The 81,275-nt window shown below is 35.4% G+C and carries 77 protein-coding genes, 11 tRNA genes, 1 pseudogene and 2 other annotated features (1 of these 91 only partly in view); of the genes and pseudogenes, 69 read left to right on the top strand and 20 right to left on the bottom strand.

Annotated elements, in window-relative coordinates:
- Positions 1-78 carry an IS3 family transposase gene (locus tag H8718_RS21045; RefSeq protein ID WP_408646572.1) on the top strand — a complete coding sequence of 26 codons (78 nt, stop codon included), beginning with the start codon at positions 1-3 and terminating at the stop codon, positions 76-78.
- A 159-nt stretch (positions 79-237) separates the two neighbouring features.
- Here the strand turns inward: H8718_RS21045 and H8718_RS06865 are convergent, their stop codons facing one another.
- From H8718_RS06865 to H8718_RS06840, 6 genes are all read right to left on the bottom strand, one after another.
- Entirely contained in the window at positions 238-1,329 is a 1,092-nt protein-coding gene (locus tag H8718_RS06865; RefSeq protein ID WP_177668999.1) for a stalk domain-containing protein, read from the bottom strand.
- 110 nt (positions 1,330-1,439) lie between these two features.
- The gene (gene aroA, locus H8718_RS06860; RefSeq protein WP_249332382.1) at positions 1,440-2,720 is read right to left on the bottom strand and encodes a 3-phosphoshikimate 1-carboxyvinyltransferase; all 1,281 of its coding nucleotides are present in this window, start codon (positions 2,718-2,720) and stop codon (positions 1,440-1,442) included.
- Positions 2,721-2,756: 36 nt separating this feature from the next.
- Positions 2,757-3,857 carry a prephenate dehydrogenase gene (locus H8718_RS06855; RefSeq protein WP_249332381.1) on the bottom strand — a complete coding sequence of 367 codons (1,101 nt, stop codon included), beginning with the start codon at positions 3,855-3,857 and terminating at the stop codon, positions 2,757-2,759.
- Positions 3,857-4,870, bottom strand: coding sequence for a 3-deoxy-7-phosphoheptulonate synthase (aroF, locus tag H8718_RS06850; protein WP_249332380.1), 1,014 nt, complete (start codon positions 4,868-4,870; stop codon positions 3,857-3,859). The genes H8718_RS06855 and aroF overlap by 1 nt, the downstream gene beginning before the upstream one ends.
- A 155-nt stretch (positions 4,871-5,025) precedes the next feature.
- Complete coding sequence (locus H8718_RS06845; protein WP_249332379.1) at positions 5,026-5,670, bottom strand: SdpI family protein; 645 nt, start codon at positions 5,668-5,670, stop codon at positions 5,026-5,028.
- Positions 5,660-5,938 carry an autorepressor SdpR family transcription factor gene (locus tag H8718_RS06840; protein ID WP_249332378.1) on the bottom strand — a complete coding sequence of 93 codons (279 nt, stop codon included), beginning with the start codon at positions 5,936-5,938 and terminating at the stop codon, positions 5,660-5,662. The genes H8718_RS06845 and H8718_RS06840 overlap by 11 nt, the downstream gene beginning before the upstream one ends.
- 134 nt (positions 5,939-6,072) lie before the next feature.
- On the opposite strand from H8718_RS06840, the gene H8718_RS06835 reads away from it, so the two are divergent.
- From H8718_RS06835 to H8718_RS06825, 3 genes are all read left to right on the top strand, one after another.
- Entirely contained in the window at positions 6,073-6,786 is a 714-nt protein-coding gene (locus H8718_RS06835) for an ABC transporter ATP-binding protein (RefSeq protein WP_249332377.1), read from the top strand.
- Entirely contained in the window at positions 6,779-8,380 is a 1,602-nt protein-coding gene (locus tag H8718_RS06830) for a hypothetical protein (RefSeq protein WP_249332376.1), read from the top strand. The genes H8718_RS06835 and H8718_RS06830 overlap by 8 nt, the downstream gene beginning before the upstream one ends.
- Before the next feature lie 170 nt (positions 8,381-8,550).
- The gene (locus H8718_RS06825) at positions 8,551-9,753 is read left to right on the top strand and encodes a Gfo/Idh/MocA family protein (RefSeq protein ID WP_249332375.1); all 1,203 of its coding nucleotides are present in this window, start codon (positions 8,551-8,553) and stop codon (positions 9,751-9,753) included.
- 71 nt (positions 9,754-9,824) lie between these two features.
- On the opposite strand, the gene H8718_RS06820 is transcribed toward H8718_RS06825, so the two are convergent.
- Entirely contained in the window at positions 9,825-11,075 is a 1,251-nt protein-coding gene (locus tag H8718_RS06820) for a 6-phosphofructokinase (protein WP_249332374.1), read from the bottom strand.
- Positions 11,076-11,242: 167 nt separating this feature from the next.
- Between H8718_RS06820 and H8718_RS06815 the strand changes: the two genes are divergently transcribed.
- The 4 genes from H8718_RS06815 (at position 11,243) to H8718_RS06800 (ending at position 17,092) form a co-directional block, all read left to right on the top strand.
- On the top strand, positions 11,243-11,680 hold the full coding sequence (locus H8718_RS06815) for a hypothetical protein (protein WP_249332373.1): 438 nt from the start codon (positions 11,243-11,245) through the stop codon (positions 11,678-11,680).
- A 12-nt stretch (positions 11,681-11,692) separates the two neighbouring features.
- Positions 11,693-11,913 (top strand) — a binding site (T-box leader).
- A 41-nt stretch (positions 11,914-11,954) separates the two neighbouring features.
- The gene (pheS, locus tag H8718_RS06810) at positions 11,955-12,974 is read left to right on the top strand and encodes a phenylalanine--tRNA ligase subunit alpha (protein WP_249332372.1); all 1,020 of its coding nucleotides are present in this window, start codon (positions 11,955-11,957) and stop codon (positions 12,972-12,974) included.
- 232 nt (positions 12,975-13,206) lie between these two features.
- Positions 13,207-15,597 carry a phenylalanine--tRNA ligase subunit beta gene (gene pheT, locus H8718_RS06805; RefSeq protein ID WP_249332371.1) on the top strand — a complete coding sequence of 797 codons (2,391 nt, stop codon included), beginning with the start codon at positions 13,207-13,209 and terminating at the stop codon, positions 15,595-15,597.
- Between the two features lie 217 nt (positions 15,598-15,814).
- Positions 15,815-17,092 (top strand): aminotransferase class V-fold PLP-dependent enzyme, encoded by a 1,278-nt coding sequence (locus H8718_RS06800; protein ID WP_249332370.1) that lies wholly within the window; start codon positions 15,815-15,817, stop codon positions 17,090-17,092.
- A 67-nt stretch (positions 17,093-17,159) separates the two neighbouring features.
- Here H8718_RS06800 and H8718_RS20945 read toward each other — a convergent pair whose 3' ends face one another.
- Together H8718_RS20945 and H8718_RS06795 are read right to left on the bottom strand one after the other, a co-directional pair.
- Complete coding sequence (locus H8718_RS20945; RefSeq protein ID WP_334299078.1) at positions 17,160-17,282, bottom strand: helix-turn-helix domain-containing protein; 123 nt, start codon at positions 17,280-17,282, stop codon at positions 17,160-17,162.
- Positions 17,283-17,298: 16 nt separating this feature from the next.
- Positions 17,299-17,835: a Crp/Fnr family transcriptional regulator gene (locus H8718_RS06795; RefSeq protein WP_330597593.1), complete on the bottom strand. Its 537-nt coding sequence runs from the start codon at positions 17,833-17,835 to the stop codon at positions 17,299-17,301.
- Between the two features lie 268 nt (positions 17,836-18,103).
- Between H8718_RS06795 and H8718_RS06790 the strand changes: the two genes are divergently transcribed.
- The 4 genes from H8718_RS06790 (at position 18,104) to H8718_RS06775 (ending at position 21,789) form a co-directional block, all read left to right on the top strand.
- Positions 18,104-18,262 (top strand): hypothetical protein, encoded by a 159-nt coding sequence (locus tag H8718_RS06790; RefSeq protein ID WP_249332369.1) that lies wholly within the window; start codon positions 18,104-18,106, stop codon positions 18,260-18,262.
- 1 nt (position 18,263) lies between these two features.
- Positions 18,264-19,607 (top strand): MATE family efflux transporter, encoded by a 1,344-nt coding sequence (locus H8718_RS06785; protein ID WP_249332368.1) that lies wholly within the window; start codon positions 18,264-18,266, stop codon positions 19,605-19,607.
- A gap of 89 nt (positions 19,608-19,696) precedes the next feature.
- On the top strand, positions 19,697-20,767 hold the full coding sequence (locus H8718_RS06780; protein WP_249332367.1) for a glycosyltransferase family 4 protein: 1,071 nt from the start codon (positions 19,697-19,699) through the stop codon (positions 20,765-20,767).
- Complete coding sequence (locus tag H8718_RS06775; RefSeq protein ID WP_249332366.1) at positions 20,764-21,789, top strand: lysylphosphatidylglycerol synthase transmembrane domain-containing protein; 1,026 nt, start codon at positions 20,764-20,766, stop codon at positions 21,787-21,789. The genes H8718_RS06780 and H8718_RS06775 overlap by 4 nt, the downstream gene beginning before the upstream one ends.
- A gap of 25 nt (positions 21,790-21,814) precedes the next feature.
- Here the strand turns inward: H8718_RS06775 and H8718_RS06770 are convergent.
- A tRNA-Met gene (locus tag H8718_RS06770) sits at positions 21,815-21,887 on the bottom strand.
- Between the two features lie 156 nt (positions 21,888-22,043).
- Between H8718_RS06770 and H8718_RS06765 the strand changes: the two genes are divergently transcribed.
- The 8 genes from H8718_RS06765 to H8718_RS06730 all read left to right on the top strand — a co-directional run bounded on the left by H8718_RS06765 (position 22,044) and on the right by H8718_RS06730 (position 27,344).
- Positions 22,044-22,883 carry a PHP domain-containing protein gene (locus tag H8718_RS06765; protein WP_249332365.1) on the top strand — a complete coding sequence of 280 codons (840 nt, stop codon included), beginning with the start codon at positions 22,044-22,046 and terminating at the stop codon, positions 22,881-22,883.
- Between the two features lie 122 nt (positions 22,884-23,005).
- Positions 23,006-23,365: a hypothetical protein gene (locus H8718_RS06760; protein WP_249332364.1), complete on the top strand. Its 360-nt coding sequence runs from the start codon at positions 23,006-23,008 to the stop codon at positions 23,363-23,365.
- A gap of 22 nt (positions 23,366-23,387) precedes the next feature.
- A complete protein-coding gene (locus H8718_RS06755; protein ID WP_249332363.1) occupies positions 23,388-24,305 on the top strand; it encodes a helix-turn-helix transcriptional regulator in 918 nt (305 codons plus the stop codon).
- Between the two features lie 66 nt (positions 24,306-24,371).
- On the top strand, positions 24,372-24,635 hold the full coding sequence (locus tag H8718_RS06750) for a zinc ribbon domain-containing protein (protein WP_177668949.1): 264 nt from the start codon (positions 24,372-24,374) through the stop codon (positions 24,633-24,635).
- 65 nt (positions 24,636-24,700) lie between these two features.
- On the top strand, positions 24,701-25,513 hold the full coding sequence (locus H8718_RS06745; RefSeq protein ID WP_330597592.1) for an SPL family radical SAM protein: 813 nt from the start codon (positions 24,701-24,703) through the stop codon (positions 25,511-25,513).
- Positions 25,514-25,724: 211 nt separating this feature from the next.
- On the top strand, positions 25,725-26,285 hold the full coding sequence (locus tag H8718_RS06740) for a GNAT family N-acetyltransferase (protein ID WP_249332361.1): 561 nt from the start codon (positions 25,725-25,727) through the stop codon (positions 26,283-26,285).
- 65 nt (positions 26,286-26,350) lie between these two features.
- Positions 26,351-26,911, top strand: coding sequence for a sensor histidine kinase (locus tag H8718_RS06735; RefSeq protein ID WP_249332360.1), 561 nt, complete (start codon positions 26,351-26,353; stop codon positions 26,909-26,911).
- An 88-nt stretch (positions 26,912-26,999) separates the two neighbouring features.
- Positions 27,000-27,344, top strand: a complete 345-nt coding sequence (locus H8718_RS06730; protein WP_249332359.1) for an inorganic diphosphatase — start codon at positions 27,000-27,002, stop codon at positions 27,342-27,344.
- Positions 27,345-27,516: 172 nt separating this feature from the next.
- Here H8718_RS06730 and H8718_RS06725 read toward each other — a convergent pair whose 3' ends face one another.
- Positions 27,517-28,821 (bottom strand): sensor histidine kinase, encoded by a 1,305-nt coding sequence (locus H8718_RS06725; RefSeq protein ID WP_249332358.1) that lies wholly within the window; start codon positions 28,819-28,821, stop codon positions 27,517-27,519.
- Positions 28,814-29,494 (bottom strand): response regulator transcription factor, encoded by a 681-nt coding sequence (locus H8718_RS06720; RefSeq protein ID WP_249332357.1) that lies wholly within the window; start codon positions 29,492-29,494, stop codon positions 28,814-28,816. The genes H8718_RS06725 and H8718_RS06720 overlap by 8 nt, the downstream gene beginning before the upstream one ends.
- 180 nt (positions 29,495-29,674) lie before the next feature.
- On the opposite strand from H8718_RS06720, the gene H8718_RS06715 reads away from it, so the two are divergent.
- The 5 genes from H8718_RS06715 to H8718_RS06695 are packed head-to-tail and all read left to right on the top strand — an operon-like array spanning position 29,675 to position 36,595.
- Positions 29,675-31,888, top strand: coding sequence for an extracellular solute-binding protein (locus tag H8718_RS06715; protein WP_249332356.1), 2,214 nt, complete (start codon positions 29,675-29,677; stop codon positions 31,886-31,888).
- Positions 31,818-32,732, top strand: coding sequence for a carbohydrate ABC transporter permease (locus tag H8718_RS06710; protein WP_249332355.1), 915 nt, complete (start codon positions 31,818-31,820; stop codon positions 32,730-32,732). Before H8718_RS06715 ends, H8718_RS06710 begins: the two co-directional genes overlap by 71 nt.
- Positions 32,732-33,571: a carbohydrate ABC transporter permease gene (locus tag H8718_RS06705; RefSeq protein ID WP_249332354.1), complete on the top strand. Its 840-nt coding sequence runs from the start codon at positions 32,732-32,734 to the stop codon at positions 33,569-33,571. Before H8718_RS06710 ends, H8718_RS06705 begins: the two co-directional genes overlap by 1 nt.
- Positions 33,572-33,596: 25 nt before the next feature.
- On the top strand, positions 33,597-35,387 hold the full coding sequence (locus tag H8718_RS06700) for an HlyD family efflux transporter periplasmic adaptor subunit (protein ID WP_249332353.1): 1,791 nt from the start codon (positions 33,597-33,599) through the stop codon (positions 35,385-35,387).
- Positions 35,387-36,595 carry an ABC transporter permease gene (locus H8718_RS06695; protein ID WP_249332352.1) on the top strand — a complete coding sequence of 403 codons (1,209 nt, stop codon included), beginning with the start codon at positions 35,387-35,389 and terminating at the stop codon, positions 36,593-36,595. The genes H8718_RS06700 and H8718_RS06695 overlap by 1 nt, the downstream gene beginning before the upstream one ends.
- A 78-nt stretch (positions 36,596-36,673) precedes the next feature.
- On the opposite strand, the gene H8718_RS06690 is transcribed toward H8718_RS06695, so the two are convergent.
- Positions 36,674-37,342 (bottom strand): YdeI/OmpD-associated family protein, encoded by a 669-nt coding sequence (locus tag H8718_RS06690; protein WP_249332351.1) that lies wholly within the window; start codon positions 37,340-37,342, stop codon positions 36,674-36,676.
- Between the two features lie 207 nt (positions 37,343-37,549).
- Here H8718_RS06690 and H8718_RS20785 point away from each other — a divergent pair, with 207 nt between their 5' ends.
- From H8718_RS20785 to H8718_RS20545, 12 genes and pseudogenes are all read left to right on the top strand, one after another.
- Positions 37,550-38,788 (top strand): HAD-IA family hydrolase, encoded by a 1,239-nt coding sequence (locus H8718_RS20785; RefSeq protein ID WP_330597591.1) that lies wholly within the window; start codon positions 37,550-37,552, stop codon positions 38,786-38,788.
- A gap of 310 nt (positions 38,789-39,098) precedes the next feature.
- Complete coding sequence (locus tag H8718_RS06675) at positions 39,099-39,626, top strand: DUF402 domain-containing protein (RefSeq protein ID WP_249332350.1); 528 nt, start codon at positions 39,099-39,101, stop codon at positions 39,624-39,626.
- Positions 39,627-39,703: 77 nt separating this feature from the next.
- Positions 39,704-40,474, top strand: a complete 771-nt coding sequence (locus H8718_RS06670) for a copper amine oxidase N-terminal domain-containing protein (protein ID WP_249332349.1) — start codon at positions 39,704-39,706, stop codon at positions 40,472-40,474.
- A 239-nt stretch (positions 40,475-40,713) separates the two neighbouring features.
- Entirely contained in the window at positions 40,714-41,136 is a 423-nt protein-coding gene (locus H8718_RS06665; RefSeq protein ID WP_408646571.1) for a GNAT family N-acetyltransferase, read from the top strand.
- A 12-nt stretch (positions 41,137-41,148) separates the two neighbouring features.
- A complete protein-coding gene (locus tag H8718_RS06660) occupies positions 41,149-41,310 on the top strand; it encodes a hypothetical protein (protein ID WP_249332347.1) in 162 nt (53 codons plus the stop codon).
- 47 nt (positions 41,311-41,357) lie between these two features.
- Positions 41,358-42,271 (top strand): annotated as a pseudogene (locus H8718_RS06655) (IS1595 family transposase).
- A 143-nt stretch (positions 42,272-42,414) separates the two neighbouring features.
- Complete coding sequence (locus H8718_RS06650; protein ID WP_249332346.1) at positions 42,415-43,248, top strand: helix-turn-helix domain-containing protein; 834 nt, start codon at positions 42,415-42,417, stop codon at positions 43,246-43,248.
- A 215-nt stretch (positions 43,249-43,463) separates the two neighbouring features.
- Positions 43,464-43,901 carry an NUDIX domain-containing protein gene (locus H8718_RS06645; protein WP_249332345.1) on the top strand — a complete coding sequence of 146 codons (438 nt, stop codon included), beginning with the start codon at positions 43,464-43,466 and terminating at the stop codon, positions 43,899-43,901.
- Positions 43,902-43,961: 60 nt separating this feature from the next.
- Positions 43,962-44,363 (top strand): NUDIX hydrolase, encoded by a 402-nt coding sequence (locus tag H8718_RS06640; protein WP_249332344.1) that lies wholly within the window; start codon positions 43,962-43,964, stop codon positions 44,361-44,363.
- 69 nt (positions 44,364-44,432) lie between these two features.
- Positions 44,433-45,374: a hypothetical protein gene (locus tag H8718_RS06635; protein WP_249332343.1), complete on the top strand. Its 942-nt coding sequence runs from the start codon at positions 44,433-44,435 to the stop codon at positions 45,372-45,374.
- Between the two features lie 9 nt (positions 45,375-45,383).
- Positions 45,384-45,509: an AAA family ATPase gene (locus H8718_RS06630; RefSeq protein ID WP_249332342.1), complete on the top strand. Its 126-nt coding sequence runs from the start codon at positions 45,384-45,386 to the stop codon at positions 45,507-45,509.
- A gap of 127 nt (positions 45,510-45,636) precedes the next feature.
- Positions 45,637-45,762: a hypothetical protein gene (locus H8718_RS20545; RefSeq protein ID WP_283246164.1), complete on the top strand. Its 126-nt coding sequence runs from the start codon at positions 45,637-45,639 to the stop codon at positions 45,760-45,762.
- Positions 45,763-46,423: 661 nt separating this feature from the next.
- Here H8718_RS20545 and H8718_RS06625 read toward each other — a convergent pair.
- On the bottom strand, positions 46,424-48,151 hold the full coding sequence (locus tag H8718_RS06625; RefSeq protein WP_249332341.1) for a DUF4091 domain-containing protein: 1,728 nt from the start codon (positions 48,149-48,151) through the stop codon (positions 46,424-46,426).
- 135 nt (positions 48,152-48,286) lie between these two features.
- On the opposite strand from H8718_RS06625, the gene H8718_RS06620 reads away from it, so the two are divergent.
- The 5 genes from H8718_RS06620 (at position 48,287) to H8718_RS06600 (ending at position 51,909) form a co-directional block, all read left to right on the top strand.
- Positions 48,287-48,634 carry a zinc ribbon domain-containing protein YjdM gene (locus H8718_RS06620; protein ID WP_177668909.1) on the top strand — a complete coding sequence of 116 codons (348 nt, stop codon included), beginning with the start codon at positions 48,287-48,289 and terminating at the stop codon, positions 48,632-48,634.
- Between the two features lie 149 nt (positions 48,635-48,783).
- The gene (locus H8718_RS06615) at positions 48,784-49,341 is read left to right on the top strand and encodes an RNA polymerase sigma factor (protein WP_249332340.1); all 558 of its coding nucleotides are present in this window, start codon (positions 48,784-48,786) and stop codon (positions 49,339-49,341) included.
- Complete coding sequence (locus H8718_RS06610) at positions 49,338-50,276, top strand: hypothetical protein (protein WP_249332339.1); 939 nt, start codon at positions 49,338-49,340, stop codon at positions 50,274-50,276. Before H8718_RS06615 ends, H8718_RS06610 begins: the two co-directional genes overlap by 4 nt.
- Positions 50,277-50,478: 202 nt before the next feature.
- Positions 50,479-51,069, top strand: coding sequence for a hypothetical protein (locus H8718_RS06605; RefSeq protein ID WP_330597594.1), 591 nt, complete (start codon positions 50,479-50,481; stop codon positions 51,067-51,069).
- A gap of 174 nt (positions 51,070-51,243) precedes the next feature.
- Entirely contained in the window at positions 51,244-51,909 is a 666-nt protein-coding gene (locus tag H8718_RS06600; protein ID WP_249332337.1) for a response regulator transcription factor, read from the top strand.
- A 21-nt stretch (positions 51,910-51,930) separates the two neighbouring features.
- Here H8718_RS06600 and H8718_RS06595 read toward each other — a convergent pair whose 3' ends face one another.
- From H8718_RS06595 to H8718_RS06580, 4 genes are all read right to left on the bottom strand, one after another.
- Positions 51,931-53,934, bottom strand: coding sequence for an ABC transporter permease (locus H8718_RS06595; RefSeq protein ID WP_249332336.1), 2,004 nt, complete (start codon positions 53,932-53,934; stop codon positions 51,931-51,933).
- Positions 53,924-54,691 carry an ABC transporter ATP-binding protein gene (locus H8718_RS06590; RefSeq protein ID WP_177668898.1) on the bottom strand — a complete coding sequence of 256 codons (768 nt, stop codon included), beginning with the start codon at positions 54,689-54,691 and terminating at the stop codon, positions 53,924-53,926. The genes H8718_RS06595 and H8718_RS06590 overlap by 11 nt, the downstream gene beginning before the upstream one ends.
- Positions 54,692-54,700: 9 nt before the next feature.
- Complete coding sequence (locus tag H8718_RS06585) at positions 54,701-55,528, bottom strand: TraX family protein (protein WP_249332335.1); 828 nt, start codon at positions 55,526-55,528, stop codon at positions 54,701-54,703.
- 105 nt (positions 55,529-55,633) lie between these two features.
- Complete coding sequence (locus H8718_RS06580; RefSeq protein WP_249332334.1) at positions 55,634-56,650, bottom strand: sensor histidine kinase; 1,017 nt, start codon at positions 56,648-56,650, stop codon at positions 55,634-55,636.
- A gap of 338 nt (positions 56,651-56,988) precedes the next feature.
- Here H8718_RS06580 and H8718_RS06575 point away from each other — a divergent pair, with 338 nt between their 5' ends.
- The 19 genes from H8718_RS06575 (at position 56,989) to H8718_RS06485 (ending at position 72,156) form a co-directional block, all read left to right on the top strand.
- The gene (locus H8718_RS06575) at positions 56,989-60,477 is read left to right on the top strand and encodes a DNA polymerase III subunit alpha (protein ID WP_249332333.1); all 3,489 of its coding nucleotides are present in this window, start codon (positions 56,989-56,991) and stop codon (positions 60,475-60,477) included.
- A 138-nt stretch (positions 60,478-60,615) separates the two neighbouring features.
- Complete coding sequence (gene pfkA, locus H8718_RS06570; protein ID WP_249332332.1) at positions 60,616-61,587, top strand: 6-phosphofructokinase; 972 nt, start codon at positions 60,616-60,618, stop codon at positions 61,585-61,587.
- A 36-nt stretch (positions 61,588-61,623) separates the two neighbouring features.
- Entirely contained in the window at positions 61,624-63,387 is a 1,764-nt protein-coding gene (pyk, locus tag H8718_RS06565; protein WP_249332331.1) for a pyruvate kinase, read from the top strand.
- A gap of 209 nt (positions 63,388-63,596) precedes the next feature.
- Positions 63,597-65,003 (top strand): TrkH family potassium uptake protein, encoded by a 1,407-nt coding sequence (locus H8718_RS06560; protein WP_177668886.1) that lies wholly within the window; start codon positions 63,597-63,599, stop codon positions 65,001-65,003.
- Positions 65,004-65,020: 17 nt separating this feature from the next.
- A complete protein-coding gene (locus tag H8718_RS06555) occupies positions 65,021-65,686 on the top strand; it encodes a potassium channel family protein (protein WP_177668884.1) in 666 nt (221 codons plus the stop codon).
- Entirely contained in the window at positions 65,676-66,464 is a 789-nt protein-coding gene (locus H8718_RS06550; RefSeq protein ID WP_177668882.1) for a TrmH family RNA methyltransferase, read from the top strand. The genes H8718_RS06555 and H8718_RS06550 overlap by 11 nt, the downstream gene beginning before the upstream one ends.
- A gap of 66 nt (positions 66,465-66,530) precedes the next feature.
- Positions 66,531-66,771, top strand: a binding site (T-box leader).
- A gap of 71 nt (positions 66,772-66,842) precedes the next feature.
- Positions 66,843-68,234 carry an asparagine--tRNA ligase gene (gene asnS, locus H8718_RS06545; RefSeq protein ID WP_177668880.1) on the top strand — a complete coding sequence of 464 codons (1,392 nt, stop codon included), beginning with the start codon at positions 66,843-66,845 and terminating at the stop codon, positions 68,232-68,234.
- 252 nt (positions 68,235-68,486) lie between these two features.
- Positions 68,487-69,107: a D-alanyl-lipoteichoic acid biosynthesis protein DltD gene (locus H8718_RS06540; protein WP_249332330.1), complete on the top strand. Its 621-nt coding sequence runs from the start codon at positions 68,487-68,489 to the stop codon at positions 69,105-69,107.
- Between the two features lie 295 nt (positions 69,108-69,402).
- On the top strand, positions 69,403-70,911 hold the full coding sequence (locus H8718_RS06535) for a DUF1846 domain-containing protein (protein WP_177668876.1): 1,509 nt from the start codon (positions 69,403-69,405) through the stop codon (positions 70,909-70,911).
- Positions 70,912-71,212: 301 nt separating this feature from the next.
- Positions 71,213-71,284, top strand: a tRNA-Glu gene (locus H8718_RS06530).
- Positions 71,285-71,302: 18 nt separating this feature from the next.
- Positions 71,303-71,377: transfer RNA gene (locus tag H8718_RS06525), tRNA-Pro, on the top strand.
- 96 nt (positions 71,378-71,473) lie between these two features.
- A tRNA-Lys gene (locus H8718_RS06520) sits at positions 71,474-71,546 on the top strand.
- A gap of 6 nt (positions 71,547-71,552) precedes the next feature.
- Positions 71,553-71,625 (top strand) — tRNA-Gly (locus H8718_RS06515).
- A gap of 6 nt (positions 71,626-71,631) precedes the next feature.
- Positions 71,632-71,704, top strand: a tRNA-Phe gene (locus H8718_RS06510).
- An 18-nt stretch (positions 71,705-71,722) separates the two neighbouring features.
- A tRNA-Glu gene (locus tag H8718_RS06505) sits at positions 71,723-71,794 on the top strand.
- Between the two features lie 17 nt (positions 71,795-71,811).
- Positions 71,812-71,886, top strand: a tRNA-Pro gene (locus H8718_RS06500).
- A 39-nt stretch (positions 71,887-71,925) separates the two neighbouring features.
- Positions 71,926-71,998: transfer RNA gene (locus tag H8718_RS06495), tRNA-Lys, on the top strand.
- 6 nt (positions 71,999-72,004) lie between these two features.
- Positions 72,005-72,077, top strand: a tRNA-Gly gene (locus H8718_RS06490).
- Between the two features lie 6 nt (positions 72,078-72,083).
- Positions 72,084-72,156, top strand: a tRNA-Phe gene (locus tag H8718_RS06485).
- A gap of 246 nt (positions 72,157-72,402) precedes the next feature.
- Here the strand turns inward: H8718_RS06485 and H8718_RS06480 are convergent.
- Positions 72,403-73,590, bottom strand: coding sequence for a pyridoxal phosphate-dependent aminotransferase (locus H8718_RS06480; protein ID WP_249332329.1), 1,188 nt, complete (start codon positions 73,588-73,590; stop codon positions 72,403-72,405).
- A 173-nt stretch (positions 73,591-73,763) separates the two neighbouring features.
- On the opposite strand from H8718_RS06480, the gene H8718_RS06475 reads away from it, so the two are divergent.
- The 4 genes from H8718_RS06475 (at position 73,764) to H8718_RS06460 (ending at position 77,902) form a co-directional block, all read left to right on the top strand.
- Positions 73,764-75,158 carry a PTS transporter subunit EIIC gene (locus H8718_RS06475; RefSeq protein ID WP_249332328.1) on the top strand — a complete coding sequence of 465 codons (1,395 nt, stop codon included), beginning with the start codon at positions 73,764-73,766 and terminating at the stop codon, positions 75,156-75,158.
- Positions 75,136-75,999 carry a PHP domain-containing protein gene (locus H8718_RS06470; protein WP_177668870.1) on the top strand — a complete coding sequence of 288 codons (864 nt, stop codon included), beginning with the start codon at positions 75,136-75,138 and terminating at the stop codon, positions 75,997-75,999. The genes H8718_RS06475 and H8718_RS06470 overlap by 23 nt, the downstream gene beginning before the upstream one ends.
- A 61-nt stretch (positions 76,000-76,060) precedes the next feature.
- On the top strand, positions 76,061-77,092 hold the full coding sequence (locus tag H8718_RS06465) for a M42 family metallopeptidase (RefSeq protein ID WP_249332327.1): 1,032 nt from the start codon (positions 76,061-76,063) through the stop codon (positions 77,090-77,092).
- A 165-nt stretch (positions 77,093-77,257) separates the two neighbouring features.
- Positions 77,258-77,902: a hypothetical protein gene (locus H8718_RS06460; protein ID WP_249332326.1), complete on the top strand. Its 645-nt coding sequence runs from the start codon at positions 77,258-77,260 to the stop codon at positions 77,900-77,902.
- Positions 77,903-77,977: 75 nt separating this feature from the next.
- Here the strand turns inward: H8718_RS06460 and H8718_RS06455 are convergent, their stop codons facing one another.
- Entirely contained in the window at positions 77,978-78,808 is an 831-nt protein-coding gene (locus H8718_RS06455) for a PHP domain-containing protein (RefSeq protein ID WP_249332325.1), read from the bottom strand.
- 99 nt (positions 78,809-78,907) lie between these two features.
- Between H8718_RS06455 and H8718_RS06450 the strand changes: the two genes are divergently transcribed.
- The 4 genes from H8718_RS06450 to secD form a co-directional block, all read left to right on the top strand.
- Entirely contained in the window at positions 78,908-79,312 is a 405-nt protein-coding gene (locus H8718_RS06450; protein WP_177668862.1) for a TIGR04086 family membrane protein, read from the top strand.
- A gap of 108 nt (positions 79,313-79,420) precedes the next feature.
- The gene (gene scfA, locus H8718_RS06445; protein ID WP_053986115.1) at positions 79,421-79,558 is read left to right on the top strand and encodes a six-cysteine ranthipeptide SCIFF; all 138 of its coding nucleotides are present in this window, start codon (positions 79,421-79,423) and stop codon (positions 79,556-79,558) included.
- Positions 79,559-79,662: 104 nt separating this feature from the next.
- Positions 79,663-81,018 carry a thioether cross-link-forming SCIFF peptide maturase gene (gene scfB, locus H8718_RS06440; RefSeq protein ID WP_177668860.1) on the top strand — a complete coding sequence of 452 codons (1,356 nt, stop codon included), beginning with the start codon at positions 79,663-79,665 and terminating at the stop codon, positions 81,016-81,018.
- A gap of 82 nt (positions 81,019-81,100) precedes the next feature.
- Positions 81,101-81,275: the 5' portion of a protein translocase subunit SecD gene (secD, locus tag H8718_RS06435; RefSeq protein WP_249332324.1), read on the top strand. Its footprint extends 1,094 nt past the window's final position; only the first 175 of its 1,269 coding nucleotides appear in the window; it begins with the start codon at positions 81,101-81,103; the stop codon falls past the right edge of the window.

Here is an 81,275-nt window from a genome sequence, read left to right as displayed (position 1 = left end):
ATGTATTATAACACAAAGCGAATTCATTCTGCTCTTGGGTATATTTCACCTGCACAATTTGAAGAATTAAATTCATAAAATCAACTTAACTTTGTGTCTACTTTTTATTGACAACTCCAAGTTTTTATTTTTTTAGTTGTCTACTTGACGGGTAGCAGTTCAGATAATATATTGCAGTTACCTTTTTTTTATAAGAAATGAGGCAGTCCATAAGGAGGGCTGCCTCATTTCTTATGCTTATTCCGCTAGAAGGTCTATAATATAGTGTATAGAACCTGAAGGATGTATACGGTTTACACGAACTGTGTAAGTGGATTCATATTCCGTTAAAGAATCATCTGACTTAAATGAAAGGCTATAGGCATCATGAACCATCTCGTTAGTACGATCTGAACTAATAAGTGTAAACGGCTGAAAGTACTTATCATCTTTTAGTCCATATGTGTTACGATAATATTCATATAAGGCTCTCATAAGGGTTGCATCAAAGCTTTTATGAAGATCCATTTGCGTTAGAGTTTTAGAAGGATAAAATGTAGCCCAGTACATAGGAGAGTTAATACGTGTATCCCCTATATATAGAATAAGATTATCCCCTGAGAAGCTCACCTTAAGGGGAAGCGTTATTGTATCTGTAAAGGTATTAGGGTAAGTATGTGTATTAATAACCCTAAAGCTTACTTTCATATTATTATAAGGAGAATACGTAACACGTGTTCTAATAAAGTCAGCAAGCTTTGCTTTATTGGTATTATCTAAAAAGCTTATATACTGTTTAGAAGATACTGCAGATGTAATAGCGGACTGAAGAACTTCTTCACTACTTAGATTAAGTAAATGTGCTGGCAACCTCTCTAAGTTATAAAAAGAGTCAATAAAGCGGTGTTCTTGTGGATCATCCATATTACGAGAATAAGGCGTAGGGATATTTAGAAAAATTTCCTGAGTATTAGAGTTTGTTTTAAGCGAATAGCCTAAGGAACTTAATAATTCAATAGGTATATAAAGTTTATCGTCTAAAATAAATGGACTAACTGAAAAAGTATAGCTTTTACCTTCTAGGTTAAAGGACAGCTTATTTGGAGCAAATAGGACATCTTTACCTTGAACAGAGAGGGTATAAGTACCTTTGTGTTCTGTAAGGGTACCAAAAGTAATTTCAGCGAGTTCATCAGCTGTTATGTAAAGCATATCATTTTTTTGAATAAGTGGAGATTCTAAGTTGTATAAGATATTGTTCACTTTAAGTGAATAAGTTGTAGATGCTTGAAGTGTTGTTGTGGATAAAAATATAAAGAAGAAAACAAGCATTTTAACTAAATTTTTCATAATCCACCTCCTTGATAGATTATAACATATAAATAAACTGTTAATCAAATATATACGAAGTATTGCATTTGTTACAAAAAATAAAAGTAAAAAGCTGTAAGTACTGGGGCTTAAGCCTCAGTACTTACAGCTTTTAAATGCTCAAAGAAATGTGGATAAGAGATACGAATACATTCGCTATTAAGAATTTGGGATGGTGTAGTTGCTTTAAGAGCAGCCACAGCTAAGCTCATGGCAATACGATGATCATCATAACTTTCAAGTATAGCCCCATGAAGCGTTGCATTCCCTTCTATAATCATGCCATCTTCTAGTGGCCTAATAACAGCACCCATTTTACCTAATTCATGGCACATCGTATCAATACGATTAGATTCTTTAACACGAAGTTCTTTTGCATCTTTAATAATAGTGGTTCCGTGTGCAAAGAGTGCTGCTACAGCAAAAGCAGGAATTTCATCAATCATAGTTGGAATAATATCACCTTCTATGGTAATACCGTGAAGGTCTGAGCTTTCAATTATCATATCACATACAGGTTCCCCACAAAGCTCTCTTTCATTAAAGCAGGTAATGCGTCCGCCCATAGCCAGAAGGGCATCTAAAATACCACGTCTTGTAGGATTGATGCCTACATTTTGAAGTATAAGTTTACTATTTGGGACAATAAGTCCGGCAACCATAAAGAAAGCAGCTGAAGAAATATCACCAGGGACAACGACTTCCATTGCCTCAAGCTCAGGATTAGGATAAATCGTTACACATTTATCTTTACGTTCTATAATAGCACCAAAAGCGCTTAGCATACGTTCTGTATGATCGCGCGATAGAGCAGGCTCACATACAGTAGTTGGAGTGTTCGCATAGAGGCCAGCAAGAAGTACACAGGATTTAACCTGAGCGCTAGCTACAGGAGAGGTATAACAAATACCCTCTAAAGTGCTTGGGGAAATAGTAAGAGGACAGAAGTTATCATCTTTACCTTCTATAGCAGCATGCATCTGGCGAAGTGGTTCTATAATACGTTTCATAGGACGTTTTTGAATAGAAGCATCCCCAGTCAAAGTAGAGGTAAAAGGCTGACCTGCTAATATACCAGAAATAAGACGTGTTGTTGTGCCACTATTACCGCAGTCTAGGATTTCAGCAGCAGGCTCAAGTCCATGTAGGCCTTTGCCATGAACGAGGATATGGTCGTTATGCATTTCAATATCTATACCTAGTTTACGGAAACACTCAATAGTGGATAAGCAGTCATCCCCCATAAGAAAGTTATGAATTTTAGTAGTACCTTTAGCGATACTACCAAACATAATACTACGGTGAGAGATGGATTTATCACCTGGAATAGAGAGAGTCCCTTTTAAGTGAGAAGCAGGTTGTATAATCATAGTCAAACTCCTTTTCTTTAGTAAAAACAGTCTATTTTAGCAATAGACTGTGTAGTTATGTTTTATAAGAAGATGTTTAGCTTTTTCCATTTCGCTTTTCTTACCAAAGGCAATGCGGAGCACGCCACTGGCGAATTCACGTTGGTTAACAATACCAATATCTTTGATATTAATGCTATGAGAGCTAAGTAGTGTTGCAATACATGCAATAATACCAGGCTCATCTTCTGCATCTACAAAAATAGTAAATACTTTTGCAATATCCGATTTAATACCATCTTGGAAAGTATCACGGTAGCGTCCTGCTTCATTAAAGAAGTTATAAATAGCTTGGCTATCTTCACTTTCTAAAGTCTGGCAGAAAGCTGTAAGTGATGCAATATAATTTTCAAGGCAAGCTTTAATAGGTGCTTTATTAGATAGGCATATGTCTTGCCAAATTGTTGGATTTGAAGATGCGATACGTGTAATATCTTTAAATCCACCTGCAGCTAATGTGTGTAGCGAATGCTCACAGCCATCTTGATTTTTTACAAGATGAACGAGACTACTTGCGATAATATGTGGTAAGTGACTGACAACAGCAGTTGCAAAGTCATGGTAGCCTGGTTCAAGTGTAATAGGAATAGCACCAAGACGTTCAACCATTTTCTGCATAATAAACAGAATAAAATCAGGTGTACCTGGTGATGGTGTTAAAATATAGTATGCATTTTCAAATAAATAATTAGTAGAAGCTTCGTAACCGGATTGTTCAGAACCAGTCATAGGATGGCCACCTATAAAGTAGGCCTTTTTAGTATGACCTGATAAAATATCTTCTACTTTTTTCATAACACTCTCTTTAGTACTGCCAATATCGGTCAAAATACAATCGGATGCTATAAAAGGTAATAACTTTTCTACTACCATATCAATAGAAGATACAGGTGTACAAATAAAAATAACGTTACATTTAGAAAATTCTGCCCCAAGTTCAGTTGCAATGTGGTCAATAGCACCTTCTTCTAAGGCTTTAGCAGCCGATAGACTATCTGTATCAAAGCCTATAATGAAGCTATTTTGTGCATGAACCTTCTTAAGTGTCTTGGCAATTGATCCCCCAATCAGGCCAAGTCCGATAATACCAATATGCATTAGAGTTCACGCCCTACAGCAGTTGCAATAGGTTTAAGCTCATCCATCAGTACGCTGAAATCATGGGGATCAAGAGATTGAGGGCCATCAGAAAGTGCAACTTTTGGATTAGGATGAACTTCAATAATAAGTCCATCTGCGCCTGCTGCAATAGCTGCTTTAGAAAGGCTTGAAATATAGGCACGTTTTCCAGATGCATGACTTGGGTCTACGATAATAGGTAAATGACTTTTTGCTTTGATAACAGGAATAGCACTGATGTCTAGTGTATTACGTGTTGCTGTCTCGAAAGTACGGATACCTCTCTCGCATAAAATAACGTTAGGGTTACCTTCACTCATGATGTACTCAGCAGCATTGAGCCACTCATCAATAGTAGCGGAAAGACCACGTTTTAAAAGAACAGGTAGGTTTGTTTTACCTACAGCTTTTAAAAGTTCAAAGTTTTGCATGTTGCGTGCACCAATTTGAAGGATATCTACATAATTGACCGCTGTTTGTACAGCATTAATACTGGTAACTTCACAAATAACAGAAAGACCTGTTTTTTCTCTTGCTGTTTTCATATATTTAAGGCCTTCTTCTTCAAGACCTTGGAAAGCATAAGGTGAAGTACGTGGTTTATAGGCACCGCCGCGTAATACCTTGGCACCGCCATTTTTAGCAGCTTCAGCAGATTCGAGAAGCTGGGATTCACTTTCAATTGCACATGGACCGGCCATGACAATAAGTTTTTTACCGCCTATCTCACAGTTGTTTAACTTGACAATAGTTGGTTCTGGATGAAATTTAAGATTAGCTAATTTATAAGTCTCTGTTATAGGCACGATTTTATCTACTCCATTCAATGAACAAAGGCAGTCACTACTTAGCCTGGATTTATCGCCTATTACCCCAAGAATCGTTACTTCAGACCCTTTAGATATATGGGCAGATAATCCGGCATTTTCAATTGCCCCCATAGCGACCTGTATATCTTCAGGCGTTGCTGTATGTTTCATGACAATAATCATAGGTACAAACCTCCTTGTATAAACCCTATTTTACATTTTATTAACTTATTGTACAAGGATGGTCTTTGCTCTGTCAATGTTTAAAAAGTCAATACAAGTTTAAAAAGTCAATACAAATTTAAAATATGCAATTTAATTTAGCTAAAATTGCATATTTATTTGTTGATATGACGTTTAAAATACAAATAGGAGTAGAGCATCGGTATAAAAAGAAAGATAAAAGCGACTAACAGACATGCTGAAATAAGTAAAGAAGATGCAAAACCTGTAAGAAGGAATAAAATACCTGATGCAATATAGCAATAACCGCCTATTCTATGAGTAGCACGCCAGTTATTTTCATCTGCAAGTGTCCAAGGCAATTTAATACCATAGGTGTAATTAGGTCTAATTTGCGGCATATAATTACCAATTACAATAAAGAGTATACCAATGCTAATAGGAACAACCTTTTGAATAGGCAGATTATATCCTAAAGCAACATAGAGACTAACCCAGTGTAAGAGGATAAAAAGTAACACTAAAAAAGCTATAAAAATGGTATAAGCTTTTTGATGCAGTTTATAAGAAGCAGACTTAGGGTCAAATTTAGGAATAATTTTTAAGAGTACTAAGACTATAAGTGGTAAAAAAGCGGTAAAGAAGGTAAAACTACGTGGGCCATAGTTATCGGGATTACCTAAATAGTCAAAGTGAATAGGAATTTCATTCGGCAGATTAGGATAGAAGTACAGTGTTAGAAGTATGGAACAAATAGTAAGAATAAATATGCTTTTGAAAAATATATTTTTAGTTTTCATAATCAGAATCTCCCTTATTAATTAAATCAAAGAAAAATGAAAGTGCATCTTGCAAGGTTGTAGTGTTCAGAGAATAAATAACATTTTGACCTTGTTTTTGAGACAGCACGAGATTAGCTTGCTTAAGTAAATTAAGATGGTGACTAATAGAAGGTTTTGCCATATCAAAGTGGTCAGCAATCTCTCCAGCAGTTAAATCACCTTCTTTAAGAAGCTGAATTATTTTACGCCTTGAAGGGTCTGATAAGGCTTTAAAAAGATCGTTCATGGATAAAAATTCCTTTCGTAAAATATTGACGTATCTAAAAATAAGAGTATACTTTTAGTTAATTAGATAAATATCTAAATATCTAAATAGAATATAAATCAATAAGTATAAAAAAGCAAGAGGAGAGAATAAATATGTTAACCATTAAACATTTTTCAAAGTGTTACAAAGGTGGCAAGAGAGCTGTAAAAGATTTGAACCTACAAGTTGAGGCAGGAGACCTCTATGGATTTATTGGACATAATGGAGCTGGCAAGACTACGACTATTAAAGCTATAGTAGGCATACTAGATTTTGAAGAAGGAGATATTGAAATAAACGGTATCTCCATTCAAAAAGATCCTATTGCATGTAAGCGTAAGATTGCTTACATACCAGATAATCCTGATTTGTACGAGCATTTAACAGGTATACAGTATTTAAATTTTGTAGGAGATATTTTTAGTGTAGGAAAGGATAAAAGAGAAGTTACTATTAAAACTTATGGGGATATGTTTGAACTAACATCTAGTTTAGGTGACTTAATTCAATCTTATTCACATGGTATGAAACAAAAATTAGCTATTATTTCTGCTCTTCTTCATGAACCTAAATTACTTATTTTAGATGAGCCTTTTGTAGGGCTTGACCCTAAAGCTGCGCATACTTTAAAGAGTATTATGAAAGAGCTGTGCCATAAAGGATGTGCTATCTTTTTCTCAACGCATGTACTAGATGTAGCAGAAAAGTTGTGTAATAAGATTGCTATTATTAAAGATGGAGAGCTTATTACAAGTGGGGCTATAGAAGAAGTAAAGGGTAACCAAAGCTTAGAAGAACTATTTTTGGAGCTGATTAATCATGAATAATATAGGCTATGTATTACGTGTACAACTATTAAGTGCTTTTGGAATTAATAAACTTTTACATACGACGGACCCTAAAGAAAAGAAGAAGGCTATATGGATGGGGATAGGTATAGGTCTCCTTGCAATTATGATTATAGGAATGAGTATCCTATATAATATCCTAATAGCTGTGTCTTTTAAAGAAATAGAATTAGTAGAGTTTTATCTACCTATGGTGATGAGTTTAACAAGCTTTATTATTTTAATAACTACTTTTTATAAGGCTAAAGGGATACTATTTGAAGGGAAGGATTATGATATGCTTCTTGCTTTGCCTATTAAAACAAGTCATATTGTTGGGGCTCAGGTACTATATCTTTATCTTATGAATTTATTATTTTTAGTTATGATTATGATACCAGCAGGTTTTGTCTATGGCATTCTAGTAAGACCTAGAGGGATATTCTATCTTATTTATGGAATGACTTTATTCTTTGTGCCGCTTATTCCAATTATTATTGCAACTTTTGTAGGTGCTATTATTACAATGATAACTATGAGACTTAAGCATACAAACTTTATAACGCTTATGATAAATGTTGTATTCATTGCAGTTGTCATATGTATGTCATTTGGCGCTAACTCTATATCAGAAGAACATATGGGGCAGCTAGGTGAAGTAGTAATGAGTGCCATTAATAAGATTTATCCACTTGCACAGCTTTATTTACAAGCTGTTTGTGAGTATAGCATAGGTGCAGCACTCTTATTTATAGGACTTAGTGTACTGGCATTTGGGTTATTTGTTACATTTATAGGAAGGAAGTTTAAAATAATTCATACTATGCTTCAGACATCAGCTAGACGTAGTCAGTATGAAGGCGGGCAAGTTAAGGAGTCTTCTGTACTAGGTGCACTTTATTATAAGGAACTTAAAAGATACTTTAGTTCATCTTTATATGTAATGAATACAAGTGTAGGGATTATATTTATGCTAATACTTTCTGTCAGCTTATTTTTCTTAGATGCTATAGAACTAGAACATATGCTGGGCATTAATGGAGTACATCAGTATATTGCAGAGTTTGCACCGCTCATAGCTAGTTTTTGTATTGCTCTAAATTGTACGACTGCATGTGCGATCTCACTAGAGGGTAAAAATTTATGGATTTTAAAATCGAGTCCAATAGAGGCTAGAACCATTTTCATAAGTAAAATAGGAGTTCAGCTTGCTATAAATATACCGGCTATCTTATTGAATACTATCCTTATGACTATTGCACTTAGAGCTCATTTTATGCAGGCACTTTTAATTTTTGCAATACCTACAGTCTATACGATTTTTATAGCTATTATGGGGATTATCATTAATCTGAAATGGCCTAATCTAGAATGGAGTAATGAAGTGGTTGTGATTAAGCAAAGTATGGCAACATTATTAGTTATGGTAGTAGCGCTAATAAGTATTATTGTACCAGGTGTACTTGTAATTATAATACCGGGTGTGAGTACAGTAATGAAGCTCATAATGCTTCTAGTTGTTATGATAGTTTTAATTTATGGGGCATATAGGTATATGGTCATTAAAGGAGATAAGCTTTTTAGAGACTTATAATGATAAATAAAAAGGGGACACTTTAAAAATGGAGTGTCCCCTTTAAGTAGGGAAAGTATTATTTAAAATACACTATAAAATTCGAAAGATAATATATTGATTATATTAGTGAAAATAGGTAAAATGAAAGGGTAGTCTATTTTAAATTACAGTATAAGGAGCTATTTGAGATGAAGGACAAGTTAAATATAGGGATTATTGGATTAGGTGGAAGAGGTTACGGCCTTATGGATGGTGTTATATTACATATGGATGATATAGAGATTGTAGGTGTATGTGATACCTATAAGGACAGAGCACAAAATGCTGCGGATAAGGTAGAGCAAGTAAAAGGGAATAAACCTTTTATAACACAAGATTATAAAGAGCTTATAGCATCGAGTGAAGTTGAGGCTGTTATTGTTTCAAGTGCATGGACAGGACATATTGAAATTATTATTGAATGTATGAAAGCTGGTAAACCTGTAGGAACAGAAGTAGGAGGAGCTTATTCGATAGAAGAATGCTGGCAGCTTATTAGAGCTTATGAAGAAACAGGTGTACCTTGTATGCTATTAGAAAACTGCTGCTATGGTAGGGAAGAAATGATGGCTATGAATATGGTGAAACAAGGTATTTTTGGAGAAATTGTTCACTGTTCAGGTGGCTATCAACATGATTTAAGAGAAGAGATTGCCTTTGGAAACGAAAATAGACATTATCGTTTACAGAACTATATACATAGAAATTGCGAAAACTATCCAACTCATGAGCTAGGACCAATTGCGCAGATTCTAGATATTAATAGAGGAAATAGAATGGTATCTCTTGTATCTATGGCTTCTAAGGCTAAAGGATTAAATGAGTATATTAAAAATAAAAAAAGTGATGATGAAGCCCTTATGCATACAGAATTTGCACAGGGAGATGTAGTAACAACTATGATTAAATGTGCAAGAGGTGAAACAATTGTACTTACCTTAGATACAACCTTACCGAGAGCTTATTCAAGAGGATTTAGAGTGCAGGGTACTAAAGGTATGTTTATGGAAGATAATATGTCTCTATTTATTGATGGAGAACATAATGAATATGATTTTAAATGGAAAGAACAATGGAATAACATTGAAGCGTATAGAGAGAAGTATGAGCACCCTGTATGGAAAAAGTTTATGCAAGATGGTGTAAAAGGTGGACACGGTGGAATGGATTGGTTAGTTCTACGTGCATTCTTTGATTGTGTAGAAAAAAATGAAGAGATGCCAATTGATGTATACGATATAGCAGCATGGATGGCTATTTCAGCTTTATCAGAGCAGTCTATTGCGATGGGAGGGCAAGTGGTAGCTATTCCAGACTTTACTAATGGTAAATGGATAACTAGAAAAGCATAGACTTTTTAATATTAAAAAGGTTAGGGGAGATTATGTTCCACCTAACCTTTTTTACATTTAGAATATAAACTCTATTTTTGTTCAGTTTTAGTGTGAAGATGTGTAATATCACAGTAAACAGGTACACCATTTGCATAGCCCATTACTGTTTCGCCCTCAATGAGTGGTCTAAGGTAAGTAAGCATATCTTCTGTTACATCATTACCTGCTTCATTAATCCACATGCGAGGCACTACTTTTTCTTTATTAGCAATATCTTCAATGGCATGAGAAACAACATCTACATAGTAAGGGTCATTACTCATACGGTGGTAGCAAACCATTTGAGCTGTTTTACCTTCAAGGGCAGATTTAACAGCAGCTTTACCGATCATAATACTTTCATCTATATCTGTTTTGGATGCAATGTGACTTGCAGAACGTTGAAGGACATTGAGTTCTACTGAACGTACTTTACAGCCTAATTTATCTTTAAGGTAGTTCTCAAGTGTTTTTCCGGCTCCGCAAAGCTGTTTATGACCAAATGCATCTACAGCAGTACTTGTTGCAGAAATGTAGTTACCATCTTTGTCTTTAATACCTTCAGAAACAGCAACAATAACATTTTTACGTTGCTTTTGAATACGTTTAACATCCTCTACAAAGGAATCTAAACAAAATGGAGCTTCTGGTAAATAAATAAGATCTGGAGCATTAGAGTACGAAGTACGAGCAAGGGCGCTACTTGCAGTAAGCCAACCGGCATTACGGCCCATGATTTCAACGATTGTTACAGATGGAATGTTATAAATATAAGTGTCGTGAGCAATTTCAAGCATTGTAGTGGCAACAAACTTTGCAGCACTGCCGAAACCAGGTGTGTGATCAGTCATTGGTAAATCGTTATCGATTGTTTTAGGAACACCAATGATATTAATAGAAAGGTTATTTGCTTTTGCATAAGATGAAAGTTTAACAACTGTATCCATAGAGTCATTTCCACCAATATAAAATACAGTGCGAATATCATTTGAAGTGAAGAAATTAAAGAGAATTTCATAAATTTCTGGTGCAACTTCGTAATGTGGAAGTTTAAAACGACAAGAACCTAAATACATAGAAGGTGTAATAGCTAATTTATCAAGAGATTCTTTGGTCTTAAATTGCTCGGATAAATTAAGATAGCTCCCTTGAAGTAAACCTTCAATCCCGTGAACCATTCCATAAACCGAGTTATAAGCATCAGATTCAATTATTCCTTGTAAAACGCCACTAAGAGAAGCGTTGATCGCAACAGTAGGGCCCCCTGATTGCCCAATGATACAATTACCTTTAGATAGCATGCATAATCCTCCTTAAAATAATCAGTCATTCAAATAAGCATACGTATCCATGATACACGAAAGGCTCTCTATTGACAAGTGATGACAACTCCTAAACAATATGTGTAAAAGACCTTATAATTTGGCAATAATTCTACTAATAGATGATACGATTAAGGAGCGATCAGATGGAGACTATGGAAATGATTCATAAAGAACATAGAAATATTGAAGCAGTTTTAAGAGTACTTAAAAAGGAGATCGTCTCTCTTGCTATAGATCAAAGAGTGGATAAGGTGATGTGGGCTATGAGCTTAGCTTTTATAAAGGATAGTGTTATTGACTTTCACCATTTAAGGGAACGTGAATATTTTAGAGAATATAAGTTGATAAGTCTGTATGAAAGTTCATCTGAGATGCTTCATACTATTACAGAGTACCATGAATTAGTAAAGTTTCAGTATAATAAGCTTGTAGAATGTTGGAACTTATATCAGGAGGGGCAAACGTTAGCTCGCTTTAATGTGATGGAAGAAGGTGAGAAGCTTATTCATCTATTAGGAGCAAGTATGCTTCTTGAAGAAAAACTTTTTAACTTGACAACACATGAATGTATAGTAAAATAATGAGTATATATGTAAAATGCTAAGACGATGCATAGTAGCTTTTTTGTATCCTTAAGAGAGAAGGTGTCACCGGCTGTAAACACCTTTAGGCCATGCAAATAAGTGAATTTCACATCAGAGCAGTACTTTTGAAAATAAGTAGGAAGTATCGGTTGTGCGTTATAGCTACTAAGTGTTTATACAGGTGTATAAAAATTTGGGTGGTACCGCGGAGTTATAGCTTCGTCCCTTTTTGGGACGAGGCTTTTTTTATTATCAGAAAGGAGTCATAACCGTGAGAGAAAAATTAGAGCAAATTAAAAGTAGTGCACTAGAAGCGATTAACAATGCTTCAGACCTTAAAGTGTTAGAAGATTTAAGAGTACAATACCTTGGTAAAAAAGGTGAACTTACAGCAGTACTTAGAGGTATGAAAGATTTAACAGCTGAGGAAAGACCAGTTGTAGGACAAATGGCAAATGAGGTGCGTGAAGCGCTTGAAGTAGCATTAGCTGATAAAAAAGTAGGGCTTGAGAGTGAAGCTGTAAATCAAAAACTTAAAGAGGAAGTTATCGACATTACAATGCCAGGTAGAAAAATGCCAAAAGGACATATGCATCCTCTTCATAAAACACTTGAGGAAGTACAAAATATCTTCCTTGGCATGGGTTATGAAATTGTAGATGGTCGTGAAGTTGAAACAGCTTACTACAACTTTGATGCCCTTAATTTAGGGGAAGAACATCCAGCACGTGATGAGCAAGATACGTTCTATTTTACAAATAACTTAGTACTTCGTACAGCAACATCACCAGTACAAGTTCACACTATGGAAGAACAAGAACTTCCTATTCGTATGGTAGCACCAGGTCGTGTATACCGTTCTGATGAATCAGATGCAACACACTCACCAATATTCCACCAAATTGAAGGTCTAGTAATTGATAAAAACATTACATTTGGTGACCTTAAAGGTGTACTTGCTGAGTTTGCTAAGAAATTCTTTGGAGATAAAGTACAAGTTAAATTTAGACCACATTATTTCCCATTCACAGAGCCAAGTGCTGAAGTAGATGTAAGCTGTGTAATGTGTGGTGGTAAAGGGTGTAATGTATGTAAAGGATCTGGCTGGATTGAAATTCTTGGATGTGGTATGGTACATCCGAAAGTGCTTGAAATGGCTGGAATTGACCCAACTAAATATCAAGGTTTTGCGTTCGGTATGGGACTTGAACGTTTAACAATGCTTAAATATGATATCAATGATTTACGTTTATTCTATGAAAATGATGTGAAATTCTTATCACAGTTCTAAGAAGTGTATAAAGAGTTACCTGATAAGTGGGGGCTTAAAGGTAGCATGGGGTAATGTGAATAAGGATGGCGTTTGGGAAGGCGGCATCTAAGCAAATGTTAGTGATTGGGATAAATAATAAATTGGGGCTGGATGAAAACAGAGTGAAAAGATCGGATAATGAGCTTTATAGCTAAGTTTTTTGAGAGCGTGAAATGATTAAAAGAATGGATAATGGAAAGGAAGTAGAAATATGAACGTACCTATGTCTTGGTTAAAACAATACGTAGACATCGACGTAGATGTAAACACTTATATAGATGCAATGACAATGTCTGGCTCTAAAGTTGAAGCTGTAGAGGAGCTTGGAAAAGAAATTACTAAAGTTGTTGCAGGTAAAATTATCGAAACAGAAAAACACCCAGATGCAGATAAACTTCGTGTAATGAAAGTAGATATTGGGGCAGAGGCACCAATTCAAATTGTTACAGCGGCTACAAATGTTAATACAGGAGATGTAGTTCCAGTATCACTGGATGGAGCTACACTTGCTGGTGGTCTTAAAATCAAAACAGGTAAACTTCGCGGAGTTGAATCACAAGGAATGTTCTGTTCTGTAGAAGAACTTGGTTTTGAAGCAAGTGACTTTGATGATGCACCAGAAGACGGTGTATATATTTTCCATACACCAATTGAACTTGGCTCAGATGTTAAGCCATACTTTGGACTTGGGGAGTCAATTGTAGAGTATGAGATTACTTCAAATAGACCAGACTGCTTCAGTATTTTAGGGATTGCAAGAGAAGCAGCAGCTACTTTTAAAAAGCCTTTCAATTTCCCTGAAATTAAGGTAGAAGAAGTAGATGGCAATGCAGCTGATATGGCAAAAGTAACAATTGAAAATGAACAACTTTGCCCAAGATATGCTGCAAGAGTTATTAAAAATGTGAAAGTTGGCCCATCACCAAAATGGCTTAAGGACCGACTTATGTCAGCAGGACTCAGACCAGTCAACAATATCGTAGACATTACAAACTACATGCTTCTTGAATTTGGTCAACCAATGCATGCATTTGACTATGATAAACTTGCAGGACACCATGTTATCGTACGTAATGCTAAAGATGGTGAGACAATGACTACATTATTCGGTGATGAGGTAACACTTGATAGCAGTATGCTTGTCATTGCAGATGAAGCTAAACCAGTAGCAATCGCTGGTGTAATGGGCGGTGAAGATACAAAAGTAACTGAAGATACGACAACTATTCTTTTCGAATGTGCTAACTTCAATGGTTACAATGTACGCCAAACATCTAAAAAACTTGGAATCAGCAGCGATTCTTCTAAAAAATATGTTAAAGGACTTGATCCAAACAACATTACACTTGCAATTGAACGTGCAGTTCAGCTTATTAATATGACAGGTGCTGGTGAAGTTGTATCAGGTATTATTGATGTCTACCCAGTAAAACGTGAAAAACTTACTATTCCATATGATTTAACATGGATTAATAACTATCTTGGAACACAAGTGACTGAAGAAGAAATGAAAGAATACTTCGAAAGACTTGAGTTTGAAGTAGATACAACAAATAAGACAGTAACAATTCCGACATTCAGACCAGACGTAACAATGATGGCTGACCTTGCAGAAGAAGTTGCTAGACTCTATGGATACGATAAAATTGAAGTAACTTTAGAAAGAGGCACACCAACAGTTGGTCATAAAAACTTCGAACAAGAAATAACTGATCAAATCCGTTCTACTATGAGTAGATATGGTGTAAATGGTGCATTAACTTATTCATTTGAAAGTCCAAAAGTATTTGATAAACTTTGTATCCCGGCTGATAGTAATCTTAGAAATGTGTTAACGATTACAAACCCATTAGGGGAAGACTTCAGCATTATGCGTACAACTACTTTAAATGGTATCCTTAATTCACTTTCTATTAACTATAACCGTAGAAATGAAACAGCTATGCTTTATGAAGTAGGAAAAGTATTTGAAAAAATAGAGGGCGAAGAGCTTCCAAATGAAATCAAAAAGGTTACTGTAGGTATGTATGGTAAAGAAGTTGATTTCTATACACTTAAAGGACTTATTGAAGCTTTAGTGGAAGATCTTCATATTCAAAAAGTAAGTGTAGAGAGAAATACAGAGCTTCCATTCATGCACCCAGGTCGTACAGCAAATCTTATGATCGCTGGTAAAGTATGTGGTTACTTCGGAGAAATCCATCCACAAGTAGCTAAAAACTACAGTGTAGATGCTAAATTATACGTAGCAGAATTAGACCTTGCACTTATTCTTGCAAATGTAGAAAAAGCTCGTAGTTATGTACCACTTCCAAAATACCCAGCTACAACAAGAGACATTGCTATGCTTGTAAAAGATGATGTACTTGTTGGTGATATTGAAAAAGTTATTACTCAAAGAGGGGGTAAACTACTTGAAAGCTGTGAACTCTTTGACGTATACCAAGGTAAACAAATTGAAGAAGGCCATAAATCAGTAGCTTACAAACTTGTGTTTAGAGCAAGTGATCGTACCCTTACAGATGATGAAATTCAAAAATCTATGAAAAAAATCTTAAACGGTTTAGAAACAGTTATTGGTGCAAAACTTCGTGAACAATAGATAAATGATAGGAATAGAGTGAGATTAGATAAATAAACTAATCTCACTCTATTTTTTATTAGGGTATAAAAAACATATAGAAATGAGATTTGGAGATAATAAAAATGGATCTAAATGATTTTTAATAGTGAGCTAACTGTAAAAGTAACAAAATATGACATGGATTGCGAGCAACTTAACAGCGCTGTGCATATAATGTACGAGAGGGGGTGGAATGATGAATTATCGCCATTTGTTTGATGGAATAGAAATACCTGTAAAGCTTGGAGGTCGGAGAAATATTATACCAATTAATTTTGATAACGGTGCGACAACACCTCCACTTAAATGGGTAAATGAAATGGTTAGAAAGAATGCATTAAGTTATGGCCCTATTGCAAGAGGAGCTGGTCAGAAGGGCGATAAATGTACAGAACAATTTGAAGCATCTAGAGAAAGTGTATTAGATTTTTTTAATTTGTTAGGACGAAATGATTATTCAGTTATATATGTAAAAAATACAACAGAAGGGTTAAATTTATTAGCTAATGTTCTGTTTGAATATAAAGATTGTACTGTACTTACAACGCGTATGGAGCATCATGCCAATGACTTGCCTTGGAGGCATACAGCTCATGTAGAATATGTAGAAGTAGATAAGTCTGGTAGAATAAGTCTTAAAGAGATAGAAAATCATCTGGCACAAAATCCTTCTATTAAATTTGTAACAGTAACAGGTGCATCGAATGTGACAGGTTATATTAACCCTATCCATGAGATAGCCAGAATTGTACACAGATATGATGCTAAATTAATTGTAGATGCGGCACAGCTTGTTGCCCACAGAGCTATTAATATGGCAGGACGATGTGAAGCAGAACAAATTGATTTTTTAGTTTTTTCAGGACATAAGATGTATGCGCCTTATGGAGCTGGAGCTATTGTTGGTCTTACAAGTTACCTTAATAATCTACATCCCTTTTTGCGGGGTGGCGGAGCGGTAGATGTGGTGCTTGATAATGATGTGATTTGGTCAGAGTCACCTTATCTGCATGAAGCAGGTACGCAAAACTACTTAGGGGTGATGGCATTAGTAGCATCTATGCAGGTACTTAAGAAAATAGGATTTGATGAAATTGAAGAGCATGAAACAAGAATAAAAAATTATCTTCTTAAGGAACTTAGCAAAATACCAGAAGTCATACTTTATGGAGATGTAGATTACTCTGTAAATCGGTTAGGTGTTATTGTATTTAATGTAAGAGGGATACATTTCGAAGAAGTAGCTTTTAAACTTGCTAGTCAGTTTGGTATAGCTACAAGATATGGTAAGTTCTGTGCCCATCCTTATGTAGATAGAATGTTAGGGATTAATGAAGAGCAAAGGCAGATTAGTGAGCATACGCATAATGGAGAAGATATTGGGATGGTACGTATTAGTTTAGGACTTTACAATACCATGGGAGAAGCAAAGGATTTCATTCATTCTTTAAGATGTTTGATTTATCATCATTAAAATTAAAAAAGAAGGTGCCAGGTTAAGGCACCTTCTTTTTTTAGGGATACTGTAGGTTAAAAGTTCCTTACATAAGAGCACGTAGGCACTTTTTGTTCATAAGGGTAATAGAGCCTCTGGAAAGCTGTACCCAGCCCTCGTTAGCAAAATATTTAAGCATGCGTGAGACTACCTCTCTAGCACTCCCCATGTATTTGGCAATCTGTTCATGGGTAAAGGTATATAGTATTAGAATTATTTTTAGTAGCTTCGTCAATAAGGAAAATAGCAAGGCGTTTATCAAAGCTCATAAAGAGAATTTGCTCCATAGCCCAAATGACATCAGAAAATTTTTCAGCAGCTACTTTATAAGAGAAGTTTTCTACATAAATATTTTGACTTGTAAGTCTAGCAAAAATAGAAGAGTCAATAAGTAAAATTTGGGTATCTACTTCAGCGTCAATATGTACATCAAAAGTAATATTTTTTAGCAAGCATGATGCTGAAAGAATACAGATATCTCCAGAAGAAAGGCGATAAAGTGTGACTTCTTTACCCTCATCTGAAAGGAGGTAAGTTCTAAGTGTGCCACTTTTGACTAGTAGTACACCAATACAGTCCCTATTTCCGCCATGAATAGTAGTGCCTTGCTTATAGGTAAGCGGCATAGTGTAATCTAAAATAAGTTGTTGTTCTATAGGTTTAAGGTTATCCCAGAAAGTTAGGCTACGTGTGAGAAAATCGATATCAGTAGGTGTAAGCATAATAAGACTCCTATCTAAAATTCATTTATATCTATTATATTATAAAAAAAAGGGGATTTATTCAAAAGAGGAAGTTATTTATGAAATAGATAACCGTGCATAGGGTATAAAGGATAGCGTATGCATTCAATATGTGGAATAGTGAATTTTAAGGATAGAAGTAATCTATAATTGTATAAAAAAGATACAATTTAAATTAAATTATACTATAATATAAATTAGTATTTATATATTTAATAAAATTAATAGATAAGAAGGAGTACACTAGATGATACACTTTAGACAGGTAAAAAAGGGAGACGAAACATTTGTAGGTGAGAAGAAGGGGCAAATTATTGGTAGAGTACTTAATAAAAAAGATGGTTTTACACAAGATAATGGAGAAGTATGCAGTAGATGTGATATTTCAGTGAGGAGGAGGTTATAATATGACAAAGGATTTTACCGTAGGCTCTCCACTTAAGCTTATTATAACGTTTGCCATACCTATGATAGTAGGTAACCTGTTTCAGCAACTCTATAATTTGGTAGATTCCATTGTAGTAGGACAATTTATAGGCAAGAATGCTTTGGCTGCTGTAAGTTCAGCTTACACGGTTATGGTATTTGTGACGTCGGTGATTATTGGGTTATGTATGGGGGCATCTGTTCTTTTCTCACAGTTATTTGGGGCAGGAGAATTAGAAAAGCTTAAAAGGGCCATTACAACCAGCTTTATATTTACATTAGGCGTAACAGTCTGTATGATGGCTGGCACTCTAATAGGGATAGAGAGTATTATTCGATTTATGAATATTCCACCAGAGCTCTATAGTGATACTAAGATTTATTTGCAAATTATTTTTATTGGATTAATTTTTACGTTTTTATATAATGCAATTTCTAGCTTGTTAAGGGCATTAGGAGATTCCAAAACCCCTTTGTATTTTTTAATCTTAGCAGCAATTCTTAATATCGTTTTAGATTTAACCTTTGTTTTAGTATGTGATATGGGGGTTAAAGGTGTAGCTATTGCTACACTCATTGCACAAGGCGTAGCGGCTGTTCTGTGCATACTTTATTCAATCAAAAAACTTTCAATTTTACATATGACTAAGCAGGATATGGTATTTGATAGAACTTTATTTGGCATAATTGCTAGGTACTCCATACTAACTTCAATTCAACAGTCTATTATGAACTTTGGCATACTACTCGTACAAGGTTTAGTCAACTCTTTTGGAACAGTAGCTATGGCAGCATTTGGAGCAGCAGTCAAAATAGATGGATTTGCCTATATGCCTGTGCAAGACTTTGGTAATGCCTTTTCCACTTATGTAGCTCAGAACAAAGGAGCTAAGGAAGAAGGACGTATTCATGAAGGGATTAGGTGTACAGTAAAGTTAATCTGCATATTCTGTTTTATCATCTCAGTATTGGTAGTTCTTTTTGCAAAAGAGCTCATGCTGATTTTTATAAACCCTAAGGAGTACGAAGTACTTGCAATAGGCATAGGCTATTTAAGAGTTATAGCACCATTCTATGTACTGATAGGTTTCCTCTTTATGTTTTATGGAGTATATAGAGGATTAGGTACGGTTAAAATTTCGATCATTTTAACAATTATTTCATTAGGGACAAGGGTAATACTTGCTTATCTATTAGTAGCTATGCCTAAGATTGGTCTTGTAGGCGTATGGTGGGCAGTTCCAATAGGTTGGGCGTTAGCTGACGTTGTAGGCTATAGAATTTATAGGAGACGAAGGAGCATTTTAAACATTAACAAATCTTAATAAATTGTGCTAGTAATCTTAATAAATGAGAGGTATGCTATAGCTAATGAAAGATAATGAACTGGCAAAATAACGAACGGGGGATTTTCATGATCTATAAAATTAATATGCTCTCACAGGCAGCAAAAGTAAAAGGACAGGGTGTCCTATCAGCATATGAAGAGCAAGTAAGTTTAGTAAAGGAAGAACTAAATGAAAAATTTATTGTAGTTGAAAATAAATGGCCTGACGCAGATATTACACACTATCATACCGTTAATTTACGTTATTTTTTATCCATACCTTTTGCAAAAAGGAATGGTGTAACAGTTGGATATGTTCATTTCTTACCAGAGACGGTAGATACGAGTCTACAATTACCTAAAATCTGCAAAAAAGTATTTTATAAGTATCTAATCTGGTTTTATAAAAGTATGGATTACCTCGTAACGGTCAACCCTTATTTCATTGAAAGATTAGGTGCTTATGGAGTAGACACAGATAAAGTAACTTATATACCAAACTATGTAAGCGATACACAGTTTTTTCCTATAGAAGAGGAAAATAAACAGCATTTAAGGGAGAAATATGGCCTTGATAAAGACAAGTTTACTGTACTGTGTGCAGGACAACTACAGACAAGAAAAGGTATTTTTGATTTCATAGAAATTGCAAGACAAATGCCACATATGCAGTTTGTATGGGCAGGAGGATTTTCTTTTGGTAAGATGACAGATGGATATAAAGAGATTAAAGAAGTAGTAGATAACCCACCTCCTAATTTAAAATTCCTAGGTATTATGGATAGGGAGCTTATGAATGAAATTTATAATTTAGGAGATGTTATGTTTTTACCTTCTTTTGAAGAATTATTTCCGATGACCATTTTAGAAGCTATGAACTGCAGAACACCTATATTATTACGTGATATTGATATTTATAAAAATATTTTATTTGATTTTTATATAAAGGGAAATAATGTAGAAGAGTTTAAGGTTTTATTAGAAAGACTTGCATCAGATGAAACTTTCTATAAGATGGCAGTAGATAAAGCATGGGAGGGGCATTTATTCTATCATAGAGACCATGTGAGTCAGATGTGGGATGCTTTCTATACGGAGATTGCACCTAAAGCAAAACCTTTTAAACTTAAAGCATTATTAAATAGGTTTGGAGGATGATGAAGGTTAAGAAGCTGAATTTAATCATTATTTTTGTAGCACTTATTGGCATTATAGGTTATGTAGGCTTGACAGAAGCACAAAATATAGTGAGCCTTATTCATAAACTAGATTTTCTATGGATAACAGGAGTTATCCTACTTATGGTGGGATACTGGCTTTTAGAAACGCTTACCTTACACTTTATTACGAAGAAATTTCATCCAAGGCAGAAATTTCAAAGTAGTTTACAGACTACTATGATTGGACAGTTCTTTAATTGTATTACGCCTTTTTCAAGTGGGGGACAGCCTATGCAGGCTTTACATATGGTGAAGACAGGTGTCCCCTTTGGCATAGCAAGTAGCTGCTTGCTTACTAAATTTATTATTTATCAAGTCGTATTAACTCTTTATTCATTAGTCGTGTTATGTATGAAGCTTGGTGAATTTTCAGCTAAAGTAAGTGGTTTTACGTATATGGTGCTGTTTGGCTTTTTAGTTAATACAGTAGTCGTTATTGCACTGCTTTCTATTGGGTGCTTTAAACGCTTTACCATGCAGGTTGTATTTAAGATCATCAATAAGCTAGAAAAAATGAAGCTTATTAAAGATGGAGCTAGGAAGAAGCACTATGTACTACGAGAGTTTGATAGCTTTTATAAAAGTTTTGAGTGGATGAAGAGCCATAAAAAAATGATCCTCTATACAGTAGTGCTTTCTACATTACAACTTACAGTATATTTTCTGGTGCCTTATTTTATATTAAGGGCATTTGGATTAAATGCTTCAGCATTCTCTATGATTGCAGCTCAGGCATTTGTGCTTATGATTTCGAGTTTTGTGCCACTACCAGGGGCAGCAGGTGGAGCTGAGTTAAGTTTCTTCACCTTTTTTAAACTCTTTTTCCCAGCTAATTTGCTTAATATTTCTGTACTAGTATGGAGGCTTGTCACCTTTTATCTTACAGTATGTGTAGGTATGTGCTTTACATTATGGCAAAAGGGGAATACAGAAAATACAAATCTAACAGAAAAAGCCTAGTTCCAAAGGAACTAGGCTTTTAACATTGCGGAGACAGGACTTGAACCTATGACCTTCGGGTTATGAGCCCGACGAGCTACCAACTGCTCCACTCCGCGACATTTGAAATAACTATATATTTAATATAATAGAAAATAATATAAAAGTCAAGACAAATGGGATGTAAATTTCTACCAAAAGTATTCATTTAGTCAAAAATGAAATTTTTTGCTATAATGAATAAAAAAGCATAGGACAAAAGGAGAAGAGGCAGCATGAAAGTAGATATGCATATGCACACGTACTTTTCAGATGGAACGATGTCGCCAGAAGAAATTGTACAAAAAGCAAAAACGAGAGAAGTAGGCATTTTAGCTATTACAGATCATAATAAATTAGAATCCTGGGAGGAACTTCAAAAAGCAGCGGCCAAAGAAGGGATTATTCCAATCCGTGGTGTAGAAATTAATGCAGCTTATAAGGATAAAGTACTTCATTTACTTGCTTATGGTTTTGAAGATCATACTAAGTTATTTGAGCTTATTGACTTAGCTGATCGTGAAATGCAACGTATGAGTGACGATTTAATTGTAAACCTTTCAAAAATAGATGAGCGTGTGAGTTTAGAAGATTTTAATGCTTATGAATATGATCGTAGAAAAGGTGGATGGAAAGGCCTTCATTATTTGTTAGAAAGAGGCCTTACGACTAAGCTCTTTGAAGGCTTTAGATTTTATAGAGAGTATGGATGTGACTTCCCAGAGTACCACTTCCCAGCTATTGAGGAGCTCTGTAAAAATATTAAGGAAGCAGGGGGCTATAGTGTACTTGCTCATCCTATGTCTTACTTTAAAGAGTTAAATGAAGGAGAACTTATTGCAGTTCTTGAAGATTTAAGAAGTAAAGGGTTAACCGGTATTGAATGCTACTATCCTACACACAGTGAAAGGATGACCCAAACATGTGTAGATTTCTGTAAGAAATATAATATGCTCATTACGACGGGAAGTGATGAACATGGCGAATTTGGTAAAGAAGCCAAAACACTTGACCAGACTATTGGATGTATGAATATTCATAGAGATATGATTAACATTGAGCCATTATTAAAATAAAACTGAAAAAGCTTTTAACTGAGAAATTTACTTGAAAATTCTTGTGTTAAAGGCTCTTTTTTTTACCGTTTTATAGTAATATGAGTATAGGAATTATTTTTATAATGTAAGGAGGATAAGTTATGCAGTATTATATTGTATTCCAGAACCAGGCTTATGAAGAAAGTAGAATAGAAGGTAGGCATGAAGAGATTTCTGAGGGCGATATGATTTTTAAGTATGAAGGCGGCGCTATTGTAGCAGTAGGCATCATAGGAAAGAAGACTTATCCAGACAGTACATTACAACAACTTGACATCATAGAACATAAACTTCAAAAGAAGCTTCGTATAAAAGAGGTGTTCAAGGAAATTAAAGAACTGATGAACCAAGAGCCAAGCCCATTTGCCATAAGATGGACACAGGAGAATAGATTTCATAAGCTTAATGAGGCATGTGGCCAGTTTATTCTAGACCAAATCAGAGTACATAATCAGTTTTAAGAATAGGGGAATAAAGTACAACATGCAGGTAAACAGATTATTCGAGATGATTTATATTTTACTAGGAAGAGAGTCTGTGACAGCTAAGGAACTCGCTGAAAGGTTTGAAGTATCTACTAGAACGATTTATAGGGATTTAGACACATTAAGCAGTGCAGGTATTCCTATTTATACAAGTAAAGGAAGTGGTGGAGGCATTAGGATTCTTGAGAGTTTTACACTAGATAAGTCCTTGCTTTCAAAGGAGGAACAAAGTGAAATCCTAATGGGGCTTCAGGTGCTAAAAGGTGCTAGATATCCTGACACACAGGAAGTTATAAGTAAGATAGGCAGTTTATTTAATAAAAGTGAGTATGATTGGATTGAAGTAGACTTTTCGGGATGGGGAAGTAATAAAGAAGAACAAGAAAAGTTTAAGGCGATTAAACAAGCTATTATAGAAGAAAAGATGATAAGTTTTGAATATTTAAGTAGTTATGGTGTTAAAACTTTAAGAACAGTAGTACCTATTAGACTTGTTTTTAAAGGACAATCTTGGTATGTGCAGGCTTACTGTAAGTTGAAAGAGGATTACCGCACTTTCAAACTTATGCGTATACGTCATTTGAAATGTATAGATGAAAGGTTTCATAGAAGGGAGTTCAAAGTAGGGCCTATAGAGCCACAGTCTATAGAGCATACCCCTAGTATAACCGTTAAGTTAAGGTTTGAGTCTTACATGGCTTTTAGAGTTTATGACCAGTTTGCAGAAGAAGCTATTACATATCAGGAGGATGGTAGTATAGAAGTAACAGTTTCTTACCCAGAAGGGGAATGGATTTATAGTTATATTTTATCTTTTGGCTCAGCTGTAACAGTAGTAGAGCCAAAGGAAGTAAGAGATAAAATAACTTATATGCTAGAAGAAACTTTAAAAAAGTATAAAGAGTTTTTGAAATAAGACATACTGTTGTCATATTCATCTTGATATGCTCTAGGTAAATCAAAATTGAAAGGAGCATATGTTATGTGTGAAATGAAATTATGTCAGTCTTGTGCTATGCCATTAACAAAGAAGGAGGAAGTGGGAACAAATGCTGATGGCAGTAAAAATGAAGATTACTGTCTGTACTGCTTTAAAGATGGAGCCTTCGTAGGAGATATGACTATGGAGGAAATGATAGAATTTTGTGTACCGCTTGTCTCTAAAGGCAATCCTTATTCAGATGAAGAGACAGCAAGAGCAGCTATGAAAGCATACTTCCCAACACTTAAAAGATGGAAACTCTAAAAATATCAGCTAAGTCCATTCTGATTAAGAATAAGGATTTATCTTGGTTTGGGGCAGAATATAATATGAATTTATATAAGGGATGTAGCCATGGCTGTATCTATTGTGACAGTAGAAGTGAGTGTTATCACATTGAGCAGTTTGATACAGTAAGGATTAAGGCGAAGGCTATTCAAATTCTAGAAGGTGAATTAAGACGTAAAAGAGGAGAAAAGGCCACTATTTTTACAGGCTCTATGTCTGACCCGTATAATCCGCTTGAGAAAAAGTTATGCTTAACAAGGCAGGCGTTAGAACTTATAAAGTCTTCTGGCTTTGGTGTATCTATAGCGACTAAAAGTGATCTTATTACAAGAGATATAGACCTTATTAAGGAGATTAGTAATAGGGCACCTGTCCTTGTAAAGGTTACTATTACAACAGCAGATGATAAGCTTGCTAGGAAGGTAGAACCCTATGTAAGTGTGTCTTCTAGACGCTTTGAGGCTATACAGCAGCTCAGTGAAGAAGGCATTTTCACGGGCATTTTAATGATGCCCCTACTGCCTTTTATAGAAGATACGAAGGACAATATTTTTGAAATCGTAAAGAAAGCTCATGAAAGCGGTGTAAAGTTTATTTACCCTGCTATTGGTATGACCATAAGAACAGGGCAAAGGGAGTATTTTTACAACAAGCTAGATGAGTATTTTCCAGGCATGAAAGAAAAGTATATAAGGACTTATGGCAATCAATATAAATGCGTATCTAAACAGGCTAGACAGCTTTATGAGTTGTTTGGAGCTGAGTGTAAAGCTAGGGGGATACTTTATGAAATGCCACAAATTATAGAGGCCTATAAAAAAGGTTATAGGACACAGCAGTTGTCTTTGTTTTAGATATTGTTAGGTGAAAAGAAGTTGTACGAATCAAGAATTTTTGAAATCAATACGTGTATCGTTTTAGTGAGAAAAATAGCACCTCCTAGGAGATGCTATTTTTTATTCTTTACAGTAAGAATTAGGTATAAGTATAATGTATAGTATAAATCATTTAATGGCGGATAGGCTTAAGGTAAGATGTTTTAGAAAAAATAATAGGGGGATGCATATGAAAGAACTCATAACAGAAAGACTTATTATAAGGCCATGGAAAGTGACGGACCTTGAAGATTTCTATGAATACGGTAGTGACCCTAAAGTGGGGCCTAATGCAGGCTGGCCTACGCATACGGATATAGAAACAAGTAGGAAAATTTTAGAGTCCTTTGTAAAAAGAGAAGATGTAAGTGCTATAGTATTGAAAGATAAGGGAAAAGTAATAGGTGGAGTAGGCCTTCACCAAATTGCACCAGATAGGGCTTATGAAAAGGAGTTGCAAAGAGAGATAGGGTATGTAGTGAACTCAGCATATTGGGGGAATGGATATGCAACAGAGGTAGTGAAAGCACTGCTTCAGTATGGATTTGAAGAATTAAAACTAAAGAGTATTTGGTGTGCACATTTTGATTGGAATGAAAGATCGAGGCGTGTCATTAAGAAATGTGGTTTTCACTATATTCATACGAAAGAGGAAACACTGCCTATGCTAGCTTATAAAGTTGTAACAACTCATTATTATAGGTTAAGCAAAGAGGAGTATAAAAGTTTGATAAGGGGAATTGAATCCTAGTACATCGTTTAAGTTGTACTAGGATTTTATTGTGTAGAAGGTAAGGGAGAAATAAAAATTGATATTTGATAAAAATAGATATAAATACAAAAATAAAAAAGGACAGAGAAAAGACAGATAATCGGTTTAAGCTAAAAGGGAAAGGGGTATATGGATTAGCCTTTACATTACAGTTTAATCCATGGTCTGTGGATATCAATCAATTAAGATTAGTATATATTTTCTCAGGTATTGTTGTTGGATTGATAGAGGATAAGCAAATTACAACAGTTATGAAAATAAATGAGAAAAGTGAAGTAACAGCAGACTATAGATGTATGGAGCAAGTAGTAAGTAATTTACTCTTAAATGCAATACAGCACACGGATATAGGGGGGACAATCTGGATTTCACTTGTGGAAGGCAAGGTAGAGATTGAGAATAAAGGAGCACCTATACCAGAAGATAAATTAAAGCTTATTTGGAATGCTTTTTATAAGGTAGAAGAAATTAACAATAGGTCAGGTGAAGGAAGTGGGCTTGGCTTATCTATTGTAAAAAATATGTTAGAGCTACATAAGTTATCTTTTGGTGTAGAAAATACTGAGGAAGGCGTCAAATTCTGGTTTAATTTAAGAAGGGGGTAAATGAGAGAAATAGCCTGGCTAGTCATCCTATTATGAATCCATTATAATGGATTTGAAGAATTAAGATGATCATACTAGGAGGAAATAGATGAATGATACAGCGTATTTAGGGAAACATGTTAAAGTCATAATTGATAGACCACTCGGAACAAAGCATCCCCAGTATGGTCATATTTATACACTTAACTATGGTTATATCCCAGATACTTTAGCAGGTGACGGTGAAGAAGTAGATGCTTACATTATCGGGGTATTTGAACCATTAGAAACCTATGAGGGGTATGTGATTGCTCTTATTAAAAGGGAAGACGATGTCGAAGATAAATTAGTTGTATGTAAGGATAAAGGGAAGTACAGCAAAGAAGCTATAGCAGCACTTGTAGAGTTCCAGGAAAGGTTTTTTACAAGTGAGATTATAATGGCCGAAGTGTAAAAGTACATCACAGAGTTACAGGGTAGAAGACAATGAAATACTTTATGATAGCCTACTAGGATAAGTTTGGATCCTAGTAGGCTATTTACATTGAAATTCCCTATTTTTACAGGATACTGACAAGAGTATGAGTTAAGGATAGGAGGTATTTTAGTGCTATTGGCTTATGAAATTATGACTTTGTTAGAAGGGGTAATTCAATGATAAATGTACAACCACCGCCAGGAGTAGGGGAAAAGTCTAGTTTACCATTATGAAGATGAATAATTTCTTTAGCAATGCTTAGGCCAAGTCCGTAGTGATTTTTATCTTTTCTTGAAGCGTCTACACGGTAAAAACGATCAAAAATATGAGATGCGTGGCTAGGGGGGATGCCTGGGCCATTGTCTATCACTTTAATGATACAGGTATCAGAGCGCATACTTAAATCAATCGTAATGGTGCCACCTTCTTGAACATAGTGGAGAGCATTATCTAAGAGAATGGTAATGGCCTGTAAGATACGTTCATCATCACATAAAACAGGAGGAAGTGTATACTCAGGTAGATTGAGATTAAGCCTTTGCCTTTTGCCATTAGCAAGAGGGATAAATGTATCTAGCATGTCAATAAGAAGAGTGTCAAGTTCTACAGGCTTTTTATGGATAGACCAAGTGTTAGCATCAGCAGTAGCAAGGAGGAGTAGGTCATCTACAAGACGTGCCATACGTTTACATTCTCTTTCAATTTGCATAGTGAAAGGCTGGCTATCTAGGTGAATACCAGACTGTATAACAGAATTGCTACTTTGTATAACAGCTAAAGGTGATTTCAGTTCATGAGAAGCTGCTGCAATGAATTGGACCTGTTTTTGCTGATTAATAGTAATAGGCAGGATAGCCCTTCCAGCAAACCAATAACTAAAGAGGCTAAGAAGTACAATACCTATAAGGCTAATGGAGATGAACAAAAGTCTTGTATAAATAATGGTTTCTTTTTGGACACTCATATCTTGAAGCAAAGTAAGGCTAAAACTTCCCTTATAAGAGGGGATAAGTGCTACACCGACACGGTAATATTCACATTCATCTCCCTGGATTTTAAAAAACTGTTTAGAAATATTGAGCCTAGATGTAGGAGGTGCATCCATATCAAACTGATAATCCTCTAAAGCAGTTTCATGGGCCTTTTGGATAAGCTTATCCCTAGGTGTAAGAGGTGTCCAAGCACCTTTAAAAAATAGGGGATGAGTGTTATCTTCAATAGAAATAATTAATTTGTTATTAGTCTCTAACTGTGCAAGCCACGACAATTTAATACTTTGGTAAGTTTGAAGCTGATAAGTAATAGTCTGAAGCTGATTTTCAAAGGCAATATGGCTGCTTGTATCTATATTTGTTTCAGAGATCTGTAAAGCAATAAGGCAAATAACACATAGAATAAGGCCTGTTATTGTACTACAAATAAGGGTAAGGTGCATGCGTAGTTCTTTAAGCATTATGAATCTCCAGTGTATAGCCGATGCCTCTTATGGTTTTTAATTCTAAGTTGCTTTCTACAGTGCGAAGTCTACGTCTAAGAAAATGTATATAGTTATCTAGATTGCCTTCTTCCACTTCAGCATAGGGACCCCATACACGGGAAAGTAGTAGGGGACGAGGAAGAATACTTGCAGGTTGCTTGAAGAAGGCTTCAAAAAGCTGAGCTTCTTTTTTTGAGAGTGAGCAGCTACCTTTAGGACCTATAAGTGTAAGGTTATCTAAGTCAAAATCAGTATTGCCATAGGATAGTGAGTGGGAAGTAATCCAGGCAGTAGGGCGTCTACTAAGCGCACGAATACGTGCAAGGAGTTCTTCTATAGCAAAGGGCTTAGCTAAGTAGTCATCAGCGCCAGCATCTAGGCCAGTAACTTTATCACCAATACTATTAAGAGCTGTAACCATAATAACTGGGACAGCAATATTTAATAAGCGCATTGCTTTTAATACACTAATACCATCAAGGGATGGCAGCATACGGTCTAATATAATAAGATCATAAGCTTGTTGTTTAATAAAGAATAGGCCTTCTTCGCCATCATAAGAGCTATCAACAGTATAACCTTGATTTTGAAGTTGTAATTTCACAGTATCACAAAGTGACTGGTCGTCTTCGATAAGTAAAATACGCATATTTGCCTCCTTAAGTCATCATTATAAGATAAATATTTTTTATTATAGCATTTATTGATGGATAAGACGAAAATTCTTTTGAAATTCATAAAAGCTTTAAAGTTTTTAGAGGTTATTTAGAGATAAGATAAGTAGAATTATATTAAATAAATAAAAAATAAGATAAGTAAGGAGTAGAAGATGAAAAAACATATATATAAACTCATGGTAGGCCTATTAATTGGGGCAACAGCATTTGGAGTGACAGGGTGTAGTAATAATATAGCAGGTGAAAAAAGTAGCGTAAGTCAAGATATTCCAATGGGACGTTATATAGAAGAAACGGTAGATATGCCTAAAGAGATAAAGTCTTTAATAGATTATAAAGTAAATAGTGATGGCACAATGGAGATTCATGGTTATGCTTCTGGAAATCAGGTTGTTGCTTATACTTCAAAAGATGGGAAAAGCTGGGAGAGTAAAGATGCTACATGGTTAAATGACCTTATAAGTGCTGGAAATCAGCTATCAGCAATCACTTCTAATGAAAAAGGAGAGTATTACGCTCTATATTATAATCCAGACTTTAAAACACGTATAGGAAAGTTATCAGAAGGTAATAAAGTAGAGGAAATCCCTTATGAAGTAGATGAAAGTAGTTATATTTCAGCTATTAAGGTGGATGAAGAGGGAAGCATCTTTGTAGGCATGAATAATGGTGTAGTAAGAATTAATGAGGCAGATGGTAGTGTAATTACTGAATATAGTGTAACAGGAACAGAGGGTGAAGTTGTAGTTGTTGATAATCAATTAATGGTAATAGATGCACAGCGCGGGGGGCTTGTAGCCTTTAATTTAGAATCTGGCGATGAGGAGAACTTTATTCCTTATGAAGGCACACTTTGGGGAAGCAAGCTTCTAAGTAATGATGAAGGCAATGTCTACATTGTGAATACAGAGGGCGTAAGTAGATTAGCACCAGGTGGTAGTATTTGGGAGAATGTAATTGAAAGTAGCACAAGTTCATTTGGAACGCCATCTCTATTTGTAAGACAAGTAGCTATGAAAGGTAATGATGAATTTAGTGTAGCTTTTGATAGTGTAGAAGGAGCTTATACACTTTTAAATTATCATTTTGATCCAAATGTACCATCTAGACCAACAACAGAAGTAAACTTATATATGTTAGAGGATAATAGGACGATTAGACAAGCAGTAGCAGAGTATCAGCGCCAAAACCAAGAGGTATTTATTAATATACAAGTAGGTATTCAGGAGGGTGATACCCTTACAAAGGCTGATGCAATCCGTACACTTAATACCCAGCTTTTAGCAGGGAAGGGTCCAGACATACTTGTACTTGATGGACTTCCAATACAATCTTATATGGAGAAAGGTGTACTTTTAGATATGAGTGATTGGGTAGACGGTATGAGAGATAGTGGTAAGTGGTTAGAAAATATTACAGAGGCGTATAGGCAAGAAGATGGTTCTATTTATGCACTTCCAACACGCTTTAAGGTACCAACCCTATGGGGGAACAAAGAGCTTGTAAATGGTGTAGATTCCCTTGAAGGGCTTGCAGATTGGGCTAAGGAGAATCCAGATAAACAAGTATTTTATAGCATGACACCAGAGGAGCTTATGAAGAAATTATACGGTATTACAGCCCATGAATGGATGGATGAAACAGGGCAAATTAAAGAAGATGCTTTTGTAACCTTCATAGAGTCTATCAATACATTATCAGGCCAAGGTGGGGCAGATGAAGCACCTAGTATGAACTCATCATCATCAGGTATGACTATAGAGTTTAACGATGCAGATGATCCTGCTATTCAGGAAAGTATTAAAAATACATTATCAACAGAATATATGGCGCATAAGGATGTTGAACTACACATGACAGAAGTTGAAGCATTCATGGAAATCCCGTATTTAAATTCAGCTATTATGCAAAGAGGTGATGGAGACTTTGGAGCTGTTCTAGCTAAGGATGGCGGCGTATACAATCCAGTAGGCATTGTAGGGATTAATGCTAATAGTAAAAACAAAGATATTGCAAGTGAGATTGTAAAACTAGCTATGTCTAAAGAGGTTCAAAAAGTAGATTTATATGAAGGTTTCCCTATCGATAAAGAAGCATTAGAAGAACAAGCAATAATAAATGAAGATGGTATGATGGCCGCAATGGGAATGGCTATTGAAAAGCCTATCAAGATGCAGCCTGCAACACAAGAGTCTTATACAAAACTTAAAGAACAAGTAGATAAACTTACGATTCCGGCAATGACAGATGAAGTGCTTATGAATCTTATTATAGAAGAAACGAAAGGATACTTTAATGGCGAGAAAACAGCAAATGAAGCTGCCGAAGCAGCAGCAAAACGCACAAGAGCCTATTTGGCAGAATAAAAAAAAGAGTGACTTAAAAGTCGCTCTTTGCTTTTTGTTACCAAGTCTTATAGGGGTAATGGTTTTTATTTTTATTCCTTTTATAGATGTTATACGTAGGTCTTTCTTCGGGGCTATGAGTGGTGAATTTGTAGGGCTTAAAAATTACGCTACTATTTTTCAAAATGATGCCTTTAAGTTAGCAGGAGGAAATACTTTAAAATTTACACTTATTTGTATTCCTTTATTAGTTATAGCTTCTTTAGGGCTTGCCCTTTTAATTAATGCTATTGGGAAGAAGGCGCAGTTATTTAAGATGACATTCCTTTTACCCATGGCTATTCCAGTAGCTTCAGTGGTACTTTTATGGCAAGTTCTCTTTCACCAAAATGGACTTTTAAGTCGTGGGATTATAGCACTTGGGGGGCAAAGAGTAGACTGGATGAAGACGGATTGGGCTTTTTGGATTCTTGTTGCAAGTTATTTATGGCGTAACATTGGGTATGATATGGTACTTTGGCTAGCAGGACTTAGTACCATTTCACCAGCAATATATGAGGCAGCAAAGGTAGATGGTGCAAGTAGCTGGCAGCAATTTACAAAGATTACAATACCTCAGCTTTTACCAACTTTATTTACTATAGTCGTATTGTCACTGCTTAACTCTTTTAAAGTATTTAGGGAGGCCTACCTCATTGCAGGGGATTATCCACATGATAGTATGTATATGCTTCAGCATTTATTTAACAATTGGTTTGTGTCCTTAGACATTGATAAATTATCAGCAGCAGCTACCATAGTTGCAGGGGTTATTTTGATATTGATTTTACTATTGCAAAGAACTTGGGAAGGGGATGAGGACTAATGAAAAAATATATACCTATAACGCTAGTCAGTTTCCTAGCACTTATTGTGTGGTTACCTTTATGGATGCTTATAAGTGGTTCACTTATGCCTATTGATGAGATTAAGACATACTTTGGTCCTGTGCTTTTAGGAGGTTCTGGCTTTGCAAAATGGCCACTTATTCCAGCCTATCCCACAATGGCGCCTTATATAGAGTTATTATTAGACTCTCCAGCGTTTTTTGCTATGTTTTGGAATTCTATTAAGATTGTTGTACCTATTTTGATTGGGCAAGTATGCTTTGGGATGCCAGCGGCATGGGCTTTTGCAAGATTTGAATTTCCATGCAAAAAGTTACTTTTTACACTTTATATAGCCCTTATGCTTATGCCTTTTCAGGTAACCATGGTACCCAATTACCTTGTTCTTGATAAAATGAATTTACTTAATACAAGAGGTGCACTTATCTACCCACTTGTCTTTTCTACATTTCCAGTATTCATTATGTACCGCTTCTTCAAATCTATACCAGAGGCTATGATAGAAGCAACCAAGATGGATGGGGCAGGGCATTTTAGAACTTTTATACATATAGGGTTACCATTAGGGGCAGCAGGTATTGTATCTGCTCTTGTACTAGGCTTTTTAGAATACTGGAATATGATTGAGCAGCCTCTTACATTTATACAAGATAAATCCTTATGGCCGTTATCATTGTATTTGCCGCAGATTGCCGTAGATCAGCTTAGTGTTTCTATAGTGGCATCAGTTATCATGCTTATTCCAGCTCTTTTAGTCTTCTTATGGGGGCAAAATGACTTAGAAGCAGGGATTCGTGCAGCTGGACTTAAAGAGTAGTGTAAAAAGGAGAAAGGTTAAAAAGATGAATATGAATTTAAAAAATCAACTTAAAAAAGAATTACCTACTCCAAAAGAGGAGAGGGATAAAGTTAAGCAAATAGCTATAAAAGCATTAGCAGGCTTTCTCATTATTATGGTGGCATTTACAGGGCTTTCAAAATCTGCCGATGCACTTACAACGCCGCAAGTAGTGGCCCAAAGACCAAAGGGTGGACGTATTGAACAGAAAGTGGAAGTACGTGGTAGCTTAAAGCCAAAAAATGAAGAAAGCATGGAAGTAGGAGAAGGTCTTCTTGTAAAAAATGTGTTTGTAGAAGCAGGACAGCGCGTTCAAAAAGGGGATGTACTTTTAGAACTGGATGCTAAAGAGATAAAAGAGAAACTAGATACTGCAAGAGATGATTTAAAGAAGTTACAACTTAGACTGGAACAACTTAGCCTCAATAAAGACTTTACAGCTAATAGTTCACCTATGGAAACAGCAAAAAAAACATTAGCTGACCTTGAAGAAGATAAAATCAATCTTGTGAAAAAAGAAGATGTAAAAATAGAACGTGCTAAAGAGAAGGTAAAAGAAGCTGAGGAAGACTTAAAGGAAGCTGAAGAGAACTTAGCTACTTTTCAAGGTGAAAGCTTAGAGGAACAACTTAAAAAAGCAAAAGAAGAAGAAAAAGAAGCACAAAAGCATTTAGAGACTCAAAAATATGAAAAAGACAAAGCCATTAAGAGAGCTCAGCAAACAGTAGATGAGGCAAAAGAAAACTTATGGCTTTTAGGAGGAGGGGAAGCAACAAGTGCTCTTCAGGCATTAGAACGTGCCGAGATGGAATATGAAATAACAAAATCAGACTGGGAGCGTACTATCAAAGCAGCTGAAGAGTCACTCCAAAAAGCTAAGGATAAAGTAAAAAGACTTGAAAATGGCGAAATCGATGATGAAAGTCTTAAGCAAGAAGAAGAAAAGGTTAAAGCAGCAAGAAATCAGGTAAAAGAACAAGAACGCTTATTAGAAGATGCACTAGTAAGTAAGGAAGATACAATAGCTGATTTAAATAGAAAAATAGAAAGTGCAAAAAAAGATTTAGTAAAAGCAGAAGGCGAAGAAGAAAATCTAGCACTTAGTAAAGAGCAAAATCTTCAAAAAGAAGGTATTGAAAAGGAGCTTATGCTCTTAGATATAGAAGCAAAGGAAAGAGAAATAAGTAAGTTAGAAAAAGCTATTAAAGAAGGTGGACAATTAAAAGCACCTTCATCAGGTATTATTAGAGAAGTAAAAGTTACAAAAGGTGATACCACAACAAAAGGAGACCTTCTTGTCTTTGTAGGAGATACAAGTAGCTATATACTTGAGACTGAGCTCACTAAAGAGGAAGCAGAACTTATTAAAATAGGAGACCAAGTAGAAGTTACTCTAGACGGGGATAAGATGCCTGTAGGAGATAGCATAGTAGAAAGTATTGTACCTGTACAAGGTGATACAGAAGGTAAGAAGAAAATAAGTATTAGTGTGCCAAAGGGTGAACCAGGTATGGGCGCTATGATGAAGGTGATTCAGGAATCAGATAAATACCGTTATATCATACCGATTGAAGCACTAAGAGAAGAGAATGGAAGTTACTATGTACTTGTAGCAAAGCAACAAACAACAACACTTGGTGAGGAAATCATTGCAGATAGAGTAGATATAATGATTCTAGATAAAAACCAAAGGAGTGCAGCTGTAGAAGGGGCACTAGGAGCGCAAGATACAGTCATTGTCAAAAGTAATAAACCAATCTCAGCAGGTGATAGAGTTCGCCTGGTTGAACAATGATGAGGGATTATAAGCGCATTATTTCATATGTACTTGTTGTATTTATAACCTTATTGGCATGGAGTATATGTCTAACAAATGCGCAGAAAATACAAGTATTACAAGATGTAGTAGAACTTCGCTATGATAGAGAAAAGCTGGATGCTGAGACGATGAAGAACCTTCAAAAAGGAGAAAGTGAAAGTAGTGAAAAAATCGTAAAAAGTTTTATAGCATGGGAGCAAAGCCCTAAAGAAGATTTAAGGAATAAAGAACTTGCTAAAAATGTAATAGGAGAAGTTGTTAAAGTATATGGCAACCTAACCATGCTGTTTCCTGTAGAAAAACTACAAGGACAAACACTCTATGAAGGTGATGGGGAAGGTACAATCATAAGTGAAGGTGTAGCCTATAGCTTGTGGGGAAGTACCGATGTTGTAGGTCAAAGTCTTATAGTAGAGGATAAGGCGTATGTGGTAAGAGGTGTACTTAAAGAAAAAAGTAATAGAATCATCACCCAAGCAGATATGGCAGATAAAGAAACAAAGTTTAGTGCGCTGAGGGTACAACTTGTAGATAAAGAAAATGTAGAAGGGGTGATAAGTACATTAAAATTTAAATATAACTTGCCTGAAAGCGTACTAAGAAACTTATCTTTAACGAGCATTTTATTAAGTGGACTAGCACTTTTACCAGGTTATCTATTAGGACTTTATGGTCTTATTAAACTGTATAAATTCATCTATAGTACCCATAGATACTGGGTATCAGCTATTCTTTTAAGTATTATAGCACTAGGTTTAACCTGGATAACAATAGAGATGATGCAGTTTATAACCTACATACCTTCTTATATTATTCCAAATAAATGGTCAGACTTTACATTCTGGTCAAAACTCATAGATGGATTCATAGAAAATAGCAGACAGTTACAGGCCTTGCCTGCTTTAATAGGAGATGGATGGTATAACGGAATAAAAGCCATGATAGTAGGAGGTTTTAGCATAACTTGTATAGGGATGCTAGCCTTTAGTAAAATAGCTAAAGTAGAAGAGGGTAAGACATTGTTCTATAGTACTTTAGGTGCTATTATGCTGAGTTTTATAACTATTATGTTAGTCTATCGCTTAGAAGGGCAAGTAACGATGATTGAGGCCTTCTGGGGTGTAATGCCTATGTATCTCCTGATTACATTTATTATTAATAAGTGGACTAAATTGTTAAGTTAATTTATTGGTTTAAAGATAAAAAGCCTTGCACTATTTGTCTAGTGTAAGGCTTTTTTAGATTTATAAGATAAGGGGACTTTATTGTTTGCTTTTAGTGTAGAGCTGCTTAGTCTTGAAGCCTTGCTTTAAGATTTCTGCCATCTCTATTAAGCGTTTATCAATAGTGTTTTGCGTTCTAGCACTATAGACGTAACGTGCCCAATCTCTTTGATAGCCTGGGGTCAGTGCCACGTAGCGTTCAAGAATTTCAGGTTGGTTTTGGAAATAGACCTTTAAATCTGTAACTTTATCTTTATAATCATCTACACACTGACTAGGTTTAGGGGATTTTTTTAATGCTTTTTTGAGATGTCTTAAGCCACAGACTGTAAAAGTATCATTAAAAGCGACCATTCTTGAAAATTTTAATAAACTTTCTTTGAAATAGCCATCTTCATCCATAGGGAGTGTCATAATACTGTCTCTATGGATAAAGGTATCATAGTGTTTATTACCTTTTTTAGGATAGACCAGATAAAGGTAGCCTCCCTCTGCTAGTAAATTTTGTTCTACAACCTCATCAATAGCTTTTTCAAATTCCTCTAAAGAAAATACAAAGGAAAATATACGATCATATTGGGTTTGTTGTACCTTATAATCTGCAAAAATATCTTGTAGCTCCGTAACTGTATCGGGTACATTTAAGAATAATCTGTTTTTATAGTTTTCAATTTTTAATTTATCTAATACTGTTTTTACTTGTGTCATAAGTGTATATCCTCATTTATTGTTAGAAATATTGTTCTTAATACGACCATAACATTAGAAATAAGAATAAGCAATCTATACGAAGAAAAATAATAATTTATCAATGTAGATTTCGGAATAATACAAAAGATTATCAGTGTTATGATATAATCACTACTAAAGGTTGCTAAAGAAGATTTGTGTTTATTTTTAGAAGGGGGGGCAAAGATGAGAGTACAAGTTGTAGATTATAATAAAGAATGGAAAATGATGTATGAGCAAGAGGCTAAGGCCATTGAATATATTCTAGGGGATTTGCTTGTTGAAGTACATCATATTGGCAGTACATCTGTTGAGGGATTAAAGGCAAAACCAATTATTGATATCATGCCTGTAGTTAAAAAGATTGAAGAAGTGGATGCGTTTAACTTGGAATTCGAAAAAATAGGTTATGAGTGCATGGGTGAGTTTGGTATAAAAGGACGAAGATACCTTAGAAAAAGTAAAGATGAACGCACACACCAAGTACATATCTTTGAGGAGAGTAATGCGGAAAATATCAAGAGGCATCTGGCAGTACGTGATTATCTAAGAGTACATGATGACGTAGCCTTAGAATATGGTAAGTTAAAAGAAACTCTAGCATTAACATATCCAAATGATATAGAAGCCTATTGCGATGGAAAAGATGATTTTGTAAAGCAGATGGAACGTGATGCACTTAGGTGGAAAGAGCAAAATAGAAAGATGCATAGGCCTAAAGCTATTTTATTTGATGCAGGGGATACACTGATAGAATATATAGAAGCTGAGCCGTTAGAAGGAACCAAAGCTTTATTAGAGAAAGCTCATAATCCAGACCAAGTAACGGCAGAAGAAATACAAACTTATGCTATAGAAATGGGAGAGGCTTTTAATGAATCAAGAGAGCAGACAGGGATTGAATACAGTATGAGAAGTTTTCAACGCTTTCTTTATGAAATGCACAGTATTTCCTTTGAGCTAGACCCTATACAAATGGAAAATATCTTTAACCAATCAGCTTTTAAAGGAATGGCTATGGAAGGTGTACTAGAGTTTTTAGATTATCTAGAAAAGCAGGGGATTAGGAAGGCCATATTAAGCAACTCCTCCTTTTCAGAAGAAGCTATAAGGGAAGAGTTAAGAGCATATGACATTGATGATAGGCGGTTTGAATTTGTTATTTCAACAAGTGAATATGGCTTTAGAAAACCAAATAAAAGAATTTTTGAATTGGCGCTTAAAAAACTTAACTTAAAATCAGAGGAAGTATGGTACATAGGTAATAGTTTTAAATATGATGTGATAGGTGCACAAAATGCAGGGATTTACCCTATTTGGTTTAATAAGCAAGAGAAGGTTGAAGTCTATGAACCTTCGAAAGTACTAGAAATTAAAACTTATAAAGCATTAATAGACAGATTAGAAGAGCGTAGATTTAAATGATGTAATCATTTGTGGTATCAGTTTTTATAAATGCAATTATTTCTCCCAATACGAGTTCAAAAACCTTGTTGGCATACCTTGTGTAGATAAGTTTTTGCTTACTAGCATCATATTCAATTGTAGCGTTTTATTATAACCAAATATTTGGATAATACATTTGAAAAACATATGCTAAATGGCATTATGCATTTAAAATGTTATCTTAATCCTGTATACTCTAGAAAAAAGGGAAATAGGCATTTTATGCATAAAAACTTTACTAAAAACAGATAAAATAGATACAAGACTAAATAAAATGAGGAATGAATAGATGAAAAGAAAGTATTTAGATGGAAGTAATTGGGCTTGGCTCGCTGAGCGTTCTTACAAATGGATGTATGTAGATGGTGAATGGAAGGGGTATGTTTCCTTAGTTAAAATGGGTTCTGTCAAAAGAAAATTAAAAGCACATTATAATGCAGAAGTATGCTTATGTGATGATGGCTATAAGGGCATAATCTTTTTGCCGGACAATGAGACTTGGTGTGTAACAGCTATTTATAATAGACATAATGAAATTGTAGAGTGGTACTTTGATATGACTAAAGAAAATGGGGTAGATGAAAGAAACATACCTTATTTTGAAGACTTATATTTAGATGTTATTGTAGCACCTGATTTTAGTGTGCACTTAATAGATGAAGATGAACTGCAAGAAGCGCTTGATGAAGGGACTATCACAAAGGAAGAATATGATTTGGCGTATAGAACTTATGAAAAATTAGTTGAAGAAGTGATTAGAGATGAGGAGTTTCTTACTGTATTTTTACCACATTACTTAGAAGTCTTAGATCATTAAAAGTAGGAACTTTTTTTATAATCATACGTCTAATTATTAGAGTAAGTTAAATGTTTAATCAATGGGGGTGGATAATAATGAAGAAAAGTTTAATATGGACATTAATGGCATTTGTAACATTCTCAAGTATAAACTTATATGCAAGTGAACCAACTAAGGAGATTATACCTCTTGCAGACCAAGGAGTATCCACTCATGTTATTAATAGGAATATACCTATTACAAAGGCTGAGTTTATTACAGTGATTTTACAAGCAGTGAATCATAAGGAGCAATTGCCACCTATTATGGATACACATTATGCTTTACCAGCTATGGAAAGGGCAGAAAAACTAGGTATTATTGAGCTTAAAGACTATCCTATGGAAACTTGGTCAGAAATGGTATCTAATGAAGAAAAGAGTGGCATACTTTCTAAAGCTGCAGCAAATAAAGAGATAGATATGGAGAAGGTGTACAAAGCACTGAGTGAAGTACTCATTGAAAAAGTGACTGTAGATGGTGAGACAGTAGACTTAGGTCATAATCTACCTAGTCATTATATGGGCCAGGTTATGTTACCTTTAAGAAATATAGCAGAAGCTATGGGTTTTGAAGTGGAATGGGATGCAGCCACATACACTGCAACATTAAATAATGGAAGGATAGAGTCTAAGGTACAAATTGGGTTTGATTCCTATTTGTATAAAAGTGTTAATGCAATAGGTATGTCAGCACCTTTTAGTGCGGGCGTAGCGCCTAAGCTTATAGATGGAAGTGTCTATGTCCCAAGTGAATATTTTTCTATGTTTGCGGATTGTACGATTTCCGACTGGACTATGCATTTTATAAATAAAAGTAGAGAATAACCTTTAGAGTAGAGAATTTAATAAAAAAATTGAGTTCAGAATAGTAAGCCTATTATAAAATATGCTATACTTGTATATATATAAGGCGAGAAGAGGATAGAGGACCTCAGCAGAATAATAAAATAGTTAGAACATAAATAGCCTTTAAGAGTATAACTCTTAGAGGCTATTTTCTTAGTGAATTTAAAGGAGAGCATAAAATGAAAATAGAAAAACTTAAAAGAGAAAATAAACAGTGAATACATGAAGGGGCAGAGCTTCTTGTAGTATGTTTTGAACATGCCTGGGATACAAAAGAAGAAGCCTTAGAAGATATGGAGAAATTTGTCCAAGAAGATAGGATTGCTCTCGTAGCAGTAGAACCATCTTATCAGTCAAAGGGAATAGGGACAAAGCTTGTTGCAATTTTAGAAGAAGAAGTCTATAAGCAAGGAGGCATTATAATTTATCTTGGAACAGATGATGAAGACGGTAGGACAAGCTTATCAGAAGGAGACCTTTTTGAAGATACTTATGAAAAGATTAAAAATATCCGTAATCTAGATCGCCATCCTTATGCTTTTTATGAGAAGCAAGGCTACAAAATAGTAGGAGTATTCCCTGATGCAAATGGATTTGGCAAACCAGATATTTGGATGGCTAAGAGGATAAAAGATAAATAGGGGGAAGAACTTATGAAAATTGAATTTGGTACAGAGGATACAAAAAAGCATATTATAAGCCAATATCCTTATACGGCTGGGGTGTTATCAGATGAAGGGAGTCTAATTGTCGCTAAAGACGAGAAGGAGAAGATAATAGGATTTTTATGGAGTTTTAGAAGGGTATCAATGTAAAGGAATTGGGAGTGCGTTGGCACAGAAATGTATTGCAAGGGCCTCATATGTCAGAATTACTTGGGCTTAGAAATGATATACTTTCACTTTCACCCGCGCAAGTAAGAGAGTTATTTAACTTTTTAGGAGAAATACTGGCTATTCACTTTATGCCACAAAAAATGTTATAAGTGTAAGGACTGCAAGAAGCACTTCAACAACCTCTCTATGTCTGCATTATCAGGTACAAAACTCCCACTAAACAAATGGATGGAATATGCTAAGTGTATGTTGCTAGGCTTAAGCATTAGAAAATGTGCTGCTCAAATAGAGGTTTGTGTTAAGACCTCGTTTTATACGAGACACAAGCTATTTGATTGTATTCATTAGTACATGGGCATTGGTAAAGTTAAGGGCATTATTGAAGTAGATGAAACTTTTCAAGCTTATAGCTATAAGGGCAATCACAATAAAAGTGGATTCATTATGCCTAGACCTGCTAGACGTAGAGGCGGTGAAGTTAAAGTTTATGGTATAAGTCATGAACAAGTTTGTATAGCTACTGCCATAGATCGTAATAACAACATTATTTTTGAGCCTGTATGTAGAGGGAGAATTGCTACTTCAGATTTTGAACGTTTGTTTAGAGGATGTATCGAAGCAGGGGCTATTTTGTGTACAGATAGCCATAAATCATACATTCAAATTTGCTAGAGATTTTAACCTAGACGATAAGCAGATCAAGTGTGGTAGGCATAAAACAGGCATATATCATATTAACCATCTAAATGCTTTGGATAGTATCTATAAAGTATGGATACGTCGTTTCAAAGGTATGTCAACTAAATTCCTAATTAACTACCTCTATTGGTTTAAATGGCTTTAAACGTTTAACACCGAAAAAGAAATAGTGAGAAGTAAGAATATCCTTGTTCATAGTGTAACTCCATGTGTAGATATAAGAATAGAAACTTATAGGTGAGAGACTTTAAAATAGATATTTTTTAGATTAAGGAATTCTACTTATAGTTGATTTTATCAAAATCCCCTCTATTTAATACAACCTATACTTGTGGTAGTATTAACACAGGAACACTTATATTATTAAATGGGGAGTTGAGCAAAATGAATTATGAAACATTAGGCAAGGTGATAGCTAACTTAAGAAAAGAAAAAGGTGTAACTCAAGAAGATTTAGCTAAAAAAGTTGGTATTTCAACACAAGCTGTATCAAAATGGGAGTGCGGTGGAATGCCTGATGCAGAATTACTGCCACAAATAGCTGATTATTTTAATGTGTCAATTGATAGGCTATTTGGTAGAGAGGAAAGTAATTATAGTGACTTGAAGGCTAAAATTGCTCAACACATTTCTTCTTTTGAACAGGAAGAACGCTTTAACCAAGCAATGGAATATTGTTGGGAAATTGAAAAGGCTTTAGGTGGAGTAAAAGGTATTACTCGCCCACTAAAATTAGAATTAGATGTTAATCAGGATAATTATACTCATTCACAAATGCAATTTCAAAGTGGTATTAGTACGTTTTCCTTAAGCAAAAACATGCCCTATTTCTTTATAATGCCCGAACCTGTAGATGGTTGGGAAAAAGGTTTTTTAAAGAGAGAGGAGTATGTGAATCTTTTCAAGTTGTTAGGAGATTCTGATGTGCTAAATAGTTTGTTTTTACTATACAAAAGAGATAACAAACCCTTTACTGTAAGGCTTTTAGAAACTAATTTGAAAATATCTGCTGAAAAAGCTAAGCAACTTATCGAGACATTAAAGTTATATAAGCTAGTTACTGAAACAGAAATTGATTTAGATGATGTAGTACAAACAATCTATAATTTTAACCCTAATCCAGCCTTTATATTTTTATTAGCAATTACAAAAGAAATAATAAAACGCCCTAATCACTTTATTAATTTCTGTACTTCAAGAGATAAGAAATATTTATAAATGAAATTTATGGATTATATGAGTTCCATAAAATAGTTATTCTGTCAGTCGAGATAGCTCCTTCAATGAAGGGGCTATCTTTCTACCTTATATCCTCATTATTATCTAACGGATTCTAAATTATTTGAGAAGAAAGTATGTGGTGGAGAAATATCTTTAGAAAATAGCAATAAACTTCAAACTAAAGATTTATTTTTACAAGGGAGGTAAATATATTGGTAGATAAAACATTTGGAGAAAAAGTTGAAGGTAATGCTTATTACGATAGATTAGGTGCATACTTAATTTGTATGGATGGGGATAAAGCAGCGGTTGTAAAAACGCCTAAAGGTTATTTTTTGCTTGGTGGAGGCTTAGAGGGTAACGAAAATCATATGGATTGTATAAAGCGAGAGATTCTTGAAGAAATAGGTTTTACTGCTAATGTGCATTCCTATATATGTTCTGCGGAAGAGTATTGGCTACATAAGGAGTTAGGGTATTTTCATCCCGTACAGTATTACTATTATGGTGAGCTTGTAGAAAAGATTGTAGAACCCGTAGAAATAGATCATAAACTTGAATGGATTTCAATAGAAGATATAGAAACAAAAATGTATATAAAGGCACAAGGATGGGCGATAAAGAATTTTTTAGAGAATTATAGAAAATAGGATGTTACAATGAAGTTTATCAAAACGAATGAAGTAGGATAAAAGAAAATGGAGGGGCATATGATAGAAGTTAAATTTTATGAAGAAGTAGCAGATGAGCTTTTAGAGTTTGCAGTCATTGTTTCAAGATATCAAGATAAGTGGGTATATTGCAAGCATAGGGAAAGAGATACCTTAGAGGTGCCCGGAGGGCATAGAGAAGAAGGCGAAGATATCTTTGATACGGCAGAGAGAGAACTTTATGAGGAAACGGGGGCACTTGGTTTTAAATTAAAGGATATGGGCATTTACTCTGTTATCAATAAGGGCAAGGAAACCTTTGGAAGATTATACTTTGCCAATATAGAGGAATTTACTGACTTACCTCCATCAGAAATAGAAAAAGTAGTCTTATGTGAGGAGATGCCTAAGGCACTAACTTATCCACTTATTCATCCTAAACTTGTAGATTATGTGAGGTAAAAGCTGAAAGAAGAATACTTACTGCTAGAAGAAGAAACAGCTATCAATAAGCAGGTTGTTATAAGAGGGATGGAAATACAGTTATTAAGTATAGTAAAAGAAGAAGGTACAAGAAAATTACTTATGTTGTACCAAGAAGGACAAGCGGAAAAGAGCAGTATACATAGAAAAGACTATAAGACTAACCGTGAAAAAATGATAGAGAGGTTGCAGAATGAGCCTATGTATGGCCTAAACAATTTGTATATTAAAGCTATAAATTTTGCAGGTCAAGAATTCATGATGGAAGGAAGTTCAGCAAGAGGGTTAAGGTATTACCATGAAAGTGATTATGAGACCTATACGTACTTTAAAGAGAAAGGCCTTATACCTAAGGAATGGTTAGAGGGTTCTATGGAAGAGCTTATATTAAGTGAGTATAGATTAGAAAGTGATACAGAGCTTCCAGTAGATAATCTAAATAAACTTATGCCTATGATTTTGAATGTAGCCGAGTCTCATTATACTGTTCGTATAGAGCATTCTTTTAGGGTAAATATAGGTAAGGCGGAGCCTAATACGAGGATTCAGTACTTTGACGAAGCGACAGGAAAGAAGCGCGTTTTCTATATAGATGAAGTTGAAAAGTACTATTATTATGATGAAGGGTTACAAAGGCTAGAAGAAATATTGCAAAATATTGAGCCAGCGGAGCGAGAGCACTTTAAAGAAGAGTACATAAAGCATTTGGAGGAGGTTTGTCCACCAGATAAAGCTTTAATTTTATTACATTATGAGACAGAAGATGGGGAACAGCTTAACTTTTTCCTTAAAGAATATTTAGAGGCAGAACCTGAGCATAGGATGTATTCAGGCAGTGTAGGTTTTGTATGTAAGGGGAATGGTCTTAATGGGTATCCTGTGCGCATAGAACTCCTTAAGACTGTAGAGAAAGATTTTGATGAACCTTTAGAAGTTGAACTATTTTCAAGATATATTACTATACCAGAAGAAAGCATTTGGGTAAAATAGGAGAACACAATGATTATATGGATTAATGGTGCATTTGGATCGGGCAAGACACAAACAGATTTTGAACTTAAGAGGCATTTACAAGATGCCTTTGTCTATGACCCAGAAAATATAGGTTATTTTATATGCGAATAAAAGTACGCTTTTAAAACGATTAAGAAAGCGCCTTGAGTATGAAACAAGCTGGGCAGAACAGCAGATAGATAGGTGCTTAGTAGCTTTTCAGAATGAGATTACAGAAGGCATTATTCAGACGGATGCTATGACTATTGATGAAGTAGTATTAGAGATTGCTAGAAGAAGTAACTTAACCTTAGTGCCAGACAGAAGGAGTGCTATAAAGAAAAAGTTAGATAGAATTTATACAATGATTAAACATATAAGATAGTGAGAAAGATATATGCAGGCTAAAGTGAAAGAGTGGAGTTATAAATAAAAATGTACAAAAAGCATACCTAAGCCGTCTCCCCCTTAATTAAAATAGACGAGCCTAAGTATGCTTTTTGTTTTTGTGGCAAAATATAGTTTAAACGCAAGAGATTTATTCATGAGGTATATCAAGTAGGTAGATAGGTCATAGCGGAAGATATTACCTCGCTATGGGAGTGCGGATTAGGCGCTATAGATGAAAGGGATACCAGTGTATGTATCACTGCAAGGGGCTAAGTCTGCCTGCCATAGGTAGGAGTTACCGTAAGCGTAGCCTAAAGTACCATATTGATAGATAATTAGAATATTTCTCGTATCTACTTAGTTGCCACCACTAAGTAGTGCGGTGTTCTAAGAAAGTTTTATATCTTGAGTAAGGGGGAAACTCAAGAAGATAAAAGGATTTCTTAGAACGCGTAAAGGAATAGAACTTGCCTAGGATTTGGTTCGCATCCTTATATCCTATATATAGGAATGAGAAAGCAAAATGCTTCGCAAAAATAAGAAAAAAATTTAACTTTAGCATTTTAGATAAAAGTATAGAGTGGAAATTAAACAAGCCTTACAAAGTCAGTTTAGGTATTATGAAAAGAAAAATTAAAATATGTACAAAAATATATTTAAAATTTCTCTGTATTGGCGTTGTTTATTTTTAGGTAATGAATATAATCTTGGGTTATATCTTTTATTTGAGCCTTTAGGGCATTCATATCTTGCACCATAAGATATTGAGTATCAGACGTCGCCCATTTTGCTGGTCTACCAGCTATAGCCCAGGAAGTAGGTGTTTCTACTTCTTCATAGGGGTACTGACTTTTTACTTTCTCTAATAGAGTTTCTACCTTATGTTTAAAATAGGCATTTGTTTCTTTGATAAGATAAAGTTTATTTAAATCTCTAACACCTTCATCTAATTTAGTAAGCCTTATAGACCTAAGAGAATGTTTAACTTTCTTTTCTTTAGGAGAAGGATAAACTAAAAAACAGTCCCCAGCTTGAAAAGCTGAATGTGTAGCATCTTCTAATGGGTCTTCTACCCAGGCATCAAATGCCCAGCGAAGATAACCTGTTGCCCCTAGGGAGCCTGCATACATAATGGTCCAGTAACTTTCCACAGGCATAGATTTAATAAAACTATTAGGGAAATGCTCTGTTGCTGTATACATAGTAGTCTTTTTACCTTCTCGTTTTCTCTTTTCTACTTGCGCTTTAAAGCTTTCTACAGATTGGCGGATTTCTTCAAGGCCTACACTTGCACTATCTAAACGATTAAAGATTTGTTGATTACCTTCAAAGTCATTAAAGGCAGCGGACTTGTTTAAAGTTTTTCCATCTTTATTTTGAATCTCATCTACAATATCGAAAACAGCGCCCATATTGTGTCTTTCGTCATAGCCCATATAAATAGTGTGAAACCAGTTTTTCTCATCTAAGTGCTCAATAAAGGCTTCTAAAAAAGGAATCCATACAGAGCGGTATTCTTGTAAATGATCAATACTAACAGTCATAGTGTGCTGTTTCATAGTGAGCTCATCATAGTAAGTAATTTTATTATTCCAAGGAAGCATACTATAACAAATGACCACATCGGCTATATTTAAATCTTTTCCTAATTGAACCCACTTATCAAAATGGGTATAATCAAATGACCATTTCCCCTCTAATGTTTTAATCCATTTAATCATAGATGGGTAATGAACTGGATTTTTGCTATAGGTTTGACCGCCCCAAGCCTCCTCTACAATAGTAGCTGTAATAGCATGTCCGCCTAATTCTTTATACAGAGATAAATGAGATTTTAATAAGTCTAGGTGCTCTGATGAGAATGGGATTACATTATAATATTCTGCACTGCTATAAGGATGATGCCAGTATTCTACATCGAATCTATAGTTTCTAGCACTAGGAAGCATTGCATCTAAAACTTCTAATTCATAATCAAAAACAAGTTTTTCATCATCTAATGTAGACAAGAAGCTAATCGTACCTTTATATATGCCAGCCTTGGCATGATCAGGTACATTAAACTCTATCCAAATGGATGCAGAAGTGTGTGCTTCTAAAGAAAATGCAGTTTTTTCCATAAGTACATCTGGAAAAGATTCTTTAGGTCCTGTAGGCATAATGCTTTCCAGATTATGAGCATACCATCCTGCATGGCCTATAAAGCCTTTTACTTCTTTAACAAAAAAAGTTTTAATATGTTCCTTTGCTAGACAAGCTGTCTCACTTTTAAAATCACTGATTTCAATATGTATATCTTGTATAAGGTGTGCTTTGCTAAGCTCATTAAAATTCTCCTTTGAAATTAGTTTGTTTAATATTTTGATAATATACTTCTTTAACATAATATAAGGAATAATAAGAGTCAATATTTAAGAAAAAATAAATGGAAAGCATTAGATTTGTCAAGATGACAAGACTATGATAGTATAGAGAAGCTTGAGAAAGACTAGAATGAGACGAGAAATGGAGAGATAAACATGGAACATTTACCAAATTGCCCAAAATGTAATTCAGAATATACTTATGAAGATGGTAGTCTTTTAGTTTGTCCAGAATGTGCACATGAGTGGACACCAGGAAGTGAAGAAGCTAGTGAGGACGTGCAAGTAATCAAAGATTCAAACGGTAACGTTTTAGCAGATGGAGATACTGTAACAGTAATCAAAGACCTTAAAGTTAAAGGTAGCTCATCTTCTATTAAAATTGGAACAAAAGTAAAAGGTATCCGTTTAATTTATGATGCAGCAGATGGCCATGACATTGATTGTAAAATTGATGGATTTGGTGCTATGAAATTAAAATCAGAGTTCGTTAAAAAAGCATAATAAATGTGATGAGAGAAGTCCTACGTGAAGTGGGACTTTTTTTGATGATAAAATAATAAAATAATGTGCAACGCATCTAATTCATTCTCTACTATATAGGTAAAGATATTTAGAAACACTCATTAGAATGAATAAGAGGAGATAAATGTATGGATGATAAGGAGATAATTACTTTATATTGGCAACGATCTCAAATGGCTATTATTGAAACAAAGAGTAAATATGGACATTATTGCAGGGCTATTGCATCAAATATATTGTCTAATTATGCAGATATAGAAGAATGTGAAAATGATACTTATATGGCTGCCTGGAATATAATCCCCCCCAATTGGCCTAATAAATTATCTGTTTTTTTAGGGAGGGTAATACGTAATATTGCACTTGATAAGTATAGTTATAATAAGGCGAAAAAGCGTAATAATGAATTTGATGTTATTTTATCAGAATTAGAAGAATGTTTATCTTCACCAGATACAGTAGAGAATCAGTATGAGCATGGTGAGTTAGCAAAATCAATTAGTAAATTTTTATATACGATTGATAGAGAAGCTAGAAGTGTATTTATTAGGAGATACTGGTATTCGGATTCAATCAAAAAGATTTCTACAAATTTTAATATGAGCAGTAGTAAGGTAAAGTCTATGTTACATAGAACAAGGAGTAAACTTAAAAAATATCTTGAGAAGGAAGGGTTTGAAATATGAATAAAAAATGGCTTTATAAAGAAATAGGGATGATTGATGATGATTTAATAGAAAGTGTAGCATACATAGAAAAAACACAAAAAAATAATTTAAAAAAGTGGATAGGATTAGTCGCTTGTATTTGTATTTTTATTTCATTATCGAGTACTGTATACGCTGTAGAATATTTAAAAAATCAAAGTACAGAACTTTATATACGTTATTTATCACCTGAAAATATGGAATTAACACCGGGAATAGAATATGATGCTGATAAATTTTTTGATGCATTAAAAAGTCATAAAGAAGAATATGTGTATATTGCAATTAATCGGCTTGTAGAATGTTTTAATGATGAAGTATTAAGGGAAAAGGCTATTAAGAAAATAACACCTTTTATAAAGAGTGAACAAGAAAAAATAGCACAAGCAGCCATGTTTGCAGTGGATATTTTATCGCAAAGTTATCAAAGCGAAAATATTTATAAATTATCAGATGGAAGTCTTATTTTTATGTTATTTAACAATTACTCTGATTATGGAAGCCATAATGTACTTTGGAGAATAAAAGATAATGTACTTGAACAATATATTGCATTTCCAGAACCCTTTATGTATATAACAGATATCATACCATCACCGGATCATTCGCTATTAGCAGTGAAAATGGCCTCTAATAAAAGTGAATTTATAGTCATTATAGATATAATAAATGGTAAGATAAGCCCAGAATTAGTGGGGACAGCAAGGGGTGTATATGGCGCTCAGAAAGGAGTAAATGTACCTATGCGTATAGACAATGAAAATTATTGCAGTATTAACAGTGTTGAATGGATAACAAATGATAGGTTATCATTTAATAGTATGCTGACATATAATAATGCTGAAACAGTAGAAAATGTAACCGTGGACTATGAATTTAGTAATAAATCCATCTCTATACAAATTAATAATTAATTTTCAGAGAGTTGCAGGTTGGTGCGATGCAATATTTTATATTTGAGTGAATGGACTTACGAGGGCATCCCGAAATGAGAAGAGTAGGCGATGACGGAAACTCTAACCGTTATGATGAGAGCATATGTCAGTATGTGATAAGAACTTTTTAGGTGGCTAAGTAGACTTCTACTCCTATTTTGGAGTAGGAGTTTTTTGTTTTATTAAGAAAAAAGGAGTTGAAGGAAATGCATCAAAAAAGAATGAAGATCAGCTCCCTCATATGGAGCAGACGAGAAAAATCGTAAGACGCTTTAACGAACTTTATGGTAAAGGGCAAGAGGTTTTGAAGGAGCCAGATACCTTACTAAGTCCAACACCAAGATTAGTTGGGTTAGATGGTAATAGCAAAATGGGTAAGAGCCTCGGTAATGCCCTATATCTCTCAGATACAGAAAGAGAGGTAGTGCAAAAAGTACAAGCAGCCGTTACAGACCCAGCTCGAATTAGAGTGAGTGATAAAGGTCATCCAGATATTTGCACGGTAAGTCAGTATCATAAAGCCCTTAATAATGACGAGTATGAAGATATTTGTGATAGATGCAAGGGGGCTAATATTGGCTGCGTAGCTTGTAAAAAGCGATTAGCGGGTTGTATCAATACACTCCTAGACCCAATAAGAGAAAAACGTGCTTATTATGAAAAACATTTAGATGAGGTGAAAGAGCTTATTATAAATGGTAGTCATAAAGCTAATCGCATAGGGGATGTTACAATGGACGAAGTAAAGGCAGCTATGAATATTAAGTTATAAATGTCGAAGCATTCACTTAAATAAGCATGACTTAGAAAAATTTATATAATTATTTAATCACTTTAAATAGTTAAATTTAAAAGAGTCTGTTGGAACAGGCTCTATACATACTAAGAAAGTAAGATTTGTGATACACTAATACTCAAGGAAAAGAATAAAAATAAGGTGAATGAAATGTATAAAATATTAATCATAGAAGATAATGAAAAAATTCGCATGGAGCTTAGTGAATTACTTAAGAGATATGGTTATGAGCCTCTTGTTGTAACTGCTTTTGAAAATGTAATAGAGGAGATAAAGAAAGCTCAGGCACATCTTATTTTATTAGATATTAATTTGCCACTTTATGATGGATATTATATATGCAGAGAAATACGTAAAGATCTTACAACGCCGATTATTATAGTGACAAGTAGAGATAGTGAGATGGACGAGCTGATGAGTATGAACTTAGGGGCAGATGACTTTGTGACTAAGCCATACAATACACAAATTCTTCTAGCGCGTGTTGCAGCTCTTATTAAGAGAACTTATGCAGCTTACCAAGAGGTTATGGCCTTTAGAAACTTCCAGATTAACTTTTTAAAAGGGGTTATTTTAAAAGGAGATGAAGAGGTAGAACTTACGAAAAATGAAAGGAAGATTTTAAGTTGCTTAAGTAAAGAAAAAGGCAATATTGTAACGAGAGAAGAACTGATGAAGTATTTATGGGATAGTGAGTGGTTTGTGGATGATAATACATTGACGGTCAATATTAATAGGTTACGTAAGAAGTTTGAAAGTATAGGTGTTGAAGATGTGATTCAGACAAAACGTGGACAGGGGTATCTAATGCAATAAGAAATAGGAAGCCGAAGCTTCCTATTTTTTTTGTGTGATAACATGTTTGCTACCAAAGTAAGTAGCGAGGAAATACGTACCATATACCAGGAGAAGAAATAAACAGGTATAAAGTGTGCTTACTGCAATATTACTTTGACCGAAGTGTTTCACCACATCATTGGCTATAGCGATGCCTACACTTGCATGTATAAGTGCAAGGCTTAAAGGGGCAAAGAAGTAAATGGCAATTTGGGTGAATAAAGAACGGTTAAGTTCTGATTTGCTTACCCCAATCTTTCTAAGGAGTTCATAGCGCTTTGTATGGTCAGTTGCTTCAGAAAGTTGCTGAAGTGCCAAAATAGCAGCACTTGCGATTAAGAAGACAAATCCTAGATAGATACCAATGTAAGTGACGATAGTCGAAAGTCCAAAGGAAGACTCATAGGATTCTATTTTCGTTATAGGCGGAATAAAGAATTCGTCAGAGGTCTTAAATAGTACATCAAAACTTTCTTTAAACGCTATTTCTGTAGTAGTCTTATCGCCTTTATAGTTGAGGTTGAGATGCTGCCTAGAAATAGGTGCATGCTCTAAGAGGTGGTCAGGTAGAATAAGTGTAAGCATATTGCTAGAGAAGAAATTCGTCTCATAACTTAGGTCAATAGGTGTATCAAACTTAGGTACAAGCTCTATAGTACGCCTAGTGAGTGTAGGCTGAGTCTTTAAAATGGATTGGATACTAGGCCAAAGGTTCATATCACTAGAAGTAACGACATATTCATGAGCTTGAAGTGAGAGTGGCACTTCATTGCAAAACATGCGAAGCTGGTTAAAGTCGGAGAGTTTAATGGCATGAATGGCAGTATCTTCTCTAAAGTTATAAAAGTTCTCACCATAACGAAGCATAATATCTTCAGTGAAAAAGTCACTATAGTGGAATGGTGATTCGTAAAGGTTAAAATCCATATAGCTTTCAGTAAGTTCATCAAGAGGGAAGCCTGATGCTTTTAATGAAGTGCTTAATGGGGGGGCGTCTGTAGTGTCTAGCCTAGAGAAGGTTGCATCAAAAGGTGTCAGACGTTCTAAATCCTTTGTAAAACTTTTGCTTAAGCTGAGACCTGTAGATAAAATACCTAAAGTTAAGAAGAGCATCAAACAAATAAGTGTCATAGAAATATGATGAGAATTAAGTTTACTACTCACTTGCTTAAGGATAAAAAGATTTAAATTTTTATAATAAAGACCTTTACAATTTCCTATAAGTTTAATAAGAAGGTTGGAGATTGAAACATAGAATAAATAAGTACCCATAACACCAAGGAAAATGGCAATCAAAAATTCAATATTAAAGTTCGTAAGTCCGTTTTTAAAAGCAAGATAATAAGCTACTAGTAATGAACTCATAGACAGTAAGAATAAAAGAAGTGAAATAGCGAACTTAGGTGCTTTTAAGGTTTCATTTTTTCTATCTGCATGGAGCAAATCAATCAGTTCATATTTTGTAATAGTATAGGTATTAAAGCATACTACAAAAATAAAAATTATGACAAAGTAAAACATAGTTTTGAGTGCAGCATCGGAAGAGAAAATAAAAGTAAAAGCTTTTAGATTCACTTCGAAGAGCTGTGCTGTAAGAATAGAGAGGGCTTGAGAGAGGAAAGTTCCTACTACAAGTCCACATACAAGTGCAAAAAAATCAATAATAAGGGCTTCAATAAGAAGAAGCTTAGAAACTGTCTTTTTCTGCATACCCAGTGTAAGGTAAATACCAAGTTCTTTCTTACGCCTTTTAATGAGAAAGTTATTGGCGTAAATTACGAGAAAGCATAGGATGACGGAAACAAAAACAGATACAACACTCATGACATCTGAGAGCATTTGAATAATTTCCATCTGAGAAGCGGTCATTTCAAGCATGACTTGTTGAGCTTCTAACGCATTAAAAATATAGAAGAGACATACCCCAAAAGTTAAGGTAAGAAAGTAAATGAGGTAGTCCTTGATACTACGTTTGACGTTTCTAAGAGACAGTTTAAAGTACATTATTGGTGTCACCTCCAAGAAGGGTTACAACTTCTATAATGCGATTAAAGAATACTTTGCGAGAATCGTTACCTCGGACAAGTTCATTAAAAATCCTGCCATCTTTAATAAAAAGAATACGGCTTGCATAGCTTGCGGTGAAAGCATCATGTGTTACCATCATAATCGTAGCACCAAGACTTGTATTGAGATAATCAATACTCTCAAGTAAGAGACGTGCAGATTTAGAATCAAGAGCACCTGTTGGCTCGTCAGCTAAGATGAGAGCAGGGTTAGTAATCATCGCACGAGCGCAAGCAATACGTTGTTTTTGTCCACCAGATAATTCATAAGGGTATTTGCTTAGGATATCCTCAATCTCTAATTTATGTGCAAGCGTATGAATCTGCTCTTCAATAAGATGAGCGGGAGCTTTACGGATGGTCAGGGCAAGGGCAATGTTTTCAAAACCTGTTAAAGTATCAAGTAGGTTGAAGTCTTGGAAGATAAAACCGAGTTTGTCCTTCCTAAAGTTTGCAAGGGCTTTAGGCTTTAGAGCGGTAATATCATCGCCATCAATATAAATATGCCCACTAGATACACTGTCTAAAGTCGAGATACAGTTAAGGAGTGTAGTCTTACCGCTTCCGGAAGGGCCCATAATCCCTACAAATTCACCTTCTTCCACATTAAAGTGAATATGGTCAAGAGCTTTTGTAACATTGCCTTTATTACCGTAGTATTTTTGTATGTTGTCAACTTGTAAGAGTGTCTTCATGATGTCCTCCTAGTTTTTAAAAGTATAAAGTAGATGTGAAAGGCCTAATAGTACATAAAGGTGAGCAGGATAGTAAATATAGAAGAAGTTACGCATGCCTTTACCTTTTTGACCATTATAGAGCAGAAGAAGCGGTAAAGCTAAAATCATCAGCCACTGCACGTTAATATAGAAGAGATTCATTAAAGATAAATCCATTCCAGTTGTGAGATAGAAGGTAATGATACAGAAAATAACATAGAAAATACCCGTTTTCTTTTTGCTACCTCTACACATATAAAAGCCAATGCCAAGTACAATCCAAAGAAGTCCACCTTCTACAAGTAATGGAGTTGGAATACAAGTCATGATGAATTGAAGTACGAAGTGAGGTAAGGTAGACATCATCATTATCACAACAAAAGTTAGAATAAAAGGAATGAGAAGAATAAGAAGTGCTAAACTTCCTTTTTTGAAGTCCTTAGCCTTGAAAGTGCTTATAAGCTTTTCACCAAAATGAATGAATAAGGTAATAAGGAACATAGTCGCAAAAATATTATTAATGATCAGACCGCCACTTGGCATAGGGAAGAAGGTATTGGCAAGGTTATTAAGCACTGCCATTCCCACAGAAGAAAAGTAGAGGCGTAATATATATTTGGTACGATTACGTGTATGCCACATTCCTTCAGCTACCATAAAGATGAAAAGAGGGGCTGAGATGCGTCCTATAATATGGAACCAAATTGGCACATGAATAATCCCTGAGAACATATAAGCAATATGGTCAAATGTCATAAAGATAAGTGCCAGTAATTTAAGCTGGAAGCCATTTAGGCCATTTTTAAATAAATCCATTGTAAATCCTCCTTGTGATTGAAGCGTATGCATTCAGTTTAAAGGGAATACAAAAAAACTACCATGGATTAAGCTAACGCTAATCTTACAAACTTGTAAGGAAACTCAGGATTCAAGTAAAAACATTTTACTCTTTGGAAAAATGAGTGTGATCCTTGTACCTTCTGTATGAACAGAAGAAAGGTTAAGTTCAAGACCTAGTTTGAGACACAGTTTCTTGCATAAATAGAGACCGATACCTGTAGATTTACCATAGATACGTCCGTTTTCACCCGTAAAGCCTTTGTCAAATACACGACTAAGGTCTGATGCGACAATACCGATACCATTATCCTCAATATGAAGGCAGAGGCGACCTGAATCTTCAGTAGCAAAGATTTTAATCTGCTTTTCTTCCTTATTAAGGTACTTAATACTATTACCTAGAATTTGGCTAAGTATAAATTCTAGCCACTTGGCGTCACTGTATACGGTATAGTCTAAATGAGCAAGACTAAGTTGGATAGGTAGACTAATAAAGGCTGAGGCATATTTTTTAATTACTTTATTTACGATGTTTTGAAGAGATAAGCTTTTAATAATATAATCTTTTTCAGTTGTATTACTTTTAGAATAGAATAAAACTTGTTCTACGAAGATTTCAATTTTATCTATTTCTTCAGCCATACTACACGTGATAGGATCTTTATGATTTTCAGCAAGGAGTTTAGCTGAGGCAATGGGGGTTTTTATCTCATGAACCCACATTTCAATATACTCTTGGTAAGCAATGCGTTCCATTTGATAAGCATCTAGATGATCATTCATAGATTTTGTAGTAGCTCTAAGTATCTCATAGAAGAGCTCACCTTCTTGGAAATGAGCTTGTGAAATGATATCACATAACAAATATTTTTGGTCAAGATTTTGAAGCTGATCTTGTACGGTTTTATAGTAAGCATGCTTTTTTATATACTCTAGAAGGAGTAAAACGATTAATGCAATTGTATAAAGCGTAATAAGAAATACAATAGGATAAACTGCTGTATGAATAGCACGTAGAAAAATAATGGTAAAAAGTATTAGTATACTGTAAGTAAGTAACACTAACCATTTATCTTTTAAAAATCTTAAAAAGGACATGAAAACACCTCGCATTCGGAATAAATTTGCTTAATACTATAGACTATAAATAAGGTTATGTACACCTAGAAAAAGAAATTTAGAAAAGAATATGTAGCTATTGCAAGCATTATAGTATATAATAAGCTGTAAAACTTTTCTATACCAATAGAAAAGCCACAAAATGGACATTGTGGACACGGTGGGGTAAAAGAGCCTAGGAAGATTGTTTTTCAGTTTTCCTAGGCTTTTTGTTATATAAAATCTCCAGAGTCTATCCACCAAATACCTAAAAGTGATATAATAAAACAAATAATTTAAATATAAAACAGATGCGTAACAAAAGAAAGGAGGCACTTATGACAAAGCCTTATACACATCTACATGTTCATACAGAATATAGCTTATTAGATGGCTCCGCCAAAATAAAAGAACTCCTTGCAAAAACGAAAGAATTAGGAATGGGTGCACTTGCCATTACAGACCATGGGGTTATGTATGGTGCAATTGATTTTTATAAAGAAGCGAAGAATATAGGCGTTAAACCTATTATTGGTTGTGAAGTCTATGTATCACCACGAACAAGATTTGATAAAGAAAAACAAGATTTAAGATATAACCATCTTGTACTTCTTGCTAAAAATAATGAAGGTTATCAGAATCTGATTAAAATGGTTTCTCAAGGCTTTATAGAAGGCTTCTATCGTAAGCCGCGTATTGACCTTGATCTTTTAAGAGAGCACCATGAGGGGCTTATTGCCCTAGGTGCCTGTTTAGCTGGTCCTGTTTCTAGACCCCTTCTAGAAGATAATTATGAAAAAGCAAAAGAAGCAGCACTCCTTTATGAGGAAATCATGGGGAAAGATCATTTTTATTTAGAACTTCAGGATCATGGTATGAGTCAACAAGCCAAGGTAAACCCTCAGACCTTGCGCATTGCGCAGGAGACAGGAATTCCACTTGTAGCCACTAATGACGTGCACTATATATTAGAAGAAGATGCTAACCCACATGAAGTACTACTCTGCATTCAGACAGGTAAAACTATGCAGGATGAAGACCGTATGATTTATGAAGGGGGACAGTACTACCTTAAGAGTCCAGAGCAAATGTATGCACTCTTTCCTTATGCAACAGAGGCTTTAGAAAATACAGCTAAAATTGCAGAAAGATGTAATGTAACTTTTGACTTCCATGAACTGAAATTACCAAGTTTTGATGTCCCTACAGAAGAGTCGCCAGAAGAGTATCTTAGAAGACTCTGTGATGAAGGACTTGCTATACGCTATACTCCTGTGACAGATGAGCTTCGTAAGCGTTTAGAATATGAACTTGGTATTATTATTCAAATGGGTTTTGTGGATTATTTCCTTATTGTAAGTGATTTCATCAAGTATGCAAAGCGACAAGGAATTCCAGTAGGGCCAGGACGTGGTTCGGCAGCAGGAAGTATTGTAGCTTATGCTCTAGAGATTACAGATATCGACCCGATTAAGTATAGTTTACTTTTTGAAAGGTTCCTAAACCCAGAACGTATCAGTATGCCTGATATCGATATCGACTTCTGTTATGAAAGACGTCAGGAAGTTATTGATTATGTTATTCATAAATATGGTGAAGACCGTGTAGCACAGATTATTACTTTTGGAACCATGTCAGCCAAGGCGGTTATCCGTGACGTAGGCCGTGCTATCAATATGCCTTATCCAGAAGTAGACCGTATTGCTAAGATGATTCCAAATGAGCTTAAGATGACCATAAGTAAGGCACTTAATATGAATGAAGAGCTTAATATGCTCTATGAAACAGATGAGAAAGTAAAATACCTCATTAATACAGCCCTTAAGTTAGAGGGGCTACCACGTCACTCCTCTACCCATGCAGCAGGTGTTGTAATTTCTAAAAAGCCTGTAGTAGAGTACGTACCACTCAATGCGAGTGATGGTGTTATTACAACTCAGTACCCAATGACTACCCTTGAAGAACTAGGCCTTCTCAAGATGGACTTCCTAGGTCTTAGAACACTAACAGTTATTGATAATGCAGTGAAGTTAGTGAAGCAAAATCATGGTGTGGAACTTGATATGCATAGTATCAACTATGAAGATCCTAAAGTGTATCAAATGATTGCATCAGGAAACACAGAGGGGGTATTCCAGCTAGAGAGTGCTGGGATGAAGTCTTTCATGAAAGAACTTTGTCCAGAGAGCCTTGAAGATATTATTGCGGGGGTATCTTTATATAGACCAGGCCCAATGGACTTTATTCCAAAGTATGTAGATGGTAAACGTGATAAGGAGAGCATTACTTATACGCACCCTGCTCTTAAACCTATTCTAGAAAATACTTACGGCTGTATTGTTTATCAGGAACAGGTTATGCAGATTGTACGAGACCTTGCAGGTTACAGTTTAGGCCGAAGTGACCTACTTCGTCGTGCTATGGGGAAAAAGAAAACAGATGTGATGCAAAAAGAACGTGATATTTTCCTTAATGGAGATGGCGTGGATGTACCAGGTGCGATTGCTAATGGTATTCCAAAAGAAATTGCAAACCAAATCTTTGATGATATGATTGACTTTGCTAAGTATGCCTTCAACAAATCACATGCGGCAGCTTATGCAGTAGTTGCCTACCAGACGGCTTTCCTTAAAACTTACTATAAAGTAGAGTTTATGGCAGCACTTATGACATCTGTTATGGATGTAACACCTAAAATTAGGCAGTATATTGATAGCTGTAAAAAGCTGGGAATACAAGTTATAGCCCCTCATATCAATGAAGGTTATGCTTATTTCAGTACGAAAGATGACTGTATTATGTATGGGCTAGCAGCCATTAAGAATGTAGGCCGTAACGTTATTGAAAAGATTGTAGAAGAACGCGAAAAGAATGGCCACTTCAAGAGCCTGACTGACTTCTATAACCGTATGGATTCTAAAGATGTGAATAAGCGAAGCGTAGAAAGCCTTATTTTAGCAGGTGCTTTTGATGACTTTGGTGGTAAGCGTAGCCAGTATATGGCAGCTTACAAGCAAATTGCAGATGGTGTAGCTACCAATAGACGTAATAATATAGCAGGGCAGATAGATCTCTTTAGCATAGGTGGAGACGCAGAAGAGGGGAATGCTTTTGATGACCATCTACCAAATGTACCAGAGTTTGAGATGAAGGAGATTTTAAACTTTGAAAAAGAAGTATTAGGAATTTACTTAAGTGGGCATCCACTTGATAAAGTAAGTGGCGAACTTGAGAAATACATCACACATCATGCAGTGGATCTAGAGATGACAGAAGAAGAAGGGGCAGAATTTGATGGCGACTACAAAATAACAGATGGCCAGCAAGTTATAGTAGGTGGATTGTTAGCGGAAAAACGTGTCATTTACACCAAGACAAATCGTAAGATGGCCTTTATTACTCTAGAAGATACAACAGGCACTATAGAGTGTATTGTCTTCCCAAACCAGTTTGAAAAGTTTGAAAGAGTAGATGAAACGAAGGTTTATATGATTAAAGGTCATATTTCTATTAAAGAAGAGGAAGCAGCGGTTGTGCTTGTAGATGATTTAACAACCTTAGAGGCTATTTTAAATCCAGATCAAGAAGTAGATCATATTTTATTAAGATTAGATGCAAGTCAGCGCACAGAAGATATACGTAAACAGCTTTTAAGTATATTTGCAAAGTATCCAGGAAAAACTAGAATAATCGTAGAATCCTTAGAGGATAACATGAAAAAGCCATTTCCACCTAAATATAATGTACAAGTGAATGACCAGATTATACAGGAGCTTAAAAACCTCTTAGGTAATACCTGTGTAGTAGTACCAAAATCTGAGAAATGATATTGCAATTTAAAAAATAGTTAGGTAAAATTAAAATCGATCAATATAATGTACACAAGTTTAAATTTTCTACAAGTTAAATAGTTATCAAAGCAAGGCATTAATACAAAATACTAAAACAACAGGGGGTTGTTTCTCATGAGTCAAAAAGTAACAACAATAGGTGTTTTAACAAGTGGTGGAGATGCACCAGGTATGAATGCAGCGATCCGATCAGTCGTAAGGACAGCTATCTCACGAGGTATAAAAGTGATGGGTATCCGTAAAGGCTACAATGGATTACTTGCAGGAGATGTATTTGAAATGGATACACGTAGTGTATCAGATATTATTCAGCGTGGAGGAACTATTCTTCAAACAGCTCGATGTAAAGAGTTTATAACAGCTGAAGGACAACAAAGAGGGGCTGACATGTGCCGTGTATTTGGTATTGATGGACTTGTTGTCATTGGTGGAGATGGTTCATTTCAAGGCGCAGAAAAATTGGCAAATCTCGGAATTAATACAATAGGTGTACCAGGTACAATTGACCTTGATATTGCATGTACAGAATATACAATCGGTTTTGATACAGCTGTTAATACAGCTATGGATGCAATTAATAAGATTCGTGATACATCTACTTCACATAGACGTTGTTCCATTGTAGAAGTTATGGGACGCCATGCAGGTTACATTGCACTTTGGTGTGCTATTAACTCTGGAGCTGAAATGGTGCTTTTACCAGAGGTACCAAGACCAAGTGATGAAGAGATTGTTAAAAAAATTATTGAAAATAAAAATAAAGGTAAGAAACATTTCCTAATTGTTGTAGCAGAAGGTGTAGGGGGGGCAGAACAGCTTGCACAAACTATAGAAAAAGTAACAGGTATTGAATCACGCGCTACTATTTTAGGACATCTTCAAAGAGGGGGTTCTCCTACTGCTGTAGATAGAATGCAAGCGTCTATGATGGGAGCAAAAGCAGTAGACCTCCTTTGTGAAGGCAAGGCAAAACGTGTTGTAGCTTATATCAATGGACAATACGTAGATTATGATATTAATGAAGCACTCAAAATGACTAAACAGTTAGACCCATATATGTATAGTTTAAGCGATATTCTTTGCTAGAAGATAAAATAGAGATTTATTAAAGGGAGAAAAGCGATGCGTAAAACTAAAATTGTGAGTACACTTGGGCCTAAAACAAGAGAATGTGACCAAATTAGAAAGATTATTATGGCAGGAGCAGATGCTATCCGTATTAATTTTTCACATGATAATCATGAGATTCATGGTGAAACAGTGAAACGTGTAAAACAGGTAAGAGAAGAAATAGGTAGACCTATTCCGCTCATCCTAGATACTAAAGGACCTGAAATTCGTACGGGTATTATGGCAGATGATCAAGAGATTAAGTTAAATATTGGTGACATTTTTACGCTTACTACGGAAGAGGTAGAAGGAAATAAAGAAAGAGTCAGTGTGACTTATAAGAACTTACCCTATGATTTAAAACGTGGTAGTCGTATTCTTATTGATGATGGTTTAATTGAGTTAAAAGTAAAAAATCTTACCAGTACAGAAGTCGAGTGTATTGTGGAAAACGGGGGAATACTGGGCTCAAGAAAAGGGATTAATATCCCTGATGTATTTGTAAATTTACCTGCTTTAACAGATAAGGATTTAGCAGATATTAAGTTTGGCGCAGAAGTAGGCTTTGACTATATTGCAGCTTCTTTCATCAGATGTGCTAATGATGTAGTGAAAATCCGTCAGGTACTTGAAGCAAATGGTGGCAGTCATATCCAGATTATTGCTAAAATCGAAAATCGTGATGGCGTAAATAATATTGATGAAATTCTTCAAGTTGCAGATGCTATTATGGTTGCGCGTGGGGATCTTGGTGTAGAAATTCCTGCAGAAGAAGTACCTATTGTACAGAAAATACTTATTAAAAAAGCAAATGACTTAGGTAAAGTTGTTGTAACAGCAACACAGATGCTAGATTCTATGATTCGTAACCCACGCCCTACACGTGCGGAGGCAAGTGACGTCGCTAATGCTATTTTTGATGGTACATCTGCTATTATGTTATCAGGTGAAACAGCTAAAGGAGATTATCCCCTTGAAGCTATTAGTATGATGAATCGCATCGCTATTACTGCAGAAGGCGCAAGTAAGCTTTATAATTTACCAATGGCTTTAAATGAAGCTAAGCTTAGCATGACGAATGCGATTAGTCATGCTACTTGCCAGACAGCAACAGAGCTAGGGGCAGCAGCTATTGTGACGATTAGTAAGTCAGGACATACAGCACGCGCTGTATCTAAGTATAAACCAACTTGCCCAATTGTAGCTTGTACAACAGATGAAAGGGTACAACGTCAGCTGAATCTAGTATGGGGATGTACGCCACTTCTTATGAATATAGAAGAAGGGTCAACAGATGAAGTCTTTAACACGGCAATTAAGAAAACGGAAGAACTTGGATTTGCCAATCAAGGAGATGTAGTTGTCCTTACGGCAGGTGTTCCCGTTGGTGTAGCAGGCACAACGAACGTTCTTAAAGCGCAATATGTAGGTAATGTATTAGCACGTGGTATAGGTTATGGCAAAAAAGCTGTAACAGGTAAAGCAAGTGTTATTAAAGTATTACAAGAAGCAGATAGATACTTCAAAAAAGGAGATATCTTGGTCACTGCTAAAACAGATAATACTTTCTTACCTTATATGAAAAAAGCTAGTGCTATCGTTGTTGAAGAAAGCACACATGAAGAAAATAACCATGCAGCGATTGTAGGTCGAACTTTAGACATTCCAGTTATTATTGGGGCTAAAAATGTGGTTGAGGCTGTTAGCAATGCAACGACTATTACAGTAGATAGTGATAAAGGTCTTGTATACAATGGTGCAGTTTTAGAAAAATAGATGATCATTTAAAAAGGTAGCATTTTGCTACCTTTTTTTACATTTAAATAGCCAAGCCTTATATACATGATAATAAGTGAAAATGCTAAACCTAATAAAAGTTAAGAAAGCGTTAAGAAAAGATATGAAAAGGCTGTATTTTAAAGTAGGGTATGATATAATAACAAACGATTACATAAAATTAGTAAATCATAGGAGAGAATGAGAAAATGAACAATGTAAATGAGCAACATGGGATTTTTAGAAGTAGCCTAGGACCTTCACAGATCTTAGTAGCTGGCTTCTTAATGGTTATCTTAGTTGCAACAGTACTGCTCATGTTACCGATAAGTAGTCAAAGTGGACAAACTACAGGCTTTATTGATGCTTTATTTACTTCTACTTCAGCAGTTTGTGTAACAGGACTTGTAGTCGTGAATACATTAGAGTATTGGTCTTTGTTTGGAAAAATCGTTATTTTGTTTTGTATCCAAATAGGTGGACTTGGTTTTATGTCTTTAGTAAGTATGATTTTTGTTTTTATGGGTAAAAAAATCACTTTAAAAAACAGACTTCTTATGCAAGAGGCATTTAGTTTTAATACAACGGCAGGGATTGTAAGATTTGCCAAAGCAGTTGTGCAGCTTACCTTTTTGGTAGAAGGTATAGGTGCAATTTTATTATCTTTGGTTTTTATACCAGAACATGGCCTTATAAAAGGTATAGGGTATTCTATTTTCCATGCGATTTCAGCCTTTTGTAATGCAGGATTTGATTTGGTCGGATCAAATAGTTTAGTACCTTATGTAGGGAATGGGATCATTAACTTTACGATTATGGGACTTATTATAGCAAGTGGACTTGGGTTTAGTGTATGGATTGATACTTATAATATCATTAAGATGAAACGTCAATCAGCAGAGCATTTTACATGGAAACAAGCTTTTTATAAATTATCGTTACATACAAAACTTGTATGGACTATTACAATAATACTTATTGTAATAGGATTTGTTTTCTTCTTCTTAGTAGAATATAACAACCCAGCAACTTTAGGTGCATTAAGCTTAAAAGATAAGATATATGCGGCACTTTTCCAATCTGTAGCACCACGTACAGCAGGATTTAATACATTACCATTAGCGGAATTAACACCAGCTTCACAACTTATGAGTGTTATTTTAATGTTCATTGGGGGATCACCAGCAGGTACAGCAGGTGGTGTGAAGACTGTTACAATAGGTGTTCTAGTTTTATGTGCACTCTCTACAATTAAAGGGAGAGAAAATACTGTGGTTTATAAACGTCGTATTCCAATGGCTGTTATAGCAAGAGCACTAACTGTAGTGATTATTGCTATTGTAGTTGTTTTGGGTACACTAATGATTTTAACTGTCACAGAAGATGCAGCCTTTATGGAGCTGTTATTTGAGGTGGTATCAGCCTTTGGTACAGTAGGTTCAACTTTAGGTATTACAACAAGCCTGACACCTATAGGGAAAATCATTATTATTATGCTGATGTTTATTGGACGATTAGGTACTATTACAATTGCAGTAGCCCTTATGGTAAGACAAGGCAAAACAAAAGAAAAACACATCATTCAATATCCAGAAGAGAAAGTCTTGGTAGGTTAGAAAGAGAGGGTTAAATAATGAGAGGGAAACAATTTGTAATTTTTGGGCTAGGTAGATTTGGCATTAGTCTTGCAACAACATTATCAGAAGCAGGTTATGAGGTAATGGTTGTCGATAAGTGTGAAGAGAGTATTCAAGAGATTGCGCCGTTTGTAACACATGCCGTACAGGCAGATGCAGCAGATATGGATACCCTTAAATCACTTGGAATTCGTAATTTTGATGTAGCGATTGTAGCAATTGGTAAAGATATTCAATCCAGTATTATGACGACATTACTTTTAAAAGAATTAGGCATTCCTTACGTTGTTGCAAAGGCAAGTAGTGAGATTCATGAACGTGTACTTAGAAAAATTGGAGCAGACCGTATTATTTTACCAGAACAGGAAATGGGTATCCGTATTGCGAATAACCTTATTTCAGGGAATATCCTCGATCACATCCAACTTTCTTCAGAATATAGTATTATTGAAATGGGTATCTTACCAGAATGGAGAGGTAAGAGCATTATTGAGTTAGACCCACGTGGTGTATATGGCATCAATATTATTGCTGTTCAAAGAGGCGGTGTCATTGATATTTCTCCATCTCCTAATTATATATTAGAGCAAGAAGACACACTTGTTGTAGTTGGAAGCAACAAGCAGATTCAAATACTAGAGGCAAAACGTTATGGCAAATAGTAAGTTTATTACAAGTGCAGCGAATCCTATTATTAAGAACATTCAGTTGCTACAAAGTAAGAAAAATGAGCGTAAAAAACAAGGTTTATTTATTATAGAAGGCATTAGAAGTATTAATGAGATACCACAAGAGTATGAAATTGATACGATTGTAATGAGTGACTTATTTGATGAAAGCCTTTTAAAGGTATCCGCTACAAGAAATGCTCTTCTTGTACCAAGTGAACTTTTTAAAGTGATTAGCGATACACAGACACCTCAAGGCGTTTTAGCCCTTGTGAAGATGAAAACATTACAATTAGAAGATATAGAGGTTAAAGCAAATGGGTTCTACCTTATGCTTGAGAATCTTCAAGACCCAGGTAATTTAGGAACTATTATTAGAAGTGCCTATGGGTTTGGTGTAGATGCCATTTTCCTCACTAAAGGATGCGTAGACCTTTATAGTCCTAAAACAGTTAGAAGTACAATGGGAGCATCATTACATGTACCTGTTATAACAGATAAATCATTAGAAGATTATATGGCGTGGGCAAAGGGGCATGGACTTACATGCTTTACAACAGCATTAGATGATACAGCTAAGGAAGTAGCTAAAGCAGATCTTACAAAAGGGCTTATGTTAGTTATTGGAAATGAAGGAAATGGTGTATCTGGAGAAGCCATTGCAAAAGCTGATCAGAATGTATACATTCCAATGCCTGGTGGCTTAGAGTCTTTAAATGCATCTATTGCAGCTTCAATCTGTATGTACGAAGTCATGCGCCAACGCTTATAGGGTATGGGTGTTGACAAACGAAATAGAACACTCTATAATGAGGACATAATTTAAGTTAGAATAAAGCAATAGACGATGAAAAGAAGAGTAGTCTAGTAAGAGTATTTTTAGAGAGCCAATGGTGCTGGGAATTTGGTAATACGTATTAGATGAAGAACATCTTGGAGTTTCTAACCGAAAAGCAATGAGTAGGCTTAGACGGGACTAGACCGTTACATCTAGAGTATATTAGTAGATATACTTGGATCAGAGTTGGGCCATAAGGTCAACTAGGGTGGTACCGCGGAGATACAGCTTCGTCCCTATAAATTTTTATAGGGATGGGGCTTTTTTATTGTCTTTGCCAAAAATAAGAATAGATTAAAGGAGATGGAGTAAATGGATACAGTAGCAATCAGACATTTATATCATGATACAGACAAGTATCAAGGTCAAATTGTAACAGTAGCAGGTTGGGTAAGAACAGTTAGAGATTCAAAAACATTTGGGTTCATTGAACTTAATGATGGAACATTCTTCAAAAGTGTACAAATCGTATTTGAAGACCAATTAGAGAACTTCAAAGAAATTGCAAAACTTGGTGTAGGTGCAGCAATTATCGTAACGGGTAATATGATTTTAACACCAGGACAAAAACAACCTTTCGAAATCAAAGCAACTGAAATTGTAGTAGAAGGGAGCTGTCCAAGTGAATACCCACTTCAAAAGAAACGTCACTCATTTGAATTTTTAAGACAAATCGCTCACTTAAGACCAAGAACAAATACTTTCTCAGCAGTATTTAGAGTACGTTCTCTTGCAGCTTATGCAATTCATAAGTTCTTCCAAGAACGTAACTTCGTTTATGCACATACACCACTTATTACAGCAAGTGACTGTGAAGGTGCAGGAGAAATGTTTAGAGTCACAACGCTTGATCCTAAAAATCCTCCATTAGATGAAAATGGTGAAGTAAACTATAAAGAAGATTTCTTTGGTAAAATGGCTAACCTTACAGTAAGTGGTCAGCTTTCAGCAGAAACATTTGCTATGGCATTTAGAGATGTTTACACATTCGGACCAACATTCCGTGCTGAGAAATCAAATACACCTCGCCATGCAGCTGAGTTCTGGATGATCGAGCCAGAAATCGCTTTTGCAGACCTTAAAGATGATATGCGCCTTGCAGAAGATATGGTAAAATTCGTTATTAACTACGTACTTGAAAATGCACCAGAAGAAATGGCATTCTTCAACCAATTCGTAGATAAAGGTATTCTTGAAAGATTACAAGGTGTTGCAAGTGCAGATTTTGGTGTTGTAGATTATACAGAAGCTGTAGAAATTCTTAAAACTTGCGGTAAAGAATTTGAATATCCAGTATACTGGGGATGTGACCTTCAAACAGAACATGAACGTTTCTTAACAGAAGAACACTTCAAAAAACCAGTATTTGTAATCAACTATCCAAAAGAAATTAAAGCTTTCTATATGAAACTTAATGAAGACGGCAAAACAGTAGCAGCTATGGATCTTCTTGTACCAGGTATTGGTGAACTTGTAGGGGGTAGCCAAAGAGAAGAAAACTTAGACGTTCTTCTTGAAAGAATGGCAGAGCTTGGGCTTAAAGAAGAAGATTACTGGTGGTACTTAGACCTTAGAAGATTCGGTGGTACCCGTCATGCAGGATTCGGTCTTGGATTCGAAAGACTTATCATGTACTTAACAGGTATGACTAACATCCGTGACGTAATTCCATTCCCAAGAACTACAGGTCAAGCGGACTTCTAAGATAAATTCTAGCGAGTTAAAAGCTTTTTCCTACTTTTTTAGGGAAAGTGAGAAGAAAAGGGAAGACAAGAAAAAACAACAGATTAAGTATCCCAAATCGGGAACAACCTTATTTTAGTGAAAATAAGGTTGTTCCCGATTTTTTATTTAAAAAATATCTCTATATTTTGTTGTAAAATGTTGAATGAATTTTAAAATTATATATAATAGATTTTAGTATTTAGAATTATAATATTTTAGGAGGATATTATTGTGGGAGAAAAGGTAACATTGAAAGAAGGATATATTCAATCTGCTGAGCCATATGAAAGTATCATTGTAAGAAGGGGCATTTTTGAAACACTTCCTATTAAAGAGGGATGTATTATGTTTGTAGGAGACTCTCTTACTCAAAGAAATGAATGGGCAGATATGCTAAATAATAAAAATGTGGTGAATAGAGGAATTGATAGTGACAGAATAACTTGGCTGAATGAACGTATGCCAAACTTATTAGCGAATAAGCCCTCTAAAGTATTTCTTAAAATAGGAATCAATGATATTTGGGATGGCAAGCGTGCACCTCAAATTGCAGAAGAGTATAGCATGATTTTAGATCAATTTAAAAAGATAGAAAATTGTACAGTTTATGTCCAAAGTTGTTTGCCAGTTAATAATACAGAGTATAATCATAAAATCAATAATCAAGATGTCCAAGAGGTTAATCGTGCGTTAGAAAAATTAGCTCATGAATATGGATATGAATACATAAATTTATACGATGCATTTATAAATGAAAGAAATGAGCTCAAAGCAGAGTATACTCATGATGGTGCACATCTAACCGCTCAAGGTTATGTAGCTTGGAAAAAACAAATAGAGAAATATATTTAAAAAAGGTGCAGAGATTTATCTCTGCACCTTTTTATATTTAAATGATATAATTCAATCTATTATACAAAAAGACTAACACTTTATTTTAGGGGGGTATCTTCTATTATAGCACAGCTTGAAGACTACTTAAATAAGCAATAAATAGGTAATAAAAAGTTTGTAAAAACACTACAAAAACAGGGTAAAATAAGCCTTAGAAAAAGGGTGAAATTAAGACTACTCAAATAAGAGTAAAAGGGTTATGATATATACTTGAGATTTTAAGAAGAACGGACAACACTTAGGAGGATGAGCAATGAAAATAGGATTCGATCACAATAAATATTTACAAGAACAATCAGAGTATATTTTAGAGCGCGTTAATAATTATGATAAACTCTATTTAGAATTTGGTGGAAAACTTTTATTCGATATGCATGCGAAAAGAGTACTTCCTGGCTTTGATGAAAATGCAAAAATCAAATTACTGCATAAACTTAAAGATAAGGTAGAAATCGTTATCTGTGTTTATGCAGGGGATATTGAACGTAATAAAATTCGTGGTGACTTCGGTATTACTTATGATATGGATGTTTTAAGACTTATCGATGATCTTAGAGAATATGATTTAGATGTAAACAGTGTTGTTATTACACGTTTTGAGAATCAACCAGCAACAACAGTGTTCATCAACAAACTTGAAAGACGTGGTATCAAAGTTTACAAACATAGTGCAACAGCTGGCTATCCAACAGATGTTGATACAATTGTAAGTGATGAAGGGTATGGAAAAAACCCATATATTGAAACAACTAAACCAATTGTAGTTGTAACAGCTCCAGGACCAGGTAGCGGTAAACTTGCAACATGTCTTAGCCAGCTTTATCATGAATATAAAAGAGGTAATGTAGCAGGATATTCTAAATTTGAAACTTTCCCAGTGTGGAATGTACCACTTAAACATCCTCTTAACATTGCTTATGAAGCAGCAACAGCTGACCTTAAAGATGTGAATATGATCGATTCATTCCATTTAGAAGCATACAATGAGCTTGCAGTAAACTATAACCGTGACCTTGAGACTTTCCCAATCTTAAAACGTATTATTGAGAAAATTACAGGAGAAGAAGCTGTATACAAATCACCAACAGATATGGGTGTTAACCGTGTAGGGTTTGGTATTGTAGATGATGAAGTAGTAAAAGAAGCTTCAAGACAAGAAATCATCAGAAGATATTTTAAAACAGCTTGTGAATACAAAAAAGGTCATGCAGATAAAGAAACAGTACAACATGTAAAGCTGATTATGGAAGAGCTTGGTCTTAAAGAAAGCGACCGTAAATGTGCAGTAGCAGCAAGAGAAGTAGCAGAAAAAATGAGAGAAAACGTAGAAGTTGGTGAAATCTGCTCAGCAGTAGCAATTGAGCTTCATGATGGTACAATCATTACAGGTAAGAGCTCACAACTTATGGATGGAACATGTGCGGCACTTATTAATGCAATCAAATACTTTGCAAACATTGCAGATGAAATGCACCTTATCTCTCCAGTTATTTTAGAACCAATCTTAGCTTTAAAAGAAAAAACGCTTAAAAACAAAAATGCAGCATTAAACTGTGAAGAAGTACTCATTGCGCTTACAATTTGTTCAGCAACAAATCCAATGGCTCAAATAGCACTTGAAAAATTAGAAATGCTTAAAGGCTGTGAAGCACATGCTACAACAATTTTAAGCCATAACAATGAAAATGCATTCAAAAAATTAGGCATCGAAGTAACTTGTGATGCTGTTTATCCAACAGATAACTTATATTACAACAACTAATTTAATCCTATAAAAGTAACAGGTCCTTTAGTATAGAAGGGCCTGTTATTTTTTACATTCAAGGGGAAGTAGTCAATGCTTCTTTAAGGAGAGAGTTTAGATGAGCGTATTTGGTACTATAGTGTTTTAATAGGGTGATATATAAGGAAAAAAGTGCGAAATTTTAGGGTGATTAGAGTGCATAAATCTAGTAAAATCAAGGGTTTAAGTGATAGAAGGAATTTTTTTACAAAAAAACTTAAAAAAAATGAAAAAAAATATTTACATACGTCAACGAATGTGTTATTATAAAACACGTTGAGGCCCGTTGGTCAAGCGGTTAAGACACCGCCCTTTCACGGCGGTAACAGGGGTTCGATTCCCCTACGGGTCATTGCTAGAAATAGCATATCGGGGTGTGGCTCAGTTTGGCTAGAGCGCCTGATTTGGGTTCAGGAGGCCGCAGGTTCGAGTCCTGTCACCCCGATTTATTTCCTAAGTTGTAGGAAATAGCATAACATGTATCCCTAAAGGGACTTGCAAAGCTACAGTTTCAATACTTGAAACTAAGATTTGCTGTCGTGGGTCACTAGCTCAGTTGGTAGAGCACTTGACTTTTAATCAAGTGGTCCGGAGTTCGAGCCTCCGGTGGCTCATGTTTTGCGCGAGTGGCTCAGTTGGTAGAGCATCTCCTTGCCAAGGAGAGGGTCGCGGGTTCGAGTCCCGTCTCGCGCTTTATATGCCCAGATAGCTCAGTCGGTAGAGCAGAGGACTGAAAATCCTCGTGTCGCTGGTTCGATTCCGGCTCTGGGCATAGCTTCAGATTTTATAAGGCCCATTGGTCAAGCGGTTAAGACACCGCCCTTTCACGGCGGTAACAGGGGTTCGATTCCCCTATGGGTCATTGCTAGAAATAGCTATCGGGGTGTGGCTCAGTTTGGCTAGAGCGCCTGATTTGGGTTCAGGAGGCCGCAGGTTCGAGTCCTGTCACCCCGATTTATTTCCTAAGTCGTAGGAAATAGTATAATAGAATATGGGTCACTAGCTCAGTTGGTAGAGCACTTGACTTTTAATCAAGTGGTCCGGAGTTCGAGCCTCCGGTGGCTCATGTTTTGCGCGAGTGGCTCAGTTGGTAGAGCATCTCCTTGCCAAGGAGAGGGTCGCGGGTTCGAGTCCCGTCTCGCGCTCTATATGCCTAGATAGCTCAGTCGGTAGAGCAGAGGACTGAAAATCCTCGTGTCGCTGGTTCGATTCCGGCTCTGGGCATACATAAACACCTTATCTTATTAGATAAGGTGTTTTTTTGTGTAAATTTTAGTAATGCTATTAGGCATAGGGGGTAGTTTTTTTACAATGTTTTCAGTGTAATGCTTACATTGGAGATTGCCATTCGTTAAAGGACTGAAACGCCCAGAGGGATTGAGCTAGGTGTGGATTAAAAATATACAGGCTTATAACACCTAAGAAATAAGCCTGTTCGAATATAAAGTTTGCTCCTAAGTGAGAGGACTATTATTTGATATAGGCCTCAGCTAGTTGAGTGAATGCAGGTAAAGAACGCTGGATTTGTTCATAGCTGATACAGTAAGAAAGACGCATATAGCCTGGACAACCAAAGGAAGAACCTGGTACAAGAAGTAGATTAAAAGCTTTTGCTGCTTCACAGAAAGCTTTATCATCTGCAATTGGTGTTTTAGGGAAGAGGTAGAAAGCTCCTTCTGGTTTGATACATTCAAAGCCAAGGCTTACAAGGTGATTATAAAGTAAGTCACGGTTACGTTTATAAATAGAAACGTCTACTTCACTTTCTAAGCATTTAGCAATAACTCTTTGGAAGAGAGATGGAGCATTTACAAAACCTAATATACGGTTAGCCACATTAAGAGCTGCCATCATATCATTAAAATGGTCCATTTCAGGATGTGCTACAATATAACCAATACGTTCACCTGGAAGTGAAAGTGATTTGCTGTAAGAATAGCCAATAAAGCTGTTTTTGTAGTAATGAAGTATGTAAGGTACAACAGCACCATCATATACGATTTCGCGGTAAGGCTCATCTGAAATCAGGTAGATAGATGTGCCAAAGGCTTTCTCCGCTTCTTCAAGAGTAGCGGCCAAGTGTTTAATAGCTTCTTCAGAGTAAATCACACCTGTTGGATTATTTGGGGAGTTGATGATGACGGCTTTTGTACGTGATGTAAGAGCTTCCTTAAGGGCTGCTATATTAGGTTCAAAGTGAGTAGTATCAGCAGGAACAACAATTAATTTACCGTCAAAGTTGCTTACATAGTTACGGTATTCTCCAAAGAATGGTGCAAATACAATGACTTCATCTTCAGGATTCAGTAATGCTTTTAAAATAATGTTGAGTCCGCCAGCAGCGCCACAAGTCATAACGATACTAGAAGCATCTAGTTTAAGGCTCTGTTTTTTATTAATAAAGTTCGCAATTTCTGTGCGAACATCTTCATAGCCAGAATTATTCATATAGCCATGAATGACATTTGAATTTTCTGAATCAAGAATTTCCATAATGGCTTTTTTGATTGTATCTGGAGGTAATACGTTGGGGTTACCCAAACTGTAATCATATACATTTTCAGCCCCATGGATAGCTGCAAGTCTCTTACCTTCTTCAAACATAGCGCGAATGGTAGAGCTATTAGCAACTAAGGTTTGCATTTTATTTGAAATCATTTCTTGTCACTCCCTTTGTAAATTATGAAATATACTCATTATAATACAATAATTTTAATAATAAATCAAAATTGAATTTAAGACAAATTTTGCATTTATAGAAGTAAACTTACAGGTCGGTACATATATTTAGTAATGGGGTATATTCTATTTAATAATAAGGGGAGGGAGCTATGGCTAATAAGTTTGAAGTAATGAGTCAAAGTATTTTAGAACAGCTAGGGGGAGTAGACAACGTAGTAGGCGTATCACACTGTGCAACAAGACTTAGAGTGACATTAAAAGACAAAGCATTAGCAGATCAAGCAAAGATTAGGGCTATTGATGGTGTACTTGGATGTGTAGAACAAGGAGGACAAATACAAATTATTTTAGGACCTGGTAATGCACCTAAAGTTTCAAGTGCTTTTGGTAAGCTAACAGGTAAATCTGTGGATGTAGTAGATGAAGTGCTTGATAGAAAAGCAGAACTGAAAAAGAAAAATAATACACCATTTAAAAACTTTTTAAGAAAACTTGCCAACGTATTTATACCACTTATTCCAGCTTTTATTGGCTGTGGTATTATTTATGGAGCTTCTAAGATTCTTTATAATGTAGAACTTATTGACAAAAACATGTACAACATGCTTAGTGTTATTGGCAAGGGTATTTTTACTTATATGAATATTATGGTAGGTATGAATGTATTTAAAGCTTTTGGAGGAAGTCCAGCGCTAGGGTGTGCTATATCAGGTATTTTGATGGCAGATGGCTTAGCTAAGATTACTATAGGCGGCAACGAGCTTGTACCAGGTGAAGGTGGTATTATTGCTGTACTCATTGCCTGTGCATTAGGTACGATGCTAGAGAAATGGTTAAGAAAAGTTATGCCAGGTGTTATCGATTTAATCTTAACACCTACTATAGTCCTACTCGTCATAGGATTTGGTAGCTTGTTTATTATCCATCCATTAGGTGCTTTCCTATCTGAATGGCTAGGTATTGGTGTAACGTACCTTATTGATAAAGGTGGTATATTGATTGGAGCACTGCTTTCAGGTACCTTTTTGCCTCTTGTTATGACAGGCCTTCATAGAGCGCTTACACCAATTGAAGTCAGCCTGATTGATACAACAGGCGTTGACCTATTACGTCCAATTCTTGCTATGGCTGGAGCTGGTCAAGTAGGGGCTGGTATTGCTATTTACTTAAAAACAAAGAATAAGAAACTTAAAAAAGTTCTTCAAGGTGCACTACCTATAGGCCTTATGGGTATTGGTGAACCACTTATGTTTGGTGTTACCTTGCCACTTGGTAAACCATTTATTACTGCATGTATTGGCTCTATAGTAGGCGGTGCTTACGTTTCAGTTATGAAAGTAGCTTCTATTGGAATTGGTCTTTCTGGACTTCCACTTACCCTTCTTATCCCACAGGAAATGATGATTCACTATTTAATTGGTACAGTTCTAGCTTATGCAGGTGGTTTTGTACTTACTTACTTTACGAAGTGGGAAGACATGGGTGAAGATGATTCACAGACAGAAGAGAATCAGGTGCTCAATGAAGTCCTCCATCTTAAGTAGCGACCTTCACTTCCACAGTGTTTATTCTGATGGAAGCAGCACGCTTAAGGAGATTTTTGAGCAAGCAGCTAAAAGGTCGGTAGGGGCTATTGCCCTTACTGACCATGATACAGTATTAGGCATACCTGAGGAGGTTCAGTTAAGTACTCAGTATGGTATAGATATTATTACAGGGATAGAACTAACAGCTAAAGAAGAAGGACTTAAGTTTCATGTATTAGGTTATGGCATAGACCATTTATCGCAGGAGCTTATAAATTACTCAAAGAGTGTATTAGGGGAAGAGTGGCAAAAGAACTTAAAGCAGATTAAGCTTATGCAGGCAAATGGCATTGAGATTGATGAACAATCCTTTATAGAGGCAGGACAGGGTGGACCTCTTTATAGAGCTAAATTTTTAGGTGTGTTAGCTAAGTATGGTTATATTAAAGAAGAGGATGTTATGAACCTTATACCTACTTATTTTGGAAGTAATGCACCTTATTATATGCCAGATGACTATGACTATCTGTCATTTGAAGAAGTGGCGAAGTTGATTAAGAGAAATGGAGGGCAAGTAGTTTTAGCCCATCCTGGTAAAATTAAAAAGAAAAATGAAGGGTTATATCATGAGTTGATTGGTCAGACGGCCCTAGATGGGTTAGAACTTTATCATCCTTCAAATGGATTAGATGTACGGCAGGAGTTGCTTGGCATATGCCAGAGTAGGGATTTACTTATTACAGGCGGCTCAGATTATCATGGCCTGTATAATAAAAAGGGGACACCTTTGTTTGGAGAGACCTTGCCTCAGTTTGTCTATGAAGAAATGAAACATCTCATCTATCAAAAAAATAGATAAAGATTCTAAAAAGTGATATAATAAGACTAATTTTTTAAACAAAAGAGGAGGCAGTTGTGAGATGAAAATTAATAAAGAGTTTGTACTCGAAACAGCAAAAGCGCTATTAGAGCATCATAGTCCAAGTGGTTTTTGCTTTGAAATTATGGATGAAATAAGAAAATATGCAGAGCGTTTTGGGTACGCGTTTGAAACAACACGTAAAGGCTGCGGTATTATTACAGTACCAGGTAAAAGTGATGAGAAAGTAATTGGATTATCAGCTCACGTAGATACATTAGGGGCTATGGTAAGAAGTATTACAGGTAGTGGGACACTTAAATTCACACTTGTAGGGGGACCAATTGCAGCAACTTTAGATGGGGAATACTGTAAAATTCGTACACGCTCAGGTAAAATTTATACAGGGACTTTCTTAAGCACAAGTCCAGCTGCTCATGTCTATGAAGATGCAAGTTCAAAAGCAAGAAATGCAAATAACATGGAAGTGCGTATTGATGAAGTCGTTAAATGTAAACAAGATGTAGAGGACCTTGGCATTGCTAATGGAGACTATATCTTTATTGAGCCAAAAACAACTATTACAGAAAGTGGTTATATTAAATCACGCTTTATTGATGATAAAGGAAGTGTAGCTGGGCTTATGGGCTTACTTGAAGCCTTATCTCGCGAACAAGTAACACCATCTTATACAGTTAAAATCTTCATTTCAGTATATGAAGAAGTAGGTCATGGTTCTTCTTATATCCCAGAAGATATTACAGAGATGATTGCTGTAGACATGGGATGTATTGGAGAGGATTTAAGCTGCAGTGAACAAGATGTTTCTATCTGCGCTAAAGATTCAGGTGGTCCTTATGACTATCAAATGACATCAAAACTTATTGAACTTGCTAAAGAAAATGACTTGCGTTATGTAGTAGACATTTACCCAATGTATGGATCAGATGTTGGAGCTGCTTTAAGAGGTGGAAACAATATCCGTGGGGCCCTTATTGGACCAGGTGTACATGCTTCACATGGTATGGAACGTACACATTACGAAGGCTTAGAAAATACAATTAAGCTTCTCTTTGCTTATATTACACAATAAAGATCAGTAAACTGCACTATTTTAATAAGGGTGCAGTTTATTTTATTGCCCAGGAAATTCTATAAAATTTATTGAAATTACATAATAGGCAAGTATACTGCCTATAAAACCTTAAATAGACATGCTATAATAAGTTAGCAAAACAAGAGTTAGTGGGAGGACACGATGAGAAAATTATTTAGTTGTATTGGTATTATGGGTTTATTAGGCGCTTTTTTAACAGGATGTAGTATGGGACCAGAGCAGATGAAATCCGTACCAATTGAAGACCCAGCCAAAGTAGAGACTTTACATGAGATTACAAAAGATGCTATGAAAAATTACTTTGATGTCGATGTAAATGATGGTGTAGAACGTAAATTAGAAGGATTTGAAAGTTATGTACTTGTAGATGTACCGACAGAATCCTATTTATATCGCAATAATGTTATTAAAGCAACAATGGAAAGCAAGCCACAAGAGGGACAAATTGCTTCATATGGTGCGAGTTTAAATCCTGAAACGAATGAGTTAACAGGTGCTATTGTCGTCACATATAGTGAAGCTAAGCCACAGGATTTAACAGTAGAGCAGCAACAAGAAATTGCTATGAAGTTTATTAAAGAAAAAAATCTTGTAGCTAATCCAGATTCACTTATATTTGAAGGCATTGAAAAAGGTATGAGCAACAAGCAATACTCAGGTTTAAAATTTAAAAATGGTGACGATGTTTTACTTGTATCTGTAAGTCTTCAAACAGGCAAAGTGACTCACTTTGAATTTGTAGAAGTTATTGAGCCTGTAGAACCAGCTGAAACACCAGCTAAGTAAATAGAACAAATAGTAAATGAATATAAAAAGGTGAAGGTCTATATAAGACTTTCACCTTTTTTGTATTTATATGATTTATTTAAGTTCTTCTAAGAGGGTATAAGGTACCTCAGTACGGCCAAAGCCACAGCCTATTCGAATATCTGGTTTGTTATCACCGTGGAAATCACTACCACCAGTCATGATGAGATGATGGCCTTTGCAGTATTGTGTAAGTCTGTGTACTTCAGGATCATAGTGCTTTGGATAAATAACTTCTACACCATCAAGTCCGTTGTAAGCTAACTCTTCAATAAGAGGGAAAGGATTGCGATTAGTAAATTTATAAATATAAGGATGAGCTAAGATAGCCTTGCCACCAACTGCATGGATTAAATCAATACATACCTTATAGTCAGGTGCAGCCTTTTTAACATACGCAGGCTTACCAGGTGTAATATACTTTTCAAAGGCTTCATCAAGGGTTTTAACATAGCCTTTGTTCATTAATGCACGAGCAAAGTGAGGTCTAGCAATGATGCTTAATTCTTCAGGTTTACCAAGGTCAGCCTCAGTAATGTCAAAGCCCAGTTCTTGCAATTTTTGAAGCATCTTTTTATTACGGGCTTCCCTAGCTTCTACAAAACTTTTTAGAGTAGCATGAAGTGTAGGATTCGTAAGATCTAAGTTAAGACCAAGAATGTGGACTTCCTTACCATGAAAATCTGCAGAAAGTTCAATGCCTGGTATAACCTCAATGCCTAAGGCTTGGCCTGCTTCCATGCATTCAGCTACACCTGCAACTGTATCATGGTCTGTAAGGGCAATAGCACTAAGACCAGCTGAATGAGCTAATTTGGCAACCTCACTCGGTGTAAGTGTACCATCTGATTTATTGGAATGGACATGTAAGTCTATAAGTTTCATCATACAACCTCCTTTGGTAAAATACTCTATTATTTTAGCATACTTCTCATGCATTGGACGTAAAATATAAAAGAACATTTATAAAGGGGGAGGAGTAAGATGAGCAGACATAAAAAGAAAATGAACGTAAACATCGGGGAACTTGCTGTGACACTTGTTAAATCTAATCTTGCTGCGTATGCATTAACTGCTATTTTTATTATTTTTGCAACGCTTATGATTACATATACCAATCTTGGACCAAACTTTGAAAAGTGGATTATCCTTATTGGTACCATTGCTTCAGCTGCCTTAGTAGGCTATGATACTGCTAAGCAGGAAGGTAAACAAGGTTATAAATGGGGATTAATAGGTGGCATAAGTTATCTTGTTATCTTCGTTATCTTAGCTCTTGTAACAGGTGGTGTACAAGGAATGAATATAGGCTATCTCATTACTTTAATAATCTTAACGGTTGTAAGCAGTGTACTTGCAGGTATGTTCTCTGTAGCTAATGCGAAGTAAATTTTTAAATAGGGCTAATCCTTTAATTAGAAATAATTATTAGTTATGTTTTCAAATATCTCAAGATATGGTATAATAAGCAAGGTTTATAGCGAGGAGGGAAATGCAATGAAACACGTAAAAACACTTAACACTAAAAACTTAAAAAACAGTGCGGCTAAAGGTGGTTGTGGTGAATGTCAAACATCATGTCAATCAGCTTGTAAAACATCTTGTACTGTAGGTAACCAAGCTTGTGAAAAATAAGTTTGACCATCATTAAGCTTTCAACTTCGGTTGGAAGCTTAATTTATGCACGGCCCTTTAAACCTTAAGTAGTTAAATCTCCTATACATAGAAAGGAAAAAATTATGATCCATAAGTTTCAGTTCGAAGATAATAATATTTTAATGGATGTACATAGTGGTGCAATCCATATCATTGATGACATTGCTTACGAAATTGTAGAGGATGTTATTGCACTTCCAAAAGCAGAAGTACTTGCTAAATATGAAGGCAAATATGCTAAAGAGGAGTTAGAAGAAGCAGTAGAAGAACTTCTTACACTTAAAGCTGAAGGTATGCTTGATACAGAAGATACATACAAAGATTTAGTGCCAGCTTTCTTAAATAGAGAACCCGTTGTTAAAGCGCTTTGTCTCCATGTAGCACATGACTGTAATCTTAAATGTAAATATTGCTTTGCAGGTGAAGGTGAGTACCATGGTGATCGTGGTATGATGTCATTAGAGGTAGGGAAAGCAGCTATTGATTTCCTAGCAAAAAATTCAGCACATCGTAAAAATATTGAAGTAGACTTCTTTGGTGGAGAGCCTCTTATGAACTTTGAAGTTGTAAAAGGTGTAGTAGATTATGCAAGAAGTGTTGAAAAAGAAACAGGCAAAAACTTTAGATTTACAATGACAACAAATGGTGTTCTTTTAAATGATGAAATTATTGATTACTTAAATGAACATATGTATAACGTTGTACTAAGCTTAGATGGTCGTCCAGAAGTTAATGACCATATGCGTCCAACTGTAAATGGTAAAGGAAGCTATGATATCATCCTTCCTAAGTTCAAAAAACTTGTAGAAAAACGTGGTAACAAACAATATTACATTCGTGGTACATTTACACACCACAATACAGACTTTGCAAGCGATGTACTTCATATGGCAGACCAAGGCTTTGCAGAGGTATCAGCAGAACCAGTAGTTGCACCAAAGGAAATGGATTATGCGCTTCAAGCGGATGATATTAAAGTAATTTGCGAGGAATATGAACGTCTTGCAAAAGAAATGCTTAGACGTCATAAAGAAGAAAATGGATGCTTTAACTTCTTCCACTTTATGGTTGATTTAACAGGTGGTCCTTGTGTACACAAACGTCTTGCAGGATGTGGAGCAGGTTCAGAATACCTTGCAGCAACTCCAACAGGTGAACTTTATCCATGTCACCAATTCGTAGGTATGCCAGAATTTAAAATGGGTGACGTATGGAAAGGTGTAGAAAACATCGAACAACGTAAGAAATTCGAGAAGTGTAATGTATACAGCAAAGATGAGTGTACAAGCTGTTGGGCTAAATTCTTCTGTAGTGGTGGATGTGCTGCTAACTCTTACAACTTTAATGGAGATATTAACTCTGTTTATGAAAATGGTTGTGACATGCAAAGAAAACGCCTTGAGTGTGCAATTGGATTAAAAGCTGCATTAAGTGAATAATTCCTGTAAAGGGTTTGACTATAAATAGTAGAAATTATATAATCAACTTAATGAGTTTTAGAGCACTAAGGAGGAAAAAGGAATGAAAAAAGGCAATCAGAAACCCAAAAGTATTGTACTTTTTGTACTAATGTTAGTGGTTGCTGCAGGTCTTTCATATCTTGCTTACTTCGGAGTTGGGGAAAACAACTTATTTGGTATTGAAAATATCAGACTAGGACTTGACCTTCAAGGCGGGGTAAATATTGTTTATGAAG

Source organism: Zhenhengia yiwuensis (assembly GCF_014384995.1).
Classification (GTDB): Bacteria; Bacillota; Clostridia; order Lachnospirales; family Cellulosilyticaceae; genus Zhenhengia; species Zhenhengia yiwuensis.
Note: the sequence above shows the minus strand (reverse complement) of the source record. Positions and strands in the feature narration are given on the sequence as shown.

Excerpts from the sequence above, each read along its gene's own strand:
- H8718_RS06690 (WP_249332351.1), bottom strand. The coding sequence starts at position 37,342 with ATGACACAAGTAAAAACAGTATTAGATAAATTAAAAATTGAAAACTAT.
- H8718_RS20945 (WP_334299078.1), bottom strand. The coding sequence starts at position 17,282 with ATGGGGAGTGCTAGAGAGGTAGTCTCACGCATGCTTAAATATTTTGCT.
- H8718_RS06795 (WP_330597593.1), bottom strand. The coding sequence starts at position 17,835 with ATGCTTACACCTACTGATATCGATTTTCTCACACGTAGCCTAACTTTC.
- H8718_RS06865 (WP_177668999.1), bottom strand. The coding sequence starts at position 1,329 with ATGAAAAATTTAGTTAAAATGCTTGTTTTCTTCTTTATATTTTTATCC.
- H8718_RS06550 (WP_177668882.1), top strand. The coding sequence starts at position 65,676 with ATGGCAAATAGTAAGTTTATTACAAGTGCAGCGAATCCTATTATTAAG.
- H8718_RS06765 (WP_249332365.1), top strand. The coding sequence starts at position 22,044 with ATGAAAGTAGATATGCATATGCACACGTACTTTTCAGATGGAACGATG.
- H8718_RS06790 (WP_249332369.1), top strand. The coding sequence starts at position 18,104 with ATGATACACTTTAGACAGGTAAAAAAGGGAGACGAAACATTTGTAGGT.
- H8718_RS06825 (WP_249332375.1), top strand. The coding sequence starts at position 8,551 with ATGAAGGACAAGTTAAATATAGGGATTATTGGATTAGGTGGAAGAGGT.
- H8718_RS06745 (WP_330597592.1), top strand. The coding sequence starts at position 24,701 with ATGAATTTATATAAGGGATGTAGCCATGGCTGTATCTATTGTGACAGT.
- H8718_RS06610 (WP_249332339.1), top strand. The coding sequence starts at position 49,338 with ATGAATAAAAAATGGCTTTATAAAGAAATAGGGATGATTGATGATGAT.
- H8718_RS20785 (WP_330597591.1), top strand. The coding sequence starts at position 37,550 with ATGAGAGTACAAGTTGTAGATTATAATAAAGAATGGAAAATGATGTAT.
- H8718_RS06590 (WP_177668898.1), bottom strand. The coding sequence starts at position 54,691 with ATGAAGACACTCTTACAAGTTGACAACATACAAAAATACTACGGTAAT.
- H8718_RS06625 (WP_249332341.1), bottom strand. The coding sequence starts at position 48,151 with ATGTTAAAGAAGTATATTATCAAAATATTAAACAAACTAATTTCAAAG.
- H8718_RS06460 (WP_249332326.1), top strand. The coding sequence starts at position 77,258 with ATGAGAAAATTATTTAGTTGTATTGGTATTATGGGTTTATTAGGCGCT.
- aroA (WP_249332382.1), bottom strand. The coding sequence starts at position 2,720 with ATGATTATACAACCTGCTTCTCACTTAAAAGGGACTCTCTCTATTCCA.
- H8718_RS06840 (WP_249332378.1), bottom strand. The coding sequence starts at position 5,938 with ATGAACGATCTTTTTAAAGCCTTATCAGACCCTTCAAGGCGTAAAATA.
- H8718_RS06830 (WP_249332376.1), top strand. The coding sequence starts at position 6,779 with ATGAATAATATAGGCTATGTATTACGTGTACAACTATTAAGTGCTTTT.
- asnS (WP_177668880.1), top strand. The coding sequence starts at position 66,843 with ATGGATACAGTAGCAATCAGACATTTATATCATGATACAGACAAGTAT.
- H8718_RS06555 (WP_177668884.1), top strand. The coding sequence starts at position 65,021 with ATGAGAGGGAAACAATTTGTAATTTTTGGGCTAGGTAGATTTGGCATT.
- H8718_RS06800 (WP_249332370.1), top strand. The coding sequence starts at position 15,815 with ATGAATTATCGCCATTTGTTTGATGGAATAGAAATACCTGTAAAGCTT.
- H8718_RS06575 (WP_249332333.1), top strand. The coding sequence starts at position 56,989 with ATGACAAAGCCTTATACACATCTACATGTTCATACAGAATATAGCTTA.
- H8718_RS06785 (WP_249332368.1), top strand. The coding sequence starts at position 18,264 with ATGACAAAGGATTTTACCGTAGGCTCTCCACTTAAGCTTATTATAACG.
- H8718_RS06715 (WP_249332356.1), top strand. The coding sequence starts at position 29,675 with ATGAAAAAACATATATATAAACTCATGGTAGGCCTATTAATTGGGGCA.
- H8718_RS06820 (WP_249332374.1), bottom strand. The coding sequence starts at position 11,075 with ATGCTATCTAAAGGTAATTGTATCATTGGGCAATCAGGGGGCCCTACT.
- H8718_RS06560 (WP_177668886.1), top strand. The coding sequence starts at position 63,597 with ATGAACAATGTAAATGAGCAACATGGGATTTTTAGAAGTAGCCTAGGA.
- H8718_RS06815 (WP_249332373.1), top strand. The coding sequence starts at position 11,243 with ATGGAGACTATGGAAATGATTCATAAAGAACATAGAAATATTGAAGCA.
- scfB (WP_177668860.1), top strand. The coding sequence starts at position 79,663 with ATGATCCATAAGTTTCAGTTCGAAGATAATAATATTTTAATGGATGTA.
- H8718_RS06620 (WP_177668909.1), top strand. The coding sequence starts at position 48,287 with ATGGAACATTTACCAAATTGCCCAAAATGTAATTCAGAATATACTTAT.
- H8718_RS06740 (WP_249332361.1), top strand. The coding sequence starts at position 25,725 with ATGAAAGAACTCATAACAGAAAGACTTATTATAAGGCCATGGAAAGTG.
- H8718_RS06640 (WP_249332344.1), top strand. The coding sequence starts at position 43,962 with ATGATAGAAGTTAAATTTTATGAAGAAGTAGCAGATGAGCTTTTAGAG.
- H8718_RS21045 (WP_408646572.1), top strand. The coding sequence starts at position 1 with ATGTATTATAACACAAAGCGAATTCATTCTGCTCTTGGGTATATTTCA.
- H8718_RS06615 (WP_249332340.1), top strand. The coding sequence starts at position 48,784 with ATGGATGATAAGGAGATAATTACTTTATATTGGCAACGATCTCAAATG.
- H8718_RS06660 (WP_249332347.1), top strand. The coding sequence starts at position 41,149 with ATGAAAATTGAATTTGGTACAGAGGATACAAAAAAGCATATTATAAGC.
- H8718_RS06535 (WP_177668876.1), top strand. The coding sequence starts at position 69,403 with ATGAAAATAGGATTCGATCACAATAAATATTTACAAGAACAATCAGAG.
- H8718_RS06775 (WP_249332366.1), top strand. The coding sequence starts at position 20,764 with ATGATGAAGGTTAAGAAGCTGAATTTAATCATTATTTTTGTAGCACTT.
- H8718_RS06705 (WP_249332354.1), top strand. The coding sequence starts at position 32,732 with ATGAAAAAATATATACCTATAACGCTAGTCAGTTTCCTAGCACTTATT.
- H8718_RS06710 (WP_249332355.1), top strand. The coding sequence starts at position 31,818 with ATGGCGAGAAAACAGCAAATGAAGCTGCCGAAGCAGCAGCAAAACGCA.
- H8718_RS06635 (WP_249332343.1), top strand. The coding sequence starts at position 44,433 with ATGGAAATACAGTTATTAAGTATAGTAAAAGAAGAAGGTACAAGAAAA.
- H8718_RS06465 (WP_249332327.1), top strand. The coding sequence starts at position 76,061 with ATGAAAATTAATAAAGAGTTTGTACTCGAAACAGCAAAAGCGCTATTA.
- H8718_RS06725 (WP_249332358.1), bottom strand. The coding sequence starts at position 28,821 with ATGCTTAAAGAACTACGCATGCACCTTACCCTTATTTGTAGTACAATA.
- pfkA (WP_249332332.1), top strand. The coding sequence starts at position 60,616 with ATGAGTCAAAAAGTAACAACAATAGGTGTTTTAACAAGTGGTGGAGAT.
- H8718_RS06835 (WP_249332377.1), top strand. The coding sequence starts at position 6,073 with ATGTTAACCATTAAACATTTTTCAAAGTGTTACAAAGGTGGCAAGAGA.
- H8718_RS06730 (WP_249332359.1), top strand. The coding sequence starts at position 27,000 with ATGAATGATACAGCGTATTTAGGGAAACATGTTAAAGTCATAATTGAT.
- H8718_RS06475 (WP_249332328.1), top strand. The coding sequence starts at position 73,764 with ATGGCTAATAAGTTTGAAGTAATGAGTCAAAGTATTTTAGAACAGCTA.
- scfA (WP_053986115.1), top strand. The coding sequence starts at position 79,421 with ATGAAACACGTAAAAACACTTAACACTAAAAACTTAAAAAACAGTGCG.
- H8718_RS06695 (WP_249332352.1), top strand. The coding sequence starts at position 35,387 with ATGAGGGATTATAAGCGCATTATTTCATATGTACTTGTTGTATTTATA.
- H8718_RS06845 (WP_249332379.1), bottom strand. The coding sequence starts at position 5,670 with ATGAAAACTAAAAATATATTTTTCAAAAGCATATTTATTCTTACTATT.
- aroF (WP_249332380.1), bottom strand. The coding sequence starts at position 4,870 with ATGATTATTGTCATGAAACATACAGCAACGCCTGAAGATATACAGGTC.
- pyk (WP_249332331.1), top strand. The coding sequence starts at position 61,624 with ATGCGTAAAACTAAAATTGTGAGTACACTTGGGCCTAAAACAAGAGAA.
- H8718_RS06630 (WP_249332342.1), top strand. The coding sequence starts at position 45,384 with ATGATTATATGGATTAATGGTGCATTTGGATCGGGCAAGACACAAACA.
- H8718_RS06760 (WP_249332364.1), top strand. The coding sequence starts at position 23,006 with ATGCAGTATTATATTGTATTCCAGAACCAGGCTTATGAAGAAAGTAGA.
- H8718_RS20545 (WP_283246164.1), top strand. The coding sequence starts at position 45,637 with ATGACTATTGATGAAGTAGTATTAGAGATTGCTAGAAGAAGTAACTTA.
- H8718_RS06780 (WP_249332367.1), top strand. The coding sequence starts at position 19,697 with ATGATCTATAAAATTAATATGCTCTCACAGGCAGCAAAAGTAAAAGGA.
- H8718_RS06480 (WP_249332329.1), bottom strand. The coding sequence starts at position 73,590 with ATGATTTCAAATAAAATGCAAACCTTAGTTGCTAATAGCTCTACCATT.
- H8718_RS06580 (WP_249332334.1), bottom strand. The coding sequence starts at position 56,650 with ATGTCCTTTTTAAGATTTTTAAAAGATAAATGGTTAGTGTTACTTACT.
- H8718_RS06675 (WP_249332350.1), top strand. The coding sequence starts at position 39,099 with ATGAAAAGAAAGTATTTAGATGGAAGTAATTGGGCTTGGCTCGCTGAG.
- H8718_RS06600 (WP_249332337.1), top strand. The coding sequence starts at position 51,244 with ATGTATAAAATATTAATCATAGAAGATAATGAAAAAATTCGCATGGAG.
- H8718_RS06585 (WP_249332335.1), bottom strand. The coding sequence starts at position 55,528 with ATGGATTTATTTAAAAATGGCCTAAATGGCTTCCAGCTTAAATTACTG.
- H8718_RS06755 (WP_249332363.1), top strand. The coding sequence starts at position 23,388 with ATGCAGGTAAACAGATTATTCGAGATGATTTATATTTTACTAGGAAGA.
- H8718_RS06750 (WP_177668949.1), top strand. The coding sequence starts at position 24,372 with ATGTGTGAAATGAAATTATGTCAGTCTTGTGCTATGCCATTAACAAAG.
- H8718_RS06450 (WP_177668862.1), top strand. The coding sequence starts at position 78,908 with ATGAGCAGACATAAAAAGAAAATGAACGTAAACATCGGGGAACTTGCT.
- H8718_RS06720 (WP_249332357.1), bottom strand. The coding sequence starts at position 29,494 with ATGCGTATTTTACTTATCGAAGACGACCAGTCACTTTGTGATACTGTG.
- H8718_RS06650 (WP_249332346.1), top strand. The coding sequence starts at position 42,415 with ATGAATTATGAAACATTAGGCAAGGTGATAGCTAACTTAAGAAAAGAA.
- H8718_RS06470 (WP_177668870.1), top strand. The coding sequence starts at position 75,136 with ATGAAGTCCTCCATCTTAAGTAGCGACCTTCACTTCCACAGTGTTTAT.
- H8718_RS06700 (WP_249332353.1), top strand. The coding sequence starts at position 33,597 with ATGAATATGAATTTAAAAAATCAACTTAAAAAAGAATTACCTACTCCA.
- pheT (WP_249332371.1), top strand. The coding sequence starts at position 13,207 with ATGAACGTACCTATGTCTTGGTTAAAACAATACGTAGACATCGACGTA.
- H8718_RS06595 (WP_249332336.1), bottom strand. The coding sequence starts at position 53,934 with ATGTACTTTAAACTGTCTCTTAGAAACGTCAAACGTAGTATCAAGGAC.
- H8718_RS06670 (WP_249332349.1), top strand. The coding sequence starts at position 39,704 with ATGAAGAAAAGTTTAATATGGACATTAATGGCATTTGTAACATTCTCA.
- H8718_RS06455 (WP_249332325.1), bottom strand. The coding sequence starts at position 78,808 with ATGAAACTTATAGACTTACATGTCCATTCCAATAAATCAGATGGTACA.
- H8718_RS06855 (WP_249332381.1), bottom strand. The coding sequence starts at position 3,857 with ATGCATATTGGTATTATCGGACTTGGCCTGATTGGGGGATCAATTGCC.